We start from the raw sequence: 115,343 nt of genomic DNA, 5'->3' as shown, positions 1-115,343 counted from the left end.
TTCAAGCGAAGAGCAGTTGGAGCGCGCAGTCCATATTCAAAAATTAAAGCGCAACCGACGTTTACAGAGTTATTCGTTTTTAGCCATTCTATTATTTGCCGCAGGCTTTTTGTTGAAATACGTCCATCCGGAAGATAATGCTGAACTCTGGGTGTTAGCATCACATTATATGATTGCTGCAGGGTTTATTGGCTATGTAGCAATGCGTGTATGGATAATGTTCAACAAAAAGAAGTAGTTATTAACAGTACTTTAAGTTACCTATCAATTATTATTTAAGTGTTTTCGGAGAGCTAGATTGAAAAAAGTTAATGTCGCAATTGTCGGCGCCACTGGTGCTGTCGGTGTTACTATTCGTGAAATCCTGGAGGAGCGTGACTTTCCAGTTGAGAATCTTTACCTGTTGGCAAGCGAGCGTTCTGCAGGCGAGCGCGTTATGTTTAAGGGTAAGTCAATTCGAGTAGAGAACCTTGCAGACTTTGACTTTTCAAAGGCAGATATTGGACTTTTTTCTGCTGGTGGAGATATCTCAGCAGAATATGCGCCAAAAGCTGCCGAAGCTGGCTGCGTAGTAGTTGATAACACATCACACTTCCGATATGACGATGATATTCCTTTAGTGGTTGCTGAAGTTAACCCAGAAAGAATTGCCGATTACAAAAATCGCGGCATCATTGCCAATCCAAATTGTTCGACGATGCAATTATTAGTGGCTCTAAAGCCCATTCAGGATGACGTTGGCATTGAGCATATCAATGTTTGTACCTATCAGGCGGTTTCAGGTTCAGGCCATAAAGCGGTCGAGGAACTTGCTAGTCAGACAGCTCAACTACTGAATGGACGTGAAGCGACTAATAAAGTTTATGACAAACAGATTGCTTTTAATGTCTTGCCAAATATCGACAAAGTACAGGATAACGGATATACCAAAGAAGAAATGAAGATGGTGTGGGAAACTCACAAAATTTTTGAAGACCCATCTATCGGAGTTAGCCCAACAGCGGTCCGAGTGCCGGTTTTCTATGGCCACTCTGAAGCCGTGCATATCAAGACTCGTGTTCCATTGGACGTGGAGCAAGCAAGATACCTGTTAAAAAATGCTCCCGGTGTAACCGTAGTTGATGATATGAGCAAGCTGGATTATGCGACACCTGTGACGCATGCCAGCGGTAAGGATGATGTGTTTGTGAGCCGTATTCGTAAGGATGTTGGCATGGAAAATGGGCTGGCAATGTGGATTGTTTCCGATAATGTTCGCAAAGGTGCGGCATTGAACACAGTTCAAATCGCTGAAATACTTGTAAAAAATTACTTATAGTCGCAAAATTAGCACTTAACAATAGCTAACTTAAAGTATAATCTTAAGTTCTGACCTCAGAAAGCAGGACGTCGTTTTGCTTTCTGAGTGGAATTTTAATAAGGGTATTCAAGAGGGAGAACTTATGTTTCGTAAATTAGCTGCGACTGTCGCTGTATCGACGGCACTAATGACTTCTCAGGCCTGGTCGCTTGGACTTGGAGAACTAAAAACTGAATCAGGTCTAAACCAACCACTTAATGCGGAAATTGTTCTCCTTTCTTCAAAGGAACTTCAGGAATCTGATCTGCGGGCAAAAATTGCTTCATTTGAGGCTTATGAGCGTTATGGCGTAACTCGCGAACCTTTTCATAGTCTTCTAAGATTCGAAGTCTATACCAAAGGTGATGGCTCAAAAGCTATTCGTCTTTCAAGTGATTCCCCAATTAAAGAACCCTATGTAAATATCATTATCGAACTGGACTGGCCGCAGGGTAAGCTGATGCGAGAATATACCCTGTTATTAGACCCACCAGTTTTTAACAAAACAACACCAGTTATTACTGCTGAGCCAGCAACAACTCAGGTAACTCCTACTCAGCGTCCATCAAGGGTTACTGAAGAAGTAAAGCGTACCCCTGAACCTAGTGTCTCTAGTCAGCAAGAGCCTCCCGTTACTGAACCACCAAAGCAAACCTCATCGGAACCAATAACCAGAACTGAGCCAACTCAGCGTCGCTCAGCTCCGGTTTTTGATGGAAATAGCTGGAGTGTTGGCCGCGGCCAGACACTGTGGAGCATTGCCAGTCAGGTGAGACCTGATAATGCGACGGTCCAACAGACTTTGATTGCGCTTTATCGCAGTAACCCTGATGCTTTTATTAATAACGATATAAATCGTCTTAAAGCTGGTTATAAACTAAATGTACCAGATCGTTCATTAATAAATGACATTTCACATGCAGAGGCTTTGAGCGAATATCGAGCTTCTTTATCAGGTAGCCAGGCACCATTAGATGTTCGTAAAACAGTCACCGAGACCGAAGCAAGAACTGATTCCACAACTCAGGGCGGTCGTTTAAGTATTGCCAGTGTTGAAGATAGCTCGCTAAACCAAGCGGGTGGCTCGGAAACAGAATCAGGTTCGGTAGATGAGTTACAAAATGAAGTTAATACACTGCGCGAAGCAGTTGAGACATTAAAACTTCAAAATCAACAGCTTAAAGAAGAGTTAGAGGCGAAAGAAGACTTAGCCGATACTGGTGTAAAGTTGGAAGATGACACTTTGGCGGTGTTGTCTGGAAGTGCTGAAGTTGCCGAAGATAGTTTGCCAATTGATTCACCGCAAGAGCAAAGTGGCGCAGAAGAGAATGTCGCCGAAGATACTGCTGCTGATAGCGCAGAAAAAGAAGCCATTGCCGAAACTGCAGCTACTGATAGCAAACCGGATTCATTACCTGCAAGCAGCTCTAACGAAAAAGAAGAAGCCTTTTATCAGGCAGAGGGGTTCTGGTACTGGGTTGGTGGCGGTTTACTTGGGTTATTAGCGATAGCAGGTGGAGCCGTCTATTGGCGCAACCGTCAACCACCCGAAGAGGGCGAATCGAGCTTAATTCCAAACTTTGGTGGTTCTGGAAGTAAGAAGGAGCCTTCATCACCAAGAGATTCATTCCTCAACAAAGACAAAATGACATTTGATGATGCGACCTCTGATCCAATCAGCGAGGCCGATGTTCTAATAGCTCGAGGCAAAATGACGGAAGCCAATAACGTTCTAGAAAAGGCTTTGGCCAAAGAGCCAGGTAATGATGAAATCCGCGTTAAGTACATGGAGATTCTAGCCAGTCAAAAGAACTCAGCGAAGTTCCATGAGCTTAAGTCCGGTTTATCCAAAAGTTTTGATCATGACTCAAAGCTAGGACTTAAAGTTGCCAGCTTGTCAGCTTTGGTAGAACCTCCTAAACCAGCTGAACCCGTAAAAACAAAGCCTTTACCAGATGAGGATGATGTTTTCGGTTTCGACCAGCAAGAAGAAGGTAAAGAAGTTAATGTAGACCTAACTGCTGAGCTTGAAGCTACAGAAGAGCCCGAGGTAGACACTACTTCTGCAGATGACTCACTGGATTTCGATTTGAGTGACTTCGAAAAAGAAGTTGAAGAAACGGCAAGCGAAGATAAGCTTGCTTCGAAACCGGTAGCCGATAGCTCAGATTCTGATGATAATAGTATTGATTTTGCACTTGATTCAGATGATGAAGAAAAAGTCACAGAGGAGTCTGATTCGATGAGCTTTGAGCCTGTTGGTGAGCATGAATCTGATGTTAGTGAAGATGAAGTTCAGACCAAACTTGAACTGGCAAAAGCCTACTTAGAAATGGGCGATGAAGATTCTGCGAAAGATATTTTGCAGGAGGTTCAAAAAGAAGGTAATTCTGCTCAGAGTGAAGAAGCAAGTAAGTTATTAGCTAAGCACTAATTCTTACCGGCACAAATAATGCTCTTTTAATAGCACCGGGTTAAGCCCGGTGTTATTCATTTCAACACAGTGAATAGAGAATTTAATTATGGCTAAAGTCGCACTCTGCATTGAGTACGATGGACATAGGTATCATGGCTGGCAAAGGCAGTCTCATGCAGCTTCTGTACAGCAGACGCTAGAACGAGTGCTATCCAAGATTGCGGACCAGCCAATTGAAGTGTTTTGTGCTGGCCGCACTGATACCGGTGTACATGCCACTGGACAGGTAATCCATTTTGAATTGGATAATGAGCGCCCGCTAAAAGCGTGGACGATGGGTGCAAATACTCAATTACCCGACGATATTGCTGTCCGCTGGGCGCATCTGGTAGCGGATGATTTTCATGCCAGGTTCAGTGCTACAGCTCGCCGTTATCGTTATATCATTGCAAATACACCAACCAGACCAGCAATTGCTCGTTCTGGTTTAACCTGGTGTAGAGCGCCCTTGGATATTAATGCAATGAATGAGGCATGTCAGTTTTTCCCTGGAGAGCAGGACTTTGCTGCATTTCAGGCCGCGAGCTGTCAATCTAGAACATCCTTTAGAAATATCCATCATCTTTTTGTTGAGCCTATTGGTCAATTTGTGGTCATAGATATAAAGGCGAATGCTTTTTTACATCATATGGTAAGAAATATCGCGGGTAGTCTTATTGAAATTGGCCGTCATAACCAAAAGCCTCAATGGGCAAAAGATCTGATCGAAGGTCGCGATAGAACCCAGGCAGCGCCAACTGCCAGCCCTAACGGACTTTATCTGGTGGATGTAGATTATCCAGAGACTTTTGGTTTGCCCAAAGCTTCTCTGGGACCGCTTTTCCTGCCTGAAAGAGTTACCCAGTAGAGTTTTTACGAATTGAGATTAAATCGACAAAAGCTTGAAGTGGTTAAACCAGAGCATTATTCCGTTTGCCCTGAAACCTGTTACAATGCGGGCAATTTATTAAGCCACTAATGAAAAATTGAAAATATGAGTTGGTTAGAGAGATTATTACCTAAGCGTAATCCTGAGGGTTCGCAAAAAAAGAAATCCATTCCTGAAGGTGTTTGGAGCAAATGTACTGCATGCGAAAGTGTTCTTTATTATGCAGAGCTGGAGCGTAGTCAGCAGGTTTGTCCTAAGTGTGACAATCACATGCGTATTAAAGCGAGAACTCGCTTAGAGCTGTTTATGGATGAAGCTAATCGCAAAGAGATCGGTGCCAATATGAAACCGGTGGATATGCTCAAGTTTCGCGACTCCAAAAAATATAAAGACCGCATAACTGCCGCGCAGAAGAAGACTAATGAAAATGATGCTCTGATCGCTTTTAAAGGATCAGTAAACGATATCCCAGTTGTAGCATGTGCTTTCAACTTTGAGTACATGGGTGGCTCTATGGGCTCAGTAGTCGGTGAAAAGTTTGTCCGAGCTGTTAATGCTGCGATTGAAACGCGTTCCGCACTTGTTTGTTTTTCAGCCAGTGGTGGCGCGCGTATGCAGGAAGCTTTGGTATCCCTTATGCAAATGGCTAAAACCAGTGCTGCCTTGGCTAAACTCTCCGAAGCTAAACTTCCCTATATTTCAGTTTTAACCGACCCGACCATGGGTGGTGTTACAGCAAGTCTTGCTATGCTTGGTGATATTCAGATTGCTGAGCCAAAGGCATTGATTGGTTTCGCTGGTCAACGCGTAATTGAGCAAACCATTCGAGAGAAGCTACCAGAAGGCTTCCGCTTGAGTGAGTTCTGGCTAGAGCATGGTGCGATTGACATGATTGTAGATCGTCGAGAAATGCGTGATACCGTTTCACGCCTTGCTGCAAAACTACTAAACCTTTCTAAACCTGCTGCCTGATATATTCAAGACGTGCAGTGAGTGCCTCTCCTGATTTTGAAACTTTAGATGAATGGATAGCCTGGCTTGAACAGGCTCATCCTATTCATCAGATAGAGCTTGGTCTTGGTCGAATTAAGAATGTCGCAAACAAGTTAGGCTTAGACAAGCTGAATGCCCCTGTGATCACTGTAGCAGGCACTAATGGTAAAGGAACCGTTGTAGCTGCTCTTGAGTCACTGGCCATTGAGCATGGACTATCTGTTGCCAGTTATACGTCTCCCCACCTGTTAAGATTTAACGAACGAATTAAATTTGATGGACAGCCTGTTTCTGATCAGGAACTGGTGGAGGCATTTAAATATATTGCTAAGAACCAGGGTGATGTTCCTTTAACGTACTTTGAATTTACCACATTGGTCGCATTTTGGTTGTTTAAAAGCCAGCCGCTTGAGTTGATTGTGCTCGAAGTTGGTCTGGGTGGGCGCATGGATGCCGTTAATATTATAGACCCAGATGTTGCTGTTATTACGTCCATTGGATTGGATCATGTTGCCTGGCTAGGAGATACTCTGGAGAAGGTGGCTTATGAAAAAGCCGGTATCATGCGCGCTAAAACCCCAGCAATCATTGCAGATCCTCAAACGGCAGAGCTTTTATTGCCTGAAGCTGAAACAAGAAATGCAAAAAGTTACTTGGCACAGAAAGATTATCACTACATAGAAACTGGGCAGAGTTGGAATTTCAATACAGATGCTGATGGGCAAAAGATTTCACTAAGCGGCTTAGCCAATAATGATTTATTGGTCACTAATCTGGCTGGAGCATTAGAGGCTTTTGTGCTTGTTTACTCTGCTAAGACTTCAGAAAAAGCAGTGGTTAGTTCATTCCATAAATTGCAATTCCCTGGTCGCTTTCAATATTTATCAAAAGAGCCAGCCATTATTGTCGATGTCGCTCATAATCCCGACTCAGCTAGAGTATTGAATAACAAACTGCAACAACTTAAGAGTAGAGGAATAGAGAAAGTCAGTGCAATCTGCGGTATGTTAAAAGATAAGGACATTGCAAGCTGCTTATCACTGTGTTCTGAAGTTGATAATTGGTATTGTATTGATCTTCCTGGACCACGAGGTGCCAAAGGTGAAGAACTGCTGGCAAAATTGCCTGAATTTGCACGAACAGACGCAAAATCTTACCATTTCTTAGTTGATGCCTTTGACGATTATTGGCAACATCAACAACAGAATGAAGCGTTGGTTGTTTTTGGCTCTTTTGTCACTGTGAGCTTGATGCTTGAATCTTGGCATGAGTTAGAAAAAAAGCTGGCAACCCGCAAGCAATATGAGGCTTAAGCTGTGGATGAAAAATTAAAATATCGTTTAGTTGGTGCATCAGTCATTCTGGCGTTGGCAGTTTTTTTTCTGCCTATGATTCTTGATAGTGAGAAATACCGCTCTCAAATTCAGTCACAAATCCCTGAAGTACCAAGTGAGCATAAGTCTCAATATAAAGATATAGAAAACTCTAGTCCGAACCAGCAGCCCGAAGCACAACTGGATGGCCCTGTAGAGAAAGGCCCATTAGTCATCAATCTTGATGATAATGACGAAAATAATCAGTCCGCTGTCACTGATTTGGCTAATAAGAAAGTCTCTGAAACGCAGGTTTCTCAAAAAACAGCTGAAAAGCAGGAGCCTGCAAAGGAAGAATTGTCCAATATAGATAGTTCAGGTGACAGCGCCAAGACTGAGCCTGTAAAAGAAAATACCGATATAACTAAGTCAGAATCACAACCTAAAGTAGAAACAGTTGCAAAAACTGAGGCTAAACCTGAAACAAAGCCTGAGTCAAAGCCAGCTGAAGACATTTCAAGCAAGCAGACTCAGCAAAATGCAGAGGTTGAAACTACTGTTAAAGCTAGCGAGTCAGCGGTTGAAACAGAATTAGCTTTTTCTGATACAGCCTGGCTCATTCAAATAGGCTCTTTTTCCAATAAAGACAATGCCACTCGACTTGTGGGTCAGTTAAGAGATGAGGGTTATAGAGCTTACCAAAGGGTTGGAGACTCTTTCGCAAGAGTCTACGTCGGACCTTATCCGGTGAAAGGTGAAGCAGAAAGCCGCACATCTGAGTTGGAAAAGATGGTTGGCGCAAAGGTCAAAGTTATTGAGTTTGACCCAAAGCAACATTAATCATTTCACCTGACTGCCAGCTCTGTTAAAATAGCCGCCAACACAACACATTAGCCTCCTTAATGATTTGGGTCGATTGGGTTATCCTTGCCATTATTGGCATTTCAGCTTTAATTAGCTTGCTTCGTGGTTTCGTACGTGAGGCCATGTCTTTAGCAGGTTGGATTGCAGCATTCTTTGTCGCCAAAGGCTTTTATGAGCCGCTTGCCGAACTTCTAGTCAATCATATTGATACTAACAGCATCCGTCTTGGAGTAGCCTGGTTGTCACTGTTTGTGGTGACTCTGGTTATCGCGGGTGTTGTCAATTATATGGTCGGCAGAATGGTTGATGCAGCAGGTTTAAGTGGAACCGATCGATTATTGGGTATGATTTTTGGTGCCCTCAGAGGTGTTTTAATAGTGGCATTAATTGTACTGGGGTTGAAGCAATTTACCCCAGTGCCAGAGGACGAGTGGTGGGGGCAATCCAGTTTGTTGCCTCATATGGAGATGGTCGCCGAATGGTTTTATGAGCAACTTGGTGAAGTTGTCCCTCAGTTGAAAGAGGGCACTGAGCCACCAACCGAAATAGACGAGCAGAAGTAATATGTGTGGTATTGTTGGAATCGTAGGTAAAAGTCCTGTTAACCAAAGCATCTATGATGCATTAACTGTTTTACAACATCGTGGCCAGGATGCTGCCGGTATTGTGACTACCGATAATGGTCGTCTTTACCTTCGTAAGGATAACGGTTTGGTTCGTGATGTGTTTCATACACGCCACATGCGTCGATTAACCGGTAATACTGGTATTGGTCATGTTCGTTATCCAACTGCGGGTAGTTCTACCAGCGCTGAAGCTCAACCACTTTATGTGAACTCGCCTTATGGTATTACCTTGGCACATAATGGCAACTTAACGAATTCTGATCAGTTGAAAGAAGAATTGTTTTCAACTGATCGTCGTCATCTGAATACTAACTCTGACTCTGAAGTTCTATTGAATGTTCTAGCTCATGAGTTGCAGTTAAAAGATAAAAATCAATTGAGCCCCGATGATATCTTTGATGCGGTTGGTAATGTCTTTAAGCGCTGCAAGGGAGCTTATGCCGCAGTCGCACTGATTAATGGCCATGGTTTATTATGCTTCCGTGACCCACACGGTATTCGACCAGCCGTCTATGGCAAGCGCGAAACTGAGAACGGCATAGAATATATGGTTGCTTCTGAGTCTGTGGCTCTGGATGCGCTTGGTTATGAATTGATTGATGACATAGGTGCTGGTCATGCGGTTTTTATCTCTGATGATGGAACCCTGCACGAAAAGCAGTGCTTTGAGAATAGTGAGTTGACACCCTGTATTTTTGAACATGTATATTTAGCGCGTCCAGACTCAATGATTGATAATGTTTCAGTTTATAAAGCCCGCTTACGTATGGGTGAAAAGCTGGCAGAAAAAATTCTTCGCGAATGGCCTGATCATGACATTGACGTGGTCATTCCAATTCCAGACACATCGTTAACTTCTGCAGTACAATTAGCGCATGAGCTAAATGTTAAAATGCGCCATGGTTTTATCAAAAACCGCTATATTGGTCGAACTTTTATCATGCCAGGTCAACAGATGCGTAAGAAGAGCGTTCGCCAGAAGCTTAATGCCATCGAGCTTGAGTTCCGTGATAAGAATGTGTTGCTGGTTGATGACTCCATTGTGCGCGGCACTACTTCAGAGCAAATCATTGAAATGGCTCGAGAAGCAGGGGCTAAAAAGGTTTATTTCGCTTCTGCTGCGCCTCCAGTTCGCTATCCTAATGTTTACGGTATCGATATGCCTGCTGCCAGTGAACTGGTGGCGCATGGTCGTACCGAAGAAGAAGTGGGGCAGGTTATTGGCGCAGACAAAATGATCTACCTGGATATTGAAGGTATGGTTGAGGCAGTTCGAGAAGGGAATCCTTCGATCAAGCACTTTGACCTGTCTGTTTTTACTGGTGAATACATCACTGGCGATATTGATTCGAATTATCTTGATAGGCTACAACAATTACGCAACGATTCTGCCAAAAAGAGCAAGGATACTGAGGAAGTAGAGGACGCTGCGATGGTTATGGATCTTCATAATCAATAGAGAGGCATTATGCGCTTTATCATGAAAGGCCTGCTTCGGTTATTTGGCTGGAAACTAGTCGGCCAGTTACCCGATGATAAAAAGTATGTGGTGATTTTCGCACCGCATACCTCAAATTGGGATTTCGTTTTGATGCTGATGGTAAGGCTTTGCTTCAAAATGAAAGTGGCCTTTCTAGGCAAGCACACGTTATTTAAGCCACCGTTTGGTTGGTTCTTTAGAATGTTTGGCGGGATTCCAGTAGAGCGCTCTTCAGCAAATAAAGTGGTTGATCAGGTTGCCGAGATCATTAGACAAAGAAATGAAATTCAATTTGCTCTTGCTCCTGAAGGTACAAGAAGTTATAAACCTTATTGGAAGAGCGGTTTTTATCATATTGCACTTAAAGCAGAAGTTCCGATTGTTATGACCTTTCTGAACTCAAAGACCAAAGAAATCGGTATTGGGGATCTGCTTAGACCAAGTGGTAATCAAGAACAAGACCTTGATGTGATAAGAGCATTTTATAAAGATAAAACAGGGATAAAACCAGAGTTAGCGAGTGATATACGATTCGAGGAAAAACCTTAATTTCATCACCGGCCTGACCAGGCCGCGAAACACCTTTGCCTGCATATTTGGTTTTCTATTAACTTTTCTCCTTCTTTTTACAGAGTTGGCTTATGCCAAAACCAACCTGCAGAGAATTCGATTCCACACTTACAACATTGAAAATGGTTTAAGCCAAAGTACTGTATTAAGTCTTGCTCAGGATAGTCTAGGCTATACATGGATCGGTACTCAGGATGGTCTAAATCGTTTTGATGGATTCGAAAATACTGTTTTTCGCCATTCTCCTACTAATTCCGAAACTATTAACTCTCCAACAATCAGTAGTCTTTTATTTGATGGCAACAGAACGCTCTGGGTTTTGACACCTCAGGGCTTGGACAGTGTTGATGTACACTCCTTAAAAGTAACCCATTGGACTGACTCACTACAAAACCTGATGGTTGAAAGTGCTGATGCACCAAGTGTCCCAAAAGAGGTTTGGTCAATCTCACTCAATACAGATAAAACGCTCTCTGTGTTGGGCTCGGATTATTTCGCCACCATTGATATTACAAATAAAACAGTCAATCAGAATCAACGCTTGACGGATTTTATAGAAGGCAAGCAATTGCAAAAAATGACGGTTATCGATCAACTGATATATTTCATTAAAGATAATTGCATATTACAGGTTGATTTTGGAGGTTCCCAACGTAAGCAGTTTTGTGCCACTAACATTGAGACCTTTGAGGATTTCTTTGTATTCCCTGAGTTTCCTGAGCATATCTATTTTTCCAGAGAAACTGGATTCTCGCGTTTTAGCATGAGCAATGAAGTGTTTGAGCATTTCGATGTTTTTGACTCAAAAACTGACTCTTTGGTTGAAGTTGAGTCTTTACTGCCTGACGGAAACGGTTTTTGGCTTGCCACTATAACGGGCTTGAAATACTGGGATAACACTGCGAGAAAGGCCATTCGCGAATATCACGCTAACTTTAGCGATGAACACTCAATTGCCAGTGACTATACAATGTCCTTGATGAGGGGATTTGATGGGCTAATATGGCTTGGTACTGGTTTAGGTGTCAATTACTGGGACTCGCGTGAGCAGTTTATCCATTTACTACAAAAGTCTGAAGTTTCTCAGTACAGCCGCGACAATATCACAACTTCAATTTTAAAAGATTATCTTGGTCGGTTATGGGTCGGTACCGAGTCATCAGGAGTTTACCGTTACGATGAGTCATATGCAGAATTAAACCATTATTCTTCTCTGCCAACAAAAGATGGGCCAGTCACCACAGGTTACGTTGCTGACATGCTTGAAGACAACGGCAGAAACCTCTGGATGTTAACGGGTACCAGTCTTTTTATTCGACCCTATGGTAGTGAAAACTTTTTGTCTTTGAAGACCCTGATGGATACCAATGGCCAACCTGTAAAGTTAACTGATCTGGCAACCATTATCGAGGGCCGTAATGGACACATATGGTTGGGAGGAGAGCAGGGCTTCTTTAAAGTGAGTTTAGATAAAGCAGTTGGGGAAGAGCTTTCTGCTGAAGACCTGACTATCGAAAACATGACCGATAAATTGCCGACCAGTTTTGTTCAGTCAAAATATGGTGTTTATACCATGTATGAAGATTTGCAAGGTTATATCTGGCTGGGAGGGTCGAGGGGATTAATCCGTTTCAGTCCACTGACCTTTGATCTTCAGTACTACATGAGTAACCCTAACGATCCTGAAACACTCTCCAGTTCTGACATCAATGTGATTTATGAAGACTTGTTGGGGGTTTTATGGATTGGTACCGTTACTGGACTGAACCGAGTACGTTATAACGTTAATGGCGAAGTTTATTTCCAGAGAATTACGGTTAGTGATGGTTTCATCAATGACTTTATTTGTTCTATTTTGTCAGATGAATTTGGCAATCTGTGGGTTTCCACTGCTAACGGTTTAGTTAAGTTCCATCCTGACAAGGGGCGTCCAATTAACTATACCTATTCTGATGGTTTACAATACAGTGAGTTTTTCGCCAATGCACAATACGCCGACAATGAAGGCTATTTATATTTTGGTGGTTTAAACGGTATCAGTTATTTTAAGCCTGAAGACATAGTAATTGATAAGGAACATCAGCCGATAAAAATCACTGAAGTCATTCAGAATAATGAAAGACAACCTTTAACCAATACCGAGAATACCAACCAATACAAATCAAGCATCGAATACGGTGAAATTACTGACATCAGGTTTACTGTGTTCAATTATATTAATGCCAATAACTTAGAGTTTCGGTACAAGATAGAAGGTTTGACTAATGACTGGATTCATCTAGGCAGCTCAAGGCTAATTAGGCTGCATTCCGTTGAACAGGAAAGTTTCAACATTCGAATCCAGGTGCGTTATGAAGATGGAGACTGGAGTAGCAAAGAGTCACAACTAAAAATTGCGGTGATAAAAGGGTTCTGGCGTAGCTCAAAAGGATTTGCGTTGTACTTTGTAGTATTGTCATTATTTGTTTTCGTTGTCTTCTTCTATATTTATCGAAGCATTAAGAAAGCATTGCGCTTAAAAGAGCGTCTACTTAAAGAGTCTGAATCAAAAAGTCAGATGCTACTGAAAGATAAGAAATCTTTGCTCTATCGTGTGGAAGATCTTCAGTACTCATTATCCGAGCAACGTTATCAGGTAGAACTTTTATCATCCAAACTTGAGCAGTCCGCCGTAGACGATCAACTGACTGGCTTTAGAACGCGAAGTTATCTGAAAGCCAGTATTCAGCAAGAACTAGACTCAATCTTATCTACCTGGCGTGACAAGACTGAACTGCAGGGTGTTTATCTTGGGGTGTTTGCGGTTGATGTTGATAACCTGGCTACTATCAATCAGCAATACGGCCAGTTATGCGGTAATGAAGTGATCAAACAGCTTGCAGACTGCCTCAGAACAATTTGCTATGGAACAGATACTCTGGTTCGTTGGCAGGGTGCAACCTTGGTTATTTTAAGTCGCGGTATTGAAAAGCGGGAGCAGATGTTACTCGCTGAGAAAATTCGTAACATTGTTGCTTCAAGGAAGTTTGACTTGGGCAATGGCAGTACTATTGATGTGACCTGTAGTATTGGATTTACTCGATTCCCATTTACAGACAATATTGAAAAGCCTCTGACCTGGGAGCAAATCATTTACGTGGTAGAGAAAGCTTTAGCGGTAGCTAAGAAGAATAGTCGAAACGCGTGGATAGGAATCTTTGCTAATCAGTTTACCCGTAGTTCAGAGTTAGAGGCTAAGTTAGCTTCTGATTTACCTGCTTTAATAGTTAGTGGTCAGCTTGACTATGTGTCTTCTATTCCAAAGTCTAAGAAGTTGCTCTGGATTTAAACGAATATATGCAGAGAGCTGTTTATCCAGGCTTGCTTAGTGCTGATGTATTAAGTGCAAAACAAACAGTAAAACTGTCGCAAATAACACACCGACTGCAAAATATCCTTTATGTTTTATAACAAATCCATGAGAGTGGGCGGCTTCGGAGTCTGCCTCATTTTTATGCTCTTCATGAGCGCCTTCATGGATAACAGAGACAGGCACTGAGTGGTCATGATGGTGAATATGGCCATGGTCATCAACATGCGGTCTATGAATAATCACATGCAGCAAAGTTCCTGAAATAAAAGCCTGAAAATAATCAACAACATTGCTATGTAGACCAGTTAATTGCTGCTCACCAGCATAATACCCAATAATGGTCGTGATAAACATGAAGCCAAAGACCAACCATGTTCTAAAGTTGCCCCATTGAGGTTGAACGATCCACCAGATGCTCAAGCCAACAACAATCCTGTGGAGAATTACGGCATAGGCTAACATTGGATTAGTATCATTGGTTACTATTGCAGCACCATCCAGGGTTGCATGAATCATCAATCCGGTAACACCCAGAAAAATGGCGAGACTATGAGCCTTATCAGCAGCTCGCCTAAAAGTGATTTCAATTAGGCCTGGGCCAAAAAAGCCAAGCAGCACCATGGGAATCAACGCATAGCTTATGTGCTCCCAAATTGCTGGTAAAACATCTATTAAGAGTAACCCACCTACAGACACTAAAACGAAGGCAAAGAGAAAATTATCGAGTCTACGATTGTATGGGAATAACCCGACCAGAAAAGGGCCGATCAACAGTGCGACAAGGCTAAGAGCTAATAACATTAATCAATAACCTTGCCTGGGTTCATAATACCGTTAGGGTCAAAGGCTTGCTTGATGGACTTCAGGTATACAATTTCCTGCTCACTGCGTGTATAGCTTAAATAAGGTTTCTTCAAAATTCCCACGCCGTGTTCTGCCGAGATGCTTCCCCCCATTTCTTGTAGGAGACCGAAAATTTTGGGGTTTACTTGTTCACAGGCTTGCGTGAACTCTTCATATGGCATATTTTTCGGAGCCAGAATATTCAGGTGTAGATTGCCATCACCGATATGTCCAAACCAGATGACTTCAAAGTCAGGATAATCCTGAGCAACGATATTATTGACGCCAGTTAAAAAGTCGGTGATTTTTTCAGGGGTCACAGAAATATCATTTTTATAGGGTTTGCGGCCAGAAATCGTTTCAGATATAAACTCGCGGTACTTCCACAGTTCTTCAACTTGTTGCTGGCTCTGGCTCATAACACCATCAAGAATTAACTCATCATTCAGGCCATTTTCAAACTCAGCTAATGCGTCATTCATGATTTCTTCGCTGTGGGCATCAAACTCCAACAGACAATAATAAGGCGTTCTTTGTTCAACAGGGCAGGCCAGATTATGATGCGCCATAACTTTTTCAAGAGCCTCATCCGAAAAGAACTCAAAAGCAGTCAGGCTTAGTGATTTCTGGAATCGTTGAAGGATCGGCATTAAACAATCGAGATTAGGAATAGCCAGTAACAGCACGGTTAAATTGGCTGGTTTACGAGTTAGCTTCAAAGTTGCTTCGGTAATAATTCCAAGAGTACCTTCGCTACCAATGAACAAATGGCGGAGATCGTAACCAGTGGCATTCTTAATTAAGCCTTTGTTGAGCTCCAGAACATCGCCTTTCCCAGTTACTACAGTTAAACCCTGAACCCAGTCGCGGGTTAAGCCATAGCGAATAACTTTGATACCGCCAGCATTCGTAGCAATATTGCCACCGATCTGACTAGAACCGCTAGAAGCAAAATCAACAGGGTAATACAGCTCATGTTCATTGGCATATTGCTGAATTTGTTGGGTTATCGCCCCAGCCTGACAATGTATCTGCTGACTGCCAGCATTAAATCCGGTGATCTTGTTCATCTTATCCAATGCGATAACCAACTCGCCATTTGCCGCCACGGCGCCGCCGCTTAGGCCTGTTCGCCCACCAGAAGGAACAACCGCTACCTGATTTTCATTCGCCCATAAAACAATTTTTTGTACCTGCTCGGTGTTTTTTGGAAGCGCAATTGCCAATGGTGCAGGCTGCTTGATATTGGTCCAATCTTTTCCGTAATGGTTAAGAGACTCCTGATCGGTAAGCAGGCTGTCATCATCAAGTAGAGTCTTTAATTGGCTGATGTAAGTATCTGAAGACATGAGCAATTTTTTGGGCTGTTTGGTTTTGCAAATAGGCGCATATTGTGCCAGAGCTGGCCGCTAAAAGGAATCCGCATAGGCCTCTGATGCTAAAAATAGTGCTTTCTGAAGCCGGTTTGTGTATTTCCAAGTATGCAAAAGGTTACAGGCAAAAAAAAAGCTTCTGACTGGCAGAAGCTTAAAATAATCTTATCAATACATCATACGATACATTCATATCGCAGGGGGACGGAAGTTGGTGGGTGGTACTGGGCTCGAACCAGTGACCCTCGCCTTGTAAGGGCGATGCTCTCCCAACTGAGCTAACCACCCAAATTCCATCTGTTCGCTAAGAACGGGGCGCATTATAAAGTGGTTATCGGTTAGGTCAATAACTTTTTAACGAAAACCTCAAAAAATCTTAATTTTGATTAAGTTATGACCGTTATTGGGTAAATTAACAGGGCACTAATCTCTGAAAGTGGTTTTGTAAAGGAAGGCCTCTTGCTAGAATAGCGGCACTTTTATCTCACAACCTCTAATAGACCGAATATGACTGTAAAAACACGTTTTGCTCCAAGTCCCACAGGTTATTTGCACGTTGGCGGTGCCCGCACAGCACTTTATTGCTGGCTATATGCAAAAAAGCATAATGGCACTTTTGTTTTAAGAATCGAGGATACTGACCGTGAACGTTCTACCGATGAATCGGTTCAGGCAATTCTTGATGGAATGGAGTGGTTGCACCTTGAGCATGACGAAGGTCCTTATTATCAGACCAAGCGTTTTGACCGTTATAAAGAAGTCATTGATGAAATGTTGGCCAATGGCCAGGCATATCGTTGCTATTGCTCAAAAGAGCGCCTTGATGCTTTGCGTGAAGAACAGCAGGCCAATAAGCAGAATATTGGTTATGACGGCCATTGCCGTGGATTAAGCGAGGCCGATCAAGACCTGTCGAAACCTCATGTAATCCGTTTTAAAAACCCTAAAGAGGGCGCGGTGGTATTCGATGATTTAATTAAAGGCCGTATATCAGTAAACAATAGTGAAATTGATGATTTGATCATCGCCCGAACTGATGGCATACCGACCTATAACTTTACTGTGGTTGTTGATGATTTGGATATGGAGATTACTCACGTGATTCGTGGTGATGATCACGTCAACAATACACCTCGTCAAATCAACATGATTAAGGCGCTTGGTAGAGATGTCCCCCTATATGCACACGTGCCAATGATCTTAGGTGATGATGGTAAACGTCTATCTAAACGTCATGGTGCTGTCAGTGTCATGCAGTATCGTGATGATGGTTACTTGCCGCAGGCATTGTTGAACTATCTGGTTCGTCTAGGCTGGTCGCACGGTGATCAGGAAGTGTTCTCGGTCGATGAGATGATTGAGTTTTTTGACCTGTCAGATGTCAATCGTGCTCCTTCAGCATTCAACACTGACAAGTTGAATTGGTTAAACCAACATTACATGAAAGAGTTGCCAGCAGAAGAAGTTCTAAATCATTTGCAGTGGCACCTGGATCAGCAAGGTGTTGATGTCAGCAATGGTCCAGACATTAAATTATTGATTCCTGAAATGGCTGAGCGTGTAAAGACGCTTAAAGAATTAGCTTCCGCAGTCCGTTATTTTTACCATGACTTTGAAGACTTCGATGCTGGTGCGGCAAAGAAACATTTACGTCCTGTAGCTAAAGAGCCCTTGGAAGTTGTAAAAGGAAAGCTAGAACAGGCAAGTGACTGGAAAGCTGAGACATTGCATGGTCTGGTCAGCTCCACTGCTGAAGAATTAGAAATCGGTATGGGCAAAGTAGGCATGCCCTTACGTGTGGCGGTAACTGGCGCAGGCATGTCACCTGACTTGGGTATTACTCTTGAGTGGATAGGAAAAGAACGCGTGATTAAACGTATTGATAAAGCCTTGTCGTTTATTGCTGAGCGCGAAGCACAATCCTGATTTAGTGAGTAATAGACATAAAAAAACCTGCTTTCGCAGGTTTTTTTATGTTCTTCACAAGTTTATTTCTTTATTTCGACTCGATGCTTTTGATTGCAGCCAAGATCTGCTTTGCGTGAGTACCATTTAGATCGTCCACACCCGCAGTAATGGTATATTTCATACCGCCAACGTAGAAGTCAGAAGCAATAACTGACTGCCAGTGTGAAAGAGGGAAGACCTGATAGCATTTTTTTGCAGTTCGGCATGTATAGTGGGTATAACCACCAACTTTGTGATTATCGTCTAGCGATAAATATTTCTGTTCTTTATTAGCTGCACCAGCGCGATAAAGTAAAGTGACGTTCTTTAGGTCTTTGCGGCTTTTATCATGGTTAAAACTGGAGCGTTCAGCTGCATAACCACTGATCACCATGTGAAGGTTTTTATCTTTAATGGTATAGCTGACAAAGCCTTTTGGCATAATTGAAGGTTTGATACTCCAATGTCCAGGCATTGTCATATAGTTGCTGGCACCAATATTAACTGATTTTGTCGTTGCTACAGCTTTGCTAGGTGCATCCTCTGGCTGTGCGACTGTTGCTGGTTTACAGGCAACAAATAGAAGTGCAGAAAGCGCAAGAGTTAATGATTTGGCTAGATGTTTTGTCATCGATAAATACCCACTTGTTGTTTAACTGTTTTAATTACGAAACCATAAGAAACAATCAGGCCCAGTGTTCGTCGTACGCATCACGCTCACCAACACTAAACCGTGCTCCCTCGGCCAGAATGTGCATCTGTAGGCCAAACAGGGAAATCGGATCGCCGCTCCCCGCGGACCCCATAGATGAGTATTGCAAATTGCATGGGTCAATTAAGGTAGCTGCGCCACCTCCATAAACCTGTAGCTCATCCTTTGGGCTTATAAACAAAGCCGTACCGTCGTCAATTCCTACCCCGATGGTGAATGGGTTATAAGACAAAGCTGTTAAAAGCCTGCCGAGACGTCCTTGCTGTTTAAAATGGTAATCCACCATAAAGCGATTAGTCAGTCCGAGTCCAGGAGCCATGGTAACGCCTGATTGCCTTGGAATGTTAGCTTCATCACCGCCAGCAATCATATGCTCGCTGAGTAGGGCTGCAGCACCATATAAACCAGCCACATGAGTTCCATCGGCATTAAGTTTGCGAAGCTGCTTAGCTAAAGCGGTACCGCCAATCAATGTTGAAATCTGAAGCGGACGTTCCCCAATAATAACAACTAAATCAACACCGGCAAGATGCTGTAATGTCATTGGGCTGGAGGCGTCCTGGCGACTTTGTACATTGTGAGTTTCACACTCAACAAAGCCATTATTGAGTAAGATTTCCCCAAGCGTTGTTTCTTGCGGGTCTTCGCTGACGTTTAAAATTAAAGCCTTAGCTTTTGCGGTCAGACATAGACTGCGCATTTTTTCGGCAACTCTGTCACTGACTGAGTTTAAGCATCCGCCGATCGGGATAATGTAACCACGTTCAAACTTACCGCTACCTTGTGATGGCATGAGTGAGTCCTTAAAAAATGGTGCTTACTGGCTCCGGGCCAACGAATACCTGCGGGTTTTGTTGCCAGCGTTGCTGGAAACTTACCTCTGTTCTGTTGGACTGAGCATAGCACTAAATCTTGTTAAAAAATGTGGCAGAGTTAATGGTAATTGGATTTGAATCTATTATTGAAATCATTAACTTATATGCCAAACCTTATGTAGAGGTTGGTAACTTATTGATCCTGAAAGTCCCACCTAAGTCTATAGACCTTAGCTACATTAGCACTGCCATTAAATCACCGTCAATAGGTCCATTCCTCTTAAACCTTTACAGTTAAATTGATTGTTGCTTAAATGTCAGACTTTCAAATTCATGGGACATTAGAATGAAAAAACACCATCACCTTATTTATTCCCTGACATTAGTTGCGGCTCTGGCCGGTTGCCAGCAGGAGTCGGAAGAGGCTGCAGAAAAGCAGCAGGCTTCAGAAGCTGCTACTTCTGAAGTTGTTACTAAAGAAGTGGAAGTATCTAAAGTCGAAAAAACAGAAGTTCGTAAGAAACATAATCCCATAGACGATCATACTTATGGAAATCTACATGAAGTTGATTTGAAGCATCTGGACTTGGATTTAACTGTAGATTTCGAAGAAAAGTCATTGAAAGGCTTCGTTGACCTCAGCTTTGAGCGCTTGAAGGATAATGTAAGTGAATTGATTCTGGATACACGTGACATTGATGTTTCTAAAGTTGAACTCAATAAAAATGATCAGTGGATTGCTGGCGATTTTGAGTTGGCTGAAAAAGATGAAGTCATGGGCTCTAAGTTAACAATCAAGCTAGAAGAGGGCGTTAACAAGGTACGTGTGCATTATGCGACTCAACCTCAGGCTAGCGGACTGCAGTGGCTAACTCCTGAACAGACTGACGGTAAAAAGCATCCATTCATGTACAGTCAGGCGCAGGCAATTCATGCTCGTAGTTTTGTACCTGTACAGGATAGTCCGGCTGTACGCATAACCTACAATGCAACAATTAGAACTCCTAAAGAATTGCTGGCGGTTATGAGTGCTTTCAATGAACCAGACACAGCACTTGATGGCGAGTATCATTTTGAAATGCCTCAGGCCATACCAACTTATCTGATTGCGATTGGTGTTGGTGATCTTAAGTTTAAGGCTATGAGTGACAGAACCGGCGTTTATGCCGAGCCAGCAGTTTTAGACGCTGCGGTTGCCGAGTTTGATGATACCGAAGAAATGGTCAAAGTGACTGAAGAGCTTTATGGTCCTTATCGTTGGGGGCGTTACGATCTATTGATTTTACCACCTGCTTTTCCTTATGGCGGTATGGAAAATCCTCGTCTATCATTTATTACGCCTACCGTAATTGCTGGCGACAAAAGTCTGGTTAGTTTAATCGCTCATGAGCTAGCACACTCCTGGTCTGGCAATTTGGTAACTAACGCAAATTGGCATGACTTCTGGCTAAACGAAGGTTTCACTTCCTATGTTGAGAATCGCATTATGGAAGAGCTTTTTGGACGTGAACGCGCTTTGATGGAGCAGTCTTTATCGGTTCAGGATTTACGCCAGGCTGTTCAGGATCTACCAAAAGAATACACCGTATTGAATGTTGATTTAAAAGGTGCCGATCCTGATGATGCTTTCTCTACCGTGCCATACACTAAAGGTCAAATGTTCCTGGTCTGGTTAGAAGAAAAATTTGGTCGTGAAGTGTTTGATGCGTTTTTGGTTGATTATTTTGATCACTTCGCATTCCAAAGTATCACAACCCAGCAGTTTGAAGCTTACTTAAAAGAAAATCTGTTAGATAAGCATCCGGGAGTCGTAACTGACGAGCAAATCCATACCTGGATTCATGAGCCTATGCTTCCTGAGATGATGCCAAACCCAACTTCTGATGCTTTTGAAGTTGTTGATGCAAAAACCAAACAGTTGCTGTCAGGTGAAATCACTTTGGATCAGCTTGGCACAGAGGAATGGACAGTTCATGAATGGTTGCACTTTATTAATAATTTACCTGCTGGTTTGCCACAGGATGACATGATGGCTTTGGATGCTAAGTTTAAACTGACCGAGTCAACCAATAACGAAATTGCTCACGCATGGTTATTGTTGTCGCTTAAGGCTGGCTATGATGTGGTCATGCCTCGCTTACAGGATTATCTCATCAGCATCGGACGTCGCAAGTTGATTGTGCCTCTGTACAAGCAATTGATGGAAACAGAGCAGGGCGCAGAGTTTGCGAAACGTGTCTATAAAGTGGCGCGTCCTGGTTATCATCCCTTAGCTCAGGCTACACTGGATGAAGTTGTAAAATAAACTCTATAGTTTGTTTTGTAATAAGGGCTTTCTTCGGAAAGCCCTTTTTTGTTTTCACTTGTAACTATCGAATATTTGTAACATCTGATGGAAGTGTTAATCTAACTGATTATTGTTGTCAGGAGTTCGATATGCAGCATCATGTTTTTAATAATCCAATAACCACCAGTGCAGATTCAGGATTGGATATTGCAACTTTTGCCATGGGCTGCTTTTGGGGAGCTGAGAAGCTATTTTGGCAACAACCAGGTGTTGTTATGACTAGTGTTGGCTATGCAGGCTCTGACTACAAGGATCCAACCTATGAGCAAGTCTGTAGTGGCTTTACCGGTCATGCAGAAGCAGTCCAGATCATTTATGACCCAGAACTTATATCCTATAAGGAGTTGTTAAAGCTGTTCTGGGAAAACCATGACCCAACTCAGGGTATGCGTCAGGGAAATGATATTGGAACTCAATACCGTTCAGTTATATTTACTCACTCACAAAGACAAAATGAACAAGCCCAGTCGAGTATGGACGAGTACCAAAAACAACTGAGTTCTAATGGGTATTCAACCATCACCACCGAAATAGAGCCTATGATGGACTATTATTTAGCCGAAGAGTATCACCAGCAATATCTCTCTAAAAATCCAGGCGGTTATTGTGGTCATGGCGGAACTGGCGTTTGCTTTATTAACAATTAATTATCATAAGTTATACAACATAGGAGTCATTTATGGCGCACTTGAAACCACTACCTGCAGAAAGTCATCCGGAATTAGCAAAAGACTTTAAGATATTCGAGGAAATACTAGGGTTTGTACCTAATAGTTTATTGACCATGCAGCGTAGACCTAAGATGGTAGAAGCTTTTGGTGTTTTAACCAAGGCTGTGATGGATCCTGAGGGTGAAGTTGATCTAGGTTTCAAGCGTCTTATTGCTCACTTTGCAAGCAGAGCTGCAGGTTGTCAGTATTGTGAAGCGCATTCACTGATAGCCGCAAATATCCACGGTGTTTCCCAGGAAAAACTGGATGCCATATGGGACTACCAAACCAGCCCAATGTACTCCGATGCTGAGCGAGTAGCACTGGACTATGCCATGGCTGCGGGTTCAGTTCCAAACGCAGTTGACGAAGAATTGATGGAGCGCATGAAAAAGCATTGGTCAGAGAATCAAATTGTAGAAATTCTCGGTGCAGTATGTCTCTACGGCTTTTTAAACCGTTGGAATGACTCGATGGCAACCGATCTGGAAGAGCCTCCCAAGCAGATGGGCGAAAGAGTGTTGGCCAAGGGCGGCTGGACCGGTGGCAAACACACTAGTTGATGATCATAATGTTAAATTTGTGAGCTGTGACTTGCTGTATATAAATAAATGGTGGATTATTGGTATCAGCTGATTGATTTGTAACCAGCGCTTATCAATACACAATCAATAACAAGGTGGATCTTATGGCAGGTAAATTTGTTGTATCAAAAGGAAAAGATGGGAAGCTATATTTCGTGCTAAAAGCCGGTAATGGTGAAACTATACTTCAAAGTCAGGGCTACAGTTCGCAGGCAGCTTGTGAAAATGGAATTGAGTCAGTCCGTAAAAACTCACTTAATGCAGATAGGTTTTCAAAAGAAACTGCAAAAGATGGACGTTTTTACTTCACGTTAAATGCCACTAATGGCCAGCAGATTGGTAAGAGCCAGATGTATAAGTCGGAAAGTGGTCGTAATAATGGCATTGTATCAGTTGCAAAAAATGCACAAGATGCAAAAGTAGAAACTGAAGCTGCGGCTTAAAACACTTTAGCAATAATCAAAAGCCCTCGATTGAGGGCTTTTTTGTTTAGTGGCTGCCTTCTGACTTAGACGTCAGGTAATCCATTATTGCAAATAACAATCCGGAAATAACAAAGGTTCCATGGATAAGCAGTTTCCATAAAACAACGTCTGTTTCGATGGCTTCTGGCATCTTATCTAGCTGCATGTAGGTTCTTAGTAAATCAATACCTGAAATCGCGACGATAGAGCTGATGAGTTTAACTTTTAAGGTTGAGAAGCCAACTTTCCCCATCCAGCCAGGTCTATCTTCATGATCCGCAACGTCAATTTTTGAAACAAAACTTTCATAGCCACTAAAGATAATAATAATGAGCAAGTTAGCCAGTAACGTCATATCTACCAGAGCGAGAATGCCCAGTATTGTTGCAATTTCACCAAGTTCACCAAAATGAGTAATAAGATGCCAAAGCTCTTTGGCAAAACTACCAAACAAAATAAAGATAGAAATAATAAGCCCAACAAAAAATGGCGCCAGAATCCAACGGCTGCCAAATAGTGCTTTTTCAAAACCACGCTCAATATTTTTCATTTAATCCCCGTATGGTTTTATTGATTTCGGCTTATTCTAATGGAATACCAGTAAAACTGCATAAAAAAGTGCGACTTTAATCGAGTTGCATCAATTCTGTCATTCTCTTGTTATTTAGCGTTATGATAATCAAGCCTTAATTAACTTTTTGGATCAATAATCATGACTGTGCAACAAGGTGATTTTGAAGGCGAAGAAACTTCCAGTAAAAAACTTTACTTATTCAGGCATGGAAAATCAGACTGGGAGGCAAGATTTGGCAGTGATCATGACAGACCCTTAGCTGAAAGAGGGCGGATCGCTGCGGAATATATGGGAAAGCACCTGGCCAGAGTTAAACAAGTACCTGATCTTATTTTGTGTTCCACATCTGTACGTACTAAAGAGACGTTGGCGTTGGCAATGGAGAGGGGAAAATGGCAATCGGATGTTATCTATTATCGTGAGCTCTATTTGGCTGGTGTTCAGGAGACTTTGGAGGTTATTCGGAAACAAAGTGACTCAGTCACTAAACTGATGATTGTGTCCCATGAACCCATGTGTTCGTCTTTAATAGCAGAGCTAGCAATGGGGGCTAATGTTAAGTTTCCAACCGCAAGCGTTGCCAGAATATCCTTCCGAGCTGAGCATTGGAAGGATATTAACTCAAACAAAGGGCGGCTTGACTGGCTGTTGACGCCAAAAGCTTTGTTTAAATAAACTTGCTGGTTAAAAGAAAAGCGACCAAAGTCGCTTTTCTGAGTTTATTAGAAGCTGTTAGAAATACCAGTTAAAGAAGAAACCAATATTATTACCATCAAAGGTTTCTCCAGTAGGGTCGTAATCATAATCGATATGGGTATAGCGAACACCCCATGCCCAAACGTCATAGTTGTTTTCATACTCCAGAACTAAGCCAAGTGCATTTTCAAACTCTGCGGTTCCTTGCAAGCCAGGAAGGTCAAGATCCAACTCAGGGTTTAACTCATAGGTGAAACCTGCACCAAACAAATGGCCGTTATTGTTAATGGAACCAATTATTGTAAGCGGCATGCGGGAAAAGGTGGCATCGCCATTGGATGCAAAGACACCGCCACTTTTGTAGCCAATGGTACTTTTTAGTGCCCATTCTTCAAAGTCAGCCCTGAAACCAAAATCCAGCCAGAATCCCTCGCCGGTTTTGACTTCGTCACTTGAGCCATCGGTAAAGCGAATGTCATCGACTAATGTTTCGCCACCGAATGAAAGTCCACCACCCAGAATACCTGAAACCTGAGCTTGTTCCTGCGCCTGTGCTACAGTATTAAAGGTTAGCCCCGATGCCAAAAGTGCGGCAATTGCAATTTTATGAGTTGTCATTTTTCTATCCTGATAGTTGTATAAAAAGCCTTGCTAATTATAGACTGTAGATATGTGAATAGAAACTTAACGTTAAACTTGAACTTGCTTACCTGTGGCCCCATTTATGCCATAATGAATGAGACATTTCGCGAAAGAAGTTGGTATGAGTAACGACCATAATCACAGACATGACCAAGAGCATGAGCACGGCCTGGCAGTAGCCGATGCTAAACCTAAGCTCAAACAACCACCCATGTATAAGGTGTTGATTCTTAATGATGATTACACCCCGATGGATTTTGTGGTGGATGTACTGCGTAAATTTTTTACAATGGACAAAGAACAGGCAACACGCGTTATGTTGCAGGTTCACCACGAAGGGCAAGGTGTGTGCGGCGTTTTTACGCCTGATATTGCTGAAACCAAGGTAGTACAGGTCAATGAATTCGCACGTGCGAACCAGCACCCTTTGTTATGTGTTATGGAACCGGAAGACGGTGAATAACTCAATTAAGCGTTACATAAGGTAGGTGGCATTATGCTCGATAAAGCACTTGAACAATCATTAAATCATGCCTTTCACGATGCTCGTGAAAAACGTCATGAATTTATTACCATCGAGCACCTTATGCTGGCCCTGCTAGATAACAAAGATGCTCTAGACGTCTTGCGCGCTGTTGGTGCCGATATTGGCGTTCTTAAGTCTGATCTTGAAAAGTTTGTTAATCAGACCACACCTCAGTTCTCAGACGAAGATGACGAGTTTGAAATTCAGCCCACTATTGGTTTTCAGCGTGTATTGCAACGCGCGGTTTTCCATGTGCAGTCCTCTGGACGTGAAGCTGTCAGTGGTGCAAACGTATTGGTTGCTATGTTTAGCGAGCCTGAATCTCAGGCGGTTTTCCTCCTTTCCAAGCAGGATATTTCCCGACTTGATGTGGTTAATTATATTTCACATGGCGTCAGTTCAGACGAAGAAGACTTTCCTGAGCTTGAACATGAAGAAGGCGAGCAGGAGCCACAGGAACCAAGACCACTTGACCAATATGCTGTCAATCTTAATAAATTAGCGGAGCAGGGGCGCATTGACCCTCTAATCGGTCGTGCCAACGAAATTGAGCGTGTAGTGCAGGTACTTTGTCGCCGCCGTAAAAACAATCCTCTGCTTGTCGGTGAAGCCGGTGTCGGTAAAACCGCAATTGCCGAAGGACTGGCAAAGCGAATCGTTGATGGCGATGTACCAGAAGTAATAGCAGATGCCGTGGTTTATGCTTTGGATCTGGGAGTTTTGCTGGCCGGTACAAAATATCGAGGTGACTTTGAAAAACGCCTGAAAGCCGTTTTAGCGCAGCTCAAGAAAGAATCTCACGCAATATTGTTTATTGATGAAATCCATACCATTATTGGGGCCGGAGCTGCTTCTGGCGGCACCATGGATGCATCCAACTTGATCAAGCCCGTATTAGCTAACGGTGAACTACGTTGTATGGGCTCAACTACCTTCCAGGAATATCGCGGTATCTTCGAGAAGGATCACGCTCTAGCTCGACGCTTCCAAAAAATTGATATCAATGAACCTACCGTACAGGACACTGTAGCCATCTTGGAGGGATTAAAAGAGCGTTACGAGAAGCATCATGGAGTAGTTTACTCAAAGCAGGCTATTCAGGCGGCTGCTGAGCTTTCTGCAAAATACATTAATGACCGTCAGCTTCCTGATAAAGCTATTGATGTTATTGATGAGGCTGGGGCACGTCAAAGAATCTTACCTGAAGAACAGCGTAAGAAAACTATTACCCCTCATGAGATCGAGCAGGTGATAGCTAAAATCGCTCGAATCCCTGAAAAAACGGTTTCATCTTCAGATAAGAAATTACTACAGAATCTTGAGCGTAATCTTAAGATGGTGGTTTTTGGCCAGGATCCGGCAATCGAGACCTTAGCAGAATCTATCAAGTTGTCTCGTGCAGGGCTTGGTCAGGAGAATAAACCTGTGGGCTCTTTCCTGTTTGCTGGCCCAACAGGTGTCGGAAAAACTGAGGTTACTAAGCAATTAGCACGTCTGATGGGCGTTGAGCTGATTCGCTTTGATATGTCCGAATACATGGAGCGTCATACGGTTTCGCGTCTGATTGGTGCGCCTCCCGGCTATGTGGGTTATGACCAAGGTGGTTTATTGACAGAAGCGGTCAACAAAAACCCTCATGCAGTGGTGCTTCTTGATGAAATTGAAAAAGCGCACCCAGATGTATTCAATCTGCTCTTGCAGGTTATGGACCACGGTACACTGACTGACAACAATGGCCGTAAAGCTGATTTCCGTAATATTGTTCTGGTCATGACCAGTAACGCAGGTGCGCAGGAAATTATTAAAGGCAATATCGGCTTTAAAGAGCAGGATAGGTCACGTAACAATGAAGAAGCAATCAATCGCACATTCTCGCCTGAGTTCAGGAATCGTCTTGATGCTATTGTTTGGTTCAATTCATTGCCACAGAAAGTCATCATGTCGATTGTCGATAAGTTCCTGACCGAAGTTCAGGGTCAGCTGGATGACAAGCAGGTTAATCTGCACGTGGATGAAGCTGCCCGTCAATGGTTTGCGAAGCACGGTTATGATGAGAACATGGGCGCTCGCCCAATGGCTCGCCTGATTAGCGACAAGATCCGTCGACCATTGGCTAATGAAATTCTGTTTGGAAAGTTAATGCAGGGTGGGGATGTCTACGTCAGCATTAAAAATGATGAGCTGGATATTCGCATTGAACCTCATATGGAAAAGTTACCGCAAGGAACATCTTAGTATTTACATAAGCACAAAAAAGGCGCCAATGGCGCCTTTTTTTATAATGCTTACAAATTAACGGGCACGGAAAGTAATACGACCCTTTGTTAAATCATAAGGGCTGATTTCAACAGTAACTGTGTCACCAGTTAAGATACGAATGTAGTTCTTGCGCATCTTGCCTGAGATGTGTGCAGTAACAATATGACCATTCTCGAGCTCTACTCGAAACATAGTATTTGGCAAGGTTTCTAACACTTTACCTTCTAATTCAATTACGTCTTCTTTCGCCATGTTAAGCCCGTTTCTCCTCTTTGACTTTCAACAAAATGTTCAAAAAATGCGCGCGTATAATGCACTATTTAGACAATAATCGCAAAGTTTTTGTGTGAATAGGACCTAATTGGATCAAAATTTGCTCACTGAACCGGCTAGTAAGGTGTTAATTAGCTAATATCAGAGCTAGGAATGGTTTCTGAGAGGAGTTTCCAACGATTGTTATGCAATACCTCCGCTGGACGGTATGCGCTCTTGTAGCTCATTTTGTGGCAGTTCTGAATATAGTAGCCGAGATAGGCATAAGGCAGGTTGAGTTTGCGTGCCAGCGCAATAGTTTTCAAAATCAGAAAAACACCGAGGCTTTTGTAACGCTCATCTGGAGTAAAAAATGAATAGACAGCGGACAGTCCATCATCGAGTAAATCCAGACACATGATGGCTATTGTTTGCTCTCCATCTTTGACCCTGATCTGCGCCGACTTGCACCAGTCGGAAAACAGAAAGTCAGCATATTGCTCGTATGATGGAGGATACATATCTCCATCTCTATGACGCTCAGTAATGTAGAGTTCATATAGCTCATAATCTTCATGGCTAGGCTTTGCTGGTTCAAAATGAATACTCAGATTTTTATTAGCCTTTAAGATTCTCTTTTGGCTTCTGCTGGGTTTGAACTGCTCGGTTAAAACCCTAAATGGCTGGCAGGCAGAGCAATGTGGGCACTTGGGTCGATAGACATGGTTGCCACTGCGACGAAAGCCTAAACGGCTTAGTTCTGAATAAAGGGTGTTATTCATGGGCAGTGAAGGGTCGGCAAACAGTGATACTGCAGTTTGATTGTCGATATAGCCGCAGGCATGCTCAGGCCCTGCATAGAGCTTGATATGTTGAGTGCTTTTCTCTTTGTTACTCATGACAAGCGCCTCGTATCGTCAGCTTTTCCATTCCTTCAGAATCTTACTTTGCCATAGATTTGGGGGCTGTTGCCAGTTAATTTCTTGCTTTAAAAGTTGTAAGAATTCAGTGCGCGGCATGTCCCGTGCTCCCATTCGATACAGATGAGGATTACCCACTTGTGCATCAAGCAATAGAAAGTCGGCATTTTTCAGATAATTGGCTAAGTAGACCAAAGCAATTTTTGATGCATTAGGGCGTCGGCTGAACATAGACTCACCAAAAAAGAATCTGCCAATACTGACACCATACATGCCGCCAACCAGCAGCTTTTCATTATCATTGCTTTCCCAAATTTCGATGGAGTGGGCCAGCCCTAAATGGTGTAACTTACAATATGCCTGTTGCATTTCAGGCAGAATCCAGGTGTCCGGTTGATCCGTTCGGGGGGCTGCACACTCACGTACTACCTGCGGAAATGCTTTATTGATTGTAATTATGTACTTGTCTTTATTGAGTTCTCGTCTGAGGGAGCGTGATACATGAACCTCATCGAGTAGAAATACGCAACGAGGATCGGGCGACCACCATAAAATTGGTTCATCCTCACAGAACCATGGAAAAATCCCATGTCGATAAGCTTCTATTAGCCGTGTTGCTGATAAATCCCCACCAACTGCCAGTAAACCATTAGGCTCATCCTGTGCTAATCGTGCATCAGGGAAAAGTGGTGCTTCATCAAGTAGGAATATACTATTGGGCATAGTTTTTTGAATTATTTGTCACTGCTACGAAAGTAACAATTTTACGAGGTTTTGGCGAGGTCTTTGTGTCTCTAACTATTAGCGATTCATAGTGAATATTAATAACCCTTATGAATTAATCAGATTGCGCCATACTGTTTAGAGTTTTACTATTCGCCAATCTGCATTACTCGGATTGATTATGATTCATCCTAAACATCACCGAATTGTTTTTTCATTTTTCATGTCGCTACTAATGTCGTGCATCATGTCATTTATTATTAGCGTCTTTAATGTCGGTTTTGTCAGTAATATTGTGACGATATGGCTTAAAGCCTGAGCATTTGCTTTTGTCGTTGCTTTTCCAGCTATTTTTCTAGTTTCACCTTTAGTTCATAGATTGGTGAGCATGGTGCTTAAGGAGTCGCAATAGTCCTGGTTAATTAAACAAAGCCCTCAGGTTCATCCCTAAACACTGATGGCTTTACCCTGTGACGAAAAGTGGAAGTGTCAAAAGGGGACGAGGAAACTGGCTGTAAAACTACTTGTCGCTGACCATGGCTAAAATATCTTACAACCCGTCTCCTCAGACTTGATATTAGATCTATGGTGCGTCATATTGTGTCGTACTTAAACATCCAATAAGAAGGATTTCATGGCGGTAAAAGAACTGAGCCAGATAGAAAGACAGCTGGCAATTCTCAGACGCATTCCCACTGAACCACAAAAGGTTACCGTTAATGACTTGATCGAATATCTAGAGTCCAGTCATAACATGGGAAATTTAAGTAAACGCAGTATTCAGCGTGATATGGCCATGCTTGAGCGTGTCTTTGGTGTGCATGTTAGGACTGTGGGGCGTGAGAATTACTACTATTTCCCGCAAGGCTCGCATATATCGCTCAAGAAGATGGGGCCGGATTTGGCGCTGGGTTTCCTGCTCATGGAGAAATACACGCACAGCCTGTTACCCGAAGCAAGTCTGGATGCGCTTGCCCCATATTTCAAAGAAGCCAAACTGGCACTCAAGAATGAAAAATACAAATATGCGGACTGGGAAAAGAGGGTGGCTATTTACCCTAAAGTCTATCCGCTGGAGCCGGCGAAGTTTAATGCTAATCACTTGCTGGATATTTATAAGGCTTTACTACTCAATAAACAGTTTAAGATGAACTACACCAAAAAAGGTGGCGAAACTAAAGACTATGTTGTCAGTGCACAAGGTGTCGTTCAGCAGGAGCAGGTTAGTTACCTGATAGCAACTTATGAAGGTCAAAAGGCTGAAGGGCTGATTCAGTTTGCCATTCATAGGATTAATGATATTGAAATCCTGGACTCATCACCAAAACGTGTTGCCGGTTTTGATATTAGAGAATACCTTGAGCAGGGCGGGTTGGATATCAGCCTTTATGACGAGCAAAGTATCGAGCTTATTTTTAACAAATCAACAGCACAGCATCTTAAAGAAACGCCTTTAGCAAAAGACCAGTCATTGACTGAGCTAAAAGATGGCAGAGTGCGCGTTAATGCAACAATCAATATTACCCAATCAATCAAATGGTGGTTACTGGGCTTCGGTGATCAGGTTGAAGTTATAAAGCCAAAAGCTTTTCGCAATGATATGAAAATGACGGTGCAGGGTATGATGGAACTGTATAGTCAAAAATCTAAATAGAATAAGGTTAATGATGAACATCTGGTATTTACATGGCTTTAGAAGCTCCGCCAAAAGCCCTAAAGTTAAAGCGATGCAACAGGCATTTCCAAGCTGTCATGTTCGGGGTATTAGTTACACGCCACACTCACCGGTTGTGGCCGAAGAAATTCTTATCAATGAGTATGAAAAGCTGATAGGTAAAGATGATGTTCTGATCGTTGTTGGAACTTCGCTTGGTGGCTTCTGGGCTAGATGGCTGGCTTCTGAACTTCCTATTCAATCATTAATGATTAACCCATCCTTGCATCCCGATAAAACGCTCGAAACCGGAGAGTTTACGGTTTATGGCGAGTTTAACGAGATGATTAAAGTTACGAATAAAGACCTGCAAGATTTTAACCACTACAAGGTCACTAGTCAGCCCTATGGAGAATGCCAAGTTGCACTGGCAATGGATGATGAAGTGCTGGACTCAGCTAGCACCGCAAAAGAACTGGAAGGCATCTACCTGATACATAAATTCGACACAGGCACTCATCGCTTTACCGACTTCGAGCGGATTTTTCCGGTCATTGAACAGATGGTTGGCAAATGAGGTTTGCTCTTTGGGTATTGTTGTTACTTACAGTACAATGAAAACATCTTTCAAGAAGCCTTAATCTTATGACTACTTTTTACATCATAGCGGGAAGCATAACCATCGTTCTTGCTAGTTATGCAGCATTCCTTCTCGTAAAGCTTAATAAACAGAAGAAGGCGATGCAGCAATCAGAGTTAGCACAGGCAGAAAAGCATGATGCTCGAATGGAATCGATTATTGAAAGCATCACCTCAATCGCAAAGGCTATGAAGCATGAGCAATGCCCAACGATTGAAGGCTGTATTCGTCTAAAAGTTCTTATCGATCAATTACGACTGGAAGATCCCTTAAAAGAGAACTTTACCGTTTTCTATACCGTTTATGACAAAACTGCACATATCCCAACGCATCAGGGCTGGAAAGACTTAAAAACCAAGAAAAAGATGGTTCACACAAAGTTGATGATGGAGATTGAGTCAGAGTATGAAGCGGAAATAAAACAGTCGGTTGAAAAGGTTATCGAGCACTTTCAGACGGCGGTGCAAAGCGCCTCTTAGCCACTCAAGTATCTCTGATTCTAATCTATCTATTCTCTAGCAGTTCCTTTGTGTTGTTCGTGCAAGCTTTCCAACTTTTTAAGTGCAGAGAAGGTTTCAGAGGTTAGCTGTAGACGCTTTTTTGCATCTTCCAAGTCTAAAAATGGGCCGTTATTTTTTCTTTCGATAAGCAGCCCTTTCACTTCAGACTCCGAGAAAATATCGAGTAGCATAATTTCTACATGAGTGGCCATATTTAAGTTAACCGTAAGTGGCACTTCGACTCCTCCCCATGGCGCGTGAGGAAAGCGTACATCTGGCTTTAGCAACCAAATGGGGCTTCCTAATTCTTGTGTTAAGGATAACTGGTTGGTAGTCAGTTGCTCAGTGAGCGTTTCAACAGATTTAGCAATCAAAGAATACTGCTTAACGAAATTTTCAATATCTCCTTTGTGACCTGCATTTAACATAGATTGGAAAATAGATGCTATATCGCCATCTACAGTTGTAGCATAGGTCGTGTATAGAAAGCTCTTTATGGCACTTTTTGCATAGTTATTATCGTACTTTTGCATCGTTCGTAGTAGTTCGATGTAAGGTGACTCATTGTTTATCCAATCTGTTTCTGCCAAACGTTCAAAGAGCATCTTGTGATGAGCGAACGCCTTAACACTCCAATTATCATCTGATGGATCAAGAGCCGATAACTCTGGAGAAGTGGCTAAACGGTAGAGCAGAGTTGCAATTAGTCCTTCTGAGGATAGCATTGCCTGGGCATTTTTGAGCTGGTTACCGAAGCTAGCCATAACACCCTCATATTGATATTTCGTTAAAGGGTCTAAATCCTGGGGAAGCACTTTCTCAAAGGCAAATTTGTTGTGCATGACGCCACCGATACGCTCCCTGCCGTCAATATTTGAAAACCATTGCTCAGCACCCGTTGGTAATGTTCTTCCTTCTATCCTTGCTCGAAAGCCCTGACTTTTTGAGAAAGTAGCAGCAAAAGTCTGGAAATAAATGCCAAAGCCTTCATCAAATGCCGTTTGGTAGTCCGTTACTGCAAATACGTTGTGAAAACGACTGGACGGGGAGGGAGGCATTTCACCTCTAATACGCCGCATAAAGACATGGCCCATTTCATGGGCAAAAATTTCCAAAAAGCGACCATTGCTAATATCTTTGGCTGATACTGTCATATCAACATATAGTAAATCGCAGTACACCAAATCTTTATTACCCTGCTGTAACCAGAAGCCCTTGCGCGCAAAACCACCGTCTTCACTGGATAGAAATAAAAGTGTCTTATTATTAAATTGAGGGCAGGTATTGGTGCTATCTTGATACTGTCTAGACAAAGCATCTAGCTGTCTAATAAAACTGCCGAATGGTGTGTTAAGCTCTGCGGTGATAGAGGTCTGCATATCATTCAATGTAGCAAATTTTAGAATCGGAGCCTTTGAATTTTTGCCTGAAGATAAAGGCCTCGTCTCAGCGGACTCAAGTATCACCACATCAAGAGCTACTACATCAGCAAGTGCTTCACTATTTTTTGGCGCGTTAGCACATCCACTAACGATGAGTAGAGTTACCACATAATAGAAGAGTTTCATTTTTAAAATCCCAGACAGTAATTATTGTTAGTAATCAGGGTACGAAGATTTAGAATACTTAAAATAAGACACTTATGGAATGACTGGAATTGTTTACTAAACATTTATTACAGTTTGAAATTGCTGCTTAGGTTGATAGTTTTATTTGTAGCAGTCGCTTAAGACCATGGGAAATGGCGCACCTGAGAGGATTCGAACCTCTGACCTTTGCCTCCGGAGGGCAACGCTCTATCCAGCTGAGCTACAGGTGCATAATTTATATACTAAACGTTTCTTTAAACTTCTGATGTACGGAGCTGATTTTAGAGCTTCGCTCTATCCAACTGTACCCTATCTTCTAGAGAAGAAGGGGCAGACCCAGCTACAGGTGCATACCTAATACTTTTAGCTTATAGCACATTTACCGGTTTCATAAGGCGGGCGTATTTTCACAATAATTCTTGTGTTTATCAAGCTAAAACGGGCAGGGTGATTCTACGGTTATGGTTTTGCCTGTTTTAGGGTGTGTAATGGTCAGGCTTGCTGCGTGCAGCAATAAGCGCTTGGCTTTGGTTTCTGAACCATTTTTATTGTATAAGTTGCAGCCTAGAATGGGGTGGCCTAGCTCAAAGCAGTGAAGTCGGAGCTGATGGCTGCGTCCGGTAACTGGTTTTAGCTTTAATCGAGTGATTTGTTTTTCTAAATCGCGTTCAAGAACTTCCCATTCGGTAATCGCTTTTTTACCCTGTTCAAAATCTATTTTCTGCTTAGGACGATTTGGCCAGTCGGCAATCATGGGCAGGTCTATAACGCCACTGTCTTTTTCCACAATGCCATCTACAACTGCGATGTAGTATTTGTCAGTCTGGCGCAATTCAAATTGTTTGCTGATTTCCCGATGAGCAAATTTGGTTTGCGCCAATATCATAACCCCTGATGTTGCCATATCGAGGCGATGCACGATTGAGGCAGTTTTTGATTTAGGATGATTCTGTAGCCTGGTAACTACACAGTCTTTATTTTCTTCATGACGCCCTGGGATGCTCAACAGCCCCGCCGGCTTGTTTACAAATAGAAAGTGCTTGTCGGGATGCAAGATGCGTACTGGCTCGGGGCAAAAGGGGACTATATGGTAATCAGCCATTATTTGCCTGCCTTTTTATTGGGTTTTGTGGCAACCATGACCGCACGTTTTGGTGCTGGATAACCCTCAATGGTCAGATCCTTATTCTGTGGATCCAGATAATCTTCAAGCGACTGGAAGGTCATCCATTCAGTCGCACGCTGTTCATTAAGCCCAGTCTTGGCAACGTTAGCGATTTTAATATCCTGAAAATCCAGTTTTGCTAGCCAGTTTTTAAGCATGCCGGTGGTTGGAATAAACCAGACATTATTCATCTGTGCATAACGGTCTTTCGGAATGAGGCACTGATCAGCTTCGCCATCGATAACCAAGGTTTCAAGTACCAACTCACCGCCGGGGCGGAGCAGGTTTTTCATGTGCAATATATGATCAATGGGGGAGCGGCGATGATAAAGAACACCCATGGAAAAGATGGTATCAAACCCTTGATCGGATAAGTTTTCCGGCAGGTACTCAAGACCAACAGGCAAATAGTGAACCGGGTAGTCGGACAGATAGGTTTGCATAACAGCAAACTGCATCAAGAAAAGCTGGGATGGGTCAATGCCGATGACTAGCTTAGGATTTTGAGCTGCCATTCGCCAACAATGATAGCCATTGCCACAGCCAACATCAAGTACGATGCGGTCTTCAAGAGAGCTAATTTGGTCTTTTAAGCGATCCCACTTCCAGTCAGAACGCCATTCGGTATCAATATGCTGGCCAAATAAATGAAATGGCCCTTTGCGCCAGGGATGGAACTTCATTAGCAGTTGTTTCAGCTGTTTTTGCTCATCTTCTGATAATTGAGCTGCGCTTCCAATTTCTACCTTACTTGCCAACTCAATATGATCTGGAGTGATATCCGGAAGCTCTTTAAGTAATTTAATCCAGTCACTCAAATTGCCATGAGTGTAATCTGCCATTCGTTGATTCACGGCATGCTTGAATTGATCAAGCCAGGGATGAAGTCGGGTATCGGAAATAGCTTTATAGGTGTTACTAAAATTAATCATAGCGGTTCATGTGCAATATTATTTTACGGCTATAAATGAAGCGAAGTTGTAATGCTGAAACCAGCTGTCGAATTGGCTGAAGCCAGCATTGGCAAAACGCTGATAATGTTTTTCACGAGTATCCGGTAACAACACATTTTCAAGCGCTGCACGCTTCTGTGCTATTTCCATATCGCTATAACCATTCTGTTTTTTGAAGTCATGGTGCAGGTCGATTATATGCTCGTCGAGAGCTTTATGTTGTATTGTAATCTTCTCAGATAACACCAGACAGCCGCCAGGAAGTAGAGCATCATAAATGCGGTTTACCAATTCCTGTCTATGGCCTCGGGGCAAAAACTGTAGTGTAAAGTTCAGAATAACCATGCTGGCTGATGACATTTCAAGCTCATTGATGTCCGCTTCCATGACTTCAATCGGCATAGAAAAGTTATAACTGGATTGGATCATCTGACAGCGATCAATCATTGCAGGAGAATTATCGACTGCAATAATCTTGCAGTCTGAGCGATCAACTGTCTGGCGGATAGCCAAAGATGCGGCGCCCAGCGAGCAGCCTAAATCGTAAATGGTGCTATTGGGCTGGACAAAGCGCTGAGCAATTTCAGCAATGCCCTGAATGATGGTTGTGTAGCCTGGCACTGAGCGCTTTATCATATCTGGAAACACTTCGACCACTTTCTGGTCAAACTCAAATTTCTTGATATCCTGCGGCTCTGCGAAAATGGTGTCTTTACGCTCTGTCATAATGGTTCAAACAAGCCGAAAAGGCTTTTAACAACTTTGGCCGCAATTCTACTATAATAGGCGCCACTTACCCATACTTAAGCCATGGTTTTTAATCAATAGGGTGTACATACGGTGAATTCAGAGATAATACAGAACTTACGCTCAGACATTGATGAGCTTGATAGGCAATTAATGGCACTGGTTGAAAAACGGGCACAGCTGGTTCTCAGGCTCAGTGACGAGAAAAAACAGCTGGGTATGACCGATTATGACCCTACAAGAGAACAGGCCATCATTGAGCGTTTATATCAGGAATATAAACCGACATTCAGTCAGTCCGAGATCGAGGCTATATTCAAACCAATATTTAAAGCCAGCTTGAGAATACAGCAGCCATAAAAAAGCCCGCCTAAAATAGGCGGGCAAAAGTTGCGTCTCAAAATGAGAAGGAGGTATTTTGAGATGCGGGATTTAGCACTAAGGGGTAGTTAATACTAATTCCACAGCCTCCACTTTAACAAAGCCGCCAGATCTGGCAATTTTCTAAATGTAACAAAGCATTTCTGCATTAAATATCTTTACAAAGCTCATAAATATCTAGGCTGGCACTAGGGTTAGATTTTTTATATGCTGTCCGCTTTGTAATTTTTAAACACTTTATTTTTTGGCTTAATTGATACGTTCGTAAGGGGACCAATGAAAAAGTTATTGATTTCTTTGAGTTTGCTTCTGGCCTCTACAGGCTTGATGGCAAAAGATGACGGCATGACTTTGGAAGATATTTCAAAGTTACAGTCCGTTACTTCAATTGATGTATCGCCTAATGGTGAATACATTGCATTTACACAGTCGAAACCACGTACGCCTTATGTTGATGAAGATGGCACAGCGTGGAACCAATTGTTTGTCATGAAGAAGGGTGGCGAAGCTCGTCCATTCATCACAGGTAACGTCAACATTGGTGGTGTTCAGTGGGCGCATGATAGCTCGACTATCTATTACACTGCCAAGCGTGGCCAAGATAAATACAACTCACTGTACAAAATTCCGGTTGATGGTGGTGAGTCACAGCAGGTTTTAAGTTTTGAAACCGATATTGGTGCTTACACTATCAGTCATGATGGCTCGAAACTGGTATTCCTTGCTAAAGAGGAAGACCCTAAACATTTAGAGAAGCTGGATAAAAAAGGTTTTAAAGCGAAGGTTTATGAAGAAGACATTAAAATGACTCATGCCTGGTTGTATGAGTTAGCTTCGCAGGAAGACTCTCAAAAACCACAAAAGCTGGACATCAAAGACCACGTTTTATCAGTAGCCTTCTCGCCGGTAAATGATCAATTGATGATTCAAACGTCACCAACCTCTTTGATTGACGACATCTACATGAAGAAGTCATTAAAAGTTGTTGATTTGGATGGCGATATCGTTGCCAGCTTTAAAACCGAAGGTAAGCAGGGTAAAGCTGTATGGTCAACCGATGGTAAGCAGATTGCTTTCCTTGGTGCCAATGATTACAACGATCCTACTGATGGTGCTCTATACGTCGCAAATGTTAATGATGAAACCATTTATAAGCGTGTTGCTAATTTGACCAGCCACGTTATGGATCTAGCTTGGAGCGGTGATGATGTCATTTACATTGAGCATCAGGGTGTTGAAAGCCGTATCGTAAAAGCCGCCATTAACCGCAAAATCGCTGACCGCCCAGTGGTCGATTATGGCAACGGTATCCACAGTCGTTTAAGCGTATCTAGCACCGGCGATATTTATGCCATGACTGATACAGCTTCTCATCCACGCGAAGTTTATGCATTTAATGCAAAGGGCTTTGAGCGTCTAACAAACAGCAACCCATGGTTAGCAGATAAAGCGCTTGGTAAACAGGTGGCTTATGAGTATGAAGCGCGTGATGGTCTGAAAATTCAAGGTGTTCTGGTTTATCCATTGAACTACAAGAAAGGCAAGCGTTACCCAATGATTGCCTTCATTCATGGTGGCCCGGAAGCGCATGAATCCAACGGCTGGAAAACCAACTATGGTGATCCTGCACAATATGCTTCAGCTCAAGGATATTTCTCATTCTTCCCTAATTACCGTGGTAGCACAGGTCGTGGTGACGAGTTTGCGCGCCTCGATCAACATGGCTATGCCGATCCTGAGTTCACTGACATTTTGGACGGCAAACTGGCACTAGTAAAAGACGGCGTGGTTGATACTGATAAAGTAGGCATTACCGGCGGTTCTTACGGTGGTTATGCTACTGCATGGTCATCAACTGCATTGTCTGAACACTATGCAGCAGGCGTGATGTTTGTTGGTATTTCGAATCAGCTTTCTAAGTTTGGTACTACAGATATTCCTAATGAAATGCAGGCCGTTCACGCGCGCGCATGGCCTTGGGATGATTATCAGTGGATGTTGGAAACCAGCCCGATTTATCATGCTCCAAAAGGTAAAACGCCGTTGTTGATCATGCATGGTGAAGCTGATACTCGCGTACACCCGTCGCAGTCAATGGAAATGTATCGTTACCTCAAAACATTGGGTAATGCGCCTGTGCGATTGGTCCTTTACCCAGGTGAAGGTCATGGTAACCGTAAGGCAGCCGCGCAACTTGATTACTCAATGCGTCTAATGCGCTGGATGGATCATTACCTGAAAGGTAAGGGTGGTAATCCTCCTCCTTATGACCTAAAGCATGAAGAGAAGCTAGAAAACGGTTCTGATAGCTCTGAGAGTTAATATTGAAATATCAGAATTGGATAAACAAAAAGCCCGCTATGTGCGGGCTTTTTTGTGGGTGTATATTCAAATTATTGCTCAAAAATTCCATGTTGCAAGAAGTGTGCTATCTGTTGTTGTACTTTTCTATTGTTCATAATGAAGGTGTGACCGTGATCGACGGTTATGAAATCTTTCATTTCTGGCAGTCGTGCGCTTTCAACGGAGACTTTGCCGTCATTAGGTCCGGCAAAAGCATGATTGAACCATGGGTCGGAGGATTTGGTACCTATCATTATTCCAACATCTGCTGAAACTGGCTTTAGCTGCTCGAACAGTGGGTTGTTGTTGATATACAGTTGCTGGCCGGGTTTACCGGTGGCTAATTTGTACCACAGCTTGTCTTTGTAGAGTTCAGCCACTTCGCTGCCCTGATTGGGCGGAGCGATCATGACGATACGACCAAGTTTATTTATTGAGTGGTGGCTCAGGTAGTAGCGGAGCATAATCCCGCCCAGTGAGTGAGTAACAAAGTGGATGGCTTCGTATTCGTCACTATCAATAGAGCTCAGTAACTGACCGATATGCTCAACAGCAATAGTTTCTATCTTCTTGCTTCGTGAGTCGTAAGACTCATTGATTACCTGGTAACCCTCATCTTTAAAGTACTTTTCCAATGAACGCATGGAGAATCGGGTACGACCCATGCCATGAATTAGGATGACTAACTGCTTCATTATTATCGATTTTATGGATTTATGTCTGTCAGTGTAGCGGGTTTCTTGTCAGACCAGAAGTTTTGAACTGAAGATTATTCATATTGGCTATGGTTACGCTTAAGTAAATCTAATTAAATAAAATAAAAACCGTCTATTTATTATTAGTATTCGTTATTTCTGCTAGTATGCTGAATATCATTCAGAAAGGGGTGCTTATAATGGTAGCATATTCACCAGAAATTGAATTGGATTCTGTGGATCAAAAGATCTTGCAGATACTACAAAACGACGGTCGTTTGACCAATGCCGAGCTTGCCAAGCAGGTCCATCTGTCTCCTCCTGCGGTACATGCCCGTGTGAAGCGATTGGAACAGAAGGGTGTTATTGCTCGCTACGTTGCTTTGGTCGATAGGCAGAAAGTGGGTTACGACAACTTATGTTTTGTGGAGTTTAGCCTGCAGCTTCATCGTTATGAGCAGATCCAGAATATTTTAGATAAGGTGACGTCCTGGCCAGAGGTCTTAGAGTGCCATAATGTGACCGGTGAATATGATTATGTGCTTAAGGTTGCGGTTAAAAATACCCAGTCCCTTGAGCACTTTATTTCAAAGAAGATGATTCCACTGGAAGGAGTCGCCAAAGTTCATACCACTCTGGTATTGAAGGAGGTGAAAGCCACGATGGCTATCAATATTCTTGACGATTAATGATTGATTAAGTTAAGAGCGAGAGTCGTATGAGTTCAGGTAAGTTTTCCAATATTGAAACTAAAGCAATCCATTCTGGCCGAATTGGTGATCCCAGTTTTGGATCTTTAGCCACTCCTATCCACCAAACTTCTACTTTTGTCTTCGACAATGTAGAGCAGGGTGCAAATCGCTTTGCTGGTGAAGAACAGGGGTATATCTATAGTCGCTTAGGTAATCCAACGGTGCGCGAACTTGAACAGAAAATGGCGGCTTTGGAAAACACTGAAGACGCAGCCGCTTTTGGTTCTGGTATGGGTGCTGTTTCGGCTACTCTACTGGCGAATTTAAAAGCAGGTGATCATCTGGTTGCTTCTGCAGCTTTGTACGGATGCACATTTGCTTTAATCAATCACAAGTTAAAAGATTTGGGTATTGAAGCAACTTTTGTGGATATTACAAAACCAATTGAAGTTGAAGCAGCAATAAAAGAAAACACCAAACTTATCTATTTTGAAACACCCATCAACCCGAACCTGGTTTGTGCAGATATGCAGGCGATTTCTGATATCGCCAAAAGACATAACTTGCTGACTATTCTTGATAATACCTTTATGTCACCAGTGTTACAGCAACCTAGCGATTACGGTATGGACTTGATTATCCATAGCGCCACCAAATATTTGAATGGTCATGGTGATGTTGTTGCCGGTATTACTTGTGGCAGCGCTGAACAGATTGAAAATATTAAAATGACGACGCTTAAAGATATGGGCGCGGTCATGAGTCCTAACGACGCCTGGTTAATTCTACGTGGCTTAAAAACACTTTCTGTTCGTGTTGAACGCCATTGTGATAATGCAGAAAAGGTTGCTGAATTTTTGGAGGCCAACGATCAGATCGAGCAGGTTTATTATCCAGGTCTTAAAAGCCATCCAGCTCATCACCTGATTGGCAAGCAAATGAAAAGAGCGGGCGGGGTTATTGCCTTTGAAGTGAAAGGTGGTTTTGATGATGCCGTGCGTTTTATGAATAGCCTAAAAATGTGTCGAATTGCAGTAAGCCTTGGTGATGCAGAAACCTTGATTCAACACCCAGCATCAATGACCCATTCTCCTTATACCCCAGAGGAGCGAGCTGCTGCCGGTATCAGCGAAACGCTCATTCGTATTTCTGTGGGGCTTGAGCATGTTGATGATATTATTGGCGACCTTGAACAGGCATTGAAAGCTAAGCAAATCAAAGCGGCTTAGTTTGTTTTTGATTCATATAAAAAGGGCGACTGTTTTGTCGCCCTTTTTTATTTCTTATTTCTTCAACTTCTTAACACCAATCATATCCATAATGAATTTTTCCCAGAACGGCTCTGACGTTCCGCGTCTAACTTTGTGCAAGAAATATTTCTCAAACAACACTTTGGCGTAATGAACCCATTTGCCACTACCGGACCAGTTCAAATTGCGTGGTGGTATTTGTGGCTTGGCAATAAAGGCTACGCCACCATCACCAAAATCTGCAAGGCATAGTGCATTCAAACTAGGCTTTGTGTCAGGTTCTTTGTCTTCTATCAATGCCTTAATATTATGTACGGTAGCCGTAACCATGGATTCAATCATGTAGCCAGTTTTTGGAACACCAACGGGAACAGGTGTCTTGCCGATTGGCGGAATGGCCACACAAACACCTACTGCAAATACGTTTTTGAAGGTTGGGTTTCTTTGATACTCATCGGTCAGAATGAACCCTTTGGGATTAGTTAATCCTTCAATTCCAAATACAGCATCAATGCCACGGAATGATGGAAGTAACATTGAATGCTTGAACTTTAGTGGATCATGCTTAATAGTCTGTCCGTCGCGGAAGTGTTCGGTTACATGAATTTCATCAGCTGTGATTTCATCAACTGTGGCGTTAGTTATCCAATTTATATTGGCATCGCGAAGTTTTGACTCCAGAAGACTTTTGGTATCACCAACTCCGTCCAGTCCCAAGTGACCAATATAAGGTTCTGAGGTGACAAAAGTAATTGGTACCTGGTCGCGAATTTTTCGTTTACGAAGATCAGTGTCGAGGATTAGCGCATATTCGTAAGCAGGACCAAAACAAGAAGCGCCTTGCACTGCACCCACCACAATAGGACCAGGGTTCTCGACAAACTTTTCCCAATGTACGCGTGTGCTGTCTGCGTGATCTGTTTTACAGATGGAGTGCGTGAAGTGTTCCGGACCTAAACCTTTAACATCATCGAAAGCAAGTGCAGGCCCTGTGGCAATGACCAAATAGTCATATTCGAGAGTTTCACCATTATCCAGTTCAACCTGGTTACTTTCGGGCTTAACTTTTTTTGCCGCAGAATGAACAAAATTAATTTTTCGCTTAGCGAAGACCTCGGCAAGCTCCACGCGGATTTGTTCTTTTTTTCGCCAGTTAACAGCGACCCACGGGTTGGATGGAGTGAATTCAAAATAGGGCAGGTCGCTAACAACGGTAATCTCAGCTTGTTCTTTGAGCTCGTCCCTCAGCTCATAAGCCATTGGGATACCACCAATACCTGCGCCTAGTACTATAATTTTCTTCATACGCTACTCCTTTTGGCAGCCTGATTCATGATTACGAATCAAGATTTCATTTATATTAGAGTAACCTTATTTAATGAGCAGGCTCATGACATAGATCAATTTTTGAACACTAAATATGCAGGGGAATATGTCTCAGACACAAAAAAGCCCGGCTGAACCGGGCTTGATTGAATCTAATAATAATTAGATTATTTTGCTTTGAAGCTGGTCTCTGAAACGACACCTTCGTCAGTAATATCAAGTGTTCCTTTGATAGTACCGTCAACTTCTTTAAGCTTTTCAAACATGGCTTTCTGGTCTTCAGCCATTTGAGAATCAGTTTCCATGTCATTCATCACTGAAGTGATAAGCTCCATGTATTTACCAAAATTCATGCTCATGCTGAATAGACCATTGCTTGAGATATCTTTGTTTGACTTGATGCTTGGTAATTGTGATAGAGCATCGGTACCAACCAACATCACCAAATCATGACCACGTAGCGCAATGCTTGCTGGCATGCCCATTTGGTCTTGCAATGATACAGCGTCGCCACCGTCTTTAATGTCCATTTGTGCAAACTGAGGAGCAAATGAACTTAAAGTCATTAGCAGGTCCTTAGGTTTTTGTGCACTAACAGTCACAATCATTTGCATGCTATCTGCAACTGCCATTGGGTTAGAAGAAGCTTGCTCAAGGCCAGCCATATCCATCTCAACAACACCGAAGCCAATACCTTTGATGCCAGCAACCATACCGGTCATCATACCAAGCATCATTGGGTTTTGTTGCTTAAGACCAGCTTGCATTTCAGCCAAAGGAGGGCACTCATAAGGAGTTTCCGTCAAACGCTGCCATACATCAGTGATAACTGGAACCATCTGGTCCATGTCGAAACCTAGACCAAAGCTCATTACATAATCATCATTGTTCAAGTTTTCTGACAAGTGACCACGTAAACCTTGTAGGCTCTTCAATAAGTCAGCGTTAGCGCCTTCAAGCATAAACTTGAAGTTAGCTTCGTTAGCACTGAACTCAGTGTAACCGCCAGACATAGTAGGCCAGTTGGCTGTCAATGCTGTGAACTCTGAAGCACATGCAGGAGTTTGCATATCAGCTAAAGCGCCTTGAGCACCATTAGCAATTAGCAACTCGTCTAACATTACACCAAAGCTGTTAGCTTGTGGGTTTGTAACACCTTTCATGATGGCAAGGTTATCAATGAAGAACAAAGAGTGTCCCATGTAACCATGCTCAGACATCATAGTAGTCAAACGACCAGTATCAGCGATGCTTTCAGCTGGCTTGTTTAATGCAACTTTGATGTCTTTGTCGTCAGCTAGAGGTGTGTTCACAGTAACAACAGCTTGGTTGTCGTGAGAACTGATTACTAGAGAATATGGTACAGAAGTGTCTTTAGAGAACGCGTATTCGCGAAACTCAACGCCATCCATATTTTTAACATCGGCTTTTACGTTTTGCTCAGTTTCGATTTGTTCGATTAGCTTAGCAAAAGTATCTGTGCCATCTAGCTCTAAACGCATTACAGGTAAAGCGCCAACCATGTAGAAAGCTGCATTAGGTGCTTCTGTAATACCAAGAGTTTTAACGGTAGTCTTATCAGCAAAAGACTGCATGTATTTTGCATATAGACCAAGTCCTATGCGTGCTGCATCAGGAGAGTCTGGACCTAGTTCGAAAGCGTCATCTTGCATATCAACAAAAGTTGATGGATCAAGACCAAGTTTGTGGCTCATAGCCATAGCTTCTTCGAAGCTGATAGGTGTAACACTACCTGTGAACAAAACGGTGTCGGCTGGAACGTAGGCAAGAACAGAATTATCCTTGGCCGCTACAGTAGCGCTGCCCCCTTTGTAGAAGTAGATTCCCGCTGCAACTGCAAGTGCAATTACGATAACAATTAATAATTTTTTCATGTGTATCCTTCTCTTTGTTGTAGTACCGTGGCAGATTATAAGGGATGCAACTATCAAGACCAACGGATTTTGTGTATCTTTGACTTACAATCAGTAAAAGAATGTTTCAAAAGGAGCGATTATGCCTGATTCCAACCAAAACCAGAGCGATATCCTCATATTGGCCGAAAAGCTAATTCAGGCTCTGGATACCGATAGTCAGTTGTCTGATAAAGAAGAGGCTGCGTTGACCCGATTAGAGTTTGTGATTGAATCCAAGCTATTTTTGCAGGATAGCCGCGAATCACCAGATGAGTTTCTACTCGAGCGCTTCCAGGACCGCTTGGTTGAGTTTGAGCAGGAGCATCCTTCTTTGGCCGGTTTAGTGCGCCGTATTTCAAACAGTTTAAGCAATATGGGCGTCTAACCCTTCAAAACGCTCTCTGATAAGGCTATACCTTAGCCTTATCAGCTCTTCCTTTGTTTTCTTCTAAATCAAACTTAAGTCCCTGACAGTTTTCAAATCATTTCTATAAGCCCTTATTGCAATACTTTGTTACGCAATGTGCAGGTTCTAAACAAACAAAGACTAAACCTTTTGCCAGATAAGGCGCATCTTAAATGTGTAGTCAGAAATAATGGCTATTAATAAACGGAGGAAATTCTATGAACTATAAAATAAAAACGTTAGCCATTGCTGTTTTAATGGCGACAGGTGCGGGTGTAGCAAATGCAAACAGCCAGACATGTGATGTGGACATGGCTTATGACGTTAACTTGAATGGTAACGAGATTGTTTTTACTAAGAACAATCAAGAATCTGTAGTTATTAAAGACAGCAATTCATTGTCATTGGATGGCAAAGCTCAGAGATTAACGGCAAAGCAGGTTCAGCTGTTGCATGAGTATGCTGAGCAAGTTCGTGAACTACTGCCCGCCGCCAGTGAAATTGCGGAAGACGCTTCATTATTAGCGTTGGATGCAGTTCGTGATGTGACCAGTGTTTTATTGGAGCATAATCCAGCAAAAGCGGAAGAAATTATTGCTCGAGTCGACACGATCGCCGCTGAATTGAAAAAGCACATTAGTGACTCACATCTACGCCCGGAAGCCATTGGTGATTATCTAGCCGGTGCTGAGTTTGAAAAGGAGTTTGAAGCGTTGATGGAGGAAAGTGTCACTGAGTTCGTACAGGTAAACATTCCAACCATGGTCGCGGCGGCGATGAGCGGCAATGAAGAAAAGGTTAAGGCTTTTGAAGAGCGAATGGAAAAGTTTGGTCAGGAAATGGAATCAAAATATGAAGCCAAGGCTAAAATCATTGAGCAAAAGGCTGATGCCTTGTGTGATTTGGTTAAACAAATTGAGGCCAAAGAAGACTCATTTGTGAATGCCTTTGCTGATTACGAGAAGTATCAGCTGATTCAGTAAGAGTTCGACTCTCCCCAGTCCCAGGTTGACAGTATGTGGCTTGGGACTTTTTTATGCACAACTTTTTACATTTTCTTATGAGCTCCTTGTAGACACCGTATCGGGGCGCCTATAAGCTCTTATGACACAATAAATCCAATGGGGACTTTCATGAGTAGCAAAACGATTTTTAAAGTAGCGGCAGTAACATTGCTGGTCAGCCAACTTTTAGCCTGTGATGAGCAAAAGAACGAACAAACCTCAGAGCAGGTCGCTCAGGTAAGCCAGACAGATAATTCATCAAACAACACTTCACAGAATACTCAACAAGACGCTGTCACTCAGTTCACTAAGTACAATATCTACAATAAAGAAGATCAGGCCGGCTCGTTGTCAGTTGAGCAGTCTGGCAATGTCTACAGTAGCGATATGGAGCTTGGCTGGAATAACCGTGTCGTGAAAATGCAGGAAGTGATTACTGTTGATGAACAGGGTTACATTACCAGTCAAACAGTCAAAGGGGTTTCTGCGTTCGGCGCGCCCATTGATGAGTCTTTTAATCAAAAAGGCAGTATCGCCCAATGGCAAAGCACCAATGAACAGGGCGAAGAAAAAGTCGAAGGCAAAAAGTTTTATGTCGCGATGGATGGCACAGGGGTTGCTAACAGTGCTTTATTAAAAGCAATAAGTAACTCAGAAACAGGCAAAGTTGATTTATTGCCAAGTGGTCAGGCGGGCATGATCAAGCTTGATTCTGTGACACTGGATAATGGCACGGAAAAGAAAACGGTTCATCTTATCGGTATTACTGGCTTTGGCTTCTCGCCAGATTTCGCCTGGTATGACGATGATTACAATTTCTTCGCCACTGATGGCGGCGGTTGGTTTGGTGTTATTCCCGAAGGGTGGGGCCGTGAACACCTGGAGCAACTTCAGGAAATCCAGAAGAAAGCTGATAACCAATACCTCAAAGATTTAGCGGACAAACTGATTCATACTTCTGAAAAACCAATTCTTGTTACTAACGCCAATTATGTGGATGTCATTACTGGCAAGCTTGTCGAAGGCCAGTCGATTTTAGTCGAAGATGGTCGTATCTCAAAAATTGCTTCTGACATCCCCGCGGGCGACTACACAGAAGTGGATGCAAACGGTAAAACATTAATTCCTGGCTTGTGGGACATGCATGGTCACCTGAGCAAAAGTGACGGTCTATTGAATATGCCTGCTGGCGTGACCAACGTTCGCGATATGGGTAACACTCACGACAATATCGTCGATATTGAGCGCATGAGTGAAAACAATGAAATCATGGGCAGTGATGTGTATCGTTCAGGCTTTATGGATCGTGAAAGCCCTTACGCCATGAAAATGGGTAAGACTGTAGATTCATTAGAAAGCGCTAAGGCTGCTGTGGATTGGTACGCTGAAAACGGTTACCCACAAATTAAAACCTACAGCTCAATGGAGCCAGAGTGGATTAAGCCACTTGCTGAACATATTCACAGTAAAGGCTTAAAATTGAGTGGTCATATTCCAGCCTTCATGACTGCCGAAGAAGCCATCAATGCGGGCTTCGATGAAATCCAGCATATCAATATGATCTTCCTGAATTTCCTGGGTAAGAACATTGATACTCGTCAGCGTCTACGATTCACTATCCCTGGTGAAAAAGCGCATGAGCTTGATTTGAACAGCAAAGAAGTTAACGACTTCATGGCGCTACTCAAAGAAAAGGGCACTGTAATTGATCCAACGGTATCTGTATTTAGAAGTTTGTTATTAGCTGAAGCGGGCAAGGTAGACCCGGAAAATGCAGCAATTTATGAGCATCTACCGGTAACCGTTGCCAGGAACTTCAAAAAAGCCTGGATGGACATCAAACCTGAAGAACGTGATGCCTATAATAAATCAGCTGATGCCATGGTCGCCATGGTCAAAAAGCTGCATGATTCAGGTGTAACAGTTGTTCCAGGAACTGACAGCATTGCAGGGTTTACATTGCACCGTGAATTGATTTTATACTCGCAGGGTGGCATCTCCAATGCCGACGTACTGAAGCTAGCGACTATCACCTCCGCTGAAGTAGTTGGCAATGAGGAAAATGTTGGCTCCATCGAAGAAGGAAAACAAGCAGACTTGGTTTTTATTGACGGTAATCCATTGGAAGATATGAATGATATTCGTCAGGTAGCCTTGGTTATCAAAGGCCAAAACCTTTATAAGCCAGATGAAATTTACGAGGAAATTGGCGTTAAGCCATTTACCAAATCAGTGGATTTTGAGCTATAAGATGAGTTGTTAGTACGTATAAAAAAGCCCTCAATCGAGGGCTTTTTTTTATCTTTGCAAATGCTCCAGTTTATTCGGCTTACCATCCCATTCTTCGGCATCAGGAAGAGGATCTTTCTTTTCGGTGATGTTTGGCCATTCTTCTGAAAGCTCTGCATTTAATTCGATGAAGTGTTCCATGCCGGCTGGAATATCGTCTTCTTCGAAGATTGCTTCGGCAGGACACTCAGGTTCGCACAAAGCACAATCAATGCATTCGTCTGGATTAATGACCAGGAAGTTTGGTCCTTCGTAGAAACAGTCTACCGGGCAGACTTCTACGCAGTCAGTATATTTACATTGAATACAGTTATCAGTTACGACGAATGCCATTAAAGTCTCCTAGCTATTTTTCACGGCAAGCTAACTGCCCGTTATTGTAGCGATTCTTTCAGCTTATACAATAGTTCAAGCGCCTCGCGTGGCGTCATCTCATCAAGGTTAGCCGATTTCACTAATTCCGCCATCGCTTCAAGCTCTGGATTTGATTGTGCTGACTCGATAAGTTCCAGATCAATATGAGGCAACTCGGTTTCATGAGTCCCATGCTGTTCAAAATGTTGTAACAGAAGGCGTGCCTGTTGGATAACGGTTTTGGGTAAACCTGCGAGTTGCGCCACTTGAATACCATAACTTTGATTAGCTGGGCCTGCCTGAATCTGGTGTGAGAATATCAGTTTTTCCTGCCCGCCATCTTTATGTTCGGTTGCTGAGAAATGAAGATTAACCATGGCATCCCATTGTTCTGCCTGCTGTGTAAGCTCAAAGTAATGGGTGGCGAAGAGGGTGTAGGACTGTAACTTCTCATGGATATACTGAATGGTAGCCGATGCCAATGCCAAACCATCAAAAGTGCTGGTTCCGCGACCAATTTCGTCGAGCAGGATTAAACTGTTGCTGGTGGCATTATTGAGAATATTAGCCGTTTCGGACATTTCCACCATAAAGGTTGAGCGACCACTGGCCAGATCATCGGAAGCACCAATACGGGTAAATATGCGATCGATTGGGCCAATTTCCGCAGTATCAGCTGGAACATAAGAACCCACATAAGCGAGCAATGTGATGAGTGCCGTTTGTCGCATATAGGTCGATTTACCGCCCATGTTCGGGCCGGTAATAATCAGTGAGCGTTCCTGATTATTGATGCTTAAATCATTCGGAATAAATGGTTCTTTGCTGTGGAATTCAACCACAGGATGGCGGCCTTGTTTAATGTTCAGTCCATCATTATTGCTTAGAGTCGGACGGTTAAAGCCAAGGTTGGTGGCTCGCTCGGCAAAGCAGGCCAGCACATCGATTTCAGCAATCGCACTGGCGGTGGATTGAATTTCTGCTACGTGCTTTTGCAGTTCCTGAATTAACTCATCATACAGTCGTTTTTCGAGCGCTAATGCGCGAGTCTTGCTGGTTAAAACCTTTTCTTCGTACTCTTTAAGTTCAGGTGTGATAAATCGCTCGGCATTCTTTAATGTCTGGCGACGAATATAATGTGCTGGTGTCTGGTGACTCTGCGCACGCGAGATTTCGATATAGAAGCCATGCACCTTGTTATAGCCGACCTTTAGAGTATTGATGCCTGACTCTTCTTTCTCACGTTGCTCTAGGGACAGCATAAACTCGTTGGCATCATCGGCCAGCGAACGTAACTCATCCAGTTCAGTATCATAACCTTCAGCAATGACGCCGCCATCGCGGATGACCATTGGAGGCTGCTCAACCAGGGCGCGCTCCAGAAGTTGCTGAATATTGGGTAGTGGTTCGATGTACTGTGCCTGATCCAATGAGATATTGAGCTGATTCAGTTCCTCAAGCAATAAAGAGGACTGAGTCAATCCCTGTTGCAAACGTTTCAAGTCACGCGGGTTGGCGCTGGCTAAAGCGATACGGGTGACAATGCGTTCAATATCGGCAACTTCGGCCAGAATCGGCTGGATGGATAGGAAGGCATGGTCATGAATCAGGTTTTCGACACTATCCAGACGCTTTTGCACATTGGCATGGTTGCGAAGTGGTGTGTGCAGCCAGCGTTTCAACAAGCGCGCACCCATAACCGTTTGCGTCGAATTCATAACCTCAAACAGCGTATTGCTTTGGCCGCTCTGAATGTTCTCAGTCAGTTCGAGATTTCGGCGAGTAGCAGGATCCAGCACCAGTTGGTCGCTGTGTTCTAATTTCTGTAGTAAACGAATATGCGGCAGGTTGTTTAGCTGTGTTGTTTTAGCGTAATCAAGCACGGCTCCAGCTGCGCAAATCGCCAGTTCATAATCATCACAACCAAAAGAAGCCAGGCTTTGCACGGCAAAATGATTTAACAGCTTGTCTCTGTTCTGTTCAAAGTCAAAAGCCCAGTCTGGTTGCCATTTTACTGCGGTACTCAAGCCTTGGGTCAGCTCCTGCTGGTTGTCAGCCAATATTAATTCAGCAGGTTTGATGCGAAATAATTCCGCCTGAAAAGCATTTTTGTTATCAAACTCAGATAACCAGAAACGGCCACTGGCCATATCAAGACAGGCTAACCCATAGTGATCACGTTTCTTATAAGCTGCTGCAAGCAGTTTATCGGACAGAGCATCCAGCAGGTTTTCGTCATACAGCGTACCGGGCGTGACAATGCGGACGACTTTGCGCTCAACGGGCCCTTTGCTCGTCGCAGGGTCGCCAATCTGTTCGCAAATTGCCACTGACTCGCCAAGCTTTACGATGCGCGCTAAATAAGAGTCAACAGCATGAAAGGGCACACCAGCCATTGGTATCGGTTCGCCGGCTGAGCTGCCTCGTTTGGTCAGTGTGATATCAAGAAGTTCTGCTGCCCGTTTGGCATCGTCGTAAAACAGCTCATAAAAATCACCCATGCGGTAAAACAGCAGGTAATCCATATGATTCTGTTTGAGTTGCCAGTATTGGCGCATCATGGGCGTGTGTTGGTCGAGTGCTTGTGGGGTAATTTCTTGTTCTGTCATGCCCATAAAATATGTCTATTGTTATTTAAAACTTGTAGGATATAAACTTTCGCATAGCTTAACGGATCTGAGGATAAAGAGGTAGGCCAAGCTTGCCCCAAAACGATAAAAAGCCTATGACAGAGCATTCAAGTGATTTAGTAAAAACTGTAGCTAACTTACTGATAGATAAAAACCTTCTATTAGTTACAGCAGAGTCATGTACAGGTGGCTTAATTGCAGCGACTTGCACCGAACTTCCGGGAAGCTCTCAATGGTTTGATCGCGGTTTTGTCACTTACTCCAATCAGGCCAAGCAGGATATGCTCGGTGTTCCCGCTCATATTATTGATAAATATGGTGCCGTCTCGCAGCAGGTTGTCGAAGCTATGGCGCGTGGTGCTTATATTGCATCCGGGGGAGAAAACCGTATTTCAGTTTCCGTAAGTGGTATTGCTGGGCCTGATGGTGGTACACCGGATAAGCCGGTGGGCACGGTCTGGATTGGCTTGTTTGATGGCAATGCCATCTACTCTCGATTGCTGCAGTTATCAGGTTCTCGTTCAGAAATTCGTACTGCGACATTAAATGACGTGTTAGGCAGTATGCTTGTAAGCTGGTTAAGTAGGAAATAGCTCCAGTAGGCAAAAGCTGATTTCTCTATGAGTTGTCAGTGATCACAGGTTACTTTTCGAGTGTGATTGTGGAATAATCGGGGCTTTATTTTCGAAGCGAATTTTAACTTTTAAAACGATTAGGTAGGTATCCGTAGATGGATGACAACAAAAAGAAAGCCCTTGGTGCGGCTTTAACACAGATTGAACGCCAATTCGGTAAAGGCTCAATTATGCGCTTGGGTGATGGCAGCGCTGCTAAAGGTATTGAAACGATTTCAACGGGTTCTTTAGGACTCGATATCGCATTGGGTATCGGTGGTTTACCAAAAGGTCGTATCGTTGAGATTTATGGCCCAGAGTCTTCAGGTAAAACAACCTTGGCACTACAGGCCATTGCTAACTGTCAGAAAAATGGCGGTACTGCAGCTTTCGTTGATGCCGAGCACGCGTTAGACCCTATCTATGCCGAGAAATTGGGCGTTAATCTTGACGAGTTGATCGTCTCTCAGCCGGATACTGGTGAACAGGCATTGGAAATTACTGACATGCTGGTTCGTTCGGGTGCCGTTGATATCGTGGTTGTTGACTCGGTAGCTGCCTTGACGCCAAAAGCTGAAATTGAAGGCGAGATGGGTGATTCACACATGGGCTTGCAAGCTCGTTTGATGTCACAGGCATTACGTAAATTAACCGCTAACATTAAACGCTCGAATACACTTTGTGTGTTTATTAACCAAATCCGTATGAAGATTGGTGTGATGTTCGGTTCGCCTGAAACTACTACCGGTGGTAACGCTTTGAAGTTCTACGCATCGGTTCGTTTAGATATCCGTCGTATCGGCCAAATCAAGCAAGGCGACGAAATCGTGGGTAACGAAACTCGCGTCAAAGTTGTTAAGAACAAAGTTGCACCCCCATTCAAACAGGCTGAGTTCCAGATTCTTTATGGCGAAGGCTCTTCGCTTGAAGGTGAAATCCTGGATTGGGGTGTTAAGTATGACCTGGTCGAAAAAGCTGGCGCCTGGTATTCGTACAATGGTGACAAGATCGGTCAGGGTAAACAGAACGTCATTCAGTTCCTGAAAGACAACCCTCAGATAAAAGAAGAGATTGAAGGCAAGCTTCGTAGCGAGTTGTTGGTAACAGCTTCAAGCGCTTCTGATGAAGATGAGCAGGAAGTTGAAGCTTAATAAGACTAATCTTGCTTAATGAAGAAAGAAAAGCCTAAACGCGATTACAAGATTATCGCGATGGACTTACTAGCACGCCGGGAACATTCCCGGCGTGAGCTTTTGGATAAGCTGAAAGTTCGTGGCTTTGAAGGCGAGGAGGTCGAGGCTTACCTTGATCGACTGGCTGAGCGCAATCTGCAAAGCGATGAACGTTTTGCGCAAAGTTTTCTCCGGGTTCGTTCTGAGTCCGGCTATGGCCCTATGCGAATTCAACAGGAACTCAAGCAAAAAGGCATTGATGAGCATCGGATAAGCTTGTTATTCGAAGAAATGGACATAGATTGGTATAAAACCGCTTTATCAATCTGGCAAAAGAAATATAATCAACTGCCCGGTAATGACTTGAAACTTAGGGCCAAGCAGGCGCGTTTCATGCAGTACCGCGGTTTTGATTTTGATACAATCAACCGAATTTTATCTCGCACCTCAATCGAGGATGATGAATAGCTTAACTTTCAAATAGTTAAGAAAATAAATTAAAGTATTAAATAAGGTAATAGGTTATCACCGTGAGTATGACAACTAACCAAATTCGTAACGCTTTTCTAAAGTTCTTTGAGGATAAGGGACATCAGATCGTAGACAGTAGCCCATTGATTCCAGCCAATGACCCTACATTACTTTTCACCAATGCAGGCATGGTGCAATTCAAAGACTGCTTCTTAGGCATTGATAAGCGTAGTTACACCCGCGCAACCTCGTCGCAGCGTTGCGTCCGCGCCGGTGGTAAACATAACGATTTGGAAAATGTGGGTTATACCGCACGTCACCACACCTTCTTTGAAATGCTCGGTAACTTCAGCTTCGGCGATTACTTCAAGAAAGAAGCCATTGCCTATTGCTGGGAACTACTGACTGAAGAGTTCAAGCTGCCAAAAGAAAAGCTTTGGGTAACCGTTTACGAAGAAGACGATGAAGCCTTTGATATCTGGGTTAATGATATTGGCTTCCCAGCAGATCGCATCAGCCGTATTGGCGACAACAAAGGCGAGCGTTACGCTTCCGATAACTTCTGGGCAATGGGCGACACAGGCCCTTGTGGACCTTGTACTGAAGTCTTCTATGATCACGGTGAAGATATCTGGGGTGGCCCTCCGGGAACGCCTGAAGAAGACGGTGATCGCTTTATCGAAATTTGGAACCTGGTATTCATGCAGTTCAACCGCCACAAAGACGGCACCATGGAACCACTACCTAAGCCATCAGTTGATACCGGCATGGGTCTTGAACGTATCGCAGCAATCTTGCAAGGCGTTCACAGCAACTACGAAATCGACCTGTTCCAACACCTCATTAAATCAACCGCAGATCTGTTAAAGGTCAAAGACCTTGATAACAAATCGCTGCGCGTGATTGCCGACCATATTCGCTCTTGTGCATTCCTTGTGTTGGATGGCATTGTGCCAAGCAACGAAGGTCGTGGTTATGTATTACGTCGAATCGTGCGTCGTGCCGTTCGTCATGGCCACCAGCTCGGCGCAAAAGGCATCTTCTTTGCCAAGCTGATTCAGCCATTGATTGATGTGATGGGTGATGCTTATCCGGGTCTGGTTGAGCATAAAGAACTGATCGAAAAAGTATTGGCGAAAGAAGAAGAGGCTTTTGCTCGCACGCTTGATAAAGGGATGCAAATCCTTGATCAGGATATCGCTGAATTGGTAGCTAACAACAGCAAAACCATTTCTGGCGAAACCGTATTTAAGCTGTATGACACCTATGGCTTCCCGCAAGATTTAACCGCGGACATCGCTCGCGAAAAAGGCCTGGAAGTTGACTGGGATGGTTTCGAGAAAGCCATGAATGAGCAGCGCGAACGTGCGCGTGCAGCCAGCAACTTCGGCACCGACTACAATGACAACTTCAGTATCGACGAGCGTTCAGAGTTCACAGGTTATGACTACACCAATCAGAATGTGATCGTTACTCGACTGCTTAAAGGCGAACAGGGAGTCGAGCGTCTGGAAGAAGGCGAGAAGGGCGTCATTATCTTAGCGAAAACACCATTCTACGCCGAGTCAGGCGGTCAGGTTGGTGATACCGGTCAATTGATGGGCTGTGGTGCCAGCTTCAAAGTTGAAGACACCCAAAAGCTCGGTGATGCAATTGCGCACATTGGCTATGTGGAGAAAGGTTCTATCTCAAACGAGTCGGAGCTTCAAGCCTTCGTTGATGCTGAGCGACGCCAGCACACGATGCGTAATCACTCGGCAACACACTTATTGCATGCCGCGCTTCGCGACATTCTTGGAACGCACGTTACTCAGAAAGGCTCGCTAGTTGGCCCAGAGCGTTTACGTTTTGACTTCTCGAACCCAGAGCCTGTATCGCAGGAGCAATTGCGTCAGATTGAAGCACTGGTCAATCAGAAGATTTATGAGAACCACCCAGTCGAAGCACAAATCATGTCCATGGACGAAGCCAAAGAACACGGTGCGATGGCCCTGTTTGGTGAAAAGTATGGCGATGAAGTACGAGTACTTACCATGTCACCATTCTCGATTGAGCTGTGTGGCGGTACGCACGTAAAGCGCACTGGTGATATTGGTGCTTTCAAGATTCTTTCCGAGTCTGGCATTGCCGCCGGTATTCGCCGTATAGAAGCGACTACAGGGGCGGGCGCAGTGAACTGGATGCAGTCAGCGGAAGCCAACTTGCAATCGATTGGCAAACTACTGAAATCAGAACCTTCGCAGGTAGCTGACAAAGTCACTCAGTTGATGGATAAAAGCCGTCAACTTGAAAAGACCATCGAAGCACTGCAAAGCAAGCTAGCATCCTCGCAGGGTAGTGACCTTGCCACCCAGGCCGAAGAGATTAACGGCGTCAAATTACTGGTCGCTAAACTAGAAGGCGTCGAAGCGAAAGCCTTGCGTGATATTCAGGATCAGCTTAAGAACAAGCTGGGCTCAAGCATTGTCGTATTAGGCATTGCAGAAGACGACAAGGTCAGCATTATTGTCGGTGTCAGCAAAGACTTAACCGGCAAAGTGAAAGCTGGTGAGCTGGTTAATATGGTCGCCTCACAAGTAGGCGGGAAGGGCGGTGGTCGCCCTGACATGGCTCAGGCCGGCGGTAAAGACCCAGCAGCATTACCGGCAGCGCTAGATAGCGTGAAGCCTTGGGTAGCCGAGCGCTTAAGCTAAATTGACTCAGGGCTTCCGCTATACAATCAATGTGTATCGGATTATCCTAGTTAGGTAACTTTGTGAGTCCACTCACAAAAAAGTAGAGTTGTGCGAGGAATATTGATAGAATCCGTCGCTTCAACTTTGTATGTAAACTGTACAGACGATTTGTAGATGGCGAAGAAATAAGCAATGATTGCCGAATTTCTGAGCTACAGGAAATGTAGGAGATTGGAATGTTAATCTTAACCCGTCGTGTCGGTGAGACACTTATGATTGGTGATGAAATCACCGTTACTGTTTTAGGCGTTAAAGGAAACCAGGTTCGTATCGGTATCAACGCACCTAAAGAAGTTGCTGTACACCGCGAAGAAATCTATTTGCGCATTCAACATGAAAAGCAAATGGAAGGTTATCAAGGCGGTTCATCAGACGACAACGAATATTATTAAAAAAGTGGAAAAGGAGTGTTGCAATTTATCTTAAATAAGGTAACATTCCGTCCGCACTAAAGGTGAGGTGGCCGAGCGGCTGAAGGCGCTCCCCTGCTAAGGGAGTATACCCTAATCCGGTATCGAGGGTTCGAATCCCTCCCTCACCGCCATTAGTTTGTTTAAAACCTGCTCCGGCAGGTTTTTTTATATCCAGGTTTTAAATGGGGCGAAGGAACGATTTTATGGAATACATCCTTGTATTCCACCTGCTTCGCAGGCCAGCTAAAGCTGTTTTAGTTTGCTCCTGCAAACTGATGAACAGCGGAACGAAGTGAAGCTGGCCCGAAGGGTAAAATATCCCGCAAGGGGACTCCCTACGGTCGCTTGTATTTTATAATCCCTCCCTCTTAAAATAGAATTTTTCAAACCTGCTTCGGCAGGTTTTTTTATGCCTGTAATTTATGTGGCTATGTGTAATGCTTGAAAGGTTTAATTGACTGACCAGATATGGGTGAAGTATGGTTTGTCGGTGTCCTAAATTTTTTAATTAAATTGCTGATAGAAAAGGAATGCCGTGATCGAAGTAAGATATGTTACTAAGTCAGAATCTGAGCGCTGGTCGATAGAGTTATCATTCAATGGAGGGGCGGAGGTAGGCAAAGGGAACCCATCTAATACTGATGTAAAAATTAGGCTTCTAAGTAAAGTTAACCAACATTGTCAAAGTAGTCCGTGGCAACTAGAGTGGGAACGAAGCCTGGGGAATATTAAAATGCCGACAGGAGCATGGAATGGTATTCATCTGGCAGAGATTGTTAATGATTTACTTTTCATTGCAGCATCAAATACAACCATTTGTATTTCTCCCGTAACTGGAAAGGAGCTATGGAGGGTTCGCACTGGAAACACCCCTATATACAAGATTCTTTCGACCAAAAGTAACGATGCAATAATTGTTTACAATGGGTATTACGACTTTGAGTCTAGTCTCGGGAAAGGAAATATTGCAAAGGTAAGCCTCGAAGGCGAAATCATTTGGAGAGCTGAATTACCCTCTGAAAAAGACATTTACTCAAATCCACCTTACTATAATGAAAATGAATTGTATTCCAACTCATGGGAAGGCTTTCTATGCAAGTTATCCGAAGAAGATGGGTCTATCATGGATAAACAGTTTACAAAGTAATGAGGAATCACTCTATCGTTCAAAATATTATAAATAGTAGGTACGCAACCCTCATATGACAATCAATTTCAACTGTGGTGTTGTCCGTTAGTATGTTGTAATGCGATTAATTGGTACAGAAAGGAACATGTCGTGAAAACAGTAGAAATTACAAAAGAGCCGGTTGAGCTCTACAAAATACTAAAGTTCGAAGGCATTGTAAGTAGTGGTGGAGAGGCAAAAGCTGTAATCGATGATGGACAGGTTTTAGTCAACGGTGAGATAGAGAAGAGAAAGCGAAAGAAAATAAATTCAGGTGACGTTATTGAATTTATGAATGACCAATACAAAGTTTTACTGAAGTAATCGTAATTAATTTACTATTAGGCTACTCACACCTGCTTCGGCAGGTTTTTTTATGTCTGTAATTCACTTTGCTTACAAACTTAGATTAATATTTAGTCAATAAAATTATTGCAAAACGAAAAAACCGGACTATTATAACGTGTTAACCACGTCACAAAATAAGTGGCATTGGTTCTTATAAAAAGATACCAAAATAATAAATGTTCGCTATTTATAAAGTATAAACCTGTAAAGTGGACACAAAAAAAGTAATTTTAAAACAATAGGTTACTAGCATTAACTAGTAATGATTAGCTGAAGGAAGTGCTTGAATGCAGGAAGTAAAGTCTAATTTGTACCCATGCCGTCATTGTGAAGAAACGGGTATATGCAAATCTGGTCCCAATGGCTCAAGCTGTCACGCCTGTGCAAAACGTAACGAATTGAAAGGAAAAGAATTCGTTGGGTTAGCATGTGGTACATGTGGTGGTCTTGGGCAATCTGAACCCCTGACTGAGCGATTAAATAAGCGAGTAAAACCAATGCTTGCGATTGGAATCGTATTTCTGGTTCTTATCTTCATATTCGTCCTAGCGCTTATCAGAAATCCACATTTCCCTGAGTTTTTAGCCTTTGCAGGTACATTACTTGGAGGTGTCACTGCCTTCTATTTTAATGGCCGGAGTAAATTGTAATGAAAACCGATCTAAGATTATCAGTACAGATTTTATCGAATATTGCATTGGGGGGGATGTACTCTGACTCCATTAATTAGCATTAAGATTTAGCAATGAAACTCCCAATTTCACGTTTGTTCAGTATTTAGGATATTAGATGATTACAGAAGCATCAGCATTTGCAACAATTATCGGTCTTTTATCAGCATTCTCAAGTGGACGAGAATCTAAAAGCATTGCCGAACTGTCAGAGTTTATTGCTTGGCTCATAGACCACAAACATGAAGAACTTGCTAATACTATTGAACAGAATACAGATATTACAGTAAGTATTAAAGCATTACTCAATCATCATAATGATGAACTACATAGGAAGTTAGATGGGTTAGGTCATACTATGGCGTTAATAGCTAGTAGAGTGCCAGACCTAACTGAATTAGCAGTATCAATTGTCCCAAATGTCGAGTTATCTGAGCAGGCACACTCAATAATCGCTCAAATGTACAAAAACAAAACTGAATTTTTTTTGGTATCCAAGTCTATGAATAGAGCACCTATACTAATACCAAGCAATGGAGAGCTAATAACATATGAAGATGAACAGTTCCTTCATGATGATCTCAACACTTTAGTAGAGCATAGACTATTACGCCTTGACTATAATTCAAAAGGTTCTGAGATGTATTATTTCACACGAACCGCTGTAAAGTTAGTGACAATTTCAACTTGAAAGCAACATTTTTAACAAGTGGTTTAGCCTTGGACCTATGGCCCCAAGATAACATCAATTAGATATATATAGCCCGTGCTTAAGCGTTAAATTAATTAAAGGCATCGTAGAATGAAGCTAATTGAAGAAATTATTAATATTTTAAGCTCTGAAAATGGAAAACTCAGTGATGCGCTTATTAAGACAAAAGTTCTTTTGCATAAAATAGGCCACAAGGAGTTAGTTGAATGGGTCAACCATGAATTAAATGGTTACCCTGAGAGAGATAGTGTACCGCCATATCGGATTTTACCAGCACAAGTTCTGGTTAATGCATCAAATATGGCATATCAGGTTACAGCGCACCCTATTCCATTAGGACACCTTGATGAAGATTATAGAAGTACCTTAGAAACTGCTAAGATGAATCAATCTCTCGCGGTGCTTGAGAAATATGCTGAATTGAGTGAAGGGCACCTACAATCACCTATACCAATGGAAGCTAATGGTATTCTTGGCGAAGGTTTATCAAATGGATATCAAATAATACGTGCTTGGTGTGAAGTTCAAAAAGCAGATGTTATTCAAATACTCACTCAGGTACGTTCTCGTTTACTCGACTTCCTCCTAGAGTTAAATGCAAATTTATCTGGCGAACTAAACGAAGACGAAGTCAAGGAAAAAGCTAACGACTTAGATACCGCTAATCTTTTTAATAATACTATCTTTGGTGATAACACTACCATTTTAGTCGGTAGTGGAAGTACTCAACATGTTCAAAATACTAACCTTAAAGGTAATTTTGATGCTCTTCAGAAAACACTAGAAGGACATGGGGTGTCTGAGAACGATATTAAAGCACTTCGCAAGGCTATTCAAGATGATGCAAAAGTTATTGAGCCAGATAAAAAAGAATATGGACCTGCTGTTAAAGACTGGCTTCAAACTATGTTGTCTAAGGCAGTAGAGGCTAGTTGGCAAATTGAACTTGGCATTGCTAGTAGTTTGTTAGCAACAGCATTACAAAATTATTATGGTTGGTTTTAAAATAATATTGGCAAAGTTAGACCATTGAATAGTTTTCCAAGGGGCAAAGACTTTGACGCCATTAATTTCTCAGGGCTAAGGATAAATTATGACTAAAAGCGAGAGTCAAAAAAGCTGGGTTGAGCGCCTTATGATTGCATGCTCCTATGAGGCTGATAGTATTCAGGAGGAGCATGACTATTTCAGGAATCAAGCTAACTCTGCTCCACTTAAGGAGTTAGAGCTTTTTCTTTCTATGCCGCCCGGGAAGTTCGATAGGCCTGCTAGAGTAGTTATGGGCCAAGTTTACAAAGAAAGACTTAAGCAGCAACGAAAGGAAGAGGTGTCGAAGGAGAGCCGTGCTCAATGGTGGAGCGGTCTTGCTCAACAAGTAACAGCTCAAATTCTTGGTGCTCTAATTATAGGTCTCATTCTGGGGTTTATAACTGGTGTTTGGTTTATTAAATAGAGGCGCTAAAACTTTGTGCAGCTTTGAGCGTTAGAGTAATTAATGGAAAAGAGTAATAGGGTTGAAGTTTAAATTTGCTCTGACCTCAATAACGCGCAAAGGATGTTTAGGGTTAACAATAGTTCACATTAAATAAGATAAAAGATATATGTCAGAAATTGTACGAATTAAACTGAAAGGGAAAGAAATACGCCCCCATAAATCTGTAGTATCCCCCGAGCTGGCAGCCAGAAATGTACTTACCAATAGTCCTTGGGATTTTGTTGATCTGTGGATGAAAAAGGAAAAGCAGAAGAATGCATTGTTTTACTGGAACCAAGCAAGAGTATTTCATGAGGCTTCTAAGGGACTGCCTACTCAGTCAGCCCCACTTCTACACTATTATTCCTTTATGAATGCCGTAAAAGCCCTATTAACCGCTAAAGGTATTAAGTTCAAAGAATATCATGGTGTTGCATCTCATAATATGCGTAATCCAGCTAGTAAGATTAGTCTTACGAATGAGGGTATAAAAATAAAACAAAATGGCATATTGCCCTCACTTTCTTTATATTATGGTGAGTTAGAACAGGCTAAGATGTTTAGTTTGCAAGAGTTACTGTTTAACCTGCCGTACATTCATCGAACTTACTGTTTAACGTACCCATCGCAAACTGACATGTTCATCCCCATAAAAGATGCGGAATTTGTCGTCAACAAATCAATCAAACAGGCTTATTTTAGAGCTAAGCTCTCGAAAGACTTCTCAACATTACAGGTCATAAATAGGCTGCCACCAGCATTTATTCAAGATACCGATAAAGGGGTGATTCGCTCCTCAGCAACGGTTTCTTTTTCTCGACCTGGAAAGCCTACTGCCGCTGATATCAATAACCTTGTATCTCTTCATAAGGTTCTACGCCATGATTTGCAATACATCAATGGTACTCAGACGTTATGGTATATAAAGTCTAAGACTTCTGGGCCAAAGAGAATCTCTAAATTGCCCTCAACTTTGACACTTGCAGCGATGCATAGATTAAGTGAGTTGAGTCGATATAAGCCTCTGGAGTTAGACTCATTTCTCTCGGGGCAAAAAAACTGGTTACTGAGTGAGTTTATACAACAAGCTCCTAACCAGTTTTTCGATGAAATAGCCTCTGAAATTACAGGGCATCAATTTCTAATACCAAATGTCAGGGCGGCAACTTAATGAATATCTATCTAGCATGTGCGCTAACACACGTGCCTGAATGCTCATTTAAGGAGTATTCCAACTTACTGGTAAATGTTGCCGAACATCTAACTGCTTCAGGTCATAGAGTTAAATATGCTCTTGCAAACAGCGATCCACAACTAGCTAGTTATGAGGAGTCATGTAAGGCTGAACTCTGCTATAAGTGGGATAGAGACATGGTGCTTTGGTCAGACTTGATAATAGCTGAGGCTAGCTTTCCTTCAACCGGAATGGGAATTGAGCTTCAATTAGCAGATAGCAATGGAATTCCCATTGTGATGTGCTTTAAACCCGATGAAAACAATAAAGCAAAGCCCAAAAAATATAGAGGTATTGATCATATTGATCATAATCTACAGATAGGTGACGGCTATATCTCTCTGATGGCTTTAGGACTTCCATCACTACATAAAGTGATTAAATATAATTCCATATTAGAGCTATTAAAACAGCTAGATGACATAGATATGAACCTAACAAATGACATCACTAGACGGCAACAAAGCTACTTCGGTATTTGAGGTGTTATCCCCCCAACTAACATAAATCATCTAATCTCCATTCCTTTTAAATTTCTATTGCTATCTTTCCTTCCGATTCTTACTATGATTCAAAGGTGTTTGTTTTTTAATCAGGGATTTGAACTTGTCGGAAATCACATCTACTCAAGAAGTAAAGCAGGATTCAGCTACGACTGAGTCAAAGCCGGTATTGCATGCGCATAATCTTACCAAGGTTTATAAAACAGGGGAGGTTGAGGTTAAGGCGTTGGATGGCGTTGATTTTGAGGTGTTTGAGCATGAGATGGTGGTGTTGCTGGGCCAGTCGGGTAGCGGTAAATCGACACTGCTGAATATTCTCGGGGGCTTGGACAGCGCTACGTCGGGCGAGGTGTATTTTAAAGATCGCTTGATTAGCTCTGACAGTAAGGGGCTTTTGACCAACTTCCGCCGTGAACATGTCGGTTTCGTGTTTCAGTTCTATAACTTAATTCCCAGCCTTACTGCTTTAGAGAATGTCGCTTTAGTGACCGAAATTGCAAAGAACCCCATTAAGCCGGAAGCAGCATTGGAGCTGGTTGGTCTGTTGCCAAGAAAAGACCATTTTCCGGCACAGCTGTCAGGCGGTGAGCAGCAGCGGGTGGCGATTGCTCGAGCGATTGCCAAGCAGCCTGAAATATTATTGTGCGATGAGCCTACCGGTGCACTGGATCATCAAACCGGGATTTTAGTTCTCGAAGCGATTGAGCAGGTCAATCGTGAACTAGGGACTGCAACTGTTGTGATTACCCATAACACTTCGGTTGGTGGCATTGCTGACCGGGTTGTGACTCTGCGTGACGGCAAGGTGTCAGATATCCACTCCAATGACAACCGTCAGTCCCCCAGCGAGTTGAAGTGGTGATCTGATATGCGGGCTTTGAATCTGAAGCTGTTGCGCGATTTATGGCATGTCAAAGGCCAGGTTATCGCTGTAGCTTTGGTGATTGCTTCTGGTATTGCTACTTTGAGTATGGCTCTGACGACGCTCGAGTCACTGCAGAAAACTTCTGAACAATATTATACTGATTACCAATTTGCTGATGCCTTTGTCACTGCAGTTCGGGTTCCTAATGCGGTCAAGCAACGTCTCGAAGCGATTGACGGTGTCAGCTTAGTTGAAACACGCATCAAGAAGTTTGCCAGTCTGGATATGCCTGACTTTAATGAGCCTGTTATGGGGTTGCTGACTTCAATTCCTGATCAGGGTCAGCCGAGGCTCAATCAGCTGGCCTTAAGGGAGGGGCGCTGGATTGCTCCGGGTACTTCCGATGAGGTGATTGTGAATGAGCCTTTTGCCGAGGCTCACAATTTGAAGTTAGGTGACAAGCTCTCTGCTGTGATGAATGGCAAAAAGCGTTACTTCAGAATAGTCGGCATTGCGCTGAGCCCTGAATATATCTACTCAATTGCTCCGGGTTCTTTGATGCCCGATGATGCACGTTATGGGATTCTATGGTCTGGCCAAAGTTCACTAGAGGCCGCCTTTGACTTGAAAGGCGCATTTAATGACGTTGCTTTTAAGTTTGACTCGACATCCGATCATCAGGCTCTGCTGAAACAGATTGATATGGTTCTTGAGCCTTATGGCGGCAGGAATTCTTATTTGCGCGATGATCAAATTTCTTATTGGTTCGTTAATAATGAAATACAGCAGTTAAAAACCACCTCAATCATTTTCCCCGTCATCTTCTTGCTGGTATCGGCTTTTCTAACCAACATGGTGCTAAGCCGGATGATTACCAATGAGCGTGAGCAAATTGGATTACTGAAAGCCTTTGGCTACAGCAACCTGCAGGTCGGCGCACATTACTTCAAGATGGTATTAGTGATGTGCTTTGTTGGCGCTGTCATTGGTTTAGTCGCGGGTGCTTATCTTGGGCAGGAAAATACTGAAATGTATGCGGAGTTTTTCCGTTTTCCATTATTGGTTTACGATTTTTCTTTTCTGTCATTTATTGCCAGTTCTGGTGTTAGTGTTTTAGCGGCACTATCTGGAATTATTGGCTCAATTGCCAGGGTGGTTCAATTGCCGCCAGCTATTGCGATGGTTCCGCCGAGCCCTGACATTTACCACAAAAGCTTTGTTGATACGCCTTCTATCAAGCATTGGCTGGATCAGCCGACCCGCATTGCCGTTCGACAGATTATTCGTAAGCCACTGAGAGCCAGTTTTACCGTTATCGGAATTTCTTTAGCTGTGGGACTGATGGTGCTAGCCATTCAGATGTCGGATGCGATTAAGTATCTGGGGATTTCATTTTTTAATGACGCGCAACGGCAAGATATGACCATGGCTTTTTACGAAAACCAGAAACAGGAGGCTTTGTATCAGGTTAAGCGGCTTCCTGGCGTCATTGAAGCAGAGCCGATACGTTATGTTTCCGTGGAGTTTATTAATGGCACCAAAACTCACCGTGGTGCTATTACAGGTCTAGAGTCTGATGCAACCTTGCAGCCTATTTACGATACCTATACTCAGCAAGTTGTCGCATTGCCGGAAGAGGGAATGGTGATTGGCAGTATTCTGGCTGAGAAGTTGAATATAGGCGTCGGTGATCGGATTTATGTTGAGTTTCTGGATAAGTCTGGATTACAGCGAGATTACGCCGTTGTTGGAATTTTCGATACTTTTATTGGCTTGCCTGCTTATATGAACCTCAAAACCCTCAATCGAGAGTTAGGAGAAGTGGGGCAGTATTTTATGCTAAACCTCGTGGTCGACTCGCAACATTACGAGTCGCTTTATAAAGCCGTTAAGGAATCTCCCGCTATTACTGCTCTAATGACCAAACAGTCACTGCTTGATGCGTTTAATGAAACGGTTGCAGAGAGTATGCTGGTCTTCATGTTTATCTTCATTGTGTTATCGTCGATATTGGTATTCGGTGTTACCTATAACATGATTCGAATATCGCTCTCCGAACGAGGGAGAGAATTGGCCACTTTGCGAGTTTTGGGTTTTACTAAAGGTGAAACCTCTTATATTTTGTTATGTGAGGTGGGATTGCTGACTTTAGTGGGTTTAGCTTCTGGCTGCTTTGTTGGATGGGGACTGACTCAGTTATTGGGGTATGCGTTTGAAACCGAGTTGTTCAGGATTCCAATCATTATTTATCCTCATACCTATAGCTATGCAGTCATTGTGGCCATCATTGCCTCAGTGATGTCTGCGTTGTTTGTGGTAAAACGAATTCATCACCTCGATCTTATCGAAGTGTTAAAAACCAAGGAATAATTATTCATGGGTATCAATAAGCGATTTAAGTTATGGATAGTCTTGGCGGCGGTTTTAGTTGCCTTGCTGGCTTATGGGTTTTGGCCTAGGGCGATAGAAGTCGAAACAGTTACAGTCACCCGTGGGCAATTTTATGAGGTGGTTTCTGAGGTTGGTGAAACCGAGGTTAAGAATATTTATCAGGTCTCTGCGCCCATCACTGGCTATTTGCGTCGCATTGAGTTGGAGGTCGGTGATCCAGTTGTAGCCAATGAAACCGTTGTTGCAGAAATCGAGCCATTACGATCTCAACCGCTCGATCCCCGAAGCGAGAAACAGGCCGTTGCCGAATTACATGCGGCTCAATCCGCTTTGGAGATGACGCAAGCAAAACTCAGACAGGTGCAGAACGAATTAAGCTTTGCCAAAAGTGATTTAGAAAGAGCTCAAAGTTTATATAAAGATCAGGCTATTTCTGAACGTGAGTATGATACCGCCAAGAAAATTTATCAGAGCTTGCAGCAGGAGTTACAGGCAACTCAGGCAACATTACAACTTCGGAAGGCAGAGTTGGAGCGCGTTCAGGCTTTATTGGATACTTCCTTAGTAGAGTTTTTGCCTAAGTGCGATTGTAGCCAGGTCTTTGCTCCAACCACTGGCGTGGTATTAACTCGTTACCGAGAAAGTGCAGGGGTGATCAATGCAGCCCAACCAATTATGGATATCGGTGATGCCAAAGATCTCGAGGTTAAAGTCGAACTGATTTCCACTGAAGCGGTTAGGGTTTCTGAGGGACAAAAAGTGCGCATGAAAGGTTGGGGCGGTGAAACTGAACTTGAAGGAGTTGTCCGACAGGTTGAACCGATGGCCTATAAAAAAGTCACAGCTTTAGGCATTGAAGAACAGCGAGTCAACGTTTACATAGATTTCACCAGTCCGCCCGAGCAATGGCAAAAGCTTGGGCACGGTTACCAGCTTGATGTGGAAATTATACTCAAGGACAAACCCAACAGCCTTATTTTGCCAGTTGTTGCTATGGTAAGAGAGGGTGAACAGTGGATTAGTTTTGTTATTGTTGATAACGTAGCAGAAAAAAGAATATTAACGGTTGGGGCTTTTAACGGCCTTGATGCTGAAATTTTAGATGGACTTTCTGAAGGCGAGAGGGTTATTTATAACCCTAGTGCAAGTATTGAGGATGGAATTCTCGTTTCAATAAAAAAAGATTTAAGCAGCGAGCGAGCAGTAAAAAGCAAATAAACTTAATTCCTTAAGGGGACGTTAATGAAGAAAAAAACAATTAACTTAACCGTTATTATCGCTAGCTTTTTATATTTAATCACTGCGGTTGCTATGCTTGAATATGTCTTAGATTCCTATCAAGAATTTATGAGTAGTGAAGCTAAAGAGGAGCTTTCAGAAGAGTTTCTTTTAGTTCGTGCTAATATTGAATCGGCTCTATTCTCCGATGCTTTTATCGCTAATGGTTTAACGACAGTTCTCTCAGTTAACAAAAAATTAGGGATGGATAACTTCGAAGCTTTAGCGAAGGCTCTTGTTCAGAATGGTCATTACATCAGAAATATCGGTGTGGCGGAGGGCTATACTATTTCAAAAGTATACCCTTTGCAGGGTAACGAAAAAGCCATTGGGCTTGACTTTAGAACTAGGCCTAGCCAGCTAGAAACAGTCGAAGCCGCAAGATTAAATAAGTCAGTTGTACTGGCTGGCCCTCTCGAATTAGTTCAAGGAGGACAGGCTATTATTGCTCGTTTTCCAGTTTTTGAAGATTACCCACTGAATTCTGATTACTGGGGAGGGGTTAGTATTGTTCTCAATGTCGAGAAGTTGTTTGAAGATGCTGGGCTATACAAGCTTGTCGAAAAGTATGATGTTGCCATTAGAGGGTTAAATGGTACCGGGGCGCAAGGACCAATATTCCTTGGAGAGCAATCTACTTTTGAAAAAGCGGATATTACCTCTGTCATAGAAATTCCAGGAGGCAGCTGGTTAATGGCGGGTAATAGCGAAAAAATACTGGCAAGTCAGAAGTTAGACTTTGTAACTGTCTACAGAATAATGGGTTGTATCATTATCTTTTTGTTGCTCTTGTCTATTATTTTGTTGTATCGCTCTTATCATTTAGCACACCGTTCTTCCATGCTTGATGAGTTAACTGGCCTTCGTAATAGACGCTTTGCGTTTTATTTATTAGACAAGTTTATTAACAGCAAAAAGAAACAACATTTTGCGGTTATATCGATAGACTTAAATGGATTCAAGTCCATAAATGATACCTATGGTCATAAAGCTGGTGACTACATATTAATAGAAGTTGCCAATTTGATATCTGAACATATTAGAGCTACTGATGTCTGTTGTAGGCTTGGTGGGGATGAATTCTTGATTTTATTACCCCGACTAAGGGATAAGTCTAAAGTAGAAAGTGTTATCAAACACCTTAAAACTGCCATTGAGGAGAAGGCATTTACATTTGATGGCAGTCAGTTAGATGTTTCCTTAAGCGCCGGCTATGCACTATACCCAGAGGATTCAAATGATCTTGAGGAGTTAATTCATATTTCAGACCTTAAGATGTATCAAGATAAACAAGACTACAAGGAGTCATTGGACTAAAGCACTGGCCTTCGTCTTGCTTGTTAATTAGACAGATTCTGTATAAAAAACAAACTGTTAGCGCAAGATTTAAAATATTATAGAAAAATTTACAAAAGGCCGTTGACATATCACAGTCTGGTGGCATAATACCGCCCGACAACGAGATGCGCATGTAGCTCAGCTGGATAGAGTACCTGGCTACGAACCAGGCGGTCGGAGGTTCGAATCCTTCCATGCGCGCCATTATTCAAGAAACCTCGCACTATGCGGGGTTTTTTATTGCCTGAAAGAAAGAGTAACCTGAGCGGATCAGCGTAGTCATCCTTCGCCAGAATGTGCTCCTGCAATTCTGGCATTCCCGCCGTACTTGGCGGTCACATTCGGCCATTATTCGAAAGGCTTCCCTTAAACCGGAAGCCTTTTTTCGTTGTATGAAAGAAAATGATGAGAACCTCCGAAGGAGTTCGACAAAGCACGCAGTGCTTTGAACGTTGGAGGCGTAGCCGACGACGGCCCGAAGGGCAAGGAGCGCAGCGACGCAGTAATCCTTATCCAGGTCAGATCTATTTCCTACCTTAAAAGTCACTGGATCCCGAGGTACCCAGGGCTCTCCATTTGGTCGCTTACCGCGGATCCAGCGATTTTCTTTAACTAATGATTGGTATTTTGACTTTATGAGTAAAGGTTTCTACTATTCGGAGTGGCTAATAACAATTACAGGGAATTAATAGTGTCCATAATAAAAAAACACCTCAACCTCATATTGCTTCTAGTTATTGCTGCATGTGCTGCTTTAATCTTCGAAAAACTAAAGGATGAGGGTTATGTTAAAACCTATACCACTTGTGTTTCTTCAGTAAAAGTTGTGGTTTATAACGACTCTGGAAACTTGAAGGCTACTCATTATATTTCTCAATGTGATGACTCCCAAAAACTACAAAACAATATTTATATCGAGGAAGAAGGCGATGACAGCCGGTACTTGGTATATCAAGGATATTCGGAACAGCCAGCCAATTTGTATTTGTTTTGGGATGAGATCGATGGTCTGTACATAGCGGGTACTGAGTCTGATGTGATTACCTCAGCTCAAAGACACTTCTCCCAATATCGAGTTGAGTATTTGCCATTGCGACAGTTGCGGGTTGCGCTGGGAGAGGCTTATTCGAAGTACAAGAAAACGCAGTTAGCAAACTAAAATTAAAGCTGCCCTTTAACTATAAAAAAGGCGGCTAGAGCCGCCTTTAGTTTGGTGAGTTGATGGTTATTTTGCAGGGTCGCATTCTTTGCCTTTACAGATTCTGCCTGTACAACCGTTGGTTGCTAGGTAATCATAGGCTGCTTTGGCTTGAACGAGTCCTGCGCCATACGCATAGTCATGACCCGGTTCGCCCAAGTCTTCCGCAGAGGCTTTTAGCGCGGTGCGGATGTCGAAGTTTGAGCAGTGTGGATAATGACTCCATACCAGCGCTGCGACACCGACTACATGTGGCGTTGCCATTGAGGTTCCGCTGGCGATGATATATTCATTACCAGGTCCTGTTGAGCCAACGCTGACTCCGGGTGCTGATATTTCCACTTGTGAAGTGGTTTGCGAGAAGTCAGCGATGACTTTGGCTGAGTCGAGAGCTCCAACTGACATGACTGAGTCGTAAGAAGCTGGGTAACTGTGCGTAGAAACACCATCATTACCTGCAGCGGCGATACTTAAAATACCTGCTTTACGGGCTCGCTCGAACGCGCGTTCCTCGATTTTAGAATAAACTGGGCCGCCTAAACTCATGTTCACCACATTGGCACCATTATTCATACAATCTTCTACTGCTCCGGCAAGGCCAGAAGCATAAGCAACGCCACCTTCTGAATCGAAGAATCTCACGATGTAAAATCCACCAGTATCTTCAACATTGGGAATGACGCCTGACACACCAATACCATTATTGCCTATGGCGCCAATGGTTCCAGCAACGTGGGTACCGTGGTAGTGAAGATCTTCTGGCAGTGGTCCATACCATGGACCACTTAAGTCATTGGTACCCATTGCATTTTTGGGCAAATCTTCGTGAGCTATATCGTAACCAGTGTCAATTACACAAATTTTCGACGGATTAGCTGCGGCGCCAGTAGGGAAGTCCCCAGACTGTACCATATGGATGCCATACAATGACGGATGAGTCTTTAAAGGATCATCGGTGTGGTCTTCAATTTTTGTGAAGCCTGAAGGGGTTACCGTTCTGATAGGATCCATTTCGATTTTTAAATTAGAATTTGCTCGTAAGTTTCGTAAAGTTTCTAATGAGTCTACTTCAAAAGCGATGGTGTCTAGTGAGTCGAGTTCCAGTTTTATATCTGCACCGGCTTCATTTAAAGTTTGAATCACTTCGGCTTTTTTGTTTTCCGAGTATTCGGCAACAAAACGCTTATGTACCAATGTGCTCGCTGAGGCTGATGATGAAATAGCCAGTCCGACTGCAGTAAGAGTGGCTAAACTGATTTTACTTAATTTCATGTTTTAAACTCCCTTTATTCTTGAGTGTTGCATTCGTGAGCTTGCACATTGCCGCTGACTCCACCAAGGTTAGAGTAGCCACTATATGGTCCAGATGTCACTTCAACGATGGCGATTCCATGTAGAGCATTACCAGAACCAGCATCAGCTATACACATAAAACCACTACCTTCGCCTGGGTTCTGATTGTTCTGGGAGCGATAAGCAAACTCAACTTCATAATATCCCTCTGCTTGGCACTGTAAGCAGTACTCACCATTGTCATCGGCAGAATCACCTGAGCAGTACATGGCGGAAGTTACGTCTGCGTGCAAACTGACACCGCCGGTATCTTCGAAATCAATTGCGGTTTTATCGTGGAGTTGAACTTGTCCTTTAACCACACTTTCACCTGTGGAATCGGGACATCGGCTGGCATTGATTGTGAAGATGGTTTTTCCATCACCTCCGGCAGAGTGCATGGTGCCGCCACCCGTAACTCTCCCATCAGTCCCACAACCACTTAAAATAGCGAATGATGCCGCTACTAAGCTTCCTACTAATAGTTTTTTCATAAACTTTCTCCTTATATTTCCATTTTGTAATGCCGATCAGCTCGTTTGTTTTAGCAAAAGGCTTTGCTTGTGAGAGATTGCGAGCAAATGGGCAAAAATCACTCTATGAAATGTTCAAAAAAACAACAAGTGAATACGGCTTTGGTGAGCCTGGGCTGTGATTCAGGTCGCTCTTGATGCAAGTATGCATTGCTTGTTTGTTGCTGACATTTATCTCAACATCAACTGATATGTTGAGCACTCATATTTGAATGTGTGTTGAGCTTTTTCTTTGGAATAGCACTTGGACTAATGGTGGCGATAACACTTAATTTATATTTCACACTGATTTCACCTGTATTAATGGAAGGTATTGCTGGAAATGTTACTGGGAAATATTGACGGGAAGAATTCTGTTGAACAAAAGCTATAAAACCATTCGATTAATACTGGGCGACCAGCTGAATGCCAGCCATAGCTGGTTTAAGAACATTGATGAAGATTGCCTGTATATTGTGGCTGAAATGCAGCAGGAAACTGGGTACGTTAAGCACCACATTCAAAAAGTTTGTGCTTTTTTTCATGCTATGGAAAGTTTCGCCAAAGCCTTGAATAAGGCTGGCCATAATTGTTTGCATTTAACGCTGGACGATACTGAGAAGTTCTCGACATTTAATGACCTCATTGCATATCTCGTTAAGAAGTATTCGGCCGCATGCTTCCAGTACCAGCTTCCCGATGAGTATCGCTTAAGAAATCACTTTGCTGAATTCCACGCTCCGGCCGTTGAAGTTTCAAGTTGTTCGACCGAACACTTTTTCTTACCTGAAGAAGATTTCCCAAAATATTTTACAGCCAACAAACATAATCGAATGGAGTCTTTCTACCGCAAAATGCGTAAGCGTTTTGATGTTCTCATGGATGATGGTCAGCCAGAAGGCGGGCAGTGGAACTTTGATCAAAAGAACCGCAATAAATTTAAAGCTGAGGATTTAAAGGATATTCCGGAACCTCTGTTATTCAGTAATGATGTCAACGGTATTCTAAAGCGACTAAAAAAGCATAAAGTCCAAACGATTGGCAGGTCTGAGTCTAATCTTCTTTGGCCGACTTCCAGAAAGCAGGCAAAGGAGTTGTTGGAGTATTTTTGCCAACATTGTTTGCCTCGTTTTGGCTATTTTCAGGACGCAATGACTTGTCAAAGTCAGCATAAGTGGTCCCTATATCATTCACGACTTTCCTTTGCACTGAATGCCAAGCTCATTTCACCGAGGCAGGTCATCGACAAAACTGTAGAAGCCTACCGGGCAAATGATGATATCGATATTGCACAAGTCGAAGGTTTCGTTAGGCAAATACTTGGTTGGCGCGAGTTTGTACGAGGAATTTACTGGACACACCCCGAGTATCATCAGAAAAATTATTTCAATGCTGACAGGAAGCTTCCTGATTATTTCTGGACCGGTAACACTAAGATGCGATGTTTGTCTGAAGCGATTAATCAATCACTCGATTATGCGTTCGCTCACCATATTCAGCGCCTGATGGTCACCGGTAATTTTTGTCTGCTAACTGAAGTCGATCCTGATGAAGTGGATGATTGGTACCTGGGGATTTATGTTGATGCCATAGAGTGGGTTGAGCTACCTAACACCAGGGGTATGAGTCAGTTTGCTGATGGAGGCATCATCGCTACTAAGCCTTATGCCGCCAGCGCTAACTATGTTCATAAAATGAGCGACTACTGCTCAAACTGTGACTATAGCCATACTGATAAAGTGGGTGAAACAGCCTGTCCATTAAATAGTCTCTACTGGCGCTTTATTGATAGGAACGCTGATAAACTTAGTCAAAACCCAAGAATGGGGATGATATATAACGTTTGGAACAAAAAAGACGAAGATGAAAAAGAAGCGATACTCAATAAAGCAGCCAGTGTTCTTAGGCGTATTGAGGAGCTCTAGGGCTGAGATATCATCACTATTCTTTTGGCCTGATTTTGTTACACTAAACGGAATTTATTTCAAACGATAATATTGATGGATTTCTATACATTTCTAAGCGAAAACTTACCTTTGGCTGTTATTCTTGGCGCGATTGTCTTAATCATGCTGGTGTTGCTGGTAATGGTTATACGTCAGGGTAGTGCCATAAAGAACCTCAAAACATCTGAGGATGGTGCCATCGATGCCATAAAGAGCCTTGATCAAAAGCAGACCATGGCATTCGATTATGCAAAATCTGATTTGCATCGTATGTCTGAACAAAACCAAAGAGCCTCTGAGAATTTGGTAGAAAAACTAGCGGGTAACCAGGTTAAGCTTGGCGAATCATTTCAAGCCTTTCAAAGTCAGCTACAAAAAGGCTTTAACGAGCTTAGCAATGCTCTGGGTGAAAAAGTTAACAACAACACCATTACCCAACAAAAAGAATTAACCGGATTCAAAGATAGTTTGCAGAAAGACATCCTGAAGCTGAAAGAACAGATTGAGATTAATCAGAAAGAGTCACAGGCACAGCTTCATGAGCAGTTCCGCCGCGGCATCAAAGATGTCAGAGAAGAGTTAACCATAAATCTCAAGACACAGGCAGAAAACTTTGAGAAAAACATGTCTGGCCTGACTAAAACGACTGATGAACGACTCAAAGAGATCAGTGGCCAGGTTGAGAAGCGCTTGGCCGATGGTTTTGAAAAAACCACACAGACTTTCCAGGACGTTTTAAAGCGCCTGGCGTTAATTGACGATGCACAGAAGAAAATTACGGAATTGTCCAGTAATGTAGTTAGCTTGCAGGAAATTCTTTCTGATAAACGCTCGCGTGGTGCTTTTGGCGAGGTTCAGCTGGAGTCTTTGGTTTCCAATGTCATGCCCACTAGCCATTACAAATTCCAGCACTCTTTCAGCAACGGCAAAATTGTAGATTGCGCCTTATTCCTGCCAGAGCCGACGGGTGTGATTGGCGTTGATGCCAAATTCCCGCTGGAAAACTATCAGAAGATGGTGGATGTCGAACGTTCCGCCCCGGAACGAGATCAGGCGCACAAGGCTTTCATTAAAGATATCAAGAAGCACGTTAATGATATTGCCAGCAAATACATCATTGAAAACGAAACCGCCGTCGGCGCTGTCATGTTTATTCCTGCAGAAGCAGTCTTTGCTGAGATTCATGCCCATCATCCCGAGTTGGTTGAGTTTGCTCAGCAGCAAAAGGTCTGGATGGTTTCACCGACCACAATGATGGCGTTGTTAACAACGGCCAGTGCTGTCCTGAAAGACGAAGCGACGCGTAAACAGGTGCATATCATTCAGGAGCATCTGGGCATGCTGTCAAAAGACTTTGGACGCTTTAGAACCCGTATGAATGATTTGGCTCGTCATATTAATAACGTTACCGAAGACGTTAAAAAGGTTACCATTTCCGCTGACAAAATCAGCAGTCGATTTGAAAAGATTGAGCAGGTTGAGTTGAACCATGAGGAGCATGAACACTCTATAGAAGTGGCAGCCACGGCTAAACTTGAGAATAAGAAAGAATCCAAATAGGTTAATTGAATGAAAAGAATTTTTGCTTTATTGGTAATGCTGGTTTCTGTTTATCTAATACCAGCGCTTTACGCTGAGGAACCAATGGTGAAGTCTCTAAATGGTGACTTTACTCAAGGTGGCCTGGTGATTGGTCAAACAGTTCCCGGAGCTAAAGTTGAGTTTGATGGCCAAGAGATTAAAGTTTCTGAAGACGGCTATTTTGTATTTGGTTTTCATCGTGATATGCCCGAAAGTGCTACTCTGACGATTTCAAAAGGTGATTTAAAAGTTACCCAGCCGATATCAATTAGCAAAAGACAATACAACATTGAGCGCATTGACGGACTTCCTCCATCAAAGGTAACGCCGAGAAAGCCAGAAGTACTCGAACGTATCAAGCGAGAAACAGCATTGGTTGCTGAAGCAAGAGCTGAAATCACCGATTTTAAGTATTTTATGCAGGATTTCATCTGGCCTGCCAAGGGTCGTTTGAGTGGTTTCTATGGCAGCCAGCGGATTTTAAATGGAGACCCAAAACGCCCGCATTATGGTGTTGATGTGGCTGCTCCAACCGGAACAGAAGTGGTGGCTCCTGCTGATGGTGTTGTTCGCCTTGCTCATCCTGACTTGTTCTTTTCAGGAGGCACCATCATCATTGATCATGGATTTGGCGTAAACTCAACATTTCTGCATTTGAGCAGCGTGGACGTGGAAGTTGGGGAGCCAGTAAAGCAGGGTGACTTTATTGGTCGAATTGGTGCGACAGGGCGAGCAACAGGCCCACACCTGGACTGGCGCATTAACTGGCTCAATCATCGTCTTGATCCACAACTACTGGCTCCACCATTTGAAGAGTCAGAACCTAAAGCAGAATCTAAGCAATAGTTATAACTATGTTAACGACACAAGATTTTAATACTTTCAATTTTATCGACTTCGTTCGTCAGAACCCTGAACAGCATGAACGTTTTGAGCTGAAAATAGAGCAGGGTAAAGCCATCTTCCATGATGCTGGAATTATTGAGTTTGTCCCTAATCAGCTCAGTGACCAGTTTGTATGTTTATCCTGTGGAGTGCATGGTAATGAAACCGCGCCTATGGAAATTATCAGCGATATGGTGCGAGATATTCTTGTTGGTTCTCAAGCACTGAGTGTGAATTTATTAATATTGCTTGGCAACCCAAAAGCGATGCAGCAACAGGAACGGTTCCTAGAGTTTAATTTGAACCGAATGTTCAATCATCATTGGAAGTCTTATCTTGAAGCAGATGCACATTGCTACGAGGCATTGCGAGCCAAACGGCTGGAAGAGGCTGTGCAGGATTTCTTTGATAAGTCACCAGCAGACTCGCGTCGGTATCACTATGATCTGCATACCGCTATTCGCGCCTCCAAACATCAACGTTTTGCTATTTATCCTTATCTTGATGGGCGTGAGCATAAGGTTGAACAGTTAGCCTTTATGCAGGACTGTGGTGTTAACACGGTATTACTTTACCATAAAGCAAGCTCTACCTTTTCCTATCATACCAGCCATCATTTTAAGGCAGATGCTTTTACTGTCGAACTGGGTAAAGTTAAACCTTTTGGTGGGAATAATCGTGAAGATTTTGAGCAGGCTGAAAATAGTCTCAGACAACTAGTTGCTAGTAATTATCACTTTAATAATGATCGTGAAATTGATGACCTAAATCTTTTTGCGGTTAAGAAAGAGCTGCTACGAGTATCTGATGATTCACATCTCAACGTTGATGATGACTTGGCTAATTTTACAGAGTTTGAACAGGGTTTTGAGTTGTTATCGGATCCTGCAGAACCTTATTCAATTGAGTCCAATGGCGAGGCCATCGTATTTCCTAACAATAAAGTCCCAATTGGGCAGAGAATGGCGCTATTGGTGGAGCCGGTTAGTTTGGGTTAGAGTTTTTGGGTTATTTTAATGAGTTTTGTTTAAATAGCTTAGCAAAGCTTTGATGGTTGAATAACAGGCGCTGGATCCCGCGGTCAAGCCGCGGGATAACGGTTATTTTTGGTTATTCTTACTTACTTAACTGAAAAACTGAGGCCTCAAGCGACACCTTTAGGAGAAAACATCACCTCATGATTTCTTTTAACACAACTCTTTATGTACTTAATCTGTCATCCCGCGGCTTGACCGCGGGATCCAGTATCTTTTAATTGAAAGTTGATTAATGTTCTTTCTAAAAAATCCTTCGCTGAATTTCCTTATCAGCCATAATCTTTACCGCTAATTCTTCTACTGACCGTGAAGTCGTATCAATGAATGGTATTTTCTCACGTCGATACAGAGCTTCTACTTCTCTAATTTCCAACATACATTGATTAAGCGCAGCATATTTGCTGTTGGGGCGGCGTTTGTTACGAATTTCATGTAACTGCATCGGATCAATGGTCAGCCCGTAGAGCTTGTGCTTGTTCTGGGCCAAGCCAGGCTTGAGTTTAATATTGGGCAAATCTTCATCTGTAAATGGGTAGTTGGCAGCGAAGATACCAAACTGCATCGCCATATAGAGCGAGGTTGGTGTTTTACCGCAACGCGAAGGGCCGACCAGAATGATATCTGCTTGATCGTAATGTTTAGTCGTTGCGCCATCGTCATTGTTCAAAGCAAAGTTCACTGCACTCATTCTTGTGTCATAGGCCTGACGGTCATCGGTTGAGTGTGATTTACCGACACGGAATGAACTGTGTACGCCTAATTCTTGCTCAAGAGGGCCGATGTAGGTGTGGAAGAAATCCACCAGCAGCGCATTTGCAGTTGTAATGATGTTCCGAATGTCTGGTTTTACGATGGTTTCAAATACAATGGGCTTGAAGCCATCGCGTATAGCGGTCTGATTAATCCGTGATACTGCGGCGTTGGCTTTATCAATATCGTCAACGAAAGGAATGGTGTGATAGGTGAATTCAACCTCATCTTCGAACTGGGAAGTCAGCGATTGACCCAGCATTTCAGAGGTAATACCGGTACGGTCGGAAATAAAAAAGACTGTGCGTTTCATATTTGCTCATTTATCAGTAAAATAGCGGCCACAAAGACCACTTTGTTCGTGAATTTAAGCATTTACGCTCAATATCGGCAAGATAATAAGCCAAAAATGGGCGGTTTGCGGTAATTCCAAATTTATAAACTGGAGATAGAACCTTGGAAAAATACGTACTTTGGTATGACCAACTTGGGATGGGTGACGTTGAACGCGTTGGCGGTAAGAACGCGTCACTTGGGGAAATGATTAGTAACTTAAGCAATATGGGTGTTAGCGTTCCTAATGGTTTCGCAACGACTGCCGATGCTTTCCGTGCTTTCCTTGAGCAAAGTGGCTTAAATCAACGCATCAACGAAGAGTTAGCAAACCTTGACGTTGATGACGTGACCAAACTCGCTGAAGTTGGTGCCAAAATACGTGGCTGGGTCATGGACACTCCTTTCATTCCAGAGATGGAGCAGGCTATCACCGAGGCTTATGCCAAATTAAAAGCTGATGCCAATGATGATTTTGCCGTTGCGGTCCGCTCATCAGCTACTGCAGAAGATTTACCAGATGCCTCATTCGCCGGCCAGCAAGAAACTTTCCTTAATGTTCGTGGTTTAGACAATGTCATGAAAGCACTTAAAGAAGTGTTTGCATCATTGTTTAATGACCGTGCTATTGCTTACCGTGTCCACCAAGGCTTTGAGCATTCATTGGTAGCTTTATCTGCCGGTGTTCAAAAAATGGTCCGTAGTGATATCGCCGCCAGTGGTGTGATGTTTACTATGGATACAGAGTCTGGCTTTAACGATGTAGTTTTCATTACCGGTGCTTATGGTCTGGGCGAAACAGTTGTTCAGGGCGCAGTAAACCCGGACGAGTTTTATGTCTATAAGCCAGCTTTGGCTGAAGGTCGCCAGTCAATCGTTCGTAAAACCTTGGGCGGTAAAGCCATCAAGATGGTTTACACCAATGATACGGACCATGGCAAAACTGTTGAAACTGTAGATGTAGAAGTAAATGAGCGTATGCAATTCTGTATCAATAATGCAGAAGTTCAGGAACTTGCCAAGCAGGCTATGATCATTGAGCAGCATTACAAGCGCCCAATGGATATCGAATGGGCCAAAGATGGCGCTGATGGCAAAATTTATATCGTTCAGGCCCGTCCAGAAACGGTTAAGAGTCGTTCAGACAAAAATATCATTGAGCGCTACCGCCTAAAAAATACTTCTGATGTTGTGGCTACAGGTCGCGCAATTGGTCAGAAAATAGGCAAGGGTAAAGCTCGTGTCATCAGCTCTATTGATGAAATGGCAAGCGTACAGCCTGGTGACGTATTGGTTACTGACATGACCGACCCAGATTGGGAGCCAGTAATGAAGCGTGCTGCTGCAATTGTTACTAACCGTGGTGGCCGCACATGTCACGCTGCAATTATTGCGCGTGAACTTGGTATTCCTGCGGTTGTAGGTTGTGGCGATGCCACCGACCGTATTAAGAATGGTGTTGAAGTAACCGTATCTTGTGCTGAAGGCGATACCGGTAAAATCTACTCAGGTCTATTGGACTTCGAAGTCAGTAAAGACTCTGTTGAGGACATGCCTGAGCTACCATTCAAAATTATGATGAATGTGGGTAACCCTGATCGTGCTTTCGATTTTGGTCAATTACCGAATTCGGGTGTTGGTCTTGCTCGTCTTGAGTTCATCATCAATCGCATGATTGGCGTGCATCCAAAAGCCTTGTTGGATTATGACAAGCTGGAAGATGAAAGCCTTAAGAAAACCATTGCCATGCAAATGGCTGGTTATCCAAACCCTAAAGAATTCTATATCAGCAAGCTGGTTGAGGGTATTTCAACAATCGCCTGTGCGTTTGCGCCGGAGAAAGTCATTGTTCGTATGTCTGACTTCAAGTCGAATGAATACGCGAACCTGATTGGCGGTCATTTATATGAGCCGCATGAAGAAAACCCAATGCTTGGTTTCCGTGGTGCTTCTCGTTACATCTCAGAAGAGTTCCGTGAGTGCTTTGAACTGGAGTGCGAAGCCATCAAGCGTGTTCGTAACAAGATGGGCTTCAATAACGTAGAAGTTATGATTCCATTCGTGCGTACTCTTGGTGAAGCGGAAAAAGTTATTGAGTTGTTGGCTGAGAATGGTCTGCGTCGTGGTGACAACGGTTTACGCGTAATTATGATGTGTGAGCTGCCTTCAAATGCCATTCTTGCTCAGGAATTCCTCAAGTTCTTTGATGGCTTCTCAGTGGGCTCAAACGATCTTACCCAGCTTTCATTGGGTCTGGATCGTGATTCAGGCATTATTTCGCACCTATTTGATGAGCGTGACCCAACGGTTAAAGTTCTGTTAGCCAATGCCATCAAGGCCTGTAAAAAGGCTAACAAATACATTGGTATTTGTGGTCAGGGACCATCAGACCACCCTGATTTAGCTAAGTGGTTGATGGAGCAGGGCATTGACAGTGTTTCATTAAATCCTGACACAGTTCTCGAAACGTGGCTTTTCTTGGCGAAAAAGTAATCTAACTTGTTGTATTATTTACTGCTTGAGCCTTGGTATTGTAAGTATTAAGGCTCAAGTTCTATAAAAAGGTTATGAAAAAATTTTTTGTGACTTTACTTATAAGTAAATAATCCGAGGAGGAGATAGGAAATGAAACGTTTAGCTATTGCACTTTTAGCATCAACACTGGCTGTTGCTTGTAGCGATGATAAGAAAGAATCTGTAAAAGAGGAAACTCAGGAAGCAGTTGAGGAAGTGAAAGAAGCGACTGCAGAAGCTGTTGAAGCAACTGAAAAAGCGATGGAAGACACTACTGAGACTACTGAAGAAACAGTGACTTCATTGCAAGAAGCTGCTGAGGAAAACTATCAGGAAACTAAGGAAGAGGCTGCAGAGCTTGTAGATGAAGCTGAAGCTGAGGCTGAACAGATGGTTGAAGATGCTGAAGCAGAAGCAGAAGCGATGATGCATTCAGCTGAAGAAGAACTTGAAGAAGCTGAAGAAGCGGTTGAAGAAAAGACTGGTGATGACCAGTAATTCAACTTCATACTTAAGTAAGTTCATCAAAAAGCCACTCAATCGAGTGGCTTTTTTGTATCTAGTGTATTTTGTTGGATAAGAGCGCATGAATAGTATATAAATTAGAGAGTTAACCAGTTTTCGTCAATTGCTAACATCCTAAGAGCAGCTAACAAAATGTATGCCATAAAAACAGTGCCTTTAGAGGTCATTATCCCACTTCGTCATAAAGTGCTTCGCACTGGCAGACCAATATCCGAATGCACTTATCAGGAAGATGCAGTTGAGGGGTGCTTCCACGTTGCATGTTTTGATGGGGATAAAGTAATCGGGATTGCTTCTTTCTATCCCGAGCCTCATTCTTATGAGGCTTCAGATAACGTATGGCGCTTACGAGGAATGGCAACAGATCCTGATTATCGTAAGCAAGGAGTAGGGGCGCGCTTGTTAGAGGAAGGCCTTCGGTTTTGTTCGCAAAGTGGAGGCGAAGTGATTTGGTGCAATGCTCGCGTAGAAGCCATACCATTTTACAGTAAGCTCAATTTTGTTATAAAGGGAGATGAGTTCCAACTCCCCGGAATTGGCCCTCACTATTTCATGTCTAAAACTTTAGTATAAAGAGAATAATTTATGAGTCAGTTAAGCTTAGAACCAACCCTCAAAGCATTTTACCACTGGGAAACCGTTGCGTCCGAACAGGTGTTCTTGCGACAACCCTTTGGTAATGATTGGAAGGAATACACCTGGCATGAAGTAGGGCAGCAGGTTCGAAAGATGGCGCAGTATTTGAAAACCAGTCTGCCGCCGAAAAGCAAAGTGGCGATTTTATCGCTTAACTGTTCTCATTGGATTATGGCGGATCTGGCAATCATGATGGCTGGTCATATTTCAGTGCCAATTTATCCAACTGCTGGCAAGGAAACTATCGCGACCATTCTGGAGCACAGTGAATCCAAGCTTTTGTTTGTAGGAAAACTTCCAGACTGGGCTGCTAAAAAAGAAGCCGTTGCCAATGACCTTCCAAAGATTGGCTTCTATCAGCCTCACTCAGGTATTAAAGAGTGGGATGAGGTTATAGCTGAAACAGAACCCATGTCAGAGTCCCCAATACCTGATTTGGACGAGCTGGCAACTATCGTTTATACCTCCGGCACAACAGGTATTCCCAAAGGGGTCATGATTGATTATCGAGCCTTGTCTAATGGTGCTGCGGCTGCTGCTCAGTTTGTGGATATTGGACAAGAACGAGCATTTTCATACTTACCGCTTGCACATTGTGCGGAGCGAGAGCTCACCGAAATCATTAGTATCCATACGGGAAGTGTAATCTCCTTTACAGAATCGCTGGATCGTTTTCAGGAAAATATTGTTTCTGTCCGTCCGACCATCTTTTTTGGTGTTCCGCGTATCTGGCTTAAGTTCCAACAAGGAATTGAAGATAAGGTTGGTAAAAGAAAGCTATGGTTATTGCTGAAACTACCGATCATTAAAAACATTATTCGTAAGAAAGTTTTAGAAGGTCTTGGCCTTGATCAGGCGAAAATCGTACTGTCCGGTGCCGCGGCTCTTCCTAAAGCAACCATGGATTTCTTTGACAGTCTTGGGCTGCAAATTTGTGAGGCCTACGGCTTAACTGAAACCATGGCATTTTCTCACGCGAGTAAACCAAGTTGTAGAAAGAAAGGCTCTGTGGGTGTGACCATGCCAACTGCCGAGGCCGTGCTGGCTGAAAGCGGTGAGATTCTTTTGAGAAGTCCCTGTTTAATGAAAGGTTACTATAAGGAACCCATTAAAACCTCAGAAGTTATCGATGAGGAAGGATACTTTCATACGGGTGATATTGGCAGTATTGATAACGACGGATTTTTATTCATTACAGGTCGGGTTAAGGACATTTTTAAAACGTCCAAAGGCAAGTACGTTTCACCAGCACCTATTGAGGCAAAATTAGAGCCTGAGCTGGGAGTTGAGCATCTTTGTGTTATTGGTGATGGCATGCCTTCACCGGTTGCTGTGGCCTCAATTCATAACAAGACGATCAAAGATCGTGCGGCATTCACCCAGGAAAGCGAACAGACTTTGCAGAAATTGAATAACCAGCTTGAAAAGCATGAGCGCTTATCTAAGCTGATTTTTGTTGATGAAGCGTGGACTACTGAGAATGGTTTGATTACTCCAACACTCAAAGTGCGCCGTCAGCAGGTTGAAAAGCATTATCAGTCAATTGTTGAAAAGCATTATAAAAAGCAGGAAGTCGTCATTTGGGATTAATTCTTTATTGGCTACTCAATATTTTTAACTGAAGGAGATAATTATGGGTTTTTTAACGTGGATTTTTGTTGGCCTCATTGCCGGCATTTTGGCTAAAGCCATCATACCAAGCGCTCGAAACGAAGGTATTATCATGACCATTGTGATTGGTATCGTTGGTGCTATTTTGGGTGGTTACGTCGGTAGCTTCTTCGGCTTTGGCGAAGTTTCAGGCTTTAATATCAAGACGTTACTAACAGCCACCCTTGGGGCAGTGATTTTATTGGCATTACAGCGTATGTTTGCTAAAAAGTAGGCTTCTTATCTGTTTTCATTATTTTAAGCAATACTAATTCAGATAGTATTCAGCTAGATCTCTCTACACTTACCCTAAAGTTGAGGAACCTGTATTACAGGTTCCATCCACAATCAGAGGTATTGTGTATGAAAAAATTAATTCTAATTACATCAATCGTCGCCAGTCTTGGTTTGGCTAGCGCTGCCAATGCTCGTGATGACTACAGACACTATGACAATGTTCGCTATGAACGCGCTAAAGTTGTTCATGTAGAGCCAATTTCAGGCTATAGCGAAAGTCGCTATCCAAGAGAGCGTTGTTACCCAGTAAGCTCTGACAGAGATCGCCGTAAAGGCTCGATTGTCGGTGCGGTAGTGGGTAGCGTTGTTGGCTATAAACTTGGCGGTGACCGCGGTGAAAAACGATTAGGTTCTGTCGCAGGCGCTGTTGTTGGTTCAGCTATTGGGCAATCAGTTGCTGACAAAGGTCGTGATACTCATTACCGTTGTGATAGGGTGGAAGAGCGATATGGTCATGCGGCTATTATTGGCTATAATGTCACCTACAAATATAAAGGCCAGCGCTACACCACTTTTATGGATTATGATCCTGGTCGCTGGATTGATGTTGAGGTCAGTGTTAGACCCGGTCGTGGTTACAGACATTAATTTCATAGCCATTCAATAAAGGTTATTATGAAATATTTAGTGATAGTTTTCTTGGCATTGTCGGCGTTAATGTTTAACTCGGCAGAAGCCGTAGGTGTTCGCATTGATACCAAGGTGGAGCGCAAGGAGCAGCCCTGCGTTCCAATTGGTAAAAGTGCGGCCATGAGTGCAGTCGCACAACAGACAGATGGCCGTGTACTGTCTGCATCTTTAAACATGAATCGTAGACCTCCCGTTTATCGGGTTAAGGTATTAAGTAAAAGTGGTCGCGTGAGCCATGTGTTGGTTAATGCCTGTAATGGTCGAGTGATTAGCTAGCGAACAAACCTATGTAGCTTTTATGAGTTAAAAGCAAAAAGTCTTTTTTAAGGAATGGGGTGGAATAGGGTATGAAATTATTACTGGTTGAAGATGATGATGCGTTGCGTCAGCAACTGGTCAGTGCCTTAAAGGCGCAGAATTATGTGGTAGAGGAAGCGCCTAATGGTGAAGAAGCCTTATACCTGGCGCGAGAGTATCAGTTCGACCTTGGTATTTTCGATTTAGGCTTGCCCGATATCTCTGGCATGGAAGTTATCTCCACATTACGAGATGAAGACGTACAGTTTCCAGTACTGATTTTAACGGCACGTGGTCACTGGCAGGATAAAGTGGATGGGCTTGCTGCGGGTGCTGACGATTATCTAGTCAAACCTTTCCAGACCGAAGAGTTGCTGGCCCGCATTAATGCATTATTACGTCGAGCTTCCGGCTATGCCAAGCCAGAAATAGTTAAAGGACCAATTAGCCTTAACAGTTTGAAACAGGAAGTTAAGGTCAATGGGCAGGTGATGGATTTGACTGCCTATGAGTACAAAGTACTTGAGTACCTGATGCTGAATCCTGACAAGGTTGTGTCCAAAACAGAGCTTACTGAACATCTATATGCTCAGGATTATGATCGTGATTCTAATGTGCTGGAAGTTTTCGTTGGGCGTCTGCGTAAGAAAATTGATCCTGATGGCACCATTAAGCCGATTGATACATTGCGTGGAAGAGGCTATCGACTAAGAGCAGACCTGTGAGCTTAAATCACTCCTACTCATTACAGAAACGCATTTTATTAAATACCAGTGTTGTGCTGGTATTTTTTATTGCTGCCATGAGCTTCATTTTATTGAATACTTATAAGGCAGGAATTCGGCAGGCAACTTTTGAGCGCCTTTTTGCACAGTTTTATAGCTTATTATCAGTAGCAGACCAGCTCGAACCTGGTGAATTATACCTTCCTGAGGAGATTCCCTCCGACAAGCGTTTTAATCAATATGGTAGTGGCATATCTGCTTTAGTTTATGATGAAACCGAGAGTCTCATTTGGCAGTCGCTGTCATCAACCTATGCCATAGAACAGGGCAAAATTCCCTTGCCATTAACCCTTCCGGGTGAACCAACACTGGATTCGATCTCTCTAGCAGGAGAGGACTATTTCCAGTTTCACTATATTGCTGAATGGGAGTCCGAAAGCGGTGAAGTTTCACTTTACCATTTTGTTATTCTCGAGAATAAGCGTCCCTTTAATCAGGTAATAGAAACTTACAGAAATACGCTTTGGATGTGGCTTGCAGGATTGGCCGCATCATTAATACTCATTCTGTTTGTGGTCTTACGCTGGACGCTTAAACCGATTCGTCAGGCGGTTAAGGAACTAAGGAGAGTTGAGCAAGGTTTGTTGGATAAACTTTCCGATCGCTACCCGCAGGAAATTAGACTGTTAACTCATAACATTAATCGTTTTATTAGTAACGAACGCCACCAAAGTAAGCGCTATAAAGAAACTCTGGGAAATCTGGCACACAGCTTGAAAACGCCATTGGCCGTTATGCAGGCAGCACTGCAAAATGAAGCTGAGAAGCAGGATCTTGAGCGGATCTGCAGCGAACAACTTCAACGCATGAATCAAATCGTTGGTTATCAGTTGCAACGCGCGACCAGCGGGCCACAGGTTATGATGAAGTCGATTTCTCTAAAACCAGCAATTTCCAAGCTGGTTAAAGGCCTTGAAAAGGTTTATTCACATAAAGGCATTTATATCAAGATGGATATTTCTGATTCGATCAAAGTGCTGCTCAATGAAGGAGACCTTTATGAAATCTGCGGTAACCTGCTTGATAACGCCTGTAAATGGGCAAAGCAGAAAGTGAAGATAAGCGCACAGCAGCAGGGCCTCAAAACTGTTATCCAAATAGAAGATGATGGGCCAGGTATAGCTGAGGAGGTGCGTTTGGCAGTACTTACACGAGGCAAACGACTAGATGAATCTGTTGAGGGGCAGGGAATTGGTATGTCAGTGGTCAAGGAGATTGTTGATGCCTATCGCGGTGAAATTGACATTGATAGCAGTAAACTGGGCGGCGCACTGGTTAAGCTGGTTTTTTAATGAATGATTCTTCATGCTTCCGGCATGGTGTAAACTGACTTTTTTGATAAACCTTTAGTATAAATGTCGCAGCAAGAATCGAATGAGCCAGTCCGTAAAATTATCCATGTTGATATGGACTGTTATTACGCGGCCATCGAAATGCGCGACGAACCCTCGCTGAAAAATCAGCCCGTTGCAGTTGGCGGCTCACCCGATAAGAGGGGAGTCATTGCTACCTGTAACTATGAAGCCCGATCCTATGGTGTTCGTTCAGCGATGCCATCAGCTTATGCACGACGCCTTTGCCCGGGGCTTGTCATAGTCCATCCAAACTTTGATAAATACCGACACGACTCAAAAGTCATTCGAGAGATATTCGCTCAATATACTGATTTGATTGAGCCATTATCACTGGATGAAGCCTATCTAGATGTCACTGACTGCACCGAGTATAAGGGTAGCGCCACTTTCATCGCGCAGGCCATACGCTATCAAATCTTCGAGAAGCTTCAGCTCACTGCCTCAGCAGGCGTTGCCCCCAATAAGTTTCTGGCCAAGATTGCCTCTGACTGGAATAAACCAAATGGACAATTTGTTATTACTCCGGATGAAGTTGATGACTTTGTTAAACAGTTGCCGGTTGCCAAAATTCACGGGGTAGGCAAGAAAACCACCGAAAAGCTGCATCGTATGGGGATCGAAAATTGTAAGGAATTACGGGAAATTGACCTGTTAACACTCAGCAAGGCTTTCGGCAGCTTTGGGCAAAGGCTCTACGAGTTGGCTCGTGGGATTGACCATAGATCAGTTATCACCCATTACCCCAGAAAATCGTTGAGTGTTGAAAACACCTATGATCAGGACTTGGTTACATTGCAAGACTGTCTGGATGAAATGCCTGATTTATTGCAAACCCTGAAACGACGGGTTGCTCGCTCTGGCGTGTCGGCACCGGTCAATAAGTTGTTTGCGAAGCTAAAATTCAGTGATTTCACTGCCACAACAGTGGAACGAACCAGTTTCGGAATCAATGATGATTTATTCTATGAATTGATGGAAGAGGGCTTTCATCGACGTCAAAAAACGGTTCGGTTACTCGGTATTGGGGTTCGATTCCAGGCCTCGGAATCCACTAACTTTGTTCAGCTACCCTTAGAATATAGTGACTTAGAAGATGATTTTGGGTAGTCTAGCCAAGCTTTTTATACTTGTGGTAAGGTTATGCCACTCAAAGATTCTAACAAATTAACAATGGGGCTCCGATTTTGGATATCGTCGAAACAATTAATAATGCACTTTTATATATTGACGGGTTTCTTGGCTCAGCAGGATATTTCCCTTATTTATTAATAGGTGTGGGCGTTTTCTTCACACTTTATCTAGGTTTTCCTCAAATTCGCTATTTTGGTCAGGCAACTCGTATTGTTCGTGGCCAATATGCTAAAAAAGACTCTCCTGGAGATACTTCCCACTTTCAGGCACTAACCACTGCCTTATCAGGTACGGTTGGTACCGGTAATATCGGTGGCGTTGCTCTGGCGATTTTCATTGGTGGTCCCGCTGCTTTGTTCTGGATGTGGGTAACCGCATTCTTTGGTATGACAACTAAATTTGTTGAAGTGACCTTGTCACATAAATACCGTGAAAAAACTGAAGATGGCACCATGGCCGGTGGCCCCATGTATTACATGGAAAAGAAATTGAACATGAAATGGTTGGCGTTAATATTTGCACTGGCAACTATTATCAGTTCTATCGGCAGCGGTAACATGCCTCAAATTAACAACATTGCCCAGGTTATGAATACTACTTTTAATATTGAAGAGTGGGTAACTGGCGGTGTTCTAGCAGTTCTATTGGCATTAGTCATTATCGGCGGTATTAAACGTATTGCAAAAGTTGCCGAAAAAATCGTTCCATTCATGGCGGTTGTTTATGTTGTCGGCGCTTTATTGGTTATCGGTTATAACTACGAAAATATTATTCCATCATTCCAGGCTATTTTCGGCAGTATCTTCTCGGGTTCTGCAGCAGTAGGTGGTTTCCTTGGTGCCAGTTTCGCCTATGCTATGGATCGTGGTGTTAACCGCGGTTTGTTCTCGAACGAAGCGGGTCAGGGTTCAGCGGCAATTGCTCACTCAGCAGCTAAAGGTAAAGAGCCTGCCTCTGAGGGTATGGTTTCGTTACTTGAGCCTTTTATCGACACCATCATTATCTGTACGTTGACCGGTCTGGTTATCTTATCTTCAGGTGTCTGGAGTGAAAAACATCAGAATACTTTTGATCGTACTGATATGGAGTTTGTTGTCGGCGACTATACCGATAACAACCCTGAAGACGTTAACAAGCTAATGATTCACCTGGATGAAAAACGCTCAGTTCCTTCTGAAGTTAAAGAGTTCACTGGAACCATTTCGTTGCAAAATGGTAAAGCGATTTCTGATGGCTTCACATTGCTAAATGCTCGCTCGATTGCTGAAGACGTTATCTATAAAGATAAAGATGGTAATCCTATCACCGGCGAAATTCCTGTTTCTAACGGTACATTGGAAGATTCAACGATTGTTGTGGAGGGTAAATCACTTATCCACTCAGCAGAGCTAACGGCGGTTGCTTTCACCAAGGGCTACATGGGTGAGAGTGGTAAATACGTTGTGTCATTAGGTTTGTTGTTGTTCGCTTTCACAACCGCTATCGCGTGGTCTTATTATGGCGATAGAGCCGCAATCTATCTGTTTGGACCGAAGTCCGTTCTGCCATACAGGATTGCTTTTGTTGCTTTGTTCTTCCTTGGTGCTATTGTGGATTCAACGGTGGTCTGGACGCTGGCCTATGTGACTGTGGCTCTGATGACCATTCCGAACCTTATTGGCATATTGCTTCTGCATAAGGATATGAAGAACACAGTTAAAGACTACTGGAACAATTTTAAATCGAGTGGTGCTGATTAAATAGCCTCGTCTAGTGGTATAACCACTAGACAAACTCTTTAATTTTTTCCTATACTGACTCTGGTCTGACCACGGCAATCGCTGCGGTCACCAGAGTTTTTTTATGCCAGCGATATATAGGCCAGTAAATTGAGGAGTAATAATGCAATACCAAGCACCTGTTGATGACATGATGTTTCTTATCAAAGACGTTTTTAACCTTGAACAAAGATTCAAGGGTATTGCTGATTTTGCTGATTTTGATTCTGAACTTTATGCTGCCATTCTTGAGGAGGCAGGTAAGTTTTCTACCAATGTGCTACAGCCTATCAATCGTTCAGGTGATGAAGAAGGCTGTCAGTATGATGACGGTGTTGTGACAACTCCAAAAGGCTTCAAGGAAGCTTATCAGGCTTATGTTGAAGGCGGCTGGCAGTCTCTTACAGCTAATCCACAGTATGGTGGACAGGGTTTGCCTAAAGCATTACACGTTTTAGTCGAAGAAATGTTTTATGCAACTAACACTTCATTCTGCCTCTATGGAAGTCTTACAGCGGGTGCTTATCATTTATTACAGGCGCACGCTGATGACGCCACTAAAGATAAGTATTTACCAAAACTAATCAGTGGTGAATGGTCAGGTTCCATGTGTTTGACTGAAGCCCATGCTGGCTCGGACCTGGGTATTCTTAAAACTAAGGCAGAGCCTCAAGAAGATGGCAGCTACAAACTATCAGGCTCAAAAATATTTATCACCGGCGGTGAGCATGACATGGCGGATAATATCATCCACCTGGTTCTTGCCCGTCTTCCCGATGCACCTGCTGGTCCTAAAGGTATCAGCCTGTTTCTTGTTCCTAAGTTTATGGTCAATGATGACGGCTCTATTGGTGAGCGCAATGCTATTCGTTGTGGTTCGATTGAGCATAAGATGGGGATTAAGGCTTCATCAACCTGTGTGATGAACATGGATAATGCGACAGGCTTTATCATTGACGGTCCTCATCAGGGTTTACGCTGCATGTTTACCATGATGAATCTAGAGCGTTTATCTATTGGTCTGCAGGGGATTGGTTTAGGTGAAATGTCTTATCAGCAGGCATTCGATTACGCCAATGAGCGTTTGCAGGGGCGTGCTGAAGGTGTTGAGGGGACAGCGCCTATAATCCGTCATGGCGATGTTCAACGTATGCTGAAAACCATGCAGTGCTACACTCAGGCTGGTAGAGCATTAGCTGTTTGGCTTGGTGCCTGGCTGGATGAGGCCTTCCACTCAACAGACGATGCTGTGATTGCAAAAGCACAGAACATGGCTGCATTACTAACGCCTGTGGCGAAAGCGTTTTTCACTGACATAGGTTACGAAGTCTGCACTATCGGACAGCAAGTATTTGGCGGCCATGGATACGTAAGAGAGTGGGGCATGGAGCAGCACGTTCGTGATGCCCGCATTGCTCAGATTTACGAAGGTACTAATGGTATTCAAGCGCTTGACTTAATTGGCCGTAAAATTGTTGCTAATAAAGGCGCATTCCTGTCTGAGCTACTGACCGATATGCGTGTGGACATTGAAGGTTTCAGTGACTCTGCACAAAAGTCATTATTAATTGAGCAACTAAATGGTCTGGAAGACTTGTCGTATAAAGTAGTAGAGAATTTCTCTGACGACCATGATAAGCAGCAATATATTGCCTGTGATTACCTACACTTCATGGCATTAAGTCTCTACGCTTATTTATGGTTAAAAATGGCTGAAGCGGGGCAGGATAGTAAGCGCGAGTCTATGGAGTTCTACTTTAAGCGTTTATTACCGAGGGCTTACGGTCTGAAAAAAAGTATCGAAAACGAACTGGGGCTATAGGCCCCAGCTGTATTTTACTGTCCGTTTTCGCTGCCAGCTTTATCACTTTTAGCTGCAGCGAGAATATGAACATTATTGTTAATTTTAAAAATCACGATCATTAATTCACAATAAACGCGCCAAATCAGGGTACCAAATATAATCATTAAGAACCCTTGTAGAAAATTATATTGGAAAGCACCGATAAAAATCGCTAAAACCCCAAGCCAGAAAATCACTTGAATGATTAACGGCGTAACCATCTTATTAAACGTTAATATATCTTTCATATTGTTGACTCCTTGTATTTATTTTATTTATGCCCAGAATAGGCAATCCACATCGTATGTCAGTATTTTTAACAGGTCAACTGGTATGCTTGGCTAGTATTTAATCAGCTAATGAGAACCATTAAAAAAATTGTAACTATATTATTCGATCTGCTTGAGTGATAAGTATATTTATGCTGTTATTAGCGGCTGGGGCAAATTCCACTATAAATAACAGACATATAAATCGGTAAATCACATGGCAACAGATCGCGGTCAGTTTAATACTCGCATAGGTTTTATTCTCGCAGCTGCTGGTTCGGCAGTAGGTCTTGGTAATATTTGGAAGTTTCCATTTGAAGTTGGAGAAGGGGGCGGTGCTGCATTTGTAGTTATTTATCTCGCTTTCTGTTTCTTGCTCTGCTTCCCGGTTATGGTCTCTGAAATAGCCATTGGCCGTAAAACTAACCTCAACCCTGTCGGAGCTTTCAAAAAATTAGGCCACAAAAATTGGGCCATTATTGGCTTTATGGGTGTTCTGGCCGGTGTTTTAATCCTATCTTTTTATAATGTTGTTGCTGGTTGGGCATTTGGCTACTTCCTTGAAATGGTTCAAGGTAACTTTGGCATTGGTGAAGAGTTCGGCAGCTTCATTACCGATTGGCATAAGATTGGCCTTTACGGTTTAGTATTTATGGCCGTTACCGCATTCATCGTGTCTCGTGGTATCCATGATGGTATTGAGCGTGCTGCTACTATTCTAATGCCAACCCTGTTTTTAATGATCATTGGATTAATTATCTATGCAATGACATTAGACGGTGCTGGAGTAGGGATTAATTACTATTTAGTTCCAGACTTTTCAGAAATTACTGGTGAAGTAGTTTATTCAGCCCTCGGCCAGGCCTTCTTCTCGCTTTCTCTGGGTATGGGCGCCTTAATTACTTATGGTAGTTACGTATCCAAAAAGCAGGATATCGTCAAATCAGCTGCCTTAATCACCCTCACCGATGTATCCATTGCTTTCCTTGCCGGTCTAATGATCTTTCCGTTTGTTGCTTACTTAACTCAAGGCACAATGGAAGGCGTTGATGGCGGTGCAGGTTTGATATTTGCGACCTTACCTGGTGTGTTTGAGAGCTTTGGTCCAACACTTGGTATCGTTGTTGGTTCATTATTTTTCTTGCTGCTGTGTTTTGCAGCTTTAACCTCAACAGTCTCATTGCTTGAGGTTCCAGTTTCTTATCTGGTTGATGAAAAGAAAATTAAACGTCCGGTAGCCGTATGGGGTATGGCGGCGCTAATTTTCTTAATTGGTATCCCGTCATTGTTAGGTAACGGTTCGGTCGATAGCTTGACTCAGTTTGTTCAAATGAACAAAAACGCTGAGTGGCAATACGTGACCTTTATGGATTTTGTTGAAGCCATTGCTAGCGACACCTTCTTACCTTTGGGCGGAGCACTGATTTCATTCTTCGTGGCCTACGTCTGGAAGAAGCATAACTTGAATGCTGAGATTGCGATTGGTCGTGAAGGCGGCTCACAGTGGGTAGCAAAATATATCGACTTTGCCATTACTTTCTTCTGCCCAGTTGTACTTGGCATCATCACAGTTGTAACAATTTTAGATCGCTTCTTCGGCGTTGTAATTATTGGTTAATTTAAGTTTCGGGAGAGCAATATGATTAAGTTTCATGCGAAAACCCGGCTCACTCTGGCAGCGCTAATTAGCGCTGCTTTTTTGTCTGCTTGCGAACAGCCGCAAAAGGAAGAAAGCAAAAAAGAAGAGCCTAATACAGCTTTTGAGTCTACCTATCAAGCGCATAGTTATCATCCAGTATTAATCCAGAATGCCACAATTTTAACTGCGGCTGGAGACAGAATTGATCAAGGTTCTATTCTTTTCAAAGATGGCAAAATTGTTGCTGTTGGAGAGTCAGTAGAAGCTCCTGCAGATGAAAATTTAGAAGTGATTGATGCTAATGGAAAGTGGGTAACACCAGGCCTTATCGATGTGCATTCACATCTTGGTGTTTATCCTGCTCCTGGCGTTGACTCGTCTGCAGATGGCAATGAGATGACGGCCCCAGTCACAGCAGAAGTATGGGCTGAGCACTCGGTCTGGCCACATGACCCACAATTTGAATTAGCGCTATCTGGCGGTGTCACGTCAATGCAGATTCTGCCTGGTTCAGCCAATTTGATTGGTGGCCGTACAGTTACGCTAAAAAATGTTCCTGCGCGCTCGGTGATGGAGATGAAGTTTCCCGGTGCTCCACACGGTTTAAAAATGGCCTGTGGTGAAAATCCAAAGCGTGTCTACGGAAATAAAGGTCGTTCACCAATGACACGAATGGCCAATATTGCGGGTTTCCGTGAAGCATGGATTAAAGCCGCTGATTACAAAAAGCAGTGGGAAGATTATGAAAACGGGGAAGGTAATGGCAAAGCACCTAAACGTGACTTACAGCTTGAAACTTTGGCCGGTGTTTTAGATGGCGAAATCCTGATTCACAATCATTGCTATCGTGCCGATGAAATGGCACTGATGATGGAAATTGCGGAAGAATTCGATTTCCAGATTTCTACCTTCCATCACGCCGTTGAGTCTTACAAAATTGCAGACAAACTCGCCGAAAATAACGTGTGTTCGGCATTATGGTCCGACTGGTGGGGCTTTAAGCAAGAAGCATTCGATATGGTTCCTGAAAACGTTGCCTTGGTAGAAAAGGCAGGGGCTTGTGCAATTGTTCACTCTGATTCACCAACGGGCATTCAACATCTGAATAAAGATGCAGCCAAATCTATGGCCTCAGGTAATGCCATGGGCATGAATATCACACCAGAAAAAGCCATAGAGTGGATTACTATTAATCCAGCTAAATCTATGGGTATTGCTGAGCAAACCGGTAGTCTTGAAGCTGGCAAAATGGCGGATGTGGTTCTTTGGGATGGTAATCCATTCAGTGTTTATTCCAAAGCTGAAAAAGTATTTATTGATGGCGCACTTATGTATGACCGCCATAATGAAAAATATCAACCTGTCAGTGACTTCCAGTTAGGTCAGTACGATTTAGAAGTTGATGCACAAGAGGAGGGCGCACTATGAACTCATTATTGATGAAATCTCTAGTTAAGCCCGTTGCTGCAACACTCAGTGTTGTGAGCTTGATGGCAAGTGTATGCAGTGCTGATACCACTCTAATTAAAGATGCGAAAGTTCATACTCTCTCATCGCAAGGTGTGCTTCAATCTGGTGATGTATTGATTGAAGATGGTGTAATCAAATCTGTTGCTGAAGATATTTCAGTTGAGGCGGATACTGTAATTGACGCCAAAGGCAAGGTAGTCACTCCCGGTATTTTTGCTTTGATTAATCAGATTGGTTTGGTTGAGCTTGGATCACAGGATCAAACTGCTGATGGCCAAACCGAACATGAAGAGCAAGGCGCCTCATTCAGAATAGATAAAGTGTATAACCACAACTCAACGCTGGTCGCTATTAATCGTTCAAATGGAGTTACTCGCACATTAGTGGCGCCTCACATTGGCGCAAATGTATTTGCTGGACAAGGTGCGATCCTGTCTTTGAAAGATCAGTATCATCCGTTGCTAGCAAAGAATGTTGCTATCTTTACCGCATTTGGTGAATGGCCTGCTGAAATGACAGGTGGTTCTCGTGCCAGCGTATTATTTGAGCTCAATAAGGCGTTTGATGAAGCAAGAGTGTACCAGAAGAACCGTTCTGCAATTGAGCAGGGTGACTTCAGAGAGCTTAGCTATAGCACAAACGATCTGGAAGCTTTGCAGGCAGTGCTTGACCGCAAGATTCCATTGTTGGTTAGTACGCAACGTGAAAGTGATATTTTAACCATGCTGGATTTTGCTCAAGAGCAGAACATTCGAATTGGTTTTATTGGCGCAGCAGAAGCCTGGAAAGTCGCAGACCAGCTAGCGGTTGCTCAGGCATCAGTTTTCATTGACCCGATGGATAACATTCCTGACAGCTTCGAGTCTTTAGGCAAACGTTATGAAAACGCAGCCATTCTCTCTAAAGCTGGCGTTAATGTTATGTTCCTTGGGCAGGGTTTCTTAGCAAGCCATAATGCTTATACCGTTCGCCATTCAGCAGGTAATGCCGTTGCATATGGCATGGATTATGAAAAAGCTTTGGCAGCCATGACGTCAACTCCGGCTGCATACTTTGGTGGTAGTGACGATTATGGTCAGATTGCTCAAGGTTTTAAAGCTGAGCTGGTCCTTTGGAATGGTGATCCGCTTGAGGTGACAACACTTCCTCAGCAGGTTTGGATTGATGGTGAAGCGGTCAATATGGAAAACCGATCGACCAAGTTACGTGATCGCTATAAAGCTTTAGATACAGATAAAAATACTGGTTACAGAAAGTAACTCGATAACAATTCTTAAGTTAGACATTTAAGTAGGAATAAACATGGTTGATTCATCGGACAGACAGCCGAGTATGCTACAGGCCCTGGTGCCTGTAGCTTTTTTAATTGTACTGTTGTTTTTCTCAGTAAAGTTATTCGGTAGCGACTCATCATACGGGGCCAATCAGATTGCTCTGATTTTAAGTGCCGCCATTGCCATTTTAATTGGCTTGTTTAATGGGCAGACCTGGAAGGAGTTAGAGGCGGGTATTGTCGATGGCATTAGCCTTGCGATGGGCGCCATGTTGATCCTTTTGATGGTAGGCTCATTAATCGGTACCTGGATTCTGGCTGGTACAGTACCCACCATGATTTATTATGGCTTACAGATTCTATCCCCTGACTTCTTCTATGTTGCAAGCTGTATTATCTGTGCCATTGTTGCTGTCAGTATTGGCAGTTCCTGGACGACGGCTGGTACCGTTGGTATTGGTCTGATTGGCATTTCGCAGGGGCTTGGTCTTGATCCAGCTATAACTGCCGGCGCCATCATTTCGGGTGCCTACTTTGGTGACAAGATGTCGCCTTTATCAGATACAACCAACCTGGCTCCAGCGGTTACTGGTACTGATTTATTCACACACATCCGCCATATGGTGTGGACAACGACGCCTTCGTTAATTATCGCGTTGATTCTTTTTACCTATTTAGGATTAACCAGCGATGTTCCAGCAGAAAACCTGGAGCTGGAGTCAACACTCGCTTTGCTGGACGCAAACTTTAATATCACACTCTGGTCATTGATTCCATTGGTAGCGGTATTTGCCATGGCCATAAAAAAAGTGCCTGCAGTCGCTACCATTTTGATCGGTGCATTATTAGGTGGCTTGTTTGCAATTTTGACTCAAGGCGAAGTCATTACCAAATTCGTAGACAACAGCGAATTGTCGGTAACCATGCAATATGTCTCTGCTGTTTGGACCGCTTTGTTTAGTGGCTTTTCAATCAGTACCGGTGATGAAATTTTTGATGGGCTTTTGAGCCGCGGCGGCATGACTAGCATGCTTAATACCGTTTGGCTGATTATCTGTGCAATGAGTTTTGGTGCAGCCATGGAAAAAACAGGTCTGTTGCATAAGCTGGTTTACTCCATTATCGGCATGGCCAAATCCACTGGCTCACTGATCGGTTCGGTGCTTCTTACCTGTATTGGCATGAATGTTATCGCGGCAGATCAATATATCGCCATTGTACTTCCGGGCCGGATGTATCGTGCTGAATTTAAGCGTCGCGGACTGGATGCTAAGAATCTGTCGAGAACGCTGGAAGATGCTGGAACCATCACTTCACCATTGATCCCGTGGAATACCTGCGGTGCTTATATGGCGGCAACTTTAGGTGTTGCGACAGGCGCTTATTGGATGTATGCCTTCTTTAATCTGGCAAATCCGATAGTTTCCTTTATTTATGGCCTGCTGAACTTTAAAATAGCCAAGCATGACGAGGCCAACGACGCTATTTAAACAACGCTACTTTCTATTCTGTGCATTAATACTCGCAGTTGTAGCCTTATTGTGGCTGGGACTGCGAGAGTCTTCTTCCCAATATCGCTGGGACGCGGCCAGCATTAAACCTTTCAAGCAGTGGTACCAGATAAACTGGCATAATCAGGCTGTTGGTCGCGCCAGTGTTGAGCTTGAAAGAACCGATGACCAAATCTCAGTGATTGAAAATGATTTCCTTGAAGGACGAGTCCAGGGTCGTCGTTTCCATTTTCGTTATATTCGAGAGTTCAACTTTTCAAATCAGCCGCCTTACCAATTAATTAGCGGCAAACTGTATACCGAAGAGCCGAAATTAAAAGTTGAAGCAAGCTTTATTAATGATGAACAGCTTCAGCTTGAGGAATGGCGCAATGGCAAACACTACCAAAAATCTCTTGCCACCGTAGACTACACCTTGCAAGACTACTTTTATGTTTCAAGTTATCTTGAAAGAACTCCGCAACCAGCAAAAACATTCCAGGCTGAGACACTCAATACACGAGATTTTGTAGTTGAAACCACTGACTATGAACTGATTTCAGCAAAACCGCATCAGTCCAGCGTTACTTTGCAACAACGACATCCGAATGAAGAGGTCAGTTGGCATCAAGTAGCACGGGACGGAAGTTTTAAGCTTCATTCGTTCGCCAATGGTATGGAGTATGTTGCTAGTTCGCGCCGCGTAACCCTTAATCCCGAAATGCAGGACGATTTGTATCTGAATAGTGGTGTTGTGGTTGATAAACCCTTAGGAGCTGCCAACCAGATTAAGTCAGTGACGTTAAGCTTGCTCAACGGTGAGTTAGACTGGTTTAGACACCATCCAGCGGTTTCAGTGAATCGTGAGAATCAGACCATCCAGTTATCTACTGGCAGTCAATATAAAGCTTCTGATGAAGAATTAGAGCGGATAGCTGCAATAGAAACTAAACTTAATCCTATTGCCAAAACGCTCGCTCTGGAAGCTACGGCCAATGTCGACAATGATTGGTTGAAAGTGCAGAAGCTGGTTGGGTTTGTTTATGATTATCTCAATTATCAGCCAGTGCCTGCTGGTTTTAATATCGATGATATTCTGCGTAGCAGGGTAGGCGACTGTACCGAATACAGCCAGCTGTTGATAGAAATGTTGGCTGCCGCAAATATACCGGCCCGGGAGGTTAATGGGTTGGTTTATCTGGGCGATCATGAAAAGCGTTTCGGTGGTCATGTCTGGGTTGAAGCGCTAGTTGACGGCTACTGGGTCGCAGTTGATCCCACCTGGAATCTGGTTGAAGTGACCAGTACCCATATACCCGCTGCAATGAGCTTTGACAGTAGAGAAACTGAAGGTAATACACGATTTGCTTTCAAACTCGAAGAAATTCACTATAAAGCTGAAAACAGCAAAGAATCTAAAAGGTTATAAGATGTCAAAACAGTTTTACTCAATTCTAGGCAATTCACAGAAATTGGATGGCGGTGCCATGTTTGGTAACGCTCCAAAGGCTTTATGGCAGCGCTGGGTCGATGTGGATGAGCAGAACCGCATTGACCTTGTGTGTAGAGCTTTGCTGGTTAAAGATGGCGATAAAAATATACTTTTCGAGACTGGTATTGGTGCATTCTTTGAACCCAAATATAAGGATCGTTATGGCGTGCAGGAGGATGAGCATGTACTGTTGCAATCCCTGCAAGAAGTAGGTTTAAGCCATGAAGATATCGATATACTGGTTTTATCGCACTTGCATTTTGACCATGCCGGCGGACTTTTGAGTCAGTGGCAGGAAGGAAAAGAGCCACAGCTACTATTCCCAAATGCCGAGTTTATCATTGGTAAAGAAGCCTGGGAGCGTGCAAAGAATCCACATCCTCGCGATAAGGCATCCTTCATTCCAGGGCTGACTGACTTAATCGAACAAACTGGCCGGCTGCATTTAATTGATGGTGAATCCAGTGATTTACTGGGTGATGATTATCATTTCTTCGTTTCAAACGGCCATACGCCGGGGATGCTGCTTACCGAAATAGAAACCGAAAAGGGACCAGTGGTATTTGCCGCGGATTTGATTCCCGGGGTTCCCTGGGTCCATCTACCAATTACCATGGGTTATGACCGTTTCCCAGAAAACCTGATTGAAGAGAAAAAGCTTCTGCTTGACCGACTTATTGAAGAAGAGGGGTACCTTTACTTCACTCACGACCCTGAAACTTGCCTGGGCAAGGTCACTAAAGATGAAAAAGGACGGTTCACAACCCAGAACAACCTAAAGCAAATTATTAACATGCCGATGTAAGGTATTGTATTTAAAATCAAAGAGTTGTGACGAGTACATACGTTCAAAAAAATTGTTAAGAAATGGAACTTTATGCATGGCAACTGTTCAAAATATATACGAAAAGCAATGAAGCAGTCTTGGCTAGATGCGAAATTGTGGATTTGTTTTTCTGGTTGTCATTGTCACTTCTCTTTTTATGAGTAATTATTTCCTCATAAGGGCCATGTAAATGGCCCTTTTTTTATGGGCTATGGTATTCTGTGCGACAGATAAATAATGAAGAGTTAATCAGGTATGCACGTCAAATTTGATCAGGAATATCACTTCCAGATTCATCACAATAAGGTTGCTGTTCTTGAGTGGGGTGACCCCAAAGCCGAACCTATTCTTTGTTTACATGGCTGGCTCGATAATGCAGCTACTTTCCATTATTTAGCGCCACTTCTTGCCGATAAGTATCGCCTCATTGCCATTGAGTTTCCGGGACATGGTCAATCAGAACATTTGTCAGAAGATGCGGACTATCAATTTGTTTCAGGTATTTCTATTATTGACGGTGCGCTTGATGTTTTGAAAATTGATAAGTGCCATATTCTGGGCCATTCGATGGGGGCAGCTCTTGCGATGATTTATGCAGGTGCCGTTCCACATCGTGTAAAAAGCCTAATTTCTATCGATGCGCTTGGGCCATTTATATCAACACCAGAACAGACTATTGAGCAACTGGCTCAGGCCATTGAACAGCGTAAAGCAAAACGTAGTCAGAAGCGTTATTTCAGTTCTATCGAAGATGCGGCAAATGCCAGGGCTCAGGTCAGCGAACTCAGTGCAGAAACCTTATTGCCACTAATTGAACGAGGCGTTACTTTGTGTGACCGTGGATATCAATGGTCAAGCGACGCTAGGCTAAAGAATGCATCTTGGATTCGAATGACTGAACCGCAACTTGAGGCCTTGATGAATAATGTAACAGCTGACGTGTTATTTATTCGTGGTAAGCAAGGCATGTTGCAGGAAAAGCCTGCCATAGAAAAACGTCTGTCTTATTTGAATAGTTCAGAGTGGATTGATTTAGATGGTGGCCATCATCTACACATGCAATACCCAGAAGATGTGTCGCAAGCTATTTTGAAGTCCTGGGCAAAATTTAATCAAGACTGAAAATGAATGTTAAAAGTTACAGTTAAAATAGCTTAACGGGCCGTTAAAAGTTGCCTTATTCGATACAATCGGTTACTTTTCTTGCCCATAAATTTTATTAATCACAGCTATTAACAGGAAGCTACATGGAAAAAATCTGGTTAAAGCAATACCCAAAAGCGGTTCAGGAAACCATCGACCCTGAGCAGTATTCGAGTCTTATGGCTATGTTCGACGAAAGCGTCGAGAAGTTTGGCGATAGACCGGCTGTTACCAATTTGGGTGTCACCTTAACCTACCGCGAGCTAGATCAAAAAGCTCGTGATTTCGCTTCCTATCTGCAGAATGAACTGGGATTACAGAAAGGCGATAAATTGGCACTAATGATGCCAAACCTTCTGCAATATCCTGTTTGTCTATTTGGTGCATTCCGTGCCGGACTTGCTGTGGTCAATGTAAATCCACTTTATACACCTCGCGAGCTTGAGCATCAGTTGAATGACAGTGAAGCCAATGCCATTGTCATTTTGGCCAACTTTGGTGATACGCTGGAGAAAGTGGCTCACAAAACTAATCTAAAACACATTATCGTTACTCAGGTTGGCGATATGTGCTCAAAACCTAAGCGTTTTATCGTCAATTTTGTTGTGAAATATTTTAAGAAGATGGTTCCAAACTTTAATCTTGAGCAGTCACACAGCTTTGTAGATGCCATGCAAAAGGGCGCTGAGCAAGATGTAAATCCTGTTGAACTGACTTCAGACGATACTGCATTCCTGCAGTACACAGGGGGGACAACCGGTGTCTCTAAAGGAGCCATTCTGACCCATCGGAATATGGTTGCAAACGTGCTACAAACTCATGCCTGGATGGGACCTTTTCTCAATGAAGGAAAGGAAACGATCATAACGGCACTTCCTCTGTATCATATTTTTTCATTGTGCGTTAATTGCCTGCTATTCGCAAAGGCGGGTGGCCATAACATCTATATCACCAATCCACGTGATATGAAGGGTTTTTGTAAGACCCTGAAAAAATATCCATTTACTGCGATGACTGGCGTTAATACGCTATTTAATGGTCTGCTTAATACACCTGCATTCCGTGAACTGGATTTTAGTCAGCTAAAGTTATCTGTTGGCGGTGGAATGGCTGTGCAGAAGTCAGTAGCTGAAAGATGGCAGGAATTAACAAAAACACCGCTGCTTGAAGGTTATGGCTTAACTGAAACATCACCTGTTGTCAGCATGAACCCTTTAGATCTTGAATCTTACAATGGAACCATTGGTTTACCGCTACCTTCTACAGATGTCGAGATTCGTGATGAAGACGGCAATCTGGTTGAGATTGGTCAGCCAGGCGAGCTTTGGGTCAAGGGCCCGCAAGTCATGAAAGGGTATCTCAATCGTCCGAAAGAAACCGCTGAAGTCTTAAAAGATGACGGCTGGTTGGCGACAGGCGATATGGCCACTATCGACGAAGAAGGGTATTTACGAATCGTAGACCGTAAGAAAGACATGATTCTGGTATCAGGCTTTAATGTTTACCCTAATGAAATTGAGGACGTTGTGGCATTACATCCGGGGGTTTTGGAAGTTGCTGCTATTGGCGAGCCGGATGAAGTTAAAGGTGAGGTGGTTAAAGTTGTAGTGGTTAAAAAAGACAGCACACTCACTGAAGAAGATGTCATCAAACATACCCGTGAACATTTGACCGGTTACAAAATTCCCAAAGTTGTTGAATTCCGCGAGGAACTGCCAAAAAGTAATGTGGGCAAAATTCTTCGCAAAGAACTTCGCAAATAATTCTATCCTATGGCGCTCATAAATGAGCGCCAGGAGCACATTAATTGGCACGATTTCATTTAGACCAACATCAAGATTCAGTTCATGTAGAAACTGTGCTTTCTTCTGAGCGATTAGAAGAACTTTGTCAGTCATGGCGTGAGCTTGATGTCATTACCGTAGACACAGAGTTCGACCGAACCAATACCTATTTCCACCGACTGGCGTTAATTCAAATTTATGATGGGCAGGAGATCTATTTGATCGACCCATTAGCATTTGAAGATATTTCTGCATTAGAAGAAATATTCAATTCAACTTCGATTGTTAAAGCCTTTCATAGCTGCAGCGAAGATCTGGAAGCGCTTTATCACCAATATGGCTTCGAGTTTAATCAAGTCTTTGATACCCAGATTGCCGCCTCAATTGATGGCATTGGACTGAGTGTTGGTTATGGGAATATCGTCGAACATTTTCTAAGCATCGTACTGGATAAAGAGCATACTAAAACTGACTGGTTACAACGACCGCTCTCTCAAGAACAAAAAGTTTACGCTGCCCAGGATGTTCAATATTTATTGCCGGTTTATTACCGGTTACGCGATAGTCTTTTGGAAAAGGGTTTGTTTGAATGTGTGATTGAAGATGTAAACAGTATGTTTGCAGCCATCATTCAAGCTGATGATTACTCAGAAAGTTATCTAAAAGTGAAGGGTGCTTTCAGACTGAATCGGTTCCAGCTCAATCGTTTGCAAAGATTGGCCCAATGGCGCGAGATGCTAGCCCGCGACAACAATATACCTAAGACTTTTGTATTCAGAGATCACCATTTGATTGAGGTATGCCAGAAGGAAAAGACCAGTATCAGTGACCTGCTATCCATGGGCTGTAACCGTGGCAGTATTAGACGATATGGTGCTGAATTAATACGCCAAATAGAGCTGGCCGATAGGACTGATAAAGAGCAGTGGCCAGAACCATTACAACCGTTTCATAAAATTCTTAAAAGCAAAAAAATGTTTGCAGCATTAAAGGAACAAGTTGAAAACGTCAGTAAGCAGCATAATATTCCTGCCGAAGCTTTATGTAATCGTCGACTTATTGAGTATTATATAAAGATGACGCTAGGCTATAAGGGCAGACCGAATAGGTTTTGGAATAGCTGGCGTCAAAACCTGCTCGAACAGCCTTTTAAAAAAGCGATGCAGGAATTTATTTAAAAAGTAAAAGTTTGTGAGAACCTCATTATGATGTGCAGTATTTACAAAAGTGCCAAGAAGCCAGACACCTATCTCTATATTCCCTATGACAGTAAGTTTGAAGACTTACCGGAAGGGCTAATCCAAGTTTGGGGTACGCCTGAACTGGTTATGCACCTTGATTTAGAAAAGCGAGAAACACTTGCTCTTTGCGATATCAGCGAAGTTAAAGCAAAGCTGGAAGAAGAGGGGTACTTCTTGCAAATGCCTCCCAGTGAAGAGGAAATTGCACAGCTTATTGCTGGCAAGAAGTAACCATGACCGGTAAGTTTTGGCTCACCACAGCCTTAAAAGATATGACCCATGAACAGTGGGAGTCTTTGTGCGATGGCTGCGCCAAATGCTGCTGTGTTCAGTTTATTGACGATGATGATAACTTGCTGATGCAAACCGATGTTTCCTGCCGTTTGCTAGACACAGAATCTCTTTACTGCACGGATTATCAAAATAGAACTTCAAAAGTCCCAGATTGCGTTCAACTGACCGCAGAAACCATCGGTGATTATTTCTGGCTACCCAATACTTGCGCTTACCGGTTGGTGGCGGAGGGTAAGGATCTACCAAGCTGGCACTACTTAATCTCAGGCGATAAAGAATTGGTGCATAAAAAGGGACATAGTATTAAAGGTAAAGTCATCTCCGAAACCAAGTTAACGGCGGAGGAAGTTGAGGATAGAATTATCTCCTGGATCCCGCTATCCGACTGAAATATAACCAATTTGCACAGCATTTAAACGGATTTTTAAAAAGTTAAATATTTTTATAAAAAAGTTGTTGACCTACCCTAAGAACGAAAGTAATATGCGCTCCGTCGACCGATGAGGTCACCAGCGAAACACCTGTTAAGACTCTTTGAGAATTAACAAATACTGCGGAGCGGTAGTTCAGCTGGTTAGAATACCGGCCTGTCACGCCGGGGGTCGCGGGTTCGAGTCCCGTCCGCTCCGCCACTATATCAAAAGCCTGCTTTCGAGCAGGCTTTTTTTTTACCAAATTTAACAGGGACGAGAACCCGCGAGCGGTGTTCGACAAAATCGTCTGGAACGATTTTGAACGTTGACGCTTAGCGGCAACGGCCACGAAGCGGTCAATTACAGGGATGTAATTGATAGTCCCGTCCGCTCCGCCACTATTTTATAAAGCAGCCTTTGGCTGCTTTTTTTGTGCCTGTAGTATTTCGGCAAGTAAGAAATAAAAAAAGGCGCTAATCAATAGCGCCTTTTTTATTTGCTAACCGAGTAGGTTATTCGCCAACACACATACAGTGTGCGTAGACGTGGTTAGGATCGTTAAAGTTGTTGAAGATATTGACTATCTTTTGGGCGCGACCTAGAACGTGACCAATGATGTCTGTTTCACCGTTGTTAAGCTGAGCAATAACTGCATCAAGCTTACCTTCAGCTTTTGCATTCTCCAGCAAGTTACGGATAAAGATTTCTTCAGCACTCAACTCACGCTTGATGAATTTTACTGCATAATCATCACCAATGTTTGCTAGCTTGGCAGCTGATTCAATGGCATCTTCCAGATCACCTAGTTGGTCCACCAAACCTAGACGGTGTGCATCTTCACCTGACCAGACGCGGCCCTGTGCGATTTGATCCACTTCTTCTTTAGTCATGTTACGACCTTCTGCTACCAGGCTAAGGAAGCGGTCATAACCACGCTCAATGCTACGTTGAATAAGCTGGCCAAACTCAGGTGAAATACCATCCATCGGATCGAATGCTAATGTCCACTTAGTTGTACCAACACCATCGCGGTGAACGCCTAGCTTGTTTAATGGTTCTTCAAAGGTTGGAATCATACCGAAGATACCGATAGAACCAGTGATGGTAGTAGGGTGAGCCCAGATTTCATCGGAAGTAGCTGAAATCCAGTAGCCACCAGATGCTGCAACACCACCCATTGAAGCAACCACAACTTTGCCTTCATTCTGCGCACGCTCAAGCTCGCTACGAATCACTTCTGAAGCAAAGGCGCTGCCCCCTGGGCTATCAACACGAAGTACAATAGCTTTTACTTTGTCATCAAGACGTGCTTTCTGGATTAGGCGTGCTGTGCTGTCACCACCGATAACACCTTCTTTACGACTACCATCAACGATTTCACCTTTAGCAACAATTACCGCAACAGTATCTTTGTTGGTAGGTAATTCTACTAATGGGCGGACAGCTTTCAGGTAGTTTTTATGACCGATAGCTTTGTAAGAGTCTTTTTTCTCATTCAGGCCAACCATGTCGATCATGTATTGGCGAAATTCACCACGAGTCATTAGCTTATCGATAAAGCCTTCCTGAACCGCTAATTCACCGCTATCGCCATTGACCGCTTCAAACTTGACCAGGTAGTTCTCTACAAAGTCATCAAACTCTTCAACAGACATATCGCGTGATGCAGCAAGATCTTGCTTCATATGTGTCCACAAGTCGCCCATCCACTCACGGTTAGCTTCTTTAGCAGCTTCCGACATGTCATCACGAATAAAGGGTTCTACAGCAGATTTAAAAGTACCAACTCGGAACACATGAACGTTAACTCCGAGGTTGTCTAATGCTGACTTGAAGTAGGTGTTGTTGCCGCCTAGACCTTCAAACATCAACATGCCAAATGGATTCATATAGACTTCATCAGCAACTGAAGCCAGATAGAATTGACCCTGCATATAGTAATCACCAATCGCGATCACTTTTTTGCCGCTTTCTTTGAATTCATTAATAGCTTCACGCAAATCCTGATATTTGCTGATGCCAGCATAAACACCCTGCAAACTGTTTACATTAATCACCATGACACTGATGCGGTCATCATTTTTTGCATACTCAATAGCATCAAGCAGGTCATAGATTGAGGTTTCATTAGGAGCTATACCTTGAGCTTCCTGCATGGCGCGTTCGATTGGGTCAAGATAAGTTTCCTGCTCAACAATAACGCCTTTAGGGGCAAGAATTAGCGCAGCGCCGTCATCAACCCTTGGTAGGTCAGGACCGCTGGTGCAGCTACGAACGAAAAGTATGAAAATGGTTAATGCGATTAGACCAATCATTAATCGGCCTGCCACATCGATAGTCTTCCATATACGGTAAAAGAATTTACCGATCATTGAGTTTGGTTGTGACACGTGAAAATACCTTTTCTAGTTAAAATAATTTGGAACGAACACATTCTATACAAATAGCCTGTTTTATGACTAGTAGAGAATTCAATAATTTTTCTTAACTCATTGTTTTAGAATGTTTTTTAGATTCTTTCATTTTGTAATCAAATATGTACTTTTTGAAACGCTGCGAGGGATTGCCTTGATCTGGTTATACCAGTAGACTTAAGGCCATCTCTAATCACAATATAAAGACGCTATCGTGAAATACACAAATCTTCTTGAACCGCTCGATTTAGGATTTACTACACTGAAAAATCGTGTCCTTATGGGCTCAATGCACACTGGCCTTGAGGAAGAAAAAGGTGGCTTTGAGAAGATGGCTGCATTTTATGCAGAACGTGCTCGAGGCGGCGTCGCGCTAATGGTTACTGGTGGCATATCACCTAATTTCCGCGGACGACTGGCTCCGCATTCTTCTCAGCTCAGTTTCGGCTGGCAGGTTAAGAAACACAAAATTGTCACCGATGCCGTGCATGAGGCGGGGGGCAAAATTGCACTTCAGATCCTTCATGCTGGTCGCTATGCCTATCATCCTTTCTCGGTATCAGCTTCTAAGCTTAAAGCACCTATATCACCGTTTACCCCAAAAGCCTTATCGAAGCGTGGTATTCGAAAAACCATCAAGCAATACGCAAATTGCGCCCAACTGGCCAAGAAGGCTGGTTATGATGGTGTTGAAATTATGGGCTCAGAAGGATACCTGATTAATCAGTTTATCGTTAAACGTACCAACCATCGAACTGATGAATGGGGTGGGAGTTACGAAAACCGTATTCGTTTTCCGTTAGAAATTATTAAAGCGGTCAAAGAAGCAGTTGGCGACGACTTTATTGTGATTTATCGTTTATCTATGCTGGATTTGGTTGAGGGTGGTAGTTCATGGGACGAAGTTGTTCAGCTGGCAAAAGAAGTGGAAAAAGCTGGCGCAACCATTATCAACACCGGGATAGGCTGGCACGAAGCTCGAATTCCAACCATTTCTACATCGGTGCCACGCGCTGCATTTGCCTGGGTCACAAAAAAATTACGTAATGAAGTATCTGTTCCATTAATCACTTCAAATCGAATTAATATGCCGCACGTTGCTGAAGATATTCTCAGCAGTGGTACTGCTGATATGGTTTCAATGGCTCGACCATTACTGGCTGATTCTGAGTTTGTCATCAAAGCTGAGCAGGATCGTGCCGATGAAATTAATACCTGTATCGCCTGTAACCAAGCCTGTCTTGATCATGTATTCAAAAACAAGCGTGCTACCTGTTTGGTGAACCCTCGTGCTTGCTATGAAACGGAGTTGGTTGCTAAACCTTTTACTAAAAAGAAAAGTATAGCGGTTGTTGGAGCTGGACCGGCAGGTTTGGCTTTTGCGACTGAAGCCAGTAAGCGCGGTCATGAGGTTCACTTATTCGATAAGCGCGAAGAGATTGGCGGGCAGTTAAACATCGCTAAGCAGATCCCAGGTAAAGAAGAATTTTTCGAGACACTGCGCTACTTTAAAAAGCAGCTCGAATTAACCGGTGTTCATCTTCATCTAAATACTACTATTACAACTGAGGATTTGGTTGGGCAATATGATGAAGTGGTGCTAGCAAGCGGTGTTTTGCCAAGAACACCTGATATCCCAGGGATTGATAGTCCTAAGGTGATGAGTTACATCGATGTTTTATGGCATAAAAAACCAGTAGGGCAGAAAGTTGCTGTAATTGGTGCGGGCGGAATTGGTTTCGATGTTTCAGAATTCCTGGTTCATGAAGGTGAATCACCTACCTTGAATCTTGACGAGTGGTTGAAGGAGTGGGGCATTGATGCACTGTATCAATTGCCGGGCGGTTTGCTAAAAGCACCTGAGTTTGATTCTGCTGCAAGAGAAGTAGTCATGTTGCAGCGCAAATCCAGCAAGATGGGTAAAGGGCTTGGTAAAACCACAGGATGGATTCATCGCGCCAGTTTGAAGCATAAAAATGTACGTATGGTTACCGGCGTTCAGTACAAGCAAATCAATGACGAAGGATTGATCATTGAGCATGAAAATGGACAACAAGAAGTATTGGCAGTTGATAACATTATTATTTGTGCAGGCCAAGTTCCATTGCGAGCTATGTTTGATGAGCTTGCTGAAAAAGGCGTACCTGTTCACCTTATTGGTGGAGCAGACGTTGCAGCAGAACTAGATGCAAAGCGCGCAATTAGGCAAGGCACCGAGCTGGCATTTCAAATTTAACCGCATTTCTATGCAAATATGCATTAAAAGTGTACCAAAAATTAAACAGTTAGGTGTTTTAGTTAAATTGACAATGCAAATATGAAGTGGTAGAACTAACCTTAAGAAGGATAAATTTAAGGTTAGTTCATGGCTTGGATTATGGAACTTTTGCCACTCACGGTTGATACTGCATTTACAGCAGGCTGCATTCTTGTAGCCATGTCTTTTACGCATTTACTTCTCTCTAAGCAAACATCCAAACTATCAAAACAGCTAGCTACAAGTTCGGTGTACCGTTCACTGTATAAAAGAGAGCGGTAACTATGCATAAGCTGTTAAATCGTCAAATCAAGAATTACCTAAACGGTGATAGTGAACAGCTACCCGACGATTTTCTTAATGCTATTGACCAGGCCTATCAGCGAGCGGAAGAAGAGCGTCGTTGGTATGAGCAATCACTATCTTCCAGTAACGGTGAATCGAGAAATCGGTTTAATCAATTGCAGGGTAAATTATCGGAACTGGAGCAAGCCAAAATTGAACTAGAACAAAGTATTCGTAAACTCAGGGCCACAATGGACGCAGGATACGATGGCATTATCCAGATTAATTCTCATGGTTATCCCACAGCATATAATGATACAGCGCTTAAAATGCTGAATATGTCATCCACAGAAATCCAATCACTAAGCTTTGAAAGAATCTGCCGTCGATTTTTAAAAAATATTCAAAATCCTCAAATTGCTTTTAATCAGATGCGAAAAGCTATCGTTAACCAGGAAGATAGTAATAGCATTTTGATTGAACACAATGACGGATGTTTTTATGAATGTAAGGCGAAGGCTTTAGAACTTGATGGGCAAATTCAGGGGATGGTATGGACCATCAAAGATATTACCGAACTAAAACTCAAAGAAAGAGAAGCGAGATATCTTGCCTATCATGACGAACTTACCAGCCTGCCAAACCGAACATTGTTTTCCGAGCGCCTTGAACATGCCTTGGAATTAGCGAAGCGGAAAGAGGACTTTTTGGCCGTTATATTTCTTGATTTGGACGAGTTTAAAACTGTTAACGACACCTTTGGTCATGCCCAGGGTGACTTGCTTTTAAAAAAGGTTTCTCAAAGAATATTAGTTGCTTTACGGGAGCACGATACTTTTGCCAGACTTGGCGGTGACGAGTTTGTCATCATGTTAGAGGATGTCGAAGATCGCGAAGCAATAGTGGATGTTTTGGATAGAATTAAGCATGCTCTCGATACACCGATAATGCTGGGAGCTAATCAAATTTATATAACACCTTCCCTTGGAGTGGCACTCTATCCCGATGATGGAGCTGAAGCAGGTGAGCTGCTCAAAAAAGCCGACATGGCTATGTATAACTCCAAAAAACATGGCAAAAACACATACAGTTTTTATTCCACTCACTTTGATAGCTTCTCAAAGTATCGGTTATCAATGCGCACATCGCTTCGCAGGGCATTACGTAATCAAGAATTTTATCTCGAATACCAGCCAAAATTTTCACTTGCTGATAAAAAAATGGTTGGCGTTGAAGCGCTTATTCGCTGGGATAACAATGACCAACCGATGAGCCCATCAGAGTTTATTGCAGAAGCAGAGTCCAATGGCATGATCATACCGATCAGTCAATGGGTATTGGAGCAGGTTTGTCGTGATATTGCGCAATGGAAGTGTGACGGTAACTGCTGTTGTCCAGTCAGCATTAATGTGACACCACGGTATTTTCAACATGGTAACCTGGTTGACGATTTGCAAAGTCTCATTGATAAATATGGCATTTGTTCAAGCTGTATTGAGATTGAAATTACTGAGCAGGCATTCATATCGGACATTGATAATGCAGTTGCTCGCTTACAGGCCATCAATGATATGGGGATTAAAATTTCCATTGATGACTTTGGCACCGGTTATTCGTCTTTTAATTACCTTATGAAGCTTCCCGTCCAAAAGCTTAAAATCGATAATAGTTTCATCCGTTCTTTGGAGGAGTCAGAGATTCAACACTCTCTGGTTGCTGAGATTATTAAAATCGCTCATATCTTTGGCCTCTCGGTTATTGCTGAAGGGGTAGAAAATGAGAATATAATGGATCTTCTGACCTCCTATGACTGTGATCAGGCCCAAGGGTTTTGGCTCAGTATGCCAGTTCCGGCTAGTCAATTCTTCCAAGAGTATCTTGCTGCCTGATTCTACCTTTCTCACACTTCAACTAACAAGTGTACGCTGAACTATTGACCTGAAGCTCAATGTCAGCGAAGATGGCGGCATCTGGTCGGATCTGAGAACAAGGCAGACTATGTCAAACCATTTAGAGAACACTGAAGAGCATAACTATGCTCATCTTGATGTCGAATTAACAGAACATACCTATAGTATTGGCGAAGAAGTTGCCAATGCCTTAACCCATGGTATAGGGGCATTGTTAAGCGTTGCCGCCATGACCATGATGATCATGACATCTGTGCAGCTGGGTGACGGCTGGAAGCTTGCAAGTTCGATTGTTTATGGCATTAGCCTGGTCATTCTGTTTACTTCATCAACCCTTTATCACAGCTTCCAACCTGAGCCAATCAAAAAGGTATTCCAAACTTTTGATCACTGCGCCATCTACTTTCTGATTGCCGGAACCTATACGCCATTTGTTCTGGTTAGTCTGAATGGTGTATGGGGCTGGGTCTTGTTTGGTGTTATCTGGGGATTGGCATTCTTTGGGGTAATATTTAAGGTAGCTTTTAAGCAGAGATTTCCAAGGGTATCACTGATCACTTATATTCTTATGGGCTGGGTAATCGTTGTCGCTGCCGAAGAAATGCTGGAAAAGGTTCCTGCACCCGCATTATGGTTATTATTTGCCGGTGGTTTATCATATACACTTGGCACAATATTCTACGCTGCAGACAAGAAAATACCCTATAACCATGCTATCTGGCATCTATTTGTCCTTGGCGGCGCCGTTTGCCACTTTCTGGCTGTTTATCTTTATGTGATATAACGGCAATCTAAAATTGTGTAAAATTTATACATAACATCATTGTCTATCCATGCTTGATCAAGTAAATTGAGCAAGGCATGGATGGGGAATTATGTTAATAAAATCATACTTAACACAAATACATCAAAAGGGTCACAAGGAATTAAGGGTAGGGAAGCTGAGTACCAGCCTAAATTCGATCATTTTTCTAATATTATCGTCAATAGCGTATTATATCAGCGCACGCTTTGGCATGAGTCTATTTACACTATTTCCAAGCAACATTAGTTTATTATGGCTGCCATCAGGAATTGGATTCCTGATGTGTCTTCGCTGGAAAGCAACAGCAGTACCATTCATCGTAATTTCATCCTACCTTGTTAATTTGCCTGGTATGGATATCGGAACAGTAGCAACGCCTAAACTATACACACTAATATCAGCCATCGCTGACGGTGCACAAAGTTATCTTGCTATGCTGATGTTTGGTCGATTTCTACCCACGGGGGTGGCAAACCCAAGAGATTTATCAAAGTTTATCTGGTGGGTTTGCATTATTCCTCCTGCACTAACAACCATCATTATTACTGTTAATTTGTGGATGGGTGGCTATTTGGTTTACCATCAATTGGAAGGGTTTTATATTAGCCTTCTGTTGGCAGACGGCTTGGGAATGTTGATGGTTTTCCAGGTATACAACAGCCTTAAACTTGATCCATTGCATTTCAAAAGACCCTCTATCAACCTATGTCTTTCGATTGGTCTAATTGGTTTAATATTTATTATTGGTATATACCTGTATCCAGCAATTATTTATTTGATACTTCCCGTTCTAGTTATTATGAGCTTTGAACTCAGACTGCTTACTGTTGCTAGCATTAGCACCCTGACTTTTATTGGTTTAATTAGTATCACTCACTTCAATCTTGGCCCATTTGTAGCATTAACCGATCAAGCAACTTCCTTTGAGCTGATGGCATTTACATTTGCCTGCGCCATTACGGTTTTTGGTTTGGCATTACAGCAGTATCAGATGCTTCTAACGAGGGAATCTGGGCAGCGCTGGAAGATGGCTGCCGAGCATGATGTTTTGACCGGTCTGCCTAATAGACGCGCTTTCATGCCGGCATTGACCAAAGAGCATCATCGCTCAGTAAGACTTGGTCATACTTACTGTGCAGTGATATGGGATATTGA

The 115,343-nt window shown here is 43.0% G+C and carries 100 protein-coding genes, 5 tRNA genes and 2 pseudogenes (2 of these 107 only partly in view); 82 read left to right on the top strand and 25 right to left on the bottom strand.

Going from position 1 to position 115,343, the window contains the following annotated elements; all coding sequences use genetic code 11:
- The 11 genes and pseudogenes from CW740_RS06980 to CW740_RS06930 form a co-directional block, all read left to right on the top strand.
- Positions 1–238: the 3' portion of a hypothetical protein gene (locus tag CW740_RS06980; protein ID WP_188459686.1), read on the top strand. It extends 86 nt beyond the left edge of the window; 238 of the gene's 324 nt are visible here — the last part of the coding sequence; its start codon lies off the left edge, out of view; its stop codon occupies positions 236–238.
- Between the two features lie 60 nt (positions 239–298).
- Positions 299–1,318, top strand: a complete 1,020-nt coding sequence (locus CW740_RS06975; protein ID WP_106646843.1) for an aspartate-semialdehyde dehydrogenase — start codon at positions 299–301, stop codon at positions 1,316–1,318.
- Positions 1,319–1,442: 124 nt separating this feature from the next.
- Positions 1,443–3,773 (top strand): FimV/HubP family polar landmark protein, encoded by a 2,331-nt coding sequence (locus CW740_RS06970; protein ID WP_106646842.1) that lies wholly within the window; start codon positions 1,443–1,445, stop codon positions 3,771–3,773.
- A gap of 88 nt (positions 3,774–3,861) precedes the next feature.
- Positions 3,862–4,662 (top strand): tRNA pseudouridine(38-40) synthase TruA, encoded by an 801-nt coding sequence (gene truA / locus CW740_RS06965; RefSeq protein ID WP_106646841.1) that lies wholly within the window; start codon positions 3,862–3,864, stop codon positions 4,660–4,662.
- Between the two features lie 126 nt (positions 4,663–4,788).
- Positions 4,789–5,646, top strand: a pseudogene (gene accD / locus CW740_RS06960) (acetyl-CoA carboxylase, carboxyltransferase subunit beta); the annotation flags it as partial.
- Positions 5,647–5,672: 26 nt separating this feature from the next.
- Positions 5,673–6,989 carry a bifunctional tetrahydrofolate synthase/dihydrofolate synthase gene (gene folC / locus CW740_RS06955; protein ID WP_106646839.1) on the top strand — a complete coding sequence of 439 codons (1,317 nt, stop codon included), beginning with the start codon at positions 5,673–5,675 and terminating at the stop codon, positions 6,987–6,989.
- Positions 6,990–6,992: 3 nt separating this feature from the next.
- Positions 6,993–7,829: an SPOR domain-containing protein gene (locus CW740_RS06950; protein WP_106646838.1), complete on the top strand. Its 837-nt coding sequence runs from the start codon at positions 6,993–6,995 to the stop codon at positions 7,827–7,829.
- 62 nt (positions 7,830–7,891) lie between these two features.
- Positions 7,892–8,416, top strand: coding sequence for a CvpA family protein (locus CW740_RS06945; protein WP_106646837.1), 525 nt, complete (start codon positions 7,892–7,894; stop codon positions 8,414–8,416).
- A 1-nt stretch (position 8,417) separates the two neighbouring features.
- Positions 8,418–9,938 carry an amidophosphoribosyltransferase gene (purF, locus tag CW740_RS06940; protein WP_106646836.1) on the top strand — a complete coding sequence of 507 codons (1,521 nt, stop codon included), beginning with the start codon at positions 8,418–8,420 and terminating at the stop codon, positions 9,936–9,938.
- A 9-nt stretch (positions 9,939–9,947) separates the two neighbouring features.
- Entirely contained in the window at positions 9,948–10,508 is a 561-nt protein-coding gene (locus tag CW740_RS06935) for a lysophospholipid acyltransferase family protein (protein WP_106646835.1), read from the top strand.
- Positions 10,480–13,857, top strand: coding sequence for a ligand-binding sensor domain-containing diguanylate cyclase (locus CW740_RS06930; protein ID WP_227523801.1), 3,378 nt, complete (start codon positions 10,480–10,482; stop codon positions 13,855–13,857). The genes CW740_RS06935 and CW740_RS06930 overlap by 29 nt, the downstream gene beginning before the upstream one ends.
- 36 nt (positions 13,858–13,893) lie before the next feature.
- On the opposite strand, the gene CW740_RS06925 is transcribed toward CW740_RS06930, so the two are convergent.
- The 3 genes from CW740_RS06925 to CW740_RS06915 all read right to left on the bottom strand — a co-directional run bounded on the left by CW740_RS06925 (position 13,894) and on the right by CW740_RS06915 (position 16,385).
- On the bottom strand, positions 13,894–14,682 hold the full coding sequence (locus tag CW740_RS06925) for a hypothetical protein (protein ID WP_106646834.1): 789 nt from the start codon (positions 14,680–14,682) through the stop codon (positions 13,894–13,896).
- Positions 14,682–16,073 (bottom strand): FAD-binding oxidoreductase, encoded by a 1,392-nt coding sequence (locus CW740_RS06920; RefSeq protein WP_106646833.1) that lies wholly within the window; start codon positions 16,071–16,073, stop codon positions 14,682–14,684. The genes CW740_RS06925 and CW740_RS06920 overlap by 1 nt, the downstream gene beginning before the upstream one ends.
- Before the next feature lie 236 nt (positions 16,074–16,309).
- A tRNA-Val gene (locus CW740_RS06915) sits at positions 16,310–16,385 on the bottom strand.
- 219 nt (positions 16,386–16,604) lie between these two features.
- On the opposite strand from CW740_RS06915, the gene gltX reads away from it, so the two are divergent.
- Entirely contained in the window at positions 16,605–18,023 is a 1,419-nt protein-coding gene (gltX, locus tag CW740_RS06910; protein WP_106646832.1) for a glutamate--tRNA ligase, read from the top strand.
- 70 nt (positions 18,024–18,093) lie between these two features.
- Here the strand turns inward: gltX and CW740_RS06905 are convergent, their stop codons facing one another.
- Both CW740_RS06905 and CW740_RS06900 read right to left on the bottom strand, forming a co-directional pair.
- A complete protein-coding gene (locus tag CW740_RS06905; RefSeq protein WP_106646831.1) occupies positions 18,094–18,675 on the bottom strand; it encodes a hypothetical protein in 582 nt (193 codons plus the stop codon).
- Between the two features lie 55 nt (positions 18,676–18,730).
- The gene (locus tag CW740_RS06900; RefSeq protein WP_106646830.1) at positions 18,731–19,549 is read right to left on the bottom strand and encodes a cyanophycinase; all 819 of its coding nucleotides are present in this window, start codon (positions 19,547–19,549) and stop codon (positions 18,731–18,733) included.
- Positions 19,550–19,917: 368 nt separating this feature from the next.
- Between CW740_RS06900 and CW740_RS06895 the strand changes: the two genes are divergently transcribed.
- From CW740_RS06895 to CW740_RS06880, 4 genes are all read left to right on the top strand, one after another.
- Positions 19,918–21,876 carry a M1 family metallopeptidase gene (locus CW740_RS06895; RefSeq protein WP_106646829.1) on the top strand — a complete coding sequence of 653 codons (1,959 nt, stop codon included), beginning with the start codon at positions 19,918–19,920 and terminating at the stop codon, positions 21,874–21,876.
- Between the two features lie 131 nt (positions 21,877–22,007).
- The gene (gene msrA / locus CW740_RS06890; RefSeq protein WP_106646828.1) at positions 22,008–22,565 is read left to right on the top strand and encodes a peptide-methionine (S)-S-oxide reductase MsrA; all 558 of its coding nucleotides are present in this window, start codon (positions 22,008–22,010) and stop codon (positions 22,563–22,565) included.
- 32 nt (positions 22,566–22,597) lie between these two features.
- Complete coding sequence (locus CW740_RS06885; protein WP_106646827.1) at positions 22,598–23,191, top strand: carboxymuconolactone decarboxylase family protein; 594 nt, start codon at positions 22,598–22,600, stop codon at positions 23,189–23,191.
- Positions 23,192–23,316: 125 nt separating this feature from the next.
- Positions 23,317–23,655 (top strand): YegP family protein, encoded by a 339-nt coding sequence (locus tag CW740_RS06880; RefSeq protein WP_106646826.1) that lies wholly within the window; start codon positions 23,317–23,319, stop codon positions 23,653–23,655.
- 46 nt (positions 23,656–23,701) lie between these two features.
- On the opposite strand, the gene CW740_RS06875 is transcribed toward CW740_RS06880, so the two are convergent.
- Positions 23,702–24,226 (bottom strand): TIGR00645 family protein, encoded by a 525-nt coding sequence (locus CW740_RS06875; protein WP_106646825.1) that lies wholly within the window; start codon positions 24,224–24,226, stop codon positions 23,702–23,704.
- Positions 24,227–24,388: 162 nt separating this feature from the next.
- On the opposite strand from CW740_RS06875, the gene CW740_RS06870 reads away from it, so the two are divergent.
- Positions 24,389–24,925, top strand: coding sequence for a SixA phosphatase family protein (locus CW740_RS06870; RefSeq protein WP_106646824.1), 537 nt, complete (start codon positions 24,389–24,391; stop codon positions 24,923–24,925).
- A 57-nt stretch (positions 24,926–24,982) separates the two neighbouring features.
- On the opposite strand, the gene CW740_RS06865 is transcribed toward CW740_RS06870, so the two are convergent.
- Positions 24,983–25,564 (bottom strand): hypothetical protein, encoded by a 582-nt coding sequence (locus CW740_RS06865; RefSeq protein WP_106646823.1) that lies wholly within the window; start codon positions 25,562–25,564, stop codon positions 24,983–24,985.
- Positions 25,565–25,709: 145 nt separating this feature from the next.
- Here CW740_RS06865 and clpS point away from each other — a divergent pair, with 145 nt between their 5' ends.
- Positions 25,710–26,051, top strand: a complete 342-nt coding sequence (gene clpS / locus CW740_RS06860) for an ATP-dependent Clp protease adapter ClpS (RefSeq protein WP_106648070.1) — start codon at positions 25,710–25,712, stop codon at positions 26,049–26,051.
- A gap of 33 nt (positions 26,052–26,084) precedes the next feature.
- Complete coding sequence (clpA, locus tag CW740_RS06855; RefSeq protein WP_106646822.1) at positions 26,085–28,349, top strand: ATP-dependent Clp protease ATP-binding subunit ClpA; 2,265 nt, start codon at positions 26,085–26,087, stop codon at positions 28,347–28,349.
- A gap of 57 nt (positions 28,350–28,406) precedes the next feature.
- Here the strand turns inward: clpA and infA are convergent, their stop codons facing one another.
- From infA to aat, 3 genes are all read right to left on the bottom strand, one after another.
- Entirely contained in the window at positions 28,407–28,625 is a 219-nt protein-coding gene (gene infA / locus CW740_RS06850) for a translation initiation factor IF-1 (RefSeq protein WP_018624762.1), read from the bottom strand.
- 152 nt (positions 28,626–28,777) lie between these two features.
- On the bottom strand, positions 28,778–29,524 hold the full coding sequence (locus tag CW740_RS06845) for an arginyltransferase (RefSeq protein WP_106646821.1): 747 nt from the start codon (positions 29,522–29,524) through the stop codon (positions 28,778–28,780).
- An 18-nt stretch (positions 29,525–29,542) separates the two neighbouring features.
- Positions 29,543–30,268, bottom strand: a complete 726-nt coding sequence (aat, locus tag CW740_RS06840) for a leucyl/phenylalanyl-tRNA--protein transferase (protein ID WP_106646820.1) — start codon at positions 30,266–30,268, stop codon at positions 29,543–29,545.
- Positions 30,269–30,449: 181 nt separating this feature from the next.
- Here aat and CW740_RS06835 point away from each other — a divergent pair.
- From CW740_RS06835 to CW740_RS06820, 4 genes and pseudogenes are all read left to right on the top strand, one after another.
- Positions 30,450–30,680: pseudogene (locus CW740_RS06835) on the top strand (DUF2798 domain-containing protein).
- A 222-nt stretch (positions 30,681–30,902) separates the two neighbouring features.
- Entirely contained in the window at positions 30,903–31,922 is a 1,020-nt protein-coding gene (locus tag CW740_RS06830) for a helix-turn-helix transcriptional regulator (RefSeq protein ID WP_106646819.1), read from the top strand.
- A gap of 10 nt (positions 31,923–31,932) precedes the next feature.
- Positions 31,933–32,499 carry a YqiA/YcfP family alpha/beta fold hydrolase gene (locus CW740_RS06825; RefSeq protein ID WP_188459687.1) on the top strand — a complete coding sequence of 189 codons (567 nt, stop codon included), beginning with the start codon at positions 31,933–31,935 and terminating at the stop codon, positions 32,497–32,499.
- A gap of 68 nt (positions 32,500–32,567) precedes the next feature.
- A complete protein-coding gene (locus CW740_RS06820; protein WP_106646817.1) occupies positions 32,568–33,041 on the top strand; it encodes a DUF2489 domain-containing protein in 474 nt (157 codons plus the stop codon).
- A gap of 29 nt (positions 33,042–33,070) precedes the next feature.
- Here the strand turns inward: CW740_RS06820 and CW740_RS06815 are convergent, their stop codons facing one another.
- The 5 genes from CW740_RS06815 to cmoA form a co-directional block, all read right to left on the bottom strand.
- Positions 33,071–34,630, bottom strand: a complete 1,560-nt coding sequence (locus CW740_RS06815) for a hypothetical protein (protein WP_106646816.1) — start codon at positions 34,628–34,630, stop codon at positions 33,071–33,073.
- A gap of 174 nt (positions 34,631–34,804) precedes the next feature.
- Positions 34,805–34,881 (bottom strand) — tRNA-Arg (locus CW740_RS06810).
- Between the two features lie 203 nt (positions 34,882–35,084).
- Positions 35,085–35,753 (bottom strand): pseudouridine synthase, encoded by a 669-nt coding sequence (locus CW740_RS06805; RefSeq protein ID WP_106646815.1) that lies wholly within the window; start codon positions 35,751–35,753, stop codon positions 35,085–35,087.
- The gene (gene cmoB, locus CW740_RS06800) at positions 35,753–36,748 is read right to left on the bottom strand and encodes a tRNA 5-methoxyuridine(34)/uridine 5-oxyacetic acid(34) synthase CmoB (protein ID WP_106646814.1); all 996 of its coding nucleotides are present in this window, start codon (positions 36,746–36,748) and stop codon (positions 35,753–35,755) included. The genes CW740_RS06805 and cmoB overlap by 1 nt, the downstream gene beginning before the upstream one ends.
- 18 nt (positions 36,749–36,766) lie before the next feature.
- Entirely contained in the window at positions 36,767–37,495 is a 729-nt protein-coding gene (gene cmoA / locus CW740_RS06795) for a carboxy-S-adenosyl-L-methionine synthase CmoA (protein ID WP_106646813.1), read from the bottom strand.
- 114 nt (positions 37,496–37,609) lie between these two features.
- Here cmoA and CW740_RS06790 point away from each other — a divergent pair, with 114 nt between their 5' ends.
- Entirely contained in the window at positions 37,610–37,876 is a 267-nt protein-coding gene (locus CW740_RS06790; RefSeq protein ID WP_106646812.1) for a chorismate mutase, read from the top strand.
- Between the two features lie 297 nt (positions 37,877–38,173).
- Positions 38,174–40,219: a S9 family peptidase gene (locus CW740_RS06785; RefSeq protein ID WP_106646811.1), complete on the top strand. Its 2,046-nt coding sequence runs from the start codon at positions 38,174–38,176 to the stop codon at positions 40,217–40,219.
- A gap of 71 nt (positions 40,220–40,290) precedes the next feature.
- On the opposite strand, the gene CW740_RS06780 is transcribed toward CW740_RS06785, so the two are convergent.
- Positions 40,291–40,935 (bottom strand): alpha/beta hydrolase, encoded by a 645-nt coding sequence (locus tag CW740_RS06780; protein WP_106646810.1) that lies wholly within the window; start codon positions 40,933–40,935, stop codon positions 40,291–40,293.
- A 200-nt stretch (positions 40,936–41,135) separates the two neighbouring features.
- On the opposite strand from CW740_RS06780, the gene CW740_RS06775 reads away from it, so the two are divergent.
- Together CW740_RS06775 and megL are read left to right on the top strand one after the other, a co-directional pair.
- Entirely contained in the window at positions 41,136–41,624 is a 489-nt protein-coding gene (locus CW740_RS06775) for an Lrp/AsnC family transcriptional regulator (RefSeq protein WP_188459688.1), read from the top strand.
- 29 nt (positions 41,625–41,653) lie between these two features.
- Positions 41,654–42,856, top strand: a complete 1,203-nt coding sequence (gene megL / locus CW740_RS06770) for a methionine gamma-lyase (RefSeq protein ID WP_106646808.1) — start codon at positions 41,654–41,656, stop codon at positions 42,854–42,856.
- A 54-nt stretch (positions 42,857–42,910) separates the two neighbouring features.
- On the opposite strand, the gene CW740_RS06765 is transcribed toward megL, so the two are convergent.
- Both CW740_RS06765 and CW740_RS06760 read right to left on the bottom strand, forming a co-directional pair.
- Positions 42,911–44,182: an NAD(P)/FAD-dependent oxidoreductase gene (locus CW740_RS06765; RefSeq protein WP_106646807.1), complete on the bottom strand. Its 1,272-nt coding sequence runs from the start codon at positions 44,180–44,182 to the stop codon at positions 42,911–42,913.
- 188 nt (positions 44,183–44,370) lie between these two features.
- Positions 44,371–46,098, bottom strand: coding sequence for a hypothetical protein (locus CW740_RS06760; protein ID WP_106646806.1), 1,728 nt, complete (start codon positions 46,096–46,098; stop codon positions 44,371–44,373).
- A 121-nt stretch (positions 46,099–46,219) separates the two neighbouring features.
- Here CW740_RS06760 and CW740_RS06755 point away from each other — a divergent pair, with 121 nt between their 5' ends.
- The 3 genes from CW740_RS06755 to CW740_RS06745 all read left to right on the top strand — a co-directional run bounded on the left by CW740_RS06755 (position 46,220) and on the right by CW740_RS06745 (position 49,779).
- Entirely contained in the window at positions 46,220–46,504 is a 285-nt protein-coding gene (locus CW740_RS06755) for a DUF4404 family protein (protein WP_106646805.1), read from the top strand.
- Positions 46,505–46,743: 239 nt separating this feature from the next.
- On the top strand, positions 46,744–47,508 hold the full coding sequence (locus CW740_RS06750) for a DUF2884 family protein (protein ID WP_106646804.1): 765 nt from the start codon (positions 46,744–46,746) through the stop codon (positions 47,506–47,508).
- A gap of 150 nt (positions 47,509–47,658) precedes the next feature.
- Positions 47,659–49,779: an amidohydrolase family protein gene (locus CW740_RS06745; RefSeq protein WP_106646803.1), complete on the top strand. Its 2,121-nt coding sequence runs from the start codon at positions 47,659–47,661 to the stop codon at positions 49,777–49,779.
- A 48-nt stretch (positions 49,780–49,827) separates the two neighbouring features.
- Here the strand turns inward: CW740_RS06745 and fdxA are convergent, their stop codons facing one another.
- Positions 49,828–50,151, bottom strand: coding sequence for a ferredoxin FdxA (gene fdxA / locus CW740_RS06740; RefSeq protein ID WP_106646802.1), 324 nt, complete (start codon positions 50,149–50,151; stop codon positions 49,828–49,830).
- A 41-nt stretch (positions 50,152–50,192) separates the two neighbouring features.
- A complete protein-coding gene (gene mutS, locus CW740_RS06735) occupies positions 50,193–52,787 on the bottom strand; it encodes a DNA mismatch repair protein MutS (protein WP_106646801.1) in 2,595 nt (864 codons plus the stop codon).
- Between the two features lie 110 nt (positions 52,788–52,897).
- Here mutS and CW740_RS06730 point away from each other — a divergent pair, with 110 nt between their 5' ends.
- From CW740_RS06730 to CW740_RS06635, 20 genes are all read left to right on the top strand, one after another.
- Positions 52,898–53,395: a CinA family protein gene (locus tag CW740_RS06730; protein ID WP_106646800.1), complete on the top strand. Its 498-nt coding sequence runs from the start codon at positions 52,898–52,900 to the stop codon at positions 53,393–53,395.
- A 137-nt stretch (positions 53,396–53,532) separates the two neighbouring features.
- Positions 53,533–54,567 (top strand): recombinase RecA, encoded by a 1,035-nt coding sequence (gene recA, locus CW740_RS06725; RefSeq protein WP_106646799.1) that lies wholly within the window; start codon positions 53,533–53,535, stop codon positions 54,565–54,567.
- 18 nt (positions 54,568–54,585) lie between these two features.
- Complete coding sequence (gene recX, locus CW740_RS06720; RefSeq protein ID WP_106646798.1) at positions 54,586–55,056, top strand: recombination regulator RecX; 471 nt, start codon at positions 54,586–54,588, stop codon at positions 55,054–55,056.
- 62 nt (positions 55,057–55,118) lie between these two features.
- Positions 55,119–57,752 (top strand): alanine--tRNA ligase, encoded by a 2,634-nt coding sequence (gene alaS / locus CW740_RS06715; protein ID WP_106646797.1) that lies wholly within the window; start codon positions 55,119–55,121, stop codon positions 57,750–57,752.
- Positions 57,753–57,970: 218 nt separating this feature from the next.
- Entirely contained in the window at positions 57,971–58,186 is a 216-nt protein-coding gene (gene csrA / locus CW740_RS06710; RefSeq protein ID WP_012801363.1) for a carbon storage regulator CsrA, read from the top strand.
- A gap of 61 nt (positions 58,187–58,247) precedes the next feature.
- Positions 58,248–58,338, top strand: a tRNA-Ser gene (locus CW740_RS06705).
- 602 nt (positions 58,339–58,940) lie between these two features.
- Entirely contained in the window at positions 58,941–59,354 is a 414-nt protein-coding gene (locus CW740_RS06700; protein ID WP_157826406.1) for a PQQ-binding-like beta-propeller repeat protein, read from the top strand.
- 132 nt (positions 59,355–59,486) lie between these two features.
- A complete protein-coding gene (locus CW740_RS06695; RefSeq protein ID WP_106646795.1) occupies positions 59,487–59,699 on the top strand; it encodes an RNA-binding S4 domain-containing protein in 213 nt (70 codons plus the stop codon).
- A 311-nt stretch (positions 59,700–60,010) separates the two neighbouring features.
- Positions 60,011–60,373, top strand: coding sequence for a molecular chaperone DnaJ (locus CW740_RS06690; protein WP_106646794.1), 363 nt, complete (start codon positions 60,011–60,013; stop codon positions 60,371–60,373).
- Between the two features lie 139 nt (positions 60,374–60,512).
- Positions 60,513–61,085 (top strand): hypothetical protein, encoded by a 573-nt coding sequence (locus CW740_RS06685; protein ID WP_106646793.1) that lies wholly within the window; start codon positions 60,513–60,515, stop codon positions 61,083–61,085.
- A 111-nt stretch (positions 61,086–61,196) separates the two neighbouring features.
- Entirely contained in the window at positions 61,197–62,111 is a 915-nt protein-coding gene (locus tag CW740_RS06680) for an AbiTii domain-containing protein (protein WP_106646792.1), read from the top strand.
- An 88-nt stretch (positions 62,112–62,199) separates the two neighbouring features.
- Complete coding sequence (locus CW740_RS06675) at positions 62,200–62,559, top strand: hypothetical protein (protein WP_106646791.1); 360 nt, start codon at positions 62,200–62,202, stop codon at positions 62,557–62,559.
- A 148-nt stretch (positions 62,560–62,707) separates the two neighbouring features.
- Complete coding sequence (locus tag CW740_RS06670; protein ID WP_106646790.1) at positions 62,708–63,751, top strand: YaaC family protein; 1,044 nt, start codon at positions 62,708–62,710, stop codon at positions 63,749–63,751.
- On the top strand, positions 63,751–64,296 hold the full coding sequence (locus CW740_RS06665; protein WP_106646789.1) for a hypothetical protein: 546 nt from the start codon (positions 63,751–63,753) through the stop codon (positions 64,294–64,296). The genes CW740_RS06670 and CW740_RS06665 overlap by 1 nt, the downstream gene beginning before the upstream one ends.
- A 124-nt stretch (positions 64,297–64,420) precedes the next feature.
- A complete protein-coding gene (locus CW740_RS06660) occupies positions 64,421–65,179 on the top strand; it encodes an ABC transporter ATP-binding protein (RefSeq protein ID WP_106646788.1) in 759 nt (252 codons plus the stop codon).
- Positions 65,180–65,185: 6 nt separating this feature from the next.
- Positions 65,186–67,552, top strand: a complete 2,367-nt coding sequence (locus CW740_RS06655) for an ABC transporter permease (RefSeq protein WP_106646787.1) — start codon at positions 65,186–65,188, stop codon at positions 67,550–67,552.
- A gap of 6 nt (positions 67,553–67,558) precedes the next feature.
- Positions 67,559–68,791 carry an efflux RND transporter periplasmic adaptor subunit gene (locus tag CW740_RS06650; protein ID WP_106646786.1) on the top strand — a complete coding sequence of 411 codons (1,233 nt, stop codon included), beginning with the start codon at positions 67,559–67,561 and terminating at the stop codon, positions 68,789–68,791.
- 24 nt (positions 68,792–68,815) lie between these two features.
- Entirely contained in the window at positions 68,816–70,168 is a 1,353-nt protein-coding gene (locus CW740_RS06645) for a diguanylate cyclase domain-containing protein (protein WP_106646785.1), read from the top strand.
- Positions 70,169–70,316: 148 nt separating this feature from the next.
- Positions 70,317–70,393, top strand: a tRNA-Arg gene (locus CW740_RS06640).
- A 487-nt stretch (positions 70,394–70,880) separates the two neighbouring features.
- Positions 70,881–71,348 (top strand): hypothetical protein, encoded by a 468-nt coding sequence (locus CW740_RS06635; protein ID WP_106646784.1) that lies wholly within the window; start codon positions 70,881–70,883, stop codon positions 71,346–71,348.
- Between the two features lie 66 nt (positions 71,349–71,414).
- Here CW740_RS06635 and CW740_RS06630 read toward each other — a convergent pair whose 3' ends face one another.
- Together CW740_RS06630 and CW740_RS06625 are read right to left on the bottom strand one after the other, a co-directional pair.
- Complete coding sequence (locus CW740_RS06630) at positions 71,415–72,659, bottom strand: S8 family peptidase (RefSeq protein ID WP_106646783.1); 1,245 nt, start codon at positions 72,657–72,659, stop codon at positions 71,415–71,417.
- A 14-nt stretch (positions 72,660–72,673) separates the two neighbouring features.
- Positions 72,674–73,213: a hypothetical protein gene (locus CW740_RS06625; RefSeq protein ID WP_106646782.1), complete on the bottom strand. Its 540-nt coding sequence runs from the start codon at positions 73,211–73,213 to the stop codon at positions 72,674–72,676.
- Positions 73,214–73,608: 395 nt separating this feature from the next.
- On the opposite strand from CW740_RS06625, the gene CW740_RS06620 reads away from it, so the two are divergent.
- The 4 genes from CW740_RS06620 to astE all read left to right on the top strand — a co-directional run bounded on the left by CW740_RS06620 (position 73,609) and on the right by astE (position 78,641).
- Positions 73,609–75,156, top strand: coding sequence for a cryptochrome/photolyase family protein (locus tag CW740_RS06620; RefSeq protein WP_106646781.1), 1,548 nt, complete (start codon positions 73,609–73,611; stop codon positions 75,154–75,156).
- 75 nt (positions 75,157–75,231) lie between these two features.
- On the top strand, positions 75,232–76,737 hold the full coding sequence (locus CW740_RS06615) for a DNA recombination protein RmuC (RefSeq protein ID WP_106646780.1): 1,506 nt from the start codon (positions 75,232–75,234) through the stop codon (positions 76,735–76,737).
- A gap of 9 nt (positions 76,738–76,746) precedes the next feature.
- A complete protein-coding gene (locus CW740_RS06610; protein WP_106646779.1) occupies positions 76,747–77,604 on the top strand; it encodes a M23 family metallopeptidase in 858 nt (285 codons plus the stop codon).
- An 8-nt stretch (positions 77,605–77,612) separates the two neighbouring features.
- Positions 77,613–78,641: a succinylglutamate desuccinylase gene (gene astE / locus CW740_RS06605; protein WP_106646778.1), complete on the top strand. Its 1,029-nt coding sequence runs from the start codon at positions 77,613–77,615 to the stop codon at positions 78,639–78,641.
- 280 nt (positions 78,642–78,921) lie between these two features.
- Here the strand turns inward: astE and ppsR are convergent, their stop codons facing one another.
- Positions 78,922–79,743: a posphoenolpyruvate synthetase regulatory kinase/phosphorylase PpsR gene (ppsR, locus tag CW740_RS06600; RefSeq protein ID WP_018624802.1), complete on the bottom strand. Its 822-nt coding sequence runs from the start codon at positions 79,741–79,743 to the stop codon at positions 78,922–78,924.
- A 143-nt stretch (positions 79,744–79,886) separates the two neighbouring features.
- Here ppsR and ppsA point away from each other — a divergent pair, with 143 nt between their 5' ends.
- The 12 genes from ppsA (at position 79,887) to CW740_RS06540 (ending at position 93,162) form a co-directional block, all read left to right on the top strand.
- Complete coding sequence (gene ppsA, locus CW740_RS06595; RefSeq protein ID WP_106646777.1) at positions 79,887–82,256, top strand: phosphoenolpyruvate synthase; 2,370 nt, start codon at positions 79,887–79,889, stop codon at positions 82,254–82,256.
- Positions 82,257–82,388: 132 nt separating this feature from the next.
- Positions 82,389–82,775, top strand: a complete 387-nt coding sequence (locus CW740_RS06590) for a hypothetical protein (protein ID WP_106646776.1) — start codon at positions 82,389–82,391, stop codon at positions 82,773–82,775.
- Between the two features lie 159 nt (positions 82,776–82,934).
- A complete protein-coding gene (locus tag CW740_RS06585; RefSeq protein ID WP_106646775.1) occupies positions 82,935–83,375 on the top strand; it encodes a GNAT family N-acetyltransferase in 441 nt (146 codons plus the stop codon).
- Positions 83,376–83,387: 12 nt separating this feature from the next.
- Entirely contained in the window at positions 83,388–85,028 is a 1,641-nt protein-coding gene (locus CW740_RS06580; protein ID WP_106646774.1) for an AMP-binding protein, read from the top strand.
- Between the two features lie 43 nt (positions 85,029–85,071).
- Positions 85,072–85,323 (top strand): GlsB/YeaQ/YmgE family stress response membrane protein, encoded by a 252-nt coding sequence (locus CW740_RS06575; RefSeq protein ID WP_018624807.1) that lies wholly within the window; start codon positions 85,072–85,074, stop codon positions 85,321–85,323.
- A 128-nt stretch (positions 85,324–85,451) separates the two neighbouring features.
- Positions 85,452–85,973, top strand: a complete 522-nt coding sequence (locus tag CW740_RS06570; RefSeq protein WP_106646773.1) for a glycine zipper 2TM domain-containing protein — start codon at positions 85,452–85,454, stop codon at positions 85,971–85,973.
- A gap of 27 nt (positions 85,974–86,000) precedes the next feature.
- Positions 86,001–86,291: a PepSY domain-containing protein gene (locus tag CW740_RS06565; protein ID WP_106646772.1), complete on the top strand. Its 291-nt coding sequence runs from the start codon at positions 86,001–86,003 to the stop codon at positions 86,289–86,291.
- A 71-nt stretch (positions 86,292–86,362) separates the two neighbouring features.
- On the top strand, positions 86,363–87,037 hold the full coding sequence (locus CW740_RS06560) for a response regulator transcription factor (RefSeq protein ID WP_106646771.1): 675 nt from the start codon (positions 86,363–86,365) through the stop codon (positions 87,035–87,037).
- Positions 87,034–88,389: an ATP-binding protein gene (locus CW740_RS06555; RefSeq protein ID WP_106646770.1), complete on the top strand. Its 1,356-nt coding sequence runs from the start codon at positions 87,034–87,036 to the stop codon at positions 88,387–88,389. The genes CW740_RS06560 and CW740_RS06555 overlap by 4 nt, the downstream gene beginning before the upstream one ends.
- A gap of 63 nt (positions 88,390–88,452) precedes the next feature.
- A complete protein-coding gene (gene dinB, locus CW740_RS06550) occupies positions 88,453–89,559 on the top strand; it encodes a DNA polymerase IV (protein ID WP_106646769.1) in 1,107 nt (368 codons plus the stop codon).
- A gap of 77 nt (positions 89,560–89,636) precedes the next feature.
- On the top strand, positions 89,637–91,322 hold the full coding sequence (locus CW740_RS06545) for an alanine/glycine:cation symporter family protein (protein WP_106646768.1): 1,686 nt from the start codon (positions 89,637–89,639) through the stop codon (positions 91,320–91,322).
- Between the two features lie 142 nt (positions 91,323–91,464).
- Entirely contained in the window at positions 91,465–93,162 is a 1,698-nt protein-coding gene (locus CW740_RS06540; RefSeq protein ID WP_106646767.1) for an acyl-CoA dehydrogenase family protein, read from the top strand.
- Between the two features lie 14 nt (positions 93,163–93,176).
- Here CW740_RS06540 and CW740_RS06535 read toward each other — a convergent pair whose 3' ends face one another.
- On the bottom strand, positions 93,177–93,431 hold the full coding sequence (locus CW740_RS06535) for a DUF4282 domain-containing protein (protein WP_106646766.1): 255 nt from the start codon (positions 93,429–93,431) through the stop codon (positions 93,177–93,179).
- Positions 93,432–93,669: 238 nt separating this feature from the next.
- Here CW740_RS06535 and CW740_RS06530 point away from each other — a divergent pair, with 238 nt between their 5' ends.
- The 12 genes from CW740_RS06530 (at position 93,670) to CW740_RS06475 (ending at position 106,736) form a co-directional block, all read left to right on the top strand.
- Positions 93,670–95,070, top strand: coding sequence for a sodium-dependent transporter (locus CW740_RS06530; protein ID WP_106646765.1), 1,401 nt, complete (start codon positions 93,670–93,672; stop codon positions 95,068–95,070).
- 21 nt (positions 95,071–95,091) lie between these two features.
- Positions 95,092–96,519: an amidohydrolase gene (locus tag CW740_RS06525; RefSeq protein WP_106646764.1), complete on the top strand. Its 1,428-nt coding sequence runs from the start codon at positions 95,092–95,094 to the stop codon at positions 96,517–96,519.
- On the top strand, positions 96,516–97,820 hold the full coding sequence (locus CW740_RS06520) for an amidohydrolase family protein (protein WP_106646763.1): 1,305 nt from the start codon (positions 96,516–96,518) through the stop codon (positions 97,818–97,820). Before CW740_RS06525 ends, CW740_RS06520 begins: the two co-directional genes overlap by 4 nt.
- A gap of 43 nt (positions 97,821–97,863) precedes the next feature.
- Positions 97,864–99,324: a Na+/H+ antiporter NhaC gene (nhaC, locus tag CW740_RS06515; protein WP_106646762.1), complete on the top strand. Its 1,461-nt coding sequence runs from the start codon at positions 97,864–97,866 to the stop codon at positions 99,322–99,324.
- Entirely contained in the window at positions 99,299–100,753 is a 1,455-nt protein-coding gene (locus tag CW740_RS06510; protein ID WP_106646761.1) for a transglutaminase-like domain-containing protein, read from the top strand. The genes nhaC and CW740_RS06510 overlap by 26 nt, the downstream gene beginning before the upstream one ends.
- Position 100,754: 1 nt before the next feature.
- The gene (locus tag CW740_RS06505) at positions 100,755–101,621 is read left to right on the top strand and encodes an MBL fold metallo-hydrolase (RefSeq protein WP_106646760.1); all 867 of its coding nucleotides are present in this window, start codon (positions 100,755–100,757) and stop codon (positions 101,619–101,621) included.
- Positions 101,622–101,897: 276 nt separating this feature from the next.
- Complete coding sequence (locus CW740_RS06500; protein WP_106646759.1) at positions 101,898–102,764, top strand: alpha/beta fold hydrolase; 867 nt, start codon at positions 101,898–101,900, stop codon at positions 102,762–102,764.
- A gap of 125 nt (positions 102,765–102,889) precedes the next feature.
- The gene (gene fadD / locus CW740_RS06495; RefSeq protein ID WP_106646758.1) at positions 102,890–104,548 is read left to right on the top strand and encodes a long-chain-fatty-acid--CoA ligase FadD; all 1,659 of its coding nucleotides are present in this window, start codon (positions 102,890–102,892) and stop codon (positions 104,546–104,548) included.
- A gap of 44 nt (positions 104,549–104,592) precedes the next feature.
- On the top strand, positions 104,593–105,747 hold the full coding sequence (locus CW740_RS06490; protein WP_106646757.1) for a ribonuclease D: 1,155 nt from the start codon (positions 104,593–104,595) through the stop codon (positions 105,745–105,747).
- 27 nt (positions 105,748–105,774) lie between these two features.
- A complete protein-coding gene (locus tag CW740_RS06485) occupies positions 105,775–106,041 on the top strand; it encodes a YcgL domain-containing protein (protein WP_106646756.1) in 267 nt (88 codons plus the stop codon).
- 2 nt (positions 106,042–106,043) lie between these two features.
- Complete coding sequence (locus CW740_RS06480) at positions 106,044–106,493, top strand: YcgN family cysteine cluster protein (protein WP_106646755.1); 450 nt, start codon at positions 106,044–106,046, stop codon at positions 106,491–106,493.
- A 166-nt stretch (positions 106,494–106,659) separates the two neighbouring features.
- A tRNA-Asp gene (locus tag CW740_RS06475) sits at positions 106,660–106,736 on the top strand.
- Between the two features lie 293 nt (positions 106,737–107,029).
- Here CW740_RS06475 and sppA read toward each other — a convergent pair.
- On the bottom strand, positions 107,030–108,907 hold the full coding sequence (gene sppA, locus CW740_RS06470) for a signal peptide peptidase SppA (RefSeq protein WP_227523800.1): 1,878 nt from the start codon (positions 108,905–108,907) through the stop codon (positions 107,030–107,032).
- Between the two features lie 235 nt (positions 108,908–109,142).
- On the opposite strand from sppA, the gene CW740_RS06465 reads away from it, so the two are divergent.
- The 4 genes from CW740_RS06465 to CW740_RS06450 all read left to right on the top strand — a co-directional run.
- A complete protein-coding gene (locus CW740_RS06465) occupies positions 109,143–111,167 on the top strand; it encodes an NADPH-dependent 2,4-dienoyl-CoA reductase (protein ID WP_106646753.1) in 2,025 nt (674 codons plus the stop codon).
- Between the two features lie 305 nt (positions 111,168–111,472).
- Entirely contained in the window at positions 111,473–113,362 is a 1,890-nt protein-coding gene (locus CW740_RS06460; RefSeq protein WP_106646752.1) for a sensor domain-containing protein, read from the top strand.
- A 109-nt stretch (positions 113,363–113,471) separates the two neighbouring features.
- The gene (gene trhA, locus CW740_RS06455) at positions 113,472–114,167 is read left to right on the top strand and encodes a PAQR family membrane homeostasis protein TrhA (RefSeq protein WP_106646751.1); all 696 of its coding nucleotides are present in this window, start codon (positions 113,472–113,474) and stop codon (positions 114,165–114,167) included.
- A gap of 232 nt (positions 114,168–114,399) precedes the next feature.
- Positions 114,400–115,343: the 5' portion of a sensor domain-containing diguanylate cyclase gene (locus CW740_RS06450; RefSeq protein ID WP_227523799.1), read on the top strand. The gene runs 388 nt beyond the window's last position; 944 of the gene's 1,332 nt are visible here — the first part of the coding sequence; its start codon is at positions 114,400–114,402; its stop codon lies off the right edge, out of view.

Source organism: Kangiella profundi (assembly GCF_002838765.1).
GTDB lineage: Bacteria > Pseudomonadota > Gammaproteobacteria > Enterobacterales > Kangiellaceae > Kangiella > Kangiella profundi.
This window is presented reverse-complemented; position numbering and strand designations above follow the sequence as displayed.

What these genes read in the sequence shown, in the direction of transcription:
- CW740_RS06970 (WP_106646842.1), top strand. Translation starts at nt 1,443, where the DNA reads ATGTTTCGTAAATTAGCTGCGACTGTCGCTGTATCGACGGCACTAATG.
- truA (WP_106646841.1), top strand. Translation starts at nt 3,862, where the DNA reads ATGGCTAAAGTCGCACTCTGCATTGAGTACGATGGACATAGGTATCAT.
- CW740_RS06945 (WP_106646837.1), top strand. Translation starts at nt 7,892, where the DNA reads ATGATTTGGGTCGATTGGGTTATCCTTGCCATTATTGGCATTTCAGCT.
- purF (WP_106646836.1), top strand. Translation starts at nt 8,418, where the DNA reads ATGTGTGGTATTGTTGGAATCGTAGGTAAAAGTCCTGTTAACCAAAGC.
- CW740_RS06935 (WP_106646835.1), top strand. Translation starts at nt 9,948, where the DNA reads ATGCGCTTTATCATGAAAGGCCTGCTTCGGTTATTTGGCTGGAAACTA.
- CW740_RS06925 (WP_106646834.1), bottom strand. Translation starts at nt 14,682, where the DNA reads ATGTTATTAGCTCTTAGCCTTGTCGCACTGTTGATCGGCCCTTTTCTG.
- CW740_RS06920 (WP_106646833.1), bottom strand. Translation starts at nt 16,073, where the DNA reads ATGTCTTCAGATACTTACATCAGCCAATTAAAGACTCTACTTGATGAT.
- gltX (WP_106646832.1), top strand. Translation starts at nt 16,605, where the DNA reads ATGACTGTAAAAACACGTTTTGCTCCAAGTCCCACAGGTTATTTGCAC.
- CW740_RS06905 (WP_106646831.1), bottom strand. Translation starts at nt 18,675, where the DNA reads ATGACAAAACATCTAGCCAAATCATTAACTCTTGCGCTTTCTGCACTT.
- CW740_RS06900 (WP_106646830.1), bottom strand. Translation starts at nt 19,549, where the DNA reads ATGCCATCACAAGGTAGCGGTAAGTTTGAACGTGGTTACATTATCCCG.
- CW740_RS06895 (WP_106646829.1), top strand. Translation starts at nt 19,918, where the DNA reads ATGAAAAAACACCATCACCTTATTTATTCCCTGACATTAGTTGCGGCT.
- msrA (WP_106646828.1), top strand. Translation starts at nt 22,008, where the DNA reads ATGCAGCATCATGTTTTTAATAATCCAATAACCACCAGTGCAGATTCA.
- CW740_RS06885 (WP_106646827.1), top strand. Translation starts at nt 22,598, where the DNA reads ATGGCGCACTTGAAACCACTACCTGCAGAAAGTCATCCGGAATTAGCA.
- CW740_RS06880 (WP_106646826.1), top strand. Translation starts at nt 23,317, where the DNA reads ATGGCAGGTAAATTTGTTGTATCAAAAGGAAAAGATGGGAAGCTATAT.
- CW740_RS06875 (WP_106646825.1), bottom strand. Translation starts at nt 24,226, where the DNA reads ATGAAAAATATTGAGCGTGGTTTTGAAAAAGCACTATTTGGCAGCCGT.
- CW740_RS06870 (WP_106646824.1), top strand. Translation starts at nt 24,389, where the DNA reads ATGACTGTGCAACAAGGTGATTTTGAAGGCGAAGAAACTTCCAGTAAA.
- CW740_RS06865 (WP_106646823.1), bottom strand. Translation starts at nt 25,564, where the DNA reads ATGACAACTCATAAAATTGCAATTGCCGCACTTTTGGCATCGGGGCTA.
- clpS (WP_106648070.1), top strand. Translation starts at nt 25,710, where the DNA reads ATGAGTAACGACCATAATCACAGACATGACCAAGAGCATGAGCACGGC.
- clpA (WP_106646822.1), top strand. Translation starts at nt 26,085, where the DNA reads ATGCTCGATAAAGCACTTGAACAATCATTAAATCATGCCTTTCACGAT.
- infA (WP_018624762.1), bottom strand. Translation starts at nt 28,625, where the DNA reads ATGGCGAAAGAAGACGTAATTGAATTAGAAGGTAAAGTGTTAGAAACC.
- CW740_RS06845 (WP_106646821.1), bottom strand. Translation starts at nt 29,524, where the DNA reads ATGAGTAACAAAGAGAAAAGCACTCAACATATCAAGCTCTATGCAGGG.
- aat (WP_106646820.1), bottom strand. Translation starts at nt 30,268, where the DNA reads ATGCCCAATAGTATATTCCTACTTGATGAAGCACCACTTTTCCCTGAT.
- CW740_RS06830 (WP_106646819.1), top strand. Translation starts at nt 30,903, where the DNA reads ATGGCGGTAAAAGAACTGAGCCAGATAGAAAGACAGCTGGCAATTCTC.
- CW740_RS06825 (WP_188459687.1), top strand. Translation starts at nt 31,933, where the DNA reads ATGATGAACATCTGGTATTTACATGGCTTTAGAAGCTCCGCCAAAAGC.
- CW740_RS06820 (WP_106646817.1), top strand. Translation starts at nt 32,568, where the DNA reads ATGACTACTTTTTACATCATAGCGGGAAGCATAACCATCGTTCTTGCT.
- CW740_RS06815 (WP_106646816.1), bottom strand. Translation starts at nt 34,630, where the DNA reads ATGAAACTCTTCTATTATGTGGTAACTCTACTCATCGTTAGTGGATGT.
- CW740_RS06805 (WP_106646815.1), bottom strand. Translation starts at nt 35,753, where the DNA reads ATGGCTGATTACCATATAGTCCCCTTTTGCCCCGAGCCAGTACGCATC.
- cmoB (WP_106646814.1), bottom strand. Translation starts at nt 36,748, where the DNA reads ATGATTAATTTTAGTAACACCTATAAAGCTATTTCCGATACCCGACTT.
- cmoA (WP_106646813.1), bottom strand. Translation starts at nt 37,495, where the DNA reads ATGACAGAGCGTAAAGACACCATTTTCGCAGAGCCGCAGGATATCAAG.
- CW740_RS06785 (WP_106646811.1), top strand. Translation starts at nt 38,174, where the DNA reads ATGAAAAAGTTATTGATTTCTTTGAGTTTGCTTCTGGCCTCTACAGGC.
- CW740_RS06780 (WP_106646810.1), bottom strand. Translation starts at nt 40,935, where the DNA reads ATGAAGCAGTTAGTCATCCTAATTCATGGCATGGGTCGTACCCGATTC.
- CW740_RS06775 (WP_188459688.1), top strand. Translation starts at nt 41,136, where the DNA reads ATGGTAGCATATTCACCAGAAATTGAATTGGATTCTGTGGATCAAAAG.
- megL (WP_106646808.1), top strand. Translation starts at nt 41,654, where the DNA reads ATGAGTTCAGGTAAGTTTTCCAATATTGAAACTAAAGCAATCCATTCT.
- CW740_RS06765 (WP_106646807.1), bottom strand. Translation starts at nt 44,182, where the DNA reads ATGAAGAAAATTATAGTACTAGGCGCAGGTATTGGTGGTATCCCAATG.
- CW740_RS06760 (WP_106646806.1), bottom strand. Translation starts at nt 46,098, where the DNA reads ATGAAAAAATTATTAATTGTTATCGTAATTGCACTTGCAGTTGCAGCG.
- CW740_RS06755 (WP_106646805.1), top strand. Translation starts at nt 46,220, where the DNA reads ATGCCTGATTCCAACCAAAACCAGAGCGATATCCTCATATTGGCCGAA.
- CW740_RS06750 (WP_106646804.1), top strand. Translation starts at nt 46,744, where the DNA reads ATGAACTATAAAATAAAAACGTTAGCCATTGCTGTTTTAATGGCGACA.
- CW740_RS06745 (WP_106646803.1), top strand. Translation starts at nt 47,659, where the DNA reads ATGAGTAGCAAAACGATTTTTAAAGTAGCGGCAGTAACATTGCTGGTC.
- fdxA (WP_106646802.1), bottom strand. Translation starts at nt 50,151, where the DNA reads ATGGCATTCGTCGTAACTGATAACTGTATTCAATGTAAATATACTGAC.
- mutS (WP_106646801.1), bottom strand. Translation starts at nt 52,787, where the DNA reads ATGGGCATGACAGAACAAGAAATTACCCCACAAGCACTCGACCAACAC.
- CW740_RS06730 (WP_106646800.1), top strand. Translation starts at nt 52,898, where the DNA reads ATGACAGAGCATTCAAGTGATTTAGTAAAAACTGTAGCTAACTTACTG.
- recA (WP_106646799.1), top strand. Translation starts at nt 53,533, where the DNA reads ATGGATGACAACAAAAAGAAAGCCCTTGGTGCGGCTTTAACACAGATT.
- recX (WP_106646798.1), top strand. Translation starts at nt 54,586, where the DNA reads ATGAAGAAAGAAAAGCCTAAACGCGATTACAAGATTATCGCGATGGAC.
- csrA (WP_012801363.1), top strand. Translation starts at nt 57,971, where the DNA reads ATGTTAATCTTAACCCGTCGTGTCGGTGAGACACTTATGATTGGTGAT.
- CW740_RS06700 (WP_157826406.1), top strand. Translation starts at nt 58,941, where the DNA reads ATGCCGACAGGAGCATGGAATGGTATTCATCTGGCAGAGATTGTTAAT.
- CW740_RS06690 (WP_106646794.1), top strand. Translation starts at nt 60,011, where the DNA reads ATGCAGGAAGTAAAGTCTAATTTGTACCCATGCCGTCATTGTGAAGAA.
- CW740_RS06685 (WP_106646793.1), top strand. Translation starts at nt 60,513, where the DNA reads ATGATTACAGAAGCATCAGCATTTGCAACAATTATCGGTCTTTTATCA.
- CW740_RS06680 (WP_106646792.1), top strand. Translation starts at nt 61,197, where the DNA reads ATGAAGCTAATTGAAGAAATTATTAATATTTTAAGCTCTGAAAATGGA.
- CW740_RS06675 (WP_106646791.1), top strand. Translation starts at nt 62,200, where the DNA reads ATGACTAAAAGCGAGAGTCAAAAAAGCTGGGTTGAGCGCCTTATGATT.
- CW740_RS06670 (WP_106646790.1), top strand. Translation starts at nt 62,708, where the DNA reads ATGTCAGAAATTGTACGAATTAAACTGAAAGGGAAAGAAATACGCCCC.
- CW740_RS06665 (WP_106646789.1), top strand. Translation starts at nt 63,751, where the DNA reads ATGAATATCTATCTAGCATGTGCGCTAACACACGTGCCTGAATGCTCA.
- CW740_RS06655 (WP_106646787.1), top strand. Translation starts at nt 65,186, where the DNA reads ATGCGGGCTTTGAATCTGAAGCTGTTGCGCGATTTATGGCATGTCAAA.
- CW740_RS06650 (WP_106646786.1), top strand. Translation starts at nt 67,559, where the DNA reads ATGGGTATCAATAAGCGATTTAAGTTATGGATAGTCTTGGCGGCGGTT.
- CW740_RS06645 (WP_106646785.1), top strand. Translation starts at nt 68,816, where the DNA reads ATGAAGAAAAAAACAATTAACTTAACCGTTATTATCGCTAGCTTTTTA.
- CW740_RS06630 (WP_106646783.1), bottom strand. Translation starts at nt 72,659, where the DNA reads ATGAAATTAAGTAAAATCAGTTTAGCCACTCTTACTGCAGTCGGACTG.
- CW740_RS06625 (WP_106646782.1), bottom strand. Translation starts at nt 73,213, where the DNA reads ATGAAAAAACTATTAGTAGGAAGCTTAGTAGCGGCATCATTCGCTATT.
- CW740_RS06615 (WP_106646780.1), top strand. Translation starts at nt 75,232, where the DNA reads ATGGATTTCTATACATTTCTAAGCGAAAACTTACCTTTGGCTGTTATT.
- CW740_RS06610 (WP_106646779.1), top strand. Translation starts at nt 76,747, where the DNA reads ATGAAAAGAATTTTTGCTTTATTGGTAATGCTGGTTTCTGTTTATCTA.
- astE (WP_106646778.1), top strand. Translation starts at nt 77,613, where the DNA reads ATGTTAACGACACAAGATTTTAATACTTTCAATTTTATCGACTTCGTT.
- ppsR (WP_018624802.1), bottom strand. Translation starts at nt 79,743, where the DNA reads ATGAAACGCACAGTCTTTTTTATTTCCGACCGTACCGGTATTACCTCT.
- CW740_RS06590 (WP_106646776.1), top strand. Translation starts at nt 82,389, where the DNA reads ATGAAACGTTTAGCTATTGCACTTTTAGCATCAACACTGGCTGTTGCT.
- CW740_RS06585 (WP_106646775.1), top strand. Translation starts at nt 82,935, where the DNA reads ATGTATGCCATAAAAACAGTGCCTTTAGAGGTCATTATCCCACTTCGT.
- CW740_RS06580 (WP_106646774.1), top strand. Translation starts at nt 83,388, where the DNA reads ATGAGTCAGTTAAGCTTAGAACCAACCCTCAAAGCATTTTACCACTGG.
- CW740_RS06575 (WP_018624807.1), top strand. Translation starts at nt 85,072, where the DNA reads ATGGGTTTTTTAACGTGGATTTTTGTTGGCCTCATTGCCGGCATTTTG.
- CW740_RS06570 (WP_106646773.1), top strand. Translation starts at nt 85,452, where the DNA reads ATGAAAAAATTAATTCTAATTACATCAATCGTCGCCAGTCTTGGTTTG.
- CW740_RS06565 (WP_106646772.1), top strand. Translation starts at nt 86,001, where the DNA reads ATGAAATATTTAGTGATAGTTTTCTTGGCATTGTCGGCGTTAATGTTT.
- CW740_RS06560 (WP_106646771.1), top strand. Translation starts at nt 86,363, where the DNA reads ATGAAATTATTACTGGTTGAAGATGATGATGCGTTGCGTCAGCAACTG.
- dinB (WP_106646769.1), top strand. Translation starts at nt 88,453, where the DNA reads ATGTCGCAGCAAGAATCGAATGAGCCAGTCCGTAAAATTATCCATGTT.
- CW740_RS06540 (WP_106646767.1), top strand. Translation starts at nt 91,465, where the DNA reads ATGCAATACCAAGCACCTGTTGATGACATGATGTTTCTTATCAAAGAC.
- CW740_RS06535 (WP_106646766.1), bottom strand. Translation starts at nt 93,431, where the DNA reads ATGAAAGATATATTAACGTTTAATAAGATGGTTACGCCGTTAATCATT.
- CW740_RS06530 (WP_106646765.1), top strand. Translation starts at nt 93,670, where the DNA reads ATGGCAACAGATCGCGGTCAGTTTAATACTCGCATAGGTTTTATTCTC.
- CW740_RS06525 (WP_106646764.1), top strand. Translation starts at nt 95,092, where the DNA reads ATGATTAAGTTTCATGCGAAAACCCGGCTCACTCTGGCAGCGCTAATT.
- CW740_RS06520 (WP_106646763.1), top strand. Translation starts at nt 96,516, where the DNA reads ATGAACTCATTATTGATGAAATCTCTAGTTAAGCCCGTTGCTGCAACA.
- nhaC (WP_106646762.1), top strand. Translation starts at nt 97,864, where the DNA reads ATGGTTGATTCATCGGACAGACAGCCGAGTATGCTACAGGCCCTGGTG.
- CW740_RS06510 (WP_106646761.1), top strand. Translation starts at nt 99,299, where the DNA reads ATGACGAGGCCAACGACGCTATTTAAACAACGCTACTTTCTATTCTGT.
- CW740_RS06505 (WP_106646760.1), top strand. Translation starts at nt 100,755, where the DNA reads ATGTCAAAACAGTTTTACTCAATTCTAGGCAATTCACAGAAATTGGAT.
- CW740_RS06500 (WP_106646759.1), top strand. Translation starts at nt 101,898, where the DNA reads ATGCACGTCAAATTTGATCAGGAATATCACTTCCAGATTCATCACAAT.
- fadD (WP_106646758.1), top strand. Translation starts at nt 102,890, where the DNA reads ATGGAAAAAATCTGGTTAAAGCAATACCCAAAAGCGGTTCAGGAAACC.
- CW740_RS06485 (WP_106646756.1), top strand. Translation starts at nt 105,775, where the DNA reads ATGATGTGCAGTATTTACAAAAGTGCCAAGAAGCCAGACACCTATCTC.
- CW740_RS06480 (WP_106646755.1), top strand. Translation starts at nt 106,044, where the DNA reads ATGACCGGTAAGTTTTGGCTCACCACAGCCTTAAAAGATATGACCCAT.
- CW740_RS06460 (WP_106646752.1), top strand. Translation starts at nt 111,473, where the DNA reads ATGCATAAGCTGTTAAATCGTCAAATCAAGAATTACCTAAACGGTGAT.
- trhA (WP_106646751.1), top strand. Translation starts at nt 113,472, where the DNA reads ATGTCAAACCATTTAGAGAACACTGAAGAGCATAACTATGCTCATCTT.